Consider the following 115,343-nt stretch of genomic DNA (forward strand, 5'->3'; position numbering starts at 1 on the left):
GCAATATAAAATGGCAGAACTGGATATCATTAAAAGCAAAGGCAGCCTGAAAGATCTGCTGAACTAAACATACAAACGAATATTACGATAGACCGCAACTGTGGCGGATATAAACACACAAACTATTTTTGCAGATGAAAAAGTTTATTATCTGGGGCTTAGTAACAGTAGGTGCAGTGGTGCTGATCATGTGGAAGCTTAACGCCAATAAAAAAGCCAATGAAGCCAAAACAGAATTTGTAAAGGAAAGCAATAACGGCGCAGTACCGGTACTGGTACAACGTGTATCTACCAACGATTTTACCCAGGGTTTCCTGGCCAACGGCAACTTCGCTCCTATCCGCGAACTGTCTTATCTGGCGGAAACTTCCGGCCGCATCACCAAACTTCTGGTAGATGAAGGCAGCGTGGTAAAACAAGGCCAGGCTATCGCCTACATCGACGGACAGATCGTCAGCACAGACCTTTCGTCTGCAAAAGCCAACCTCGACCAGCTGAAAGTAGATAAAGAAAGATATGAAAGCGCATTCAAAACAGGTGGCGTTACCCAGAAACAGGTAGATGATGTACGGTTACAGTACGACATTGCTAAAAGTAACTACGAAGCCGCCGGCCGCCGTGTAAGCGACACTTACGTGAAAGCACCTATCTCTGGTATCATCAACAAAAAATATGTTGAGCAGGGTGCTTACCTCTCTCCCGGTAACAAAATGTTTGATATCGTTGACGTGTCCAGGCTCAAACTGGCCGTAGCCGTGCCTGAAGCACAGATAGTTGCCCTGAAAAAAGGACAGAAAGTGAAAGTTACTTCCAACGTGTTCCCGGAAGCCAGCTATGAAGGCACTATCACCTTCATCGCTGCCAAAGGCGACAACTCCCTCAACTATCCGGTTGAAATGGAAGTAAACAACGTAGCAGATAAAGAACTGAAAGCCGGTATGTACGGAACAGCCCATTTTGAAGCACCACAGGCCAGCAAAACCATGTTCATCGCCCGCACTGCTTTTGTAGGTGGTGTAAGCAGCAACGAAGTATATGTGATGGAAGGTAAAGTGGCCAAAAAACGTAAGGTAATTGCCGGTCAGATCATCGGTGACCAGGTGGAAATACGGGGAGGCCTGAACGAAGGTGATACCTTGATCATCAGCGGTCAGATTAACCTCACCGATGGCACTCCTGTAACAGTACAGGGCGGTAGCAAATAAGCCTGAATCGTAACTGGTGTTTGAACTAATTTTTGCAACATGAAGATTACTGAAGTATCCATAAAAAGGCCCACTATCGTGGTGGTGGTATTTACCATCCTCACCCTGCTGGGCGTCATGAGCTATAAATCGCTGAACTATGAGCTGTTGCCCAAGTTCAGTTCACCGATAGTAACCATTGCTACGGTGTATCCCGGTGCTTCTCCCAACGAGGTGGAAAGTACCATTACCAAAAAAATAGAAGATGCGATCGCATCCATGGAAAAGATCAAGAAGATTACTTCCAAATCTTCTGAAAGCCTTTCCGTGATCACGGTGGAGTTGAACAACGATGCCAATGTGGATATCGCACTGCAGGATGCCCAACGTAAGGTAAACGCCATCCTGGCTGACCTTCCGGGCGATGCCAAACCACCTTCCCTCAATAAGTTTTCGCTGGATGACCTGCCAATCATGACTTTATCTGCCACCGCTAAAATGGACGATAAAAAGTTCTATGACCTGGTAGATAAAAAACTGCAGCCACTCCTTTCCCGTTTACCGGGCGTAGCCCAGGTATCCCTGATCGGTGGCCAGGAACGTGAAATACAGGTGAACGTAGATCCTTCCAGACTGCAGGCTTATGGCTTGTCTATCTTACAGATCCGTCAGGCGGTGACCAATGCCAACATGGACTTCCCAACCGGTAAGGTAAAAACAGCCAATGAACAGATCCTGATTCGTTTGGCCGGTAAGTATAAAAATGTGGACCAGCTGCGCGACCTGGTGCTGAAAACCACTGCAGACGGTACTCAGATCCGCCTGCGTGATGTGGCCGATGTGCAGGATGCCCAGAAAGATGCAGAACGTATCGCCCGTGTGGATGGTGTAAACGCTATCGCCCTGCAGGTGCAGAAACAAACAGATGCCAACGCGGTGACGGTGAGTCATGAAATGAAAAAGGCGATCGCCTCTGTTGAAAAGGATTATGCAGCGAACGGACTGAAAATACTGGTGGCCAACGATTCTTCCGACTTTACCCTGGAATCTGCCGACTCTGTGATTCATGACCTGATACTGGCGGTAATCCTGGTGGCCGTGGTGATGCTGTTGTTCCTGCACAGCATCCGTAGTGCGATCTTCGTAATGATCTCTATTCCAGCCTCTCTGATAGCCACTTTCATCGGTATGAAAATGATGGGCTTCTCCCTCAACCTCATGTCTTTGCTGGGCCTCTCACTGGTGGTAGGTATCCTTGTGGATGATGCGATCGTGGTACTGGAAAATATTTACCGTCATATGGAGATGGGTAAAAACAGAGTACGTGCGGCTTTTGACGGTGTGAAAGAAATCGGGTTTACCGTAACATCCATTACCCTTGTAATTGTGGTGGTGTTTCTGCCGATCTCACTGACTAACGAGCTGGTGTCCAAGATCCTGCGTGAGTTCTGCGTGGTGGTAATGATTTCCACGATGCTCAGCTTACTGTCATCCTTCATGATCGTACCACTGTTGTCTTCCCGCTTCGGTAAGCTGGAACACATCACCGGAAAAAATATCTTCGAAAAATTCATTCTCTGGTTTGAAGGACAACTGCAACGTTTCACCAACTGGATGACCGGTATCCTGAAATGGGCGCTGGTCAACAAAACCATCACCCTGGTGGTGTCAATAGGCCTGTTGTTCGCTTCTTTCATGCTGGTTGGAAAAGGTTATATCGGTGGTGAGTTTATCCCCAAAGGTGACCGTGGCCAGTTTATCGTGATGCTGGAAATGCCGAAAGACGCTTCCGTACAGCAATCCAACCAGGCTACCCGTACAGCGGAACAATATCTCAGTAAAAAGAAGGAAATAGAAAGACTGATCACTACTGTAGGCCAGACCAGTGAAGATGGTTTTGGTAACTCTCAGTCTACAGCTTACAAATCTGAGATCACAGTGATCATGGTGCCGCTGGAGCAACGTAGCGAAGCTGCAGATATCTATGCTGCAAAAGTCAAGAAAGAACTGAAAGCGATGCTCCCGGGCGTGAAAGTGAAAACAACCGACGTAAGTATCATGGGTACCGCCGAAAGGGCGCCGGTGGAACTGATCGTGATGGGCAGCGAGATGGACAGTGTGATGAGGTTTGCCAAAATAGCCATGGATACGCTGAAAACCATCAGCGGTACCAGTGAGGTGAAACTGTCTGTGGAAGAAGGTAACCCTGAGATCAACGTACAGGTGGACCGTGATAAGATGGCTGCTCTCGGACTTACCCTCGATATGGTGGGTGGTACCATGCAGACTGCTTTCAGTGGTACCGCAGACGATTCCAAAGTGAAGTTCCGTCAGGGTGACTACGAATATGATATCAACATCCGCTTCGATGATTTCAGCAAAAAGAATCTCCAGGATGTTGCCAACATACAGTTTGTAAATGATAAAGGCCAGCTGATCAAATTGTCTCAGTTTGCTCAGGTAACAGAAGGCTCCGGCCCGAGCCACCTGGAAAGAAGGGATAAAAACACTTCTGTATCTGTACAGTCGCAGGTAATGGGACGTCCTTCCGGTACAGTAACACAGGAGTTTGCAGCTAAACTGGCGAAGATGGAGAAACCAGCCGGCATTAACTACGTATTTGGTGGTGATGCGGAAAACCAGGGTGACTCCTTCGGTACACTGGGCGCAGCCCTTCTGATCTCCATCGTAATGGTGTATCTGATCATGGTGGCGCTGTACGACAACTATATTTATCCTTTTGTGGTATTGTTCTCTATCCCGCTGGCTATCATCGGTGCCTTGCTGGCACTGGCACTGACCAACAATACGCTGAACATCTTTACCATCCTGGGTATGATCATGTTGATTGGTCTGGTAGCGAAGAATGCGATCATCCTGGTAGACTTTACCAACCAGATGAAAGAACAGGGACAGAGTACTTATCAGGCGCTGATACATGCCAACAACGCACGTTTGAGGCCGATCCTGATGACCACCATCGCGATGGTGATCGGTATGTTGCCGATCGCATTAGCTACCGGTGGTGTGGCTTCTACCAAAAATGGTCTGGCCTGGGTTATCATCGGTGGTTTGATCAGCTCCATGTTCCTGACCCTGATTGTGGTACCAGTGGTATACATGGTGGTAGACAAGGTGATGGCGAAATTCGGATGGGGCAAGCTGTCTTCCAAACGTTATATCAGACAACGGATGGTGGCTTCCTATGAAGAAATACCGCTGAATGAAGTACACAATAACTAAGTTATTATAAAGATATGTTACTAACAGTGTAACAGTTGTAGGTTTAGGTAATGGCCGGAATAATCATATTCCGGCCTTCTTTTTTCCGATACTTTGATTTTCACAAATATTGCTTTGTTAATCATAAGTGCTACTGCATCTCTTCCGGCTATTTTTGTGTAAAATCATTCGTATGAAACTATCTGTAACCCTTTTGACAACATTAATGCTGACAGGTGTTGTTGCCTGTGCACAAGAAACTATTCATGGGCTTCGGAATCCCGAAAGTGTGATTGCTTACAAAGACGGTTTTTTTGTTTCCAATATTGGTGCTGGACTTAATCCTGATGCCAAAGACGGAGATGGTAGCATTGCCTGGGTGAAATCCGGCAAGGTGCAGTCACTCCGGTATTTTGAAGATACCCTGAATGCGCCGAAAGGACTGGAAATGATCGGGGAAACCTTATATGTGGCTGATATAGACCACCTCAAAGGCTATGATGTCCGTAGCCGGAAAAAAGTATTTGACCTGAATCTGGAAGGAAAGGCCAGTCTGCTGAATGATGTGACAGCTGTCAACGACAGCCTGCTGCTGGTAACGGACTCCTTTAAAGGAGATGTGTTGCTGGTGAATACCCATAAGGTAACCAGCACTTTATTGCCGGGTAATATTGCCATGGTTAACGGAGTGCTGTACAATGCTGCCACTGATGAGGCATATGTATGCTCCATGGGCCCCAATTTCGACGGTACCGGGCAGCTCTTCCATAAAAAGCTGAGCGATGCAGCGGATACTTTCAAACCAGTGGAAAACTCCCCAGTCGGCGTGTTTGACGGGATTGTACAGGTAGATGCCACCCATCTGCTGCTGTCTGACTGGATTACGGTAAAAGAGCCCCAAAAAGGCAACCTGTTTCTCTATGACCTGACGGCTAAAAATTTCCGTAAGATTCCCTTCAAACATGCTCCCGCAGATATAGCGCTGGATAAACGTCACCATACCTTGCTGGTGCCCGTATTGCTGGACAACGATCTGGATATATGGCCACTGGATAAGCTGCCTTTATTTTCTCGCCATTAACAACATATGGGATACTGGAAATTGTATCGGTTCCGGTTGTTCATTTTCGTTGAGGCGTAACAGTTGTACTTTTCCTTCCAGTCTGTTTTGCACGATCCATTCGTTGCGATAGGCATGCGAGAGATTATCGAGCCGCATTCCTGCTTCTTCCAGGGCTTGTTTCCAGTCCTGGAAGTTCCAGAAGCAGAAGGTTTCGTGCATTTCGCTGAGCCAGTTGTCGTGATAATCCTTTTTGAAAAGGAATTCGCAGGCGTCCTGCATAGATAACTGACAGTAGGTAGTATCACCGATGGTCACCCATTTGTGTGCCAGGTGATAACCTTCTGCATGGCGGAAGTCCTGTGCAAAACGATGGAACAGGGCTTTGGTGGAAAGTTGGCCCAGCCATGCGGCGAGTGTTTGTGTGGTGGGGTTCTCCGGCATAGGCAGGTCGTTGGCGCCATCCTGATCGTTGAGCCAGAGGAGTACCGTTTCTGTTCTGTTCTCAGGACCTACCACGTCTCTGTTGATCCATACACCACCAGGTACCAGTTCCTGATAACGGTTTTGTATAAACGAAATCAGATCCTTTCTGCTGCCATAGGATTCTATTTCATGTGTCAGGGAAGAGGTGTGGATGGTGTTCATGCTGCCGGGCTCAAATACCAGGCTGGTAACGGCATTTTTCTGGGAGAAGAATACGGAGGGGTTGGCGAATTCACCGTTGTGTTTGCGTTGCAGGCAGATATCGTAGAGATGCCGGGAGACCTCGATGCCATAGAAATCGCATTCATGGAGGCGGTCATCTTCACAGCCCATTTTTATCCAGGATCCTACGGCACAGCCGATATCGCCGATGTTGCCGGGTTGTATGTAGGGCGCTGTTTCGCGGTATTTGAGGGCCGCGATATCGTCCATCTGTTTTACGTAAACGTTATAGTCGCGGGTGGCGGTCAGGTCGCCGTCGGCCCCGATGATCGGATCTTTCAGGATCTGTTGTACTTTCTCCCCTACCCCATACAGTGACCATATCTTAAAAGCGGCGGGATGCAGCTGTTCCAATACCGTTTTGTTTTTGCGCCAGTCACCGGCCTGTGCGATGAGATGGACGAGGTCCCAGGGCATTGGCTGCGTGTAAGCGTTGGCGGTAGTATCCCATTCGGCGGTGAGTGTCCGAAATCCGCGCTGCATATACATTTCCCGTACACTGGTAGAACAAATAACCACGGTATTTTCCGGGGTGAGGGAGTGGGCTCCTTCGCTGGAATGGCGGATGGTTTTGATGGTATATTCCGCGAAATCGTGGATCACCCCTACGTCGTCGATGCCGTATACATAAGCAGGTACATCCAGGGAGTTGGAAAATTCCTGGATGATCATCGCGCGGAGATAGAAGGGTACCGGGTTTCGTTTAGTGCCCAGGTGGTTGGCAGAAGTGACTGCAAAGATGACCCCTTCTACGGGTGTCGGGGCCAGTGTATGGCCATTAGCGTCTTTTTCGCCTTCCAGGCTGCATTTGATCAGGCGGTTCAGGTATTTGAACTGAAAATCCGTTAGCAGGTGGTGTCGGCCAGGTATGAGCAAGTACATAGGGTGAAGTTAACAGATTTCCTGAAAAAAGCCCGGGGGTTGAGTCCCGGGCTTTTGAAAATGGGGTAAACTTTCTGATGGAAGAAATAAGGATGATGTTATAAAGCGGCTGCTTTGCGGACTTCGTCGAAAGACCAGGTTTGGGTGAGGTGGCCGTTTTCGAAGACGGTTACCAGCACATCGTCCAGTTCCGGTGCTTCATCGGCGCCTACTGTTTTGAAAGAACCGTTGTCTTTTACGAGTTTAAGTTTGCCTGCTTTGGATTTTTTGAAGGAGGTCTGGAGGTTGCCGTTGGCATCCATTTCCACAGGTGTTTTCTGTACTTTGATGCCCTGGCCGTTTACTTCTGCGTAAGCACATTTAAGCGCAAATTCCTGGGTGTCGCGGTTAACACGCTGGAGCAGCGCGCCACCCATACCCAGTACCAGGTTTTCGGCGCTGATACCGGCCTGTTTCAGGGCTTCAAAGATGGGAGGGATAGAAGAATAGCTGATGCCATCGCCCTGGATTACGCGGACCTGCGGAGGTAACACCTTATAACCTTTTTCGTTGATGGTGTAGCCGAATTTGTTCATCAGTATTTCGAATACCTTGAGGAGTGTTTTTACCGGATCGCCGCTGTCGGGGCGGATTACGAGGGTGCCCTGTCTGCTGAGGATCTGTTCTTTCAGTTCGGTGCCCCAGTATTCTTCGCAGGCGCGGAAGATATTGTAGGAGTCGGATACACAGGCGATAGTGCCGGTTGGGAAGGTATTGAGCACATGTTTGAAGATCTCCAGCTCTCCGGCTTCGCCGAGCAGTGTTACGATAGAGTGTTCTGTAGCTGGGATAGAGAGACCAGGTGCGGTGGGTGCGTTATAGTAACGTTTGGCGAGCATAGAACCGGCAATGGTGTCGCTGCCGGAGAAGTTGACCAGGTGGGCGCTACCGCCGATGCCGGCACTTTCCACAGAGCTGGCGCCGCGGAAGCCGAAATCGTTGAGTACGAAATCCATGCCTGCGTAGGCGGCCTCACTGACAGTAGCTTCGTAGTAATGTTTAACCACTTTCCTGATTTCGCGTGACAGGGTAGCTACGGTGCAGGGATACCATACCTGCATCAGCAGTGTTTCGAGGAAGTTGGTGAGCCAGAAACATTCGGGATCCGTGTTTTCTATGGTCATCAGCACATTTCTTACAGGCACTACCGTGCCTTCTGGTGCTGCTTTGATGCGTACGGGGAGTTTACCGCCGTGTTTATTGATGATATATTCGAAGCGGCTGCGATCGAAGACATCATCGCGACCAAAAACCTCCTGCAGTGTTGTAGCGGCTTCGTCCAGTTTTTCTTTGGTGAAGACTACGCCTTCCAGGTATTCTTTCAGGAAATATTGCAGACCGTAGAACACCGTTTCGTTGAATTTGCCGCCGCGGCTTTCCAGGTAGGAATAGATGTGTTGGGTACCAGGGATGTATAATTTGTGGTGAGAGTATTTGTAAGCGTCGGCCAGGAGGATGAGATTTTCCTTTGTCATATCGGTAAGTTTTAAATCTTATTTAGCGTATTTGTCAACCAGTATCTGAAATAATGGGATATGTGTGTCAGAGAGTTCCTGTTTTTCTATCAGGGATGGTATATCCTTTACCGTTATCCAGCGCAGTGCTGCGAGATCATCGCCGGGAGCGGGTTCTCCGAAGAGCAGGTCGGCGCTGAATAGTGTGGTGATGATTTTGTTAGTTTCTGAACGGTAGCGCCAGTCGTTTATCCGTTGGGAGGCTACATATTCGAGGCTGCTTGTTTCCATGCTCCCACATTCTTCCCGTAACTCCCTGGCAGCCGCTATTTCGAAGCTTTCGTCTGTAGGGTCGGAGAAACCACCGGGCAGGCGCCAGTTGTTTTCATTGGGCTTGCGGCCTACCAGTAGCTCCTGTTTGTTGTTTCTGAACAGTGCTATATCTACCGTTGCATATACAGATGGAAAAAGGTTATAGGTGTTATAGATAATACCTGCGCGGAACTCTTCGGTGTCGAACACTTTATCTGACAAGGCTTCGCGTAAAGCGGTGGCATTGTAGTCTTTTACCGGCGGGAGTGCTTCCGTAGCGTAACGACCGGAATAGGTGCCCATGAAGCTATCGCGGCTACCATACAATACAAATGTTTCGTGGGGGAAGTTGGCAGATAACAGCTCATCCAGCTTTCTGGACCATACCGTGTCGCTTTTCTGATCGCTGAGGGGCAGGATAATGATTTCGGGGAACTGTTGTTTGATCATACGTTCCCGGGTGTAGTAGTCCAGCGGGTTTTTCCGGCTTCCTTTTACAGGGCTTACACCGAGGATGATTAAAACACGGTTGTGTTTTTGTTTCACCTGCCTGATCAGTTCGAGGTGACCTTCATGCAGGGAAGGTGTCTGGAATCTGGCTATAATAACTCCTGTGGGCTTTGTCGTTTGCATATCCGAGCTATTTTGTGTAGTTGTTACACAAATGTATAAATGGTTTTGATATTAGCAAAATATTTTTTGTAAAAAATACACAAAATATTATAAACAATTAATTATCAATCATTTGTTCCCAGGGCTAAAGCCCTGGGCTATAATTGTCTGGTGTAAAGACGGTGGTTTTTATTTAGAAAATATGATAGAAGATTATTTAACAGATATAATAGAAGAGAAAACGTTTGATAGATGTATTGGTTTATAATGTCAGGGCGTACAATTATTTCATCACATTGCAGCAAGAAGAAAAAGGCTCTTCACCACCCATGAAAAAGAAACAACCCCAAAGTAAAAATACCTCCTCATTTATCAAAACAATTATAGCCCAGGGCTTCAGCCCTGGGATCAGATTTCGAAGGCCATGCCCTCTTTTTTTAATTTGAAATATTGTTCTTCGTTGAAGCTGAAGAGTTTGGCGGGGCGGCCCTGAGACACTTGTTTTTGTTTTTCGTTGTGGGATATCAGGATGCCGAGGTGGTTTATTTTTTTCTGGAAGTTGCGACGGTCGATGGGCCTGTCGAGCAGTGTTTCGTATAATTTTTCGAGGTCTGCGATGGGGAATTTTTTATCCAGCAGTTCGAAGCCGATGGGTTCGTAGCGGATTTTATTGCGCAGGCGTGATACGGCCACATCGATGATGGTGGCGTGATCGAAGGCCAGAGAAGGGAGTTCTTTGATATTGAACCAGGAAGCGTCTTCTGCGTCGGAGCTGGCGGCCAGCTTAAAATTGGTGGGATTCACCAGTCCGAAATAGGCAACAGACACGACCCTGCCTCTGGGATCGCGGCCGGGAAGGCCGAAGGAGTATAGTTGTTCGAGGTAGTTGATATTTACGCCGGCTTCTGTGAGCAGTTCACGGGTAACGGCCGTTTCCAGGGATTCGTCGTCGAGCACAAACCCGCCGGGCAGTGCCCAGCTATGTAGGTAGGGGTCTATGGTGCGTTTGATCAACAGCACTACAATTCCTTCTTTGGGAATATATCCGAATACGACCGCATCTACGGTCAACCTGATGTTCTGTGTTACTGGCAAACTGCTGACGGATTATTTAGCTTTAATATATTGTTCAATCTGGCCGGTGCCTTTGTGTAAATTTACGAATAAAGGGTTTTTCACCGGGTCGAATACGATGATAGTGTTCATAGACCAGGGATCCTGTGGTGCCGGCATTTCTATCATCACTTCGAGGCCGTTGGCGCGGTGGAACAGCAGGCTGTCTTTTCCGGCGATATGGGCTTTAAAGCCTTGCTGGTCGAGGTAGTCGGTTATTTCCTTGCGCAGTTGCAGCACGGAGTCCATCAGCGGGCTGGCAGCGGGTTTGAATTCCCGGTATACATAACTTTTTTCGGTGATCACGTCGTAGGCGTCTTTATTCACCTGGTGTTCACGGGTAGGGTTACACGCAAAAAGCAGGCTGGTAACCGCGAAGATGGAAAGTAATTTTTTCATGATGTGCTGGCTTTAATGTTCATAACAATCGTAGTTGCGCTGCCGGTAAATTTTTCCTTCGCGGAACTCGATAACGGTACAGATAAAGGCGTTCATGATCTGGCCTCTTCTGAATTTCCCTGCATCCACGCCTATTTCCCCGGTCCATTTGGCTTCCACCACGAGGGTATTACCATTTTGAAAGGCTTTGAGCACGCTATAATGCTGCGATTTCAGGATCTGCTTGTTGGTGGCCATACTGTCAAGCATCAACTCGAAATTCCTTTGTTTTACATCTACCGACAGCTGGTTCGGGTATTCTGTCTGTATAACGTTGGGATGAAAAATCTTGGCAAATTCGGCCGGATCCGCTGAAAAATTTTCCAGCAGCTGGAAATACCGGTATACGAGGGCCAGCTTTTCGTCCATTTACAGGGATGGGTTGATGAATTACGAATAACAATTACAGCTTACCAACAGATACATGTGCTATCCTGTTTGTAATGCAATCTGCGAATTTATAAAATTCGTGTAAATGTAACTCATTCGTTTCCCGGAAAATGCGGGCGGAGTTATTTTCTGGCGGGAGCGTTGTCAAAAGCCAGTTTTTCCATGTTATCCGTTTTGGTGATAATGTCGTATACCAGTTTGATAACGGTCAGGGTGCCATCATAATTGATTTTATCTGCATTATCGTCTGCATCAGGAATGCTTTTGTGGGTATTGGTGCAGAAGTACAGTACCGGGATATTTTTTTTGTAGAAAGAGGCGTGGTCAGACGGGGAGGTACTGCTGGCATCGTATACCAGTTTGGGCTGTTTGGAGGCTACGCTGCCGATAATGCCGGGCCATCCGGGGGAAGAGCCAACGCCACCGATCTGCAGGCCGCGGGATGTGTCGAGGTCGCCGATAATGTCCATATTTATCATGTAGTTGACCTGCGACAGGTCTATGCCTTCGCTATGAGTGGTGAAGTAGCCGGAGCCGGCGAGGCCCTGCTCTTTACCGGAGAAGGCGATAATGACGAAATTATGGTTTTTAAGTTTGGCGGATTTGAGCATGCGGGCCAGTTCCAGGAGGGCGGCGGTACCACTGGCGTTGTCATCGGCACCATGGTAGATGGTGTGCCCCTCTCCCATTCCCAGGTGGTCGTAGTGAGCGCCGATGATCACGGTTTTGGAGGCGTTGTTGTCGATATAGCCGATCACGTTGGTACCGGTTATTTTCACTGGTTTAAACGCTATCCGGAGGTCTATGAGGAAGGCATCCGCCTCATCAGCGCCCAGTTTTTTGCTGATATCATTGCTGACCCATATGGCGGGTATGCTCGTAGCGGACATGGACTTTTCCTGCCAGCTGAGTACTTCTGCCGGGGATTCTTTCCCGTTGTAGAAGATGACGGCCGTAGCGCCTGACTTGGCGGCTATCTGCGTTTGCTGAAGGTATTGTTCCAGTTTGCTTTTACGGTTATCCGGTTCCAGCTCGCTGATATTGATGAGCCATATATTGTCCGGTTCATTGACGTTAGGGAGTACCTCGCCCTTGGCGGTTTTGCCGGCACTGAAGGGTAGCGGGATGAACTGCTGACCGGCGGTGAGTTTTTCATGGTTCAGCGTCATGACGCAGTTATCAGCAGGTTCTCTGCCTTCGCGGATGGTGAAAGTCTGGAGGAAGCCGTTATCTCCTTTGGGGGAGATGGCCATTTGTTCCAGCTGTGTAGAGATATAGGCGGCAGCCAGCTGTTCGCCCGGTGCACCTGACTTGCGGCCTTCCAGCTTGTCACTGCTGAGATAAGTGACATGCTGTTGTAGATTAGACAAGGTTTTTCGGTCATTCTTTTTCTGTGCCTCTACGAACAAGGTAATAGATACCAGTGGTAACAGCCAGGTTATCTTTTTCACGCAATCTTTTTTTGGGTCTGCTGCAAAATTACGAATTACCCCCTGCTAATAGCACACTGAGGGACGTTCTTTTTTAAGCCCCTATTGCATTTCAAGTATATTTAATATGATGCTTGGTCTGAAAACAGTCATACGGGGAAAGTGGGTTGTCATTGGTAAATGGCAAATCCCTATTTTTGCCCCGTTTTAAAAACGAAGTATGAAAAACACACCTTTTACAGAGAAACACATTGCACTGGGCGCCAAGATGGCTCCTTTTGCTGGTTACAACATGCCTATTTCCTATTCAGGTATTAATGACGAGCACCAGGCGGTGCGTACAAACGCCGGCGTGTTTGATGTAAGCCACATGGGTGAGTTTATATTGAAAGGCGAGCATGCATTGGACCTGATCCAGCGTGTAACCACCAACGACGCGTCCAAACTGACTGCCGGTAAAGCCCAGTATAGTGCTCTGCCTAATAATGAAGGTGGTCTTGTAGATGATCTGCTGGTTTATTGTATTGAAGAAAATAACGTTTATATGCTGGTAGTGAATGCCAGCAATATTGAAAAAGACTGGAACTGGATAAGCCAGTTCAATACCAAAGGGGTGGAAATGCACAATATTTCCGATAAAACCTGCCTGCTGGCCATCCAGGGCCCTAATGCCACCAGCATACTGCAGCCCCTGACTGAAGTGGATATTGTAAACCTGAAATACTACACTTTCGCAAAAGGTGTTTTTGCTGGTGTGCCTAATGTAGTGATCAGCGCTACCGGTTACACTGGTTCCGGTGGTATCGAGATCTATTTTGAAGATACTGATGGTGCAGCAGAGAAAATCTGGGACGCTATCTTCGCTGCCGGCGGTCCTAAAGGGCTGAAGCCAATCGGCCTGGGTGCCCGCGACACGCTCCGCCTGGAAATGGGCTTCTGCCTGTATGGTAATGATATCGACGACCGTACCTCTCCGATGGAAGCCGGTCTGGGATGGATCACCAAATTCACCAAAGATTTCCCTTCCCGTCCTGTTTTCGAAAAACAAAAGGCAGAAGGTGTTTCCCAGAAACTGGTAGGATTTGAAATGATCGACAAGGGTATTGCGCGTCATGACTACGAAATCAAAGACGCTGACGGTAATGTGATCGGTCGTGTGACTTCCGGTACACAGTCTCCTTCCCTGCAGAAAGCTATCGGTCTGGGCTATGTGAAAACAAGCCACGCTGCACTGGACTCCGAAATATTTATCGCGGTAAGGGACAAGGCCCTGAAGGCAAAAGTCGTGAAAGTGCCGTTCCTTAGCTAGGAATAGCGGGTGAAAGTTATTAATTTCGTCACGCATGTTTCACACGAAGGCGTAAAGCAGCAATGACGCAGAGACAGCAGTATCTTTATTCAGTCTTTGCTCTTTTGCTGCTTTGCGGCTTTGGGTGGTCAACGGAATTATTTATTTATTGCCATATCTATGCCTACTATTCATTTAACTACCGTGATCTATGCTCCCCTGGAGAGAGTCTATGACCTCAGCCGGAGTATTACCCTGCATAAACGCAGCATGACGCACCGGCAGGAAGAGGCCATCAAAGGTCGCACCAACGGACTGATTAAGTACAACGAAACAGTTACCTGGCGTGCAAAGCATCTGGGTAAGGTGCGGGAACTGACCACTAAAATAATTGCCATGAAGGAGTGGGAACATTTCACCGATGAAATGACAGAAGGTGATTTCACCCATATGAAACATGAGCACCATTTCAAACAGATCGGCAACGGTACGGTAATGATTGATATCATGGATTTTGGCACCCCCTATGGCTGGCTTGGCCGCATGGTGGAACGCTTTTATCTGGTGGGATACATGACCAGACTGCTACAGCACCGTAATGAAACCATTAAGGATTACGCAGAGAGTGAAAAGTGGAGAGTAGTCCTTGATTAATGCATAAATGCAATTGAATGACAGAAAGCAACAAACCCAGCCTGGAAGTATGTCTATCCCCGGCTTTATTACATTTATTTGATGTGAAAAACAGCATCGTGGTCATCATCGATGTACTGCGTGCTACCTCAACCATCTGCACCGCCCTGTACAATGGCGCTGCCAAAGTAATACCAGTAGCTACCGTAGAAGAATGTGTGAATATCGGCCGTGCGATCGATGGCATCACTGCCGGCGAACGCGATGGTAAAGTGGCGGAAGGACTGGTACATGGTAACTCCCCTTTTGAATATCCCCGGGAGTTTATCGAAAACAAAACACTGGTGCTCACTACTACCAACGGCACCAAGTTACTGCATATGGCCAAAGATGCCATTCAGATCATTACCGGCTCTTTTCCCAATATCAGCGCGGTATGCGACTACCTGATCGCTCAAAATCAAAACGTGATACTGGGATGCGCCGCCTGGAAAGACCGGGTGAACATGGAAGATACGCTCTTCGCCGGTGCAGTGGTAAATCGCATCCGGGAACATTTTGATGTCAACTGTGATTCTGCAATTGCCGCTGAAACACTGTATGAATCTGCTAAAACAGATATCCATCAATTTATGAAACAGGCCTCCCACTACAAACGTCTCGCTAAATACGGCCTGGAAAAAGATATTGCCTATTGCCTTACGCCTGATGGCGCCAATATTCTCCCGATATTTAAAGACGGAGCACTGGTAGGCATTTAGACATTTTTTTATTTAGATATTTTGATATTTAGAGACTCTAAATATCAAAATATCTAAATAAAAAAATATCCAAATATCTACGCTGTTTGTACCCGTTTTCCCCCTCCGATAATAAAAGAGATAAATACAATCCCCATGGCCAGCGGGTAGGACACTTCCGCGAAAGGCGCTCCTGAAGCTACCTTGAATAAGGTGGCAACGATCATCGTACCCAACAGTGCGACAGCCGCTGGCCTGATGAAGAAGCCGGTAATCAGGGCAATACCTCCCAGCAGTTCAGAAAGAGTGGCCAGCAGACCCCAGAAAGCAGGCCATTTGCTGATGCCGATGGTTTTCAGTGTTCCGCCCAGGAATTCCCAGGTGGCAGTACCACCCTGTAATTTCTGAATGCCAAAGATCACGAATAATATGCCGAGGCCTATACGTAATACCAGAAATGCAATTTGTTTGTTGTCTTTCATAAGAAGTGTGTGTGTTTAAGAATGAAGACACAAAACTACAATCCCGGCAAAAGGAAAAACATGGATAAAAATGTGTTTGTGTTGCACTTTTATGCCTGCGGGGAGTTGTCCCGGAATTGCTGTGGAGAGATACCTGTATTTTTTTTGAAGAAACGGGTGAAATAGGCCGGATCATCGAAGCCGATGCGGTAGCCGGCTTCTTTAACGGTAAGTTCGTTGAGGAAGAGCAGCCGTTTGGCTTCCAGGAGGATACGCTCCCGGATGAGAGAGCCGGCGGTTTTGCCGGTGAACCGTTGGGTGATGCTATTCAGCTGCCGTGGAGTAACATGCATTCTTGAAGCATAGTCCTGCACTTCATGCAGTTCATGGAAATGCTGGTGCAGTAAGAGTTTGAACTGGAGCAGCTGTGTTTGCGGAGCGCCGGGCAACAGGTGGGCCTCTCCCAGTTGGCGCCGCCGGATGCGCATGATCTCCATCAGAATTACGCGGATGTAGGAAAAGAGGATCTGTGTAACATCATCCCCGCCCCTGTTGAATTCGTCCTGTGCAATGTTCAGCAGGTTGTCCAGACGTGCCAGCTCCGCCTCTTCCAGCGGTATTACCGGGCAGGCCTGCATATTGTCGAAGAGGAAGTGGCCCAGCAGCTGGCTGTCGGGGTCGTTGCCACTGCTGAAGAAAGCCGGATCAAACCGGAGCGTATATCCGTTGGAGCCTTCACGGTTCAACTGATGCACCTGTTCCGGTGACAACAGGAAAACCACTGCTCCTTCAAACGGATAAGCTACAAAGTCCACATAATGTACGCCCTTGCTGCGATGCAGCAGCAATATCTCATAATAGGCATGCCGGTGAGGGTATTGCCTCGGCATGATCTTCCCTTCATCATTAAAACCCGCAATCAACACATTGTTGGAAAACGGTGGTACCGGAACGGTTACACCATCGTTGATCCGGTGTTGTGGAATAGGTGATCGCATGTTCAAATGTACAAGTATTTGTTGAGGATGTCCCTTGAGAGAGGCGCTTCGCCGGGGTACTTTTGATATTCAAAAATGATGATTTATGCAAAAGCAAAACACGCGACGCGACTGGATCAAACAAAGCGGGCTGGCGATAGCCGGGCTGCCGCTTTTATCAAAAATGCCCTACCTTTCAAATGATAAAAACAATGTTATGAAACACTATATCTGTGTTACCTGTGGTGTGCAGTATGATGCTGCGGAGACTGCGCCGGCACACTGTCCTATCTGCGAAGATGAACGCCAGTATGTGAATCCTGCCGGGCAGAGCTGGACCACCCTTGAACAGATACAAAAAGGCCATAAGAATGTTATAGAGCTGGTGGCGCCTGGTATATATGCTATTTACTCGACGCCCGGCTTCGCCATATCGCAACGGGCGCATCTGGTGGTAACACCTCATGGGAATATTCTGTGGGATTGTATTACTAACCTGGACGACTCTACGATAGATATCATCCGCCGCCTGGGTGGGATCAGGGCAATTGCCATTTCGCATCCCCATTATTTTTCGACTATTGTGGAATGGAGCCATGCTTTTGACAATGCGCCGGTATATGTACATCAGCTGGATGCTTCCTGGCTGGGAAGGCATGATCCGGTGATTCGTTTATGGGAGGGCAAAACGCTGGACCTCTGGGATGGTATGAAGCTGGTGCTTTGTGGTGGGCACTTCCCCGGTGCCAATGTGCTGTACAGCCCTGCGGGCAAAGGTGCCCTGCTGGTGGGTGATGTGATCCAGGTGTCTACCGACCGGAAAACGACTTCTTTTATGTATAGCTATCCTAATAATATCCCGCTGTCGGCAGCGGAGGTGAAGATTATCCAGGAGGCGGTGTCTCCGCTGTCTTATGATGCCATGTACGGGGCCTTCGGCAAATATATCCTGACAGGGGCCCGGGAGGCGATGGATTTTTCTGTGAAGCGGTATATCCGGCATATTAGCTAAAAACAGCCCTTGTATATGCTTTTTATTTCATGTGAACATAAATTATTGATAAACAGAGGTAAAATAGTATCAGTAAATTCACATTATAAAAAATAATTATAAAATAAATTTCCATTCCGCTCCTGGCCTCGTCAGGGGCGGGTAACGGGGAATATGCCACCACAGCGGAATTGTGATTTAACTCTCATTTTGGGCGCTGTTTATTAGAGATTTCTGCTTAGTTTTGTGGATTGCCTTTTTATCAGCGGTTAAAGATTTTTGATATATTTATTTACCCCGTAGACTGATAATAAAAGCAGGCAACAACGTATAGTATGTCGCTACCCCATTTGCTAAAATATGTTTACAATAACGGCACTGATGAAGTGATCCGCAGGGGGAAGCGTATTTTTTCTACCGGGGGCGTTGAGCTCATCGAAGCCGATCCGGTGCTTAAATCAGCTACTTTCCGCGTAAAGAGTGACACTCATGCCAATTACTACCGCGTTAACATCAATAAATATGGTGAAACCAGCGGTATGTCTGTCCGTTGTCAATGTCCGTACAACCTGGGCGATATCTGCCGTCATGAGGCGGCAGCCCTGTTCCAGCTTCAGGAGATGTTGGACAAGAATCACTTTGAGAGCTTTGAGACCCAGTTTGATCAGCAACACACCCTGATCAAAATGAAATCCATTGATATCAAGACGATCAAACTGCTGGTATCTGCTTCCATAATGGCAGATGCGGAAACGATCGCCAAACAGCATCCGGCCAAAATCTCATCTGCCAAAGATGAAAAGATAGAAGCTATGCTGGTGCTGGATAAAAAGGAATATCCGCTGATCATACAGCGCAATGAGGAACGTTTTTTTGATACTCATTGCACCTGTGATGAAACAGCCCACGCCCTCTGTGTGCATAAAACAGCCCTTTTCCTGCAGCTGCTGCAGAAACACGGGCCTTTTTACTTTGATACGCTGCGCAACTGGGACAAGGAGAAAAATAAGCTCCTTTCCTTATATGGCTACTCTTTGAGTGACGACCTTGACGGGAAGTTTGCCTTTTCCTATATGGATGGTAAGCCCTTCCTGCGGGTGCTGGACCCCAGCATCAAAAGAGTGGACGGCGGCTCTGCCGGCCGCCAGCCAGCCACCGCTCCACCGCCACCGGAAGAAACCCTGACGGTAACACAGCGCCTGGCCGCCGTATTCAACGCCAACGAGGATTTATACCCTTATTTTAAAATAGATATTGTCAGCGGTGAAGTGAATGAAGACCAAACAGCCTTCGTTTCCCTGGCCAGTAAACTGGACCTCACCAAATATGTTGACTTCTATCAATACAAAGAAAAAGACAGGGAGCTGATAGCCCCTATCCGTAAGTTACAGGGTGCGGAAGTCAGCAAGTTTCTCAGTAAAAACTCCCCATTTGCGGGCATCTGGGAAAATATCACGCATGAAAATGCCGAAGAGCTGCCTACCGAAACCAAAGAGCTGATGCTGGAATACCTGCATCCCAAACTGGCTAAGCTGTTTCCGCAGCTGGCAGAACAGGGCCTGGTATTTTACCTGCCTCAGCGGCAACAGTTCAAAACCAAAAACCTGCAACCGGTCCAGATAGGCGCCGAAAGACTGAAGCTGGTCATCAAAACCAGCAGCGGCAGCAGCCATGTGGAAGTGAACTGCTTTGTAACGATAGAAGGTGAGCTGGTCAATGTAGCAGACAACAAGTGGGCAAGCCCGCTGCTGTTCCTCCACCAGAACGTGCTGTACCTGTTTGAAACACCACAGGACGCCCTGCACGTAGCCCTCTTCCAGCAAAACGGTAAACTGAAAATTCCTAACAAGGAATGGCCGGTATACCTTAAGGACTATCTGCTGCCATTAAGCCGGCAGTATGATATCCGCTTCGATAAAGAGCTGCTGGCCGAAGTTACCGACCTGGCACCGGAATGCCGTGTATACCTGAAAGAACTGGGCGAAACATTCATCATTCAACCCGGCTTCGCTTACCGCGGGCAAGAGGTAGAATGGAATGATGAAAGCAAGATCACCGTACAGGAAGGGAATAAAGTACTCGTCATCCGCCGAAACAAGGAAGCGGAAGAAGAGTTTGTCGGCAAACTGCGTGCGCTGCATACCAACTTCGCACAGCACGACAACAACAACTATTTTTATCTGCGTGCCAAAGAAGCCCTGAAGAACAACTGGTTCTTCCTCTTCTTCGATGCACTGAAAGAAATGAATGTGCGCGTTTTCGGTTTTGATAACCTGCGCAACTTCAAATTCAGTTCGCATAAACCGGTCACCAACCTGCAGATCAGCTCCGGCATCGACTGGTTCGACGCGCAGATTGAAGTACTGTATGGCGACCAGAAAGTAAGCATCAAAGACATCAAAAATGCGCTGGCCAACAAACAGAACTATGTTCAGCTGGCAGACGGCTCCCTGGGCCTGCTGCCGGAAGAATGGCTGCGCAAATATTCACTGTTGTTTAAGGTAGGTGAAGAAAAAGACAAAGGCCTTAAACTCAGCAAATACAACTTCAGCGTAATCGATGAACTGTATGAGTTTATCGATGATGAAGCCGTTGTAATAGAACTGGAGCAGAAACGTAAAAAGCTGCTGCAGTTTGATGAGATCCGTAATATCTCACTGCCTGTTAACCTGAAAGCTACGCTGCGCCCTTATCAGGAAAGCGGCTTCCAGTGGCTCAACTATCTCGATGAGATCAAATGGGGCGGTATCCTGGCAGATGACATGGGTCTTGGTAAAACCATCCAGGCACTCACCTTCATCCAGTATTATAAAAACAAAAATGAAGGTAAGTGTATGACGCTGGTAGTTTGCCCTACCACGCTGATCTATAACTGGGAGAATGAAATCCGCAAGTTCACTCCCGAAATCCAGCATCATATCCATCATGGACCTACGCGTATCAAAGATGCTGCGGAACTGGCCAAGTTTGATGTGATCATCACCACCTATGGCACGCTGCGCAGTGACATACAAACACTGATGAAGCTGGAGTTTGATTATGTGGTCCTGGATGAATCACAGGCCATTAAAAATCCGCAGTCCAAGGTTACCAAAGCAGCCCAGCTGTTGCATACCAAAAACAGGCTGGCACTGAGTGGTACCCCAATGCAGAACAATACCTTCGATATTTATGCGCAGATGAACTTCCTGAACCCGGGCATGCTGGGAAGCGTAGACTTCTTCCGGAATGAATTTGCTACACCGATCGACAAGTTCCAGGACGAAGAAAGAAAAGAACATCTGCGTAAACTGATATATCCCTTTATACTCCGCCGTACCAAAGAACAGGTGGCGAAAGACCTGCCGGAAAAAATTGAAACAGTGATCTTCTGTGAAATGGACCCTGAGCAGCGCCATATCTATGATGCCTATCGTAATACCTATCGCTCCAAGATATTGGGTGTTATTGAAGATCAGGGTATGGAACGTTCACAGCTGACCATCCTGCAAGGGTTGATGAAGCTGCGCCAGATCTGCGACTCGCCGGCTATCCTCAATGATACAGAACAGTATCCCAACCATTCTGTGAAGTTACATGAGCTGACCCGTGAAATAGCCGAGAATATCGGTAATCACAAGGTGCTGGTGTTTTCCCAGTTCCTGGGCATGCTTGGGCTTATCCGGGAAAGGCTGCAGCATATGAAGATCCCTTACGAGTATTTCGATGGTAGCACCTCTACTGTAGATCGTGAAAAGGCGATCCAGAATTTCCAACATAATGATGAATGCCGCGTATTCCTCATCTCGCTGAAAGCAGGTGGTGTGGGTCTTAACCTTACTGCAGCAGACTATGTATACATTGTGGATCCGTGGTGGAACCCGGCTGTGGAACAACAGGCCATCGACCGTACTCACCGTATCGGCCAAACGAAAAACATCTTCGCTTACCGTATGATCTGTAAGGATACAGTAGAAGAAAAAATATTACAACTACAGGAACGAAAAAAATCACTTGTTAAAGAAATCATCTCCGATGATAGTGGCTTTGTGAAGAAGCTCACCAAAGAAGATGTATTGTATCTGTTCAGCTAAGGCTGTCTTGTGGCACATCTGGTCGAACTTTTTACGTAAGTTTTTTATATTCAATAAATTAACTTATTTGAAAACCGATTAGATCTTGTGGGTTCATTTTTAACCCGCAATTATCTCGACCTATGATGCTGAACAAATTCAGTAAAGTGCTGGTTGGTACCTTTCCATTTCTGCATATACCCTTCAGATTCTGCATGGTTTCCAGGAATCTTCTTTCTCTCCTTTAATGTTGAATTTGTATTTATAGTATTGAGAAACAGACAGTTATGTCTGTTTCTCTTTTCTTTTTTTAATACTGGCACCCGGCTGGTATATCTGGTAATTGTATCAAACAATTGATCCACATGTTACCAGATTCGAAAATCTCACAATTGATCGGTTTACAGATCCCTGGTCTGTCGTTTCCTATGCAGCAGCTGACGACCAAGGAAAGAGTGAGTAAAGTGATTCACACCTTTGCCGACTATACCGGCAACATGATCCGTCATGAACAATTGCAGGAAGTGAAGCGTTGTTTTACCATTGCAGGGGTATTATACCGCAATGGCAGCAATTCCTTGCGTAATGCTATTGAAAGTGTGTTTATGTATGCGTTATCTCCTTTGATCTGTACGCAGCACCGGAACATGTTACCCTCTTCTCTTAGAACTGTCAGAATTCAACATTTACAAACAATAGCACTTTAAAAACAACATTTATGATGATGACTATTTTACTGGTATTGGCAGGACTGGCCTGCTTTGCCCTGTTCTTTGGCTCGGTGGATTATTTCGAAAAAATCTAATTAAACACACCTGATTATGACCGCATTATTTGTGCTTTCAATATTGGTTTTTGCGTACATGGTGTATGTATTGCTGAAACCGGAGAAATTCTGATGCGGCTGCCATGATACCTGGGCCGCTGCAAAGCTTTTTAACTAACTAGAGATGACTACTGAAATTTTAGGCGTTATTGCCACCTATGGACTAACATTACTTCTGGCCTGGCCACTGGCGAGGTATATCGTAAAGGTATTCAGAGGAGATAAAACCTGGTCCGACTTTATGGCGCCGCTGGAGCGTCTGTTCTTCAAAATTTCCGGCATCAATCCCAAAGAGGAAATGACCTGGAAAGAGCACCTCAAAGCACTCCTGACCATCAATATGGTGTGGTTTGTATATGCCTTTTTTGTACTGATGTTCCAGGACAAGCTGCCACTGAATCCGGATGGTAACCCCGGACAATCGGCCGACCTGGCATTTAACACCGCTATTAGCTTCGTTGTAAACTGTAACCTGCAGCACTATTCAGGTGAAACAGGTGTTACTTATTTCACGCAGCTGTTTGTGCTGGCCTTCCTGCAGTTTGTGAGTGCTGCCACCGGTATTGCCGCACTGATCGTGGTTTTCAAAGCCATGAAAGAAAAAACAACTACCAAGCTGGGTAACTTCTGGGATATCTTCCTGAAAACAATCACCCGCATCCTTTTACCTATATCTGTCGTTATCGCACTGATACTTGTATTTAACGGTACTCCTGCCAGCTTCGATGGCAAAGATACCGTAGTGACCATGCAGGGTGATACCGTGAACGTATCCCGCGGACCTGCTGCCGGTTTTGTTGCCATCAAACATGTTGGAACCAACGGTGGTGGCTGGTTTGGAGCCAACTCCGCACACCCGCTGGAAAACCCCAGCTACGTGACATGGATGACTGAAATGTTTGCACAGGTTGTCATACCCATCGCCATGGTGTTTGCACTGGGCCTGTTCGTCAACCGCCGTAAATTTGCCTATGTGATTTTCGGGGTGATGACCATAGGGATGATATGCCTGCTGATACCGACTATGCAGTCGGAAATGAACGGAAACCCTGCTATTGCACATATGGGCATACAACAGGTCACGGGGGCCATGGAAGGTAAAGAGGTCCGCTTCGGGCCTGCTGCCACTGGCTACTGGAGCACTGTTACCACCATCATCTCCACCGGTTCTGTATGCGGCTGGCACGACAGCACCATGCCAATGACGGGTATGATGCAATTACTGGGTATGATGCTGAACTGCTTCTATGGCGGTTGTGGCGTAGGTATCCTCAACTACTACATCTTTATCATCATCGCCGTCTTTATCTCCGGGCTGATGGTAGGCCGTACACCTGAGCTGATGGGCCACAAGCTGGAAGCCCGCGAAGTGAAGATCGCAGCCCTTATTACGCTGTTGTCTCCTTTCCTGATCCTGGCTGGTACAGCGCTCTCCGCCTGGGTGCTGGCACATCATCCGGATGCCAACTGGGCGGTGAAACCATCTTCATGGCTCAATAATCCCAACTATCACGGATTCTCAGAGATGTTGTATGAATACACTTCTGCCAACGCCAACAACGGTTCCGGCTTTGAAGGATTGGGCGACGGTAATGTGTTCTGGAACGTAACTACCGGCTTTGTGCTGATAATGGGACGATTCCTGCCCATTATCGGACCTGTGGCTATCGCTGGTCTGATGGCTTCCAAAAAATACATTCCTGCATCTGCCGGTACATTGAGAACAGACTCGATCACCTTTGGCGCAATGACTTTCGCGGTGATCATCATCCTGACTGCGCTGTCTTATTTCCCGGCACTGGCATTAGGCCCGATAGCAGAGTACTTCTCTTTGTAAGAGGATAAACCTATAATGACTATTAACATGAAGAAGAAAGATAATACACTGTTTCCAAGGGAGCAGGTGATGCAAAGCCTGAAGCAGTCCTTCGTGAAACTGAATCCGAAACTGATGATCAAAAACCCGGTCATGTTTACCGTAGAGGTAGGCACTGCGGTGATGCTGATCGTAGCACTGTATGCACTTTTTACCAAAAACACCGACCAGGGAAGTGCAGCTTATAACATTACCATTTTTATTGTCCTCTTTCTCACCTTGCTGTTTGCGAACTTCGCAGAAGCCATTGCAGAAGCACGTGGTAAAGCCCAGGCCGAAAGCCTGCGTCGTACCAGGGAAGAAACACCTGCCAAAAAAATAGAACTGGTAGGAGAAATATTTACCAACGAAATTAAAGTTGTTTCCTCTTCTTCACTGCGCAAGGGTGATGTCTTCGCCTGCGACCCCGGCGATATCATCCCGGCAGACGGAGAGATCATACAAGGCCTGGCCAGCATCGACGAATCGGCCATCACCGGTGAATCTGCGCCGGTGATCCGTGAGGCAGGTGGTGATAAGTCCAGCGTGGTAGGTGGTACCAAAGTACTGTCTGATCATATCAAAGTACGGGTGACCACCGAACCGGGCGAGTCTTTCCTGGACAAAATGATTGCCCTCGTAGAAGGTGCCAGCCGTCAGAAAACACCGAATGAGATCGCGCTGACCATTCTGCTGGCTAGTTTCACCCTGGTGTTCATCATTGTGTGTGTGACATTAAAACCGTTTGCCGACTACGCACAAACACCGATCACTATCGCTGCTTTTATTTCCCTGTTTGTATGTCTGATACCTACCACCATCGGCGGGCTGTTGTCTGCCATCGGTATCGCCGGAATGGACCGTGCACTTCGTGCCAACGTGATCACCAAATCCGGTAAGGCTGTGGAAACAGCTGGTGATATCGATGTGTTGCTGCTGGATAAAACCGGTACCATCACCATCGGTAACCGTAAGGCCACCAATTTCTACCCTACCAACGGTAATGCACCGGAAGAATTTATCAGACTCTGTGCCCTCAGCTCTCTGTCTGACGAAACACCGGAAGGTAAGTCCATCGTAGAACTGGCCGGTAAAGACATCGTCAGCAAACTGACTGTGTCCGGTGCCAGCCTGGTGAAATTCACTGCCGAAACACGTAGCAGCGGTATCGATCTGCCCGATGGCAACCGTATCCGCAAAGGAGCTTACGATGCTATCAAAAGGCTCACCGAAAGAGAAGGCTTCCAGTTCCCCACCGATACGCTTACCCGCGTGGAAGCTATCTCCAGAGACGGAGGCACGCCGCTGGTGGTAGCACTCAACAGCAAAGTGCAGGGCGTTATTGAACTGCAGGATATCATCAAACCCGGTATCAGCGAACGTTTTGAACGTCTGCGTAAAATGGGTGTGAAAACAGTGATGGTAACCGGTGACAACCCGCTTACCGCCAAATATATCGCTACCAAAGCCGGTGTAGATGACTTCATCGCTGAAGCCAAACCGGAAGATAAAATGACCTATATCCGTAAAGAACAGCAGGAAGGTCGTCTGGTAGCGATGATGGGCGATGGTACCAACGATGCTCCGGCACTGGCCCAGGCCGATGTAGGAGTAGCCATGAACAGCGGTACCCAGGCTGCAAAAGAAGCGGGTAACATGGTGGATCTCGACAACGACCCTACCAAACTGATTGAAATCGTGGAAATCGGTAAACAGCTGCTGATGACAAGAGGTACGCTGACTACCTTCTCCATCGCCAACGACGTGGCTAAATATTTTGCGATCGTGCCGGCGCTCTTTGTAGCTTCTATTCCTGCCCTGCAAGGCATCAATGTGATGAAGCTGCACAGCCCCGAAACAGCTATCCTCAGCGCAGTGATCTTCAATGCTATTATTATCCCTATGCTAATTCCGCTGGCATTGCGTGGTGTGGCCTACAAGCCGATAGGCGCCAGCGCGCTGCTGCGCAGGAACCTGTTGATATACGGTGTTGGTGGCATAGTAGCCCCCTTCATCGGTATCAAACTGATTGACATGCTGATAACGCTCTTTATCCGGTAGTATAAAAGATTAAAAATTCAAGAAGATGAAAAAGTATCTCTGGCCCTCTATAAAACTGACCGTTCTCCTGCTGGTATTATTGGCAGGCATTTATCCCCTGTTCCTGGCCGGGGTTGCCAGACTGGCCCCTGGAAAAGGTGGAGGGGTAACGGTAACGCATAATGGAAGAGTTGTAGGGTATGAAAATATAGGACAGAAATTCACACAGGATAAATACTTCTGGTCCCGCCCCAGTACAGTAGATTACAACGCTGCCGGTTCCGGTGGCTCCAACAAAGCTCCCGGCAATCCGGAGTATCTGAAAGCTGTACAGGAAAGAATAGATTCTTTCCTGGTACATAACCCGGATGTGAAAAAAGAAGATATCCCGGCAGAACTGGTGACTGCTTCTGCCAGTGGTCTTGACCCGCACCTCTCCCCTGCCGCTGCATACATACAGATTGCCCGCGTAGCCAAAGCCAGAGGCATTGCTCCGGAGAAGCTGAAACAGCTGGTAGATGATAATACCAAAGGTCCATTGTTCGGCCTTCTCGGTCCTTCTGTAGTGAATGTGTTAAAGCTGAACATCGCACTGGATGAATTAAAATAAAACCCACCGATTTCCGGTGAAGGCTCATTCACCGGAAATTCCATTTAACCTATATTTTTTTATGAAGAAGATTCTATTGCTGGCAGCCGGCCTGGCTGCCGCTATCACGCTCTTTGCCCAAACCGAACCAACAGCAGAGAAAGAAAAAGGTAAACTGACATTTTCCGGTTATGCCGAAGCTTATTACAGTTATGATATGCATCAGCCATCCAATCATACCAAACCTGGTTTCCTGTACAACTTCAACAGGCACAATGAGCTGAACCTCAACCTGGCCGTGCTCAGAGCCAGTTACAATGCCGACAGGGTACGGGGTAATATCGCCCTGATGACCGGTACGTATGCACAATACAACCTGGCAGCAGAACCCAGTATCTGGCAATATGTATATGAAGCCAATGTTGGTGTAAGAGTAGGTAAAAACGTTTGGATAGATGCCGGTATTATGCCCGCCCATATTGGTTTTGAAAGTGCCATCGGAAAAGATTGCCCTACCCTTACCCGCAGTCTGTTAGCAGAAAATTCCCCTTATTTTGAAACAGGTGCAAAAGTTACCTGGACTCCGAATGAGAAATGGTCATTTGCTGCGCTGTATCTTAATGGATGGCAACGGATCAAACGGGTGGATGGTAATCAGACACCTAATTTCGGCACTCAGATTACCTTTAAACCAGCAGACAAAATATTGCTGAACTGGAGCACTTATGTAGGCAACGATTTACCCGATACCGTACGCCGTATGCGCTATTTTAACAACCTTTATGGTACCTTTGGTATAACGGATAAATTCAGCGTGATAGCCGGTGTAGACTATGGTTTGCAACAGAAGGAAAAGGGCAGCAGTGAACTGTCAAAATGGTATACCCCGATCGTTATTGCGCGTTATGCATTTACCGATAAATTTGCTGTGGCCGGAAGAGTAGAACATTTTAACGACAAAGATGGTGTAGTGATTTCCACTGGTACATCGCAAGGATTCCAAACGACAGGTTATTCACTCAACCTCGACTTTACTCCGGTCAACAACGTGATGTTGCGTGTGGAAGGACGGATGTTTGACGGAAAGGATAAACCATTCATCAAAAGCACGGAACTCAAAAATACCAATACAGCCCTGACAGCGTCGCTGGCAGTCTGGTTCTAACAGATCATGACAGAAAAAGAACATACCGTACAACATTACCTTAACCTGGCCAATCGCAGTGGCAGGGGCAAGTTTAAAATCTATATCGGCATGAGTGCCGGTGTAGGAAAGACTTATCGTATGCTGCAGGAAGCGCATGCCATGTTAAGGAACGGCATCAATGTCCAGATAGGGTACGTAGAAACGCATGGCCGTGTGGAAACGCACGCTCTCGTGGAAGGCCTGCCTGCAATTCCACGCAGGCAGGTTTTCTATAAGGGGAAAATGCTCGATGAGATGGATGTCAGCACCATCCTGCTGCTGGCGCCGGAATGGGTAGTAGTAGATGAGCTGGCACATACCAATATTCCCGGCTCCAAAAATGAAAAACGCTGGCAGGATGTACTGGACCTGCTTAACGCCGGTATCAACGTTATCTCTGCTGTCAATATCCAGCATATAGAAAGCATCAACCAGGAGGTTAAATACATTACTGGTGTAGAGGTCCAGGAAAGGGTGCCCGATAGTATGCTGCAGATTGCAGATGAAGTAGTGAATATAGACCTGACCGCCGACGAGCTGATCACCCGCCTTAAAGAAGGTAAGATATACGATCAGTCCAAAGTGGAAACAGCTTTGCGGAACTTCTTCCAGGCCGATAAGATCCTGCAGTTGCGGGAGCTGGCCCTGAAGGAAGTGGCTACTCAGGTGGAACGTAAAGTAGAAACGGAAGTGCCCAGAAGTCAGCAGATGCGTCATGAGAACTTCATGGCCTGTATCTCCACCAATGATGAAGTGGCCCGCAAAGTGATCCGTAAAACCGCAAGGCTGGCCGCCTATTACCATGCCGACTGGTATGTGTTGTATGTGCAAACGCCCCGTGAAAGCGTGGATAAAATACCGCTGGCTGCACAGCGCCACCTGATCAATAACCTCAAACTGGCTACAGAATTAGGCGCGGAAGTTGTGCAGGAACATCATGCCAGCATTTCAGAGGCTATTATCAACGTAGCCCTGGAAAAGCAGATCACTACTGTTTGTATAGGCAAGCCACATATCAGTTTGTTCCGTATCATCTTACGGACCAACCTGTTTAACCAGCTGCTGAAAACCCTTTCTTCCAATGATATAGATCTTATTATCCTGTCATGAGTACACTGAGGTTAAAAACGAAGATTACTTTAGGGGTGCTGTTCCTCTACATTATGCTGCTGATAGTGAGTGTACTGGGATACTACTACCTGAACCGGCTGACAGAAAAAGCCAAAATTATCCTGAAAGATAACTACGAGTCGCTGGAGTACTCTAAAAATATGCTGGTGGCCCTGGAAGAGCTTCCAGTTAACAGGGAACAAGCCTTAAAGCAGTTTGCCACCAACCTCAAACAACAGCAGACCAATGTGACAGAACGGGGAGAACGCGCCGCTACCGCTGATGTGGAGCGGGTATTCAATAAACTGCGGCAGGATTCTGTGCCCAATCCGGCTGATGTTATAGCTCTTAAGAAGAGCATCTACACCATCATGGACCTCAATATGAACGCTATTGTAGGGAAAAATGAACTGGTAAAAAGAACGGCAGACAATGCCCTGCTCTACATCGCCATTATCAGTGGTGTTTGTTTTCTGCTGGGTTTCACCTTTGTATATAATTTCCCCGGTTATATTGCCAACCCCATCCATGCACTGACGGAAGCTATCAAAGGCATTGCTGACAAGCAATACGGCAAACGGTTATATTTCAAATCCGGGGATGAGTTTGGAGAGCTGGCCACCGCCTTTAATACGATGGCTCAGCGGCTGGATGAATATGAGCACAGTAACCTGGCCCGCATCACCTTCGAGAAACAACGCGCCGAAGCGGTGATCAGCAGCCTTAAAGATGCCACCATCGGCTTTGATACCAAAAACACCATTCTGTTTGCCAACGTACAGGCCCTGCAACTGCTGAGTATTCCGGAGAAAGAGCTGGTAGGTCATTCTGCCGATGAAATCGCCAAACGGAATGATCTGTTGCGCTTCCTGATCAACCCACAGGAAAATGTACCTCTCAAAATAGTGGTGGAAGGAAAGGAATGTTTCTTCACCCAGGAAGTGGCAGATATCCGGCATGAAGAAAAGCGTATAGGCTATGTCGTTATCCTTAAAAATATTACCGCCTTTAAAGAACAGGATCTGGCCAAAACACACTTTATCGCTACCATATCACATGAACTGAAAACACCACTGGCTTCTTCCGATTTCAGCATCAAACTGCTGGAAGATGAGCGTACCGGCTCGCTCAAGCCGGAACAGCGGGAGCTGCTGGAAAGTATGAAACAGGACAATCAGCGGATGATCAAGATCGTCAGTGAACTGCTGGACCTGTCGCAGGTGGAAAGCGGCAATATCCAGCTGCAACCGCAGCCGGTTACTGCTTTTAATATCGTGCAGTATGCGCTGGACACTGTACAGAAACAGGCCGCACAGCGGGAAGTCACTATCCGCCAGCATGTGCCGGAGGCTTTGCCCAGGGTGATGGCGGATGTGGAAAAAACAGCCTGGGTGCTGGTCAATCTGTTAACCAACGCAATCCGTTATTCCACCCTGAAATCGGCCATAGACCTGACCGTGGAAAATACCGGGACCAATATGCTTTCTTTTTCCGTGCGTGATTATGGCAAGGGAATCCCCCTGGCTTTCCGCGACAAAATATTTGAACGTTTTTTCCAGGTGCCTGGTATCAAAGGGCATAAGGGTAACGGCCTGGGCCTGGCTATCTCCAAAGAGTTTATAGAGGCGCAGGGCGGTGTAATCGGTGTTTCCAGTGAAGAAGGCAAAGGCAGTCTGTTTTACTTTACATTGCCGGTGGCACAGTAATTACCGGAAGGTGGCGATATGCGCTTCTATGTCTGGTTGGTAACGGGTGAATAATTCTTCAATTCTGGCGGCCTTCCGGGATAGCTCCTCGTAGATAGGGTCGAATACTACGTTCCTGTTGATTTCATGGGCCAGCTGTACGGCCTCGTGCATACAAACATAGCCCAGGTTGCCTTTCAACTGATGGGCGATATTGCCTGCTTCTTTCCAGTTTCTCTCTTCGATATATTGCCGAAGCCGGGTGATATAATCCGGCATGTACAAAACCAGATCTTCCAGGATCATCTTGACTTCATCTTTCGTCATCATCAGGTATATGTCATCGAAGCTGATGGGAGGTATTTTCTTTTGGGGAGGCTGGGGAGATGTTGCTCCGGAGGCAAGAGGCGGGGAATCCGGCTGTGGTGCCGCTGCTGGCGCTGGTTCCGGGCTGGGCACAGGATCAGTGCTGGCATCATCGCCGGCAGAAGCCTGTATTTTTTGGAAAAGTTCTTCCTTCTGAAAGGGCTTGGAGACATAGTCGTTCATGCCGGCCTGCAGGCAGCGTTCCTTTTCTCCGTCCAGGGCGGAGGCGGTAACGGCAATGATGCGGGTGTTAATACCGCTGTTACGGATGGCGCGGGTGGTTTCATAACCATCCATGCCGGGCATTTGAAGATCCATAATAATACAGTTGTAGGATTTAACACTTAATATTTCGAGGGCGGCCATGCCACTGTCGACTACGTCAACGCTGGCACATCCACCTTTTTTCAGGGTATAGTAGGCCACTTGCTGATTGATCCTGTTGTCTTCCACCACCAGGATGGTTTTACCCAGCAGGGGCTGTTTCGGGGTTCCTTCGGCCGGTGCGGCAGACTGCCGCCGGGGAAACGGATCCTTCGTGAAAGGTAATTCAAAATAAAATACGGACCCTTTGCCGGGAGTACTATCTACTTTCAGAATACCATTCTGGAGGTCTATCAGGTGCTGGCAGATGGTGAGTCCCAGCCCGGTACCACCAAAGTGCCGGCTATTGCCCTTATGGCTCTGGGAGAAGCTTTCAAAGATCACTTCTATCTTGTCGGAAGGAATGCCGATACCGCTGTCTTCTACCTTAAAACCAATCCGGATACCGGAGTGGTCTTTATCAACAGACACCAGTGTAACCGTCACCGTTACATGCCCTTTGCTGGTAAATTTGATGGCATTTTCGATCAGGTTGATCAGCACCTGGTTGAGCCGTACTTCATCGCCCAGAAGATCGGCCGGAATATTTTCGTGTATCCGTGCAGAGAAGTTAAGTCCTTTTTCCCGTGCCAGCAGCTGCAGCGGGAATACGGCATTGTTGATCACTTCATGGAGGTTGAACGGCTCGATAGCGAGTTCGAGTTTGCCGGCTTTTATTTTGGAGAAATCGAGTATTTCATTGATGATGACCAGCAGGTTGCTGGCAGATCGTTGAATGGCGGTCACATATTCCTGTTGTACGATAGAAAGGGTGTTCTCCTGCAGCAATAACTGTGTCATCCCAACAATACCGTTCATGGGCGTACGAATTTCGTGGCTCATATTGGCCAGGAAGGTTTCCTGGCTTTTCTGGGCCTCTTCTGCTTTTTTCCGGGCTTCTTTTTCCTGTTGCAGATACAGGGTTTTTTCTGTGAGGTCTTGTCCCAGACAACAGATGCCGATCATTTCATGGTTAGTATTCCGCAAAGGGAATACGGTTAACAGGAAATGATAGGTTTTATCGTTTATCGTCAGGGTTTCTTCCATTTTCTCCCGGATGCCGGTGTTCATCACCTGGCGACAGATTTCGCCATAGCGGCTTACCCAGGGATAGTGGAGGTCTGCATCCGTTTTGCCCACGATATTTTCTTTACGTACCTGCATCACTTCCATGAACCGGTTGTTGACCAGGAGATAGTTGCCTGACATGTCTTTTACAAACATCATGGAGGGCATATAGTCGAGGATAGCCTCCAGTCTTCGTAGCAGGTACTGGATACTTTCGCTTTTCCGGTATTCCTGATCGATATCTTTGACGATGCACTCGAATTCTCTTTTACCATCATCACCGGTGATGATGGAAGCGAGTTGTTCCACCCATTTTTTCTTGCCGGAGCGGGTGATGATTTCCAGCTGTAGCGACGAGTATTCGTCACCGTTGGACAGTTGGTATTTATAGAAGCGCTGCATGCGCTCAAACTCATCATCTTCCAACAACAGGGAGCAATGTTTGCCTGTAAGGGTGGTGTTGGAATACCCGGTAATTTCTTCCGAGCGGGGGCTTACATAGGTGAAGAAACCATTCAGCGAGCATTTGAAGATCATGGGCTCTGCTTCTTCCGCCAGTCGTCTGAAACTTTGTTCGCTTTTCAGCAGCTGGTTGCTCCAGGTTCTTATTCTTATCAGGAGTTTAAAGATATAACGGGATTCACCTACCAGCAGGGTAAGGGTGAGGGTGCTGAGGATGATAGTGAACCAGAAGGAGTAGGTAGTATAGGAAGAGTCTTTATCGATTCTTTGCAGTAGTTCCTTTTGTTCGGTGCGGATATAGCTGGTGATGATCTCCTGGAGGCCGCGGCCTTGCTGGCGGAAGTCGGGGCTGAGAACCATCTGCCTGGCCTCTTCCAAATTTTCGTTTGCGGTGGAGATAATATGATGTTTGGTATGGCGTCGCTGAATCAGTTGTTGTTGTATGGCCTGCAGGCGTTGTTGTTGTGCCGGAGTGTTATGCGGGTTGCCGGTGAGGCGGAGGAGTATACCGAGGATGCTGTCCTGCAGCTGTTGTTCCATCAAATTCGTATGTCCGTTACTGAGAAGGTAGTCTTTGATGCCGGCAGTGCTTCTGTAGTCCAGGGTGCCGATGGCTTTGGCCTGGTTGGTGGTGGTTTGGCTGCTGCGTATCCAGTTGGCGGCGGCATTGGTTCTTTTTTGCACCATGCCGGCATAGAAAATGAAACCGCTGAGTGCCATCAGCACGGCTATCACGAGGGTAATGACGGTAAGTGCGATTTTTCTCATGGAACTTTTGGTTTCACAGACTTGTTATCTCTTTTGGCAGGGGTGATATCCTTATTAAAGGATCGTTTCTGAAATTTAGGATAAATTACCACATTATTGTCGTTCATCTTGTTCATTGACTGGAGAGGGGAACAAGGAAAGAATATGATTGTCTATATGACTTTTTATGTAACTTTCGCCGCGAAAAGGTTATGTTTTGTAATTTTTTAACCAATTCTTTTACAATCATTCCAATATATTTGCCTAATATTCTTTTTCCTAAGTATTAAATATTTTATGAAAAAAATAATTTTTACCCTTGGCCTGATAGCTGTTGCTGTAGGTGTATTTGCACAGGAAGGCGGTTCTCCCATGAACAAGGCGGTTAACAGGGCTACCCATTCCAGGGATTTTCTGATGATTCAGTTATCCTATGATGGTTGGGCTGGCGCGCCTGATAGTATCAAGACGGGTTTTAACAGGGGCTTTAATATTGCGCTGATGTATGATTTTCCGTTCAGTCAGAAATCTCCGCTGAGCCTTGCTGCTGGTTTGGGTATCAGCACCAGCGGCGTGTATCTGAAAGATCATACTTTCGACATTGCAGGAAAAGTGAATCCTAATGTACCTACTTTCCCGGCGAGCAATGCTTATAAAAAATTCAAGGTAGCCACCACTTACCTGGAGCTGCCTATCGAGCTGCGTTACCGCAGTGTACCGGATAATGCCAACAAAGGCTTTAAAGCTGCTTTGGGTATCAAGATAGGTACATTGGTGAATGCACATACGAAGGGTAGAAACACAGCACCTAACGGTTCCAAAAACTGGGATAAAGACCTGAACAAAGGTTTCTTTAACCCCTGGCGTTTTTCGGCTACAGCCCGCGTAGGTTATGGTAACTTTGCCGTATTCGGCTCCTATGCGCTGAACACTATGCTGAAAGATAATAGTGATCTGAGCATCAGACCTTACCAGATAGGTATCTGCCTGAGCGGACTGTAATAAGTCCCCGGTTCAAAAATATAACGGCCATGGTTGTATCAACCATGGCCGTTTTTTATGGGTATTACGGAAGTCAGTTTCCGTTAAACACAGGTTTTCTTTTTTCGATAAAAGCGTTGACACCTTCCCGGTAGTCATTGGAGTTACCTGCTATTTCCTGGCAATAGGCCTCATAGTCGAGGGTGGCGTCCAGGTTTTCCGTCATCCCCTTGGTCAGCATTTTTTTCATCAGGGCGATAGCCTTGGTGGGGGCAGCAGCATAGTAGGCGGCTTCGGCTTCCACGGCTGCATCGAGGGCATCGGGCGCGACTACTTTATTGATCAGTCCCATTTGCAGCGCTTCTGCGGCAGATACTTTAGATGCTTTGGTGGCCAGTTCAAAAGCCCGGTGATAGCCCACCGTGCGGGGCAGAAAATGAGAAGAGCCGGAATCGAGCACCAGGGCGATGTTCACAAAGATCTCTATCATGGTGGCAGTTTCGCTGGCGATGATCATATCACAGGCCAGTGCGAGGGAGCAGCCGGCGCCTGCGGCCACACCATTGAGCCTGCATATAACGGGCTTGGGCATATTACGGATAGCCCGGATGATCGGGTTGTAGCGTTTGTGGAGGGACTCACTGAAATTACGCTTGCCGGATTCCGTCGACGCTTTCAGGTCCTGGCCACTACAGAAGGCTTTTCCAGCGCCGGTGAGTACTACTACCCTTACCGCTGCATCTTTTTCTGCCTGTTTGAGGGCATCCTGGAGTTCGTAACTCAGTTCATCATTAAATGCGTTGTAAACTTCCGGCCGGTTGAGAGTGATGGTGGCTACGCCATTGGCCGTTTCCAGTAGTAAGGAGTTGAACATACACGTGGTTTTAAAAACCGGCATTGCAGTGGTGTGTCTGCAATGCCGGCGAGTTTATTAAAGTGTTTCTTTAAGCCAGGAGAAAAACTCTCTCTGCCATACGATGGCATTTTGTGGTTTCAGCACCCAGTGGTTTTCTTCCGGGAAATACAGCAGTTTGCTCTTGATACCTTTCAGCTGTGCGAGCTGGAAAGCCTGGAGGCCCTGCTCTATCGGCACGCGGAAGTCTATACCACCCTGAACGATCAGGATAGGGGTATTCCACTTATTAGCATATTCGCTTGGATTAAAATGCGTGTAGGTTTTGGCGTTAGCCGGATCCCAGTAAGCACCGAGGTCCCAGTTGGCAAACCACAGTTCTTCGGTGGTGCCATACCAGCTTTTCAGGTCAAACAGACCATCATGCGCGATAAAGGTTTTGAAGCGGTTTTCGTGTATGCCTGCCAGCATGTAAACGGAGTATCCGCCATAGCTGGCACCTACAGCACCCAGACGTTTTTTATCTACATAACTTTCCTTGCTCACATCATCGATAGCGCTCAGGTAGTCGCGGATCGGTTGTCCGCCCCAGTCCTTACTGATAGATGCATTCCATTCCACGCCGTGGCCAGGCATGCCTCTTCTGTTAGGCGCTACCACGATATAACCCTGGGAAGCCATCAGCTGGAAATTCCAGCGGTAGGAATAAAACTGAGAGAGGGCTGACTGCGGGCCACCCTGGCAGTAAAGCAGCGTCGGGTATTTTTTGGCCGGATCGAAGTCAGGAGGGAAAATCACCCAGGTAAGCATCTCTTTACCATCGGTTGTTTTCACCCAGCGTTTTTCCACTTTGCACATACCTATTCTATCATAGGTGGCTTTGTTGACATCTGTGAGTTGCCGGAGGCTACCTTTCTGCAGGTCTACGGCATACAGTTCAGCAGCGTGGTTCATGTCTGTGCGGGAAACCACCAGGGTATTACCGCTCTGAGCTAAGATATCGTGGATGTCAAAGTCGCCGTTGGTGATTTGACGTATATGCTTTTCAGTTGTTTGTGCCGGATCTTTCTGCAGGGTTATTTCCAGCAGTTGCTCGGTGCCTTTCAGTACAGCGAGGAAAAAGATTTTTTTGCTGTCGGTGCTGAAGCGTACAGCGCTGGCGGTGCCATCCCAGCTTTTGGTGAGGTTGGTTTTTACGCCGGTAGCGCGGTCCAGGATGATCACATCGTTTTTATCCGCTTCGAAGCCGTCGTGGGCCATGCTCAGCCAGGTGATATATTTACCGTCGGCACTGAAGGAAGGAGCCATATCATAGCCCATCATGCCTTCGGAGAGGTTGCGCGTGGTTTTGGCAGCGATGTTATATTCGTAGATATCAGTATTGGTGCTGATGGCGTATGCTTTGCCGAATTTTTTCTTGCAAACGTACAGAATGCTTTTGCCATCGGGGCTCCAGATGAAATCTTCCGGGCCGCCGGAAGGGACCTGTGGGCAGTCGTATGGTTCATCTGCCATAATATCCACTGGTTCGCCTATTTCTCCATTGTTATAGGTGGCATAAAAAACATGGGAGAAGTTTCCGTCTTCCCAGGTATCCCAGTGGCGGTAGTTGAGGTTATCGTATATCTGTACATTGGATTTTGGGAGATCAGGATAAAAGTCCTTGCCGGCAACTTTTTTAACTTTCACCTCTCTGGAAAACAGGATATGTTTACCATCGGGGGATATTCTGATGTTCTGCATCTCTTCGCCGGTTGTTTTCTGAACGGCGTTGGAGCCATCGGCGCTCATCTCCCACCATTGGCCTTTCCTGGAAAAACCGATCCTGTTGCCTGGAAGAACGGCTACATCATTTTCGGCGCCTGCAGTGTTGGTGAGTTGTTGAGGGGCACCACCTGCGAGCGGGATGGAATAGAGATTTTTTTCACTTTTGTTGTCAGCTAGGTTTACCTGAGATACACCATAGATAACGGTTTTACCGTCGGCGCTCACGGCTTCCCCACTCACTCTGCCGAGCTTCCATAACAGTTCGGGAGTCATCTTGTCCTGGGCGGTCGCCATAGTTGAAATAAATAGTCCTGTCAGTAATAATGGTTTATACATGATCTGCAAGGTTGTTTTGGATCGCGTAAATGTAACACTGATTCCTGTGATTTCAGTTGATTTTTCCTGATGAAAGGAGAGCGCAGCGGAGATCCGTGAGGGTTATTTTGGGGAATGCCGGATGATGGAGGAATACCGGATATTGTTTGACTCATGGAAAGATGTTACTATGCCTGTGTCTTCTCCGTTAGAAAAATCGGCAGAAATCACAATCATCGTGGTCAAAAACGAGTATTTTTGCAGCAAATTTTGAAACACTTTGATCGAGAAAAAACAAGCGGTCCAAAAAGAAGAAAAGGCGGTTATCGTAGGTGTCATCACGAAAGACCAGACGGAACGGCAGGTACAGGAGTTCCTGGACGAGCTGGTATTTCTGGCTGAGACAGCAGGAGCCACCACTTTGAAACGCTTCACCCAAAAACTGGCCCATCCGGACAGGGCAACCTTTGTGGGTAAAGGGAAACTGGAAGAAATACATCAGTATATCGCCGGTCGTGACGTGTCACTGGTCATCTTTGATGATGAGCTGACAGGTTCTCAGATCGCCAATATAGAAAAGGTACTGAAGGTGAAAGTTATCGACCGCAGTGACCTTATCCTGGACATCTTCGCCCGCAGGGCACGTACAGCTCAGGCGAAAGTACAGGTAGAGCTGGCTCAGTACCAGTATATCCTGCCACGACTGCGTGGTATGTGGAGTCACCTGGAACGTCAGGGCGGTGGTATCGGTAGCAGAGGTCCCGGTGAAACGGAGATCGAGACAGACCGTCGTATCGTAAAAGACAAGATTGCGCTGTTACGTAAAAGACTGGCTGAGATAGACAAACAGTCCCTTACCCAGCGCAAGGAACGGGGTGAATTCATCCGTGTGGCCCTGGTAGGTTATACCAACGTAGGCAAGAGCACCATCATGAACATGCTCAGCAAAAGCGAGGTATTCGCCGAAAACAAACTGTTTGCCACCCTCGACACTACCACCCGTAAGGTGGTGTTTGAGCAAACACCTTTCCTGCTCAGCGATACGGTTGGGTTTATCCGTAAACTGCCCCACCATCTGGTAGAAAGCTTCAAATCCACCCTGGATGAGGTGCGCGAAAGCGATATCCTGCTGCATGTGGTAGATATCTCCCATCCTCAGTACGAGGAACAGATAGAGGTAGTAAACCGTACCCTGCAGGAGCTGAAAGCCTTCGAAAAGCCCACTATCATGGTCTTCAATAAAATGGACCTTTACGAGGCCAATACCTTCGATAAATGGCTGGAAGAAGATATCAAAAAGGATATCCTCGACTCCCTGAAACAAAACTGGGACGTGAAAACCAATGGTAACACCGTGTTTATCGCAGCACTGGAACGACGTAATGTGGAAGAGCTGCGCAAAACCATCATGGATAAAGTAAGCCAACTTTACAAAGAGCGTTATCCCTATAAAACAGAATTTTTCTACTAATGGCCAAGACGTACTCCTGGTATAAACTGGACGAAGGATACCTGCCTGTTGCCGACAATTCTATCAGTGTCCAGGTAGTAAACGGAAAAAAGATCTGCTGTGCCCTTCATCAGGGCCAGTTGTACGCGTTTGCCTATAAATGTCCGCATGCCGGCGGTATCATGGCCGATGGGTTCATTGATGCGGCCGGTAATGTGGTATGTCCGCTGCACCGTTATAAATTCAGTATGAAAAACGGTTATAACTGCAGCGGAGAAGGTTATTACCTCAAAACCTACCCTATCGAGCAACGGGAAGATGGTGCTTATGTGGGTATGGAAAAGAGCGGGTGGCTCTGGTAACTGTGATTGATGTGATGTAGCTGATGGTTACGATCTGTTGATGTTTACTGAATCATATGATTTTTTTGTTAAATAGCCCGAGGTTGGTTTAATCCTCAGGGGATGACAGTAACTTAAGCTCATGTTACCGAAACCTGCAACCGTTCGCCCATTTGCCTTTACAGAGCAGCAGATCTGGCTGTTCATTGTTTTTCTGTTAGTCTTACTGCAGTTCAGTGCACTCCAGGTGCCTATCCTGGAGCCCGATGGCGCCCTCTATGCCGGCATTGCCAAAACCATGGTGCTGAAACATGATTATCTGAACCTCTATGCCGATGGTCATGAATGGCTGGATAAACCCCATTTCCCTTTCTGGATGGCCGCCATCAGTTTTCAGCTGTTCGGTTTTCATACCTGGTCTTATAAGCTGCCTGCTATACTTTTTCTGTTGATGGGTGCCTGGTATACCTACCGTTTTGCAAAAGCACTCTATGGTAATACCACCGCCCGCTGGGCCGTATGTATACTGCTCACGGCCGAACATGTGGTCATCTCCAACAATGATGTAAGAGCTGAGCCCTACCTTACCGGCCTTATCATCGCTGCCGTATATCATTTTTACAGGAGTATTGCCCGATCCTGGTCTTATCACCTGGTGCTGGGGGCTTTGTTTACAGCATGTGCCATCATGACCAAAGGGATCTTTGCCCTGGTGCCCGTAGGGACTGCTATTGGCGGGCATCTGCTGTTTACCCGACAGTGGAAAATCATCTTCAGCTGGCAGTGGGTAGCGGCTTTTGTACTGATCGCGCTCTTCATCACTCCGGAGTTATATGCACTCTATCGTCAGTTTGATCTGCATCCGGAGAAAGTAGTGTTTGGTAAAACAGGTGTATCAGGGTTGCGGTTTTTCTTCTGGGACAGCCAGTTTGGACGTTTTATGAACACCGGTCCTATCAAGGGTGCCGGCGATCCCTTCTTTTTCTTTCATACGTTGTTGTGGGCTTTCCTGCCCTGGCCGGTGATGTTATATGCTGCCGTGATCCTCTTCTTTCGTAAATGGAAACAACAACAGGAATTCTATTGCATCTGTGGTGCGCTGGCGACATTTGCGCTGTTCTCCCTATCGAAGTTCCAGCTGCCGCATTATCTCAATATCATCTTCCCCTTCTTCTCTATCCTTACTGCACAGTACATCCTGTCGCTACACACCGACAAAGGACTACGTTTTTTCCGCAGCACACAATACACGGTCATCATCCTGCTGGCTATCGCCGGTATACTCATAGACCTGCTTTATAAGCCTGCTATGGGTTACGCCTGGCTGATTCCCGCCGCCGCCCTGATCGTGTTATATATGCTGCTGCACTACTGGCTCGATAAAAGCACCAGAGAAGCGGTGTTTTACCGTACCATCGCGATGAGCATACTTCTGAACCTGTATGTGAATACGATCCTCTACCCTGATATGATGCAGTACCAGAGTGGTAGCGAAGCCGCCAGCTACGCCAATACCGCCCTTCCTGGTACACCCATCTCCCTCTATCAAAACAATTCGTATTCTTTTGAATATTATCTCAAAGCCCCGGTAACCCGAACGGATACCGCGACAACAGGTGTTGTCCTTATCTCGCGGGAAAGTCTTCCCAGCCTGCGGGAACAAGGTTACGACTATACCCTGATCCACTCTTTTCCTAACTTTTACGTGAGTAAACTGGACCTGCCTTTTGTTAGAAAAGCGACACGTGCCAGCTCCATCGGAGAAAAAATGTTGGTTAGGGTGAAAAAAGTATTGCCTTAAAACCCTTACTGGTGGCCTGTTTCATGTAGTTTCTAAAAAAAAATTTAAAAAAAGTTGGGATAGGATTTTGCAGAAATAAGAATTTACCTATCTTTGCAATCCCAAATCACACAAACGATACGGGAAACACTCCTCCTTAGCTCAGTTGGTTAGAGCATCTGACTGTTAATCAGAGGGTCGCTGGTTCAAGTCCAGCAGGGGGAGCGAAAGAGAAAAGGCAATCAGGAATGGTTGCCTTTTTTATTTTCCTTAAGGCGGCTTTATAGCGCTATAGTTGTATTGGCACTATCTTCTTTATTTTTCGTTTTTCACTTTCTCCTTTTTCTCTAAAACTTAGTTGGTATTACAGATAATGCGATGGGCTATGATTATTACTGCGCACCATCAACGGATGGGATTTTAGGGGATCAAATATATCAATAGAGGTAAAATAAAACGCTTTCTGCCAACGAAGCAGAAAGCGTTTTATAACGACGTCATCTTTTCATCCACCATTTAATGGCGTGGAGTTACTGTGCCACTATCCATTGGCTACTTAAAAAATGAGCCGGTACATCTGTGTTCTGGGCCGTACCGTTTTGACTCTCCAGATTAATGTAGCCGCTTTTCCATTGGTTTCTCAGCCGGATATAGCCGTCAGTATATTCAAATGCCCAATAGGCACTCGCGTAAGAGATGGGCAGTAGTATGCATTCCACATAGCTATAACCGTGTTCAATGTTCATATACTTCCCGGACGACACATTTCTGATGCGTGTAAATCCATTTATTTTCTCCAGGTTCCATTTATAGCGGTCGTCGGGAGCGGTGCTGCTGTATCTTATTATGCCATTGTCGTCGTAGAGGTAGGCATTGGTCCATCTGTTTTTCAGGCGCACCCATGCAGGCGGTCCTGGATATACTGTGGTAAGCGCTACTTTGTCTTCAGCAGTGAAGGGGCGGTCGGTATTGTTGGAGCAGGCCAGCATCCAGGAGTTAGCGGAAGGGCCGCTTGGCGTGCCGGGGATGTAATCTGCTCCAACGCCTGCCGCGCCTTCATTGCCGCCGATGCCGCAGCTGAAGGCACGGTTCATGTAGTCGGTATGGCGGAAGCCTATTGCATGCCCTATCTCATGCGCTATGGTGGTGATGGCATCTGCGCGCTGGGAGGTGCCGTTGTAGTAATAGGTATTTAACTTAATGGGGCTTGCAGGGTTTCCGCCTGAGGGGAACCCGGCACTGTAACCAAGTACATTGCCTGCCTCATAGAAGGCCAGTATGTTTATCTCAGCTCTGGTGTCGGGGGTGCGGATCAGCCTTATACTGAGGTTGAGCGCATTGTATCTCTCCAGTGCCTTGTCCAGGGCGTCCTGCATATAGGCGTCGAAGGCGGGATCTATATACACATAAATTGTCCTGAGCGGTCCGGGAACAATGTTGCTGCTCTTGTAATGCTCTACTTTCACTTTTGGGTTTACAGGATTGGCTGCCAGTTCATTGATCTGTTCTTCTGTAAGGAAGATATCATATTCTACAAGGTAACCGTCTTTATATTTCTGCAGGCCTTCGCTGGTATGGAAGCCTGCTGCCTGTAGTTTTGAAATGATATTATCTGAGACGTTCCGAGGAGAAGGTGTGTTGTCTTTTTTCTGACAGGCTAACAATAAGATCATTAATAACGATATGAAGTAATAGGCTAATGGTTTCATGAGCTTACAAATTTGGGTTAAGAAAATGTAACATGAGGAATGTAATGGTGGTATGGATTGGAAGATGATGGTTTTAGTATTAGCTGGGTTAATAGGGCTTCTTTGCTGCAATTGATTTTCTGAAAAACAATGGTGTTAACCGGGCTTAAAAGTCATACAGTACTTGTAATGAAGATACAAAATTCTGCGCAGGAAAAGCAAAACTATTTCTTATAAACAGAACGGTCATACGAAATTTTTCATGCATAAATTTACCTTGAATTTCGTTCTTATATTGAATGACGATAACATGCCGTGATCAACAGCACTGATGGAGCGAACCGGCTGCAGTACTGCTGCGCTTTTCAATAGACAATGCACACCGGGTGTGTTAAATATTTACAGGAAACAGGAGATTTGCTATGGCAGGCCTTTCGGGACAATACAAAAAATGTATCTTCCCGATATTTTCCTATAATTTATGAAACGCCTGTTACTGATACTTTGGCTATTAGTCCCTGTAATCCCGACCGTGGCCCAGGGCCATGATTTTGTCCTGAATGAAATCAGACAGAACTCCACCACCCGTAAAATGGGCAGCTTGCTGATTATCTCAGCCGGGCCAATGTCTACCCGCAAGATCGGGCAGGACATGAAATATGCGCTGGATAAGGAGTTTCGTAACAAATCATTTCAGACTTCCGTAGTACATCTTGGAACGTTAGAATACTGCACCGACGAGAATATAGCCAAGGCTTCAGCCATGTTTCCGCATGATGCGGTATTGGTGGTGGCGCCAAAAGAAGTGGAAGACCAGTCGGTGACGAAGAATCCGAATAAGCCGCTGCCAAGAGCGGCCTCCCTGATACTTTTAGGCCCTGTCCTTGCACCCAACCGCTATAGTCGGAAGGAGTTCACCAATCAACTGGAAACGTTTTACCTGCTGGACAAATCAAATCTACAGGAGCCCTTTTGGATTGGTCAATCTAATGTTTCCACCAACCTGGGCTCAGGTAAATACTTTGACTTCCTCGTAAACAATCTCCTGCGCATTTGGAAAGATGAAGGGATTTCTATCGGCGGCTGATAAATTTTATTTGAATTGTAAATACAATTATTAAATTTGCGACCCGGAATAATCTTCCTCCTTAGCTCAGTTGGTTAGAGCATCTGACTGTTAATCAGAGGGTCGCTGGTTCAAGTCCAGCAGGGGGAGCGAAAAAAAAGAAAGGTCTGCAGAAATGCGGACCTTTCTTTTTTTATCCACTTCCCAAGCCTTGCTATTACGGATCAAGTTGAAAACCTGGGGGATTGCAGGATAATTTAATTAGGTTATTTCCCTGTAATCAGGCAACTCCGGTCAGGATTCAGATAATCCAGTTGTTTCTCTTCAAATAATTGTTCTAAAGCTTCACAACCATTTTCAATCTTGTAATCTCTTTCTTCCTTTGTGATTGGAATGAGCCAATAGCAATGAATTTGATGGCCCCCAAAGTTAAAAAGTTCTAAGTCGTCTTCGTCGAGATAAGGCAATGATATGAAAGCATGATCACAGACGGAGCTATCCAGCCACGGCTGACCAACATTAACCGTATGATGGATATTTAAGGGACGACCGGTTCTATGATAGGACGCACAGTATGTCATCAATTCTACCAGCTTATGATCAGCCTTTGGGGAAAGTACAAATAGCTCAATCAGGTTGTCATCCATTCTGTCGGCAGACATCCCTACAGTACAGTAAATAAATGTGTTGTGGCGCTTGTTGGGAGGGATTTCAAGTACATAGAAGTCAGGATGCAGTTTTTCTTTGGGGCCTTTATCAAGTATATTTTTTCTTCCCTCCACACCAAAATAATGTTGGTAGTGTTGCTCAAGCTGATTTATATATTGTCTGGAATCTTGTATCTGCATACGAATTAACAAATAAACGTTTTTATTGGGTGCAATTATATTTAATAATCTTTATAAAAGCCTTTATAAGGAAAGGTTATTCTTTTAGGATCGCAATTCGTAAAGGAATTTTATGAGGACGGGACTTATGAATACAAAATCATCAACAGATAGTTTTGTTCTCAGACAGTGTGTAAAAATAACTTCCCATCGCGGTTAGTATGGCGCATTTTTCCTATAAAATGTCTTGTTCTCCCCCCTTATGATGAAATCTTATCCGTTAATTTTACGAAAAAAGATCATGCGGAAAATTATCGTTACCGAATTCATCACCCTCGATGGCGTAATTGAGGCTCCTGGCGGTGATGAAACCTCTCATCCTCATGGCGGTTGGCAGTTTAAATATAGCAATCAGGATCCGGAAACCGGGAAGTACAAGGTAGATGAGCTTGCTGCTGTGGATGCCTTGCTGTTGGGCAAAAATACATTCGAATTGTTCGCCGGGTATTGGCCTGGGCAGACGGGCGGTGGGTTCGCCGACCGTATTAACCAGCTGCCGAAATATGTTGTATCCCGGAGCCTGCAAAAGGTGGAGTGGAACAATAGTCATATTCTTCGCGACGTGGCTAAAGATATTGCTGCGCTGAAGCATACCGATGGTGGTGATATCCTCGTCTATGGGAGCGCTACCCTCGTTAAGTCACTGCTTCACCACGATCTCGTCGACGAGTTGCGGCTGATGGTATATCCTGTCTCGATCGGCGGCGGGTTACGGCTTTTCGATGACAACCGGGAATTAAAGAAATTCGTGCTGAAACATTCTCGTGCGGTCGATAACGGTGTTCTTATCCTCGAATATCAGCCGATCGGTTGATCCGGAATGCCTACCGCAGGGCTATACAACTGTCTGATTAGGGGAGCGAAAAAAGAAAAGGCAATCAGAAATGATTGCTTTTTTTCATTTAATTTTAAGTCTGACCATGAAGCCCAAAATTATCGCTATCAATCTGGTGTTACTAGCCATCTGGACATATATACTGATGTCCTTTGTTACGATGTATAAAACAGAAGTCTGGTTATTGGACATTAACCCTTTTTACGGCACTACGCTTTGGGTGTTGTATTTTCTGGCACTGTTTTATGCTTATTTTTTTGTCACCAGAAACATCTTCTTAAATCTGTTAATTACCTCTCTCCTTTTTGTGGTATCTTTTTTTATTGCTTTTGAGTCAGTGGAAGTGTTGATGGATTATCTAATAAAAAAGGATAAAGGAAAAACACCATTAGGCTGGACATTTAAATACCGCTTTCTGGATATTGTTATTGTAAATGTATTGCTGTTACGCTCGCTGGAAGTGATACGAAAGGTTATTCCTGCAAAATGGCAGGCAAAATAAAGAAAGTCTGCATAAATTTTTTGAGAAGGCATAAGAAACATGATAAATATTTTTTATCTTCATGCTATTCCCACATTTTTTATTTTTTCCTAAAAATCCCCGTATGAAAAAACAGACACTGAACAACGCCAAAAAAATCACCTTGAAGAAAATGACAGTTGCTCCTTTAAATGCCAGCGCTCAGGCAGCTGTTAAAGGCGGAATTGGCGTAAGCGCGAAATGTGTCACCATTGCTGACATAACCTGTATTGACTGTAATCCTTCATTCTCAGGCTGTCTACCGACATTTACTTGTGAATAATGACAGTCACCTGTTATTAATTCCACAACACTCATTTTCCCCGTACCTGATCCATTTTTCTATGTGAGCAGCTAAGGCATAGCTTTTAGTATGTGCCGGCGGGGAACAGAACAAGACTGGTCCGCAGCAATGCGGACCTTTTTAGTTGTATCAGCTAATATGGTTAATGCAATAAAAACGGACCCATGATAAACCAGATTCAACATTTCTTACAACAAAACACACGATTGACATCAGCAGAAATACTCGATATTTCCGGCTCCTTTACTACTGTTGCAATAAAAAGAAACCAGGTATTGGAAGAGGAAGGGAAAGTTTGTAAGCATTTGTATTTTGTTAATAAGGGATGTCTCCGGCTTTATCAGATTGACAAAAAAGGGAATGACATTACCGGTTATTTTGCGCTGGAAGATAGCTTTATTACTGCCTTGACAAGTTTTATCACCCAGAAACCTTCCAGAGACTTTCTAACAGCCAATGAACCTGCAGAACTTGAAGTGATCAGCAGGCAAGCCTTTATTGATCTGACAGAAAAATACAGTGAGTTCAAAAAACTCTATGACAAGACGATAGAATACGCGTTTATTCATGCTCAAATGCGTATTTACAGTTTTTTAGGGATGGAAGGGATAGATAAACTCAAATGGGTGATGGAGCACGAACCGAAACTGCTGACAAGAATATCCAGCAAGGCTGTAGCCTCTTACCTGGGCATGACCAATTCTACACTTAGTAAATTAAAAGCCAAACTATAAAAAACGTTGTCATTTGACAACATTTAGGTCTTCCTGATTTTCCAAATTTGTCTCATTGATAATCATTCAAAAAATCGCACAATGAGCACAACACCTGGAAAGGTTTTCCTTTATGGAGAATTTCAGACATCGGTTCCGGCATTTACCAAAGCACTTTGGGAACCGGTAAACGAACAGTTGCAAAACGTAAAAGGTCTTATCCGAAAGACATGGCTTTTAGGCATCGGAACAAATACAGTAGGTGGCTTTTATGAATTTGACTCAATAGAGCATGCAAGGGAATTTGCTACAGGTCTTTATGCCGAACAAGCCAGGTATGTCAATGCAAGCCTCACCGTTAAAATATTTGACGGAGATATCACGGAAGAGGCCAGCAGGGCAATGAAATCTCCTCATTATGATTGAGTTGAAGAAATTGTTTGAGTGTTTGGGAAGGTGGTCATAACGGCCCCTTTCCTAAAATAGCGCCTTTGTTTTTGGGGAAAAATTCGGCTCAGTACTCCCTAATCCCAATGACTTACGGGTAACCTGTTTAGTTCCTCTTTATAGTCTTTCCACTGTGGCATAAATTTGTTTAGATAGGCCATAAACCGATCGTTATGCCGACGCTCCAATAGATGCACCATCTCATGCACTATAATATATTCCAGGCATTGTAATGGCTTTTTGGCGAGTTCAAGGTTTATCCAGATACGCCTTGCTTCAATGTTACAGGTGCCCCACTTGGTTTTCATTTGTTTTATGCCAAAGTCATGGACTTTCACCGGGATGACCCGCTCCCATCGCTTTATATAGGCTGGTACCAACTCTTTCATTTCGTTTCGGTACCATTGGTTGAGTATACGCTGACGCTGTGAAGTATTGGTATTAGGCCTAATGTATAAATCGAGATGTTTTTTATTCAATACAACTTTAGCTGGTTCATCTACCTCAAAAATACGCAGTAGGTATTTCCTTCCCTGAAAGTAATGTGTTTCCTTATTGATGAACTCCCGCTTGCTCTCTCTTTCCTGGCTCCGGATTTTCTTTTGCTGTTGTCTGATCCATAGCAACTTGGAGATTGCATACAGTCGGATGGTTTCTTCACTTAAATGCAGTGGTGCTGCTATGCGTACCTCTCCATGTGGAGGTAATACGCTTAGGTGCACATTTTTGATGTCTTTTTTAACTAGTTCTATTTTGATGTCTCCTAAAACCATGACTACTTTATAAATTCGGCCTGCTCTCTGATCACCTCAAACACTTTTACAGTTGCGTCAAAGTCTTTCAATCTTTTGTAAATCTCTTCCTTAATTCTGTTTTCCTTCGCAAGATCTCCTTTCCATCCGCTGGGAGCATACACTGTAACTGCTTCATGAACCATCATTGCTTTTTCGACGTTTTTATCGAAATGATGGTATAATACAATTTTTGCCGGACTATCAAGCTCTCTGGGAGTATCTGATGTCTTTCCTTCCTGTACCTGTCGGGCGAGCGTAGCGATTTCTTTTAAGTATTCCTCGTAACTAATCGCCTTTGCCTTTCTTTGTTTGATGATTTCAGACAATAGTAAGCTCATTTTTTCAAAAAACACCGGATCGGTTAAGTGTTCTTTTACAATTTTAGTTCTTACATTGTTCTCAATAGTTTCGGCCATGGCATCCTTATTCTTCCTGATTGAACCAGGCAGTGTTTCCTGGGCCTTTTCCAATCCTACTTTCGTAATGATCTCCAGCAAAGAAAAACTCTCAAATTCGGAAATCTTTCTCGGTTCATCTGCCTGCAAATAATTATCGATCAGGTGGCGCATGTCAGCTTCATAATCCTTCATGTCAAGCTTTTCGCCACTGGCATTTTTGATAGCTTCCCGTAAATTAGTATAGAATTTTAACCGCCACTCAATATGGTGTATTTCAGATGTACTGTACCCTGCAGCATCCATATTGTCGGCGAGGTTGGCATAAGCACGAATAAAAGCTACCGTTTTCTTATACAACTCCTGCCTTAAAAACTCCCGTTTTTTCAGGTCTTCCGGCAATTCGGTATTACCGCAGAAATAGTACCGATAGGCTGCATCATCTTTGGGATTGAGGACATGTCCACAAATTAGTTCCAGTTGATCTAACGCTGTATCGAGCTTTTCCCGGTTTTTCTCTAATCTTGATTGTAAGAATACATCACAATCTTCTTTCTTGAATTTATCATAGGCCAGTTCAGATGTATAAACCTGGATGGCACCAGTACCTTTATCATTCACCAGGTTTTTAAACAAATCTTTATAATCAACAATGTATCCCAGCTCTTTGTCTTCTGTATCCAGCCGGTTCACACGGCAGATAGCCTGGAATAAGCCATGGTCCTGCATAGACTTATCGATGTAGAGGTAGGTGCAACTTGGAGCATCGAAGCCGGTGAGTAACTTGGAAACCACAATCAGTAATTTCATTTTAACCGGATGCTTGATAAAAAGCTCCTTCACACCCTCCTCATATTCTTCTGTAGTCTTCTTGCCCAGCAGCTTGGTGTAGATGTTATAGATTGTCTGTTTTTCGGTTTCTGTATTTTCTCCCACCTCTTCATTTACCACATCCCGAGTGGACGGATTATAACTGGTAATGATACCGCATTTCCCTTTTAAAGGAGAGGACTGAAATGCCTCATAGTATTGACACGCCTCATAGATGCTACCAGCAACGAGAATGGCTGTACCTCTGTCGTCATTCAGTCTTGGCTTGACACTAAAGTCCAGCACGATGTCGTTCATTACTTTGTCTATCCTGCTTTGGGAACTGAACACCTTTTGCATTGTACCCCAGTGTTTTTTCAGTACAGCTTTCTGGAAATCATTCAGCCCCTTTGTTTTGGCGTCAAACCACTGATCGATGCGCTCCTGTGAGCTTAGCTTCTGATCAATATCACGAGCTTCGTACACAAGATCCAGTACCACCTTATCTTCAACAGCCTCATTGAATTTGTACGTGTGAATATATTTGCCGAATACCTCCAGACTGGTAGGCTGGTCTTGCTTTAGAAGAGGAGTACCCGTAAAGCCGATGAACACTGCATTGGGTAAAACGGCCTTCATTACTTTATGAAGTCTTCCGCTTTGTGTACGATGACATTCATCCACAAATACAAACAACTCCCCTTTTACATTCGGTGGATTGTTTTCTATTTCTTTAATAAACTCATCGAACTGTCTTTCCGGACTTTTCCCAAACTTATGCACCAGGCTGCACAACAAACGAGGTTCTGCCTGGCTGAGCTTTTGCATCAGGTCTTTACCGCTCTTGGCCCGCTCCATTGTTTTTTCGCCAGCCTGGGAAAATACTTTCTTGATTTGTCCATCCAGCTCCGTACGGTCTGTGATAATGGCAATGCGTGCATTGGGATTATTAGCCAGTATCCACCTGGCTAACAGCACCATGGTGATACTCTTGCCGGAGCCTTGCGTATGCCAGATAATACCACCCTCCTTCCGGTCAACATGCTCTTGGGCCGCCTTGATACCAAAGTACTGATGATAACGAGGGAGCTTCTTTTTTCCCTCGTCAAATAATACGAAGTCGCGAATGATTTCGAGAAAACGCTCTTTGTTACAAAGCTTCTTCAGGTATTTGTCTAACAGCTCAGGTTCATAATTTTGTTCATCTTCACGCCAGGTAAGGTAATATTTGGCGCTGGTTTCGATGGTGCCATAACGTAAGCCTTCACTATCGTTACCCGCAAAACAGAATTGTATCGTACTGAAAAAGTCCCGTATAAAATCCGGTTGTTGGTTCGTAAGATGCTGGCGGATACCTTCCCCAATATCTTTACTGCTCTTTTTGAGCTCAATCACGGCCAGTGCTATGCCGTTTACATACAACACTATATCCGGACGCTTTTCACGATTACCCCTAATAGTTACTTCCTCCGCAACGTAAAAATCGTTATTGAGTGGATCTTTCCAATCGATCAGCCAAACAGATTCCGAATGCTTGCCAATGCTCTCCTGTACTGTCACGCCATAATGCAACAGGCTGTACACCGCCTTGTTGTTGAAATAAAAATCACGATGGTGGTTGTTGGCCTCACTCCGTAATTTATCAATGGCCTTGTTGATAAGTGCATCAGAATAGCCCTGCTTTTCAAGAAAGAATCTTAAAGGGGCCTCTTCAATGTTGCTGTTGTCTTCGCGGTCTTGCAGATTACCTCCAAACAGGGGAGTATAACCCAACTCCTGTTGGAATAATTTAATAACACGGTTTTGGGTTACACGCTCGCTGTTCATAGTAGTCTTATTTTGCCGGTGAGAAGGTTTTGCATCATGCCGGATTTGATCTGGCGGTATTTGTTGAGTTTGGATTGGAGGGAGGTTATTTCAGCATCCATGGTAGACAAGATAGCTGCAGTATTATCCTGTTCCGCTTTAGAAGGAATAGAGATTCTCATTTCTCCTAAAGTTCTTCGTGAAATTCTCTTATGAGTTGTGCCACCGCTTTTTTCGGCAACAGCTTTAAACCAGCTAGCAGTACTTAATAGATTTATAAGGAATGTACGGTTAACTAATTCTTTTCGCGGCCTGAAAATCGTGACATCAACAGAGGTAATCATTTTAGTCTCCTGGATATCGGGTAAGATACACGCTCTACCTGCGGGGTCTGCAAGCCTACATATTAAAATATCACCAGTGAGTAGTTCCTTACACCTCAAGAGAGAAAATGAGTCTTGACTAATATATCTCCGAATTCCTTTATTCAGAAAAATTCCAATACCGATGTTCCCAGTTTGAACTAATCTGATTCCCTTATCAACGATATGTTCAGCCTCAATCCAATCTCCATCGCCGAATAATTCCTTTCTATTATCAGCTAGTTCAAACAAAGATTTAGCCTCCCACCCTTTTTTAGGCTTAAGCAAGTCTTGCATGACGCCTTGTTTGATATTGCGCTTTTTGGCAATGAGGTTTTCCAAGCTACTGATGAGGGCATCGGCTTCGGAGAGGGTGGTGGCTATGGCAGTTTGTTCTTTATATTGGGGTAATGGAAGTTTGTATTGCTTGAAAAAGGGTAGGCCAATTGTTTTTATTGTGGAGCCCATCGCAATTCTTTCGAACTCTTTCTTTTGGTATTGTAACCAAAAATATAGGTACCAATTATGTAATGTTTTCTCATTACAAAACCATGTAATGAAGTGCTGGCTAACACATAGGTCACATCCAGCGATTGCGGATTTCCCAACCCCAGCATCTCTTGACATTAATACTACTCCCTTCTGATGTAGTGTTGCTGATGAATTGGCAATACCTTTTTCAGAAATCCTGATAGCAGAGGACGCAATGATTCCTTTGTCCAACTTATCTGAGTCGGCAAGAGAAACCCAGACAATATCCCCATCATAGTAATCCTGTATTTTTTTGTTGGGAGTGTGGCCACTGCCTCGTTTACAATTCGCGTCAAGTAAATCATAATCCCAATCTTGTGGGGTAGATACTTCCATTATTTGATGTACCTTTTTTATTTCCATGATAATCCCATTCTTTCCAAGTGTGCAAACACTTTGTTCTCAAGTAAAAGTACTTCCTCATTCATCTTCGGCAATGTCAATTCATACCTTTCTGCCAGTTCTTTAATACGCTGTGTCAGGCCTTGACTCACCCGTTCCATTTCGGTTTTTATATTTTTCTCGATAGAAGTCATCCATTTATCGTCTACTACCAATGTCTTCACTTCATCTTCGGTGAGTGTACTATAACGGGCAATTACTTTTTTATCTAGCTCGGAGGTGGCGGTATCTATTTCTTTTTTAAGTGTTGCTAAGGCGTCCACTTGTTTCAGCCAGGCGTCCAGGGCTTTGATTTCATCAGCGAGTTGTTTGTCGCCTTTGATTTCTTTCAGTCGTTTGGAGACGGTGACTTTGCTGACTTTATCCAGTGATGAGAAATAGCCATCTTCGGAGGAGTACTCTTCGGTGAGTTCATCTATTTCACTGGCGAGGGTTTCCTTTGAGCTTTCCAGCAGTTCGATGGCTTCTTTTTCTGCTTTGAAGAATCGGTTGATCACCAGGGTTTTGGGAACCAGGTCACTGTCCAATATTATCTCTTTTTTGCCTTTGTTGATATTATAGAGTTCCGGCTTCCAGTCGTCGGCGGCAATGAGGTAGCAATCATCTTGCATGGTATCATTCCAGTAGGTCATCAAGTGTTGGTATACGTCGTATTTATCCACCAGGTCTTCTCCGGCATAGGTTTTCAATAAGTCTTCGGAAATAAGACTGATGATATGCCGGGGTTTGAAATCTTTTTTCAGTCCTTTCAGGAGTTGGGTGTTGCGCTTTCTCCATTCATTAAACAGAGTATCCAGCTCATTTGTAAAGGCCACAAACTCCTGGTGGCTGAAGATGGCATTGTTGATGTCTTCCTTGGCGATTTTGAGCTGGCTGTATTTGGGTCGGCTACTGGCTGAGAATAGGTCTTTCTTCAGCGTGGGGTATGCCTTCCAGTACTTTTCCAGTGCATCAATATCGTTATTGGGAATGCCGCCTAACAGATGTGCTTCAATGTCTTGTATGTCTTCTGCTTCCTGGCTATCGATATACCGTGGGATGTTGAGATTATAATCATTTTTAGCGTCGCTGATTTCTTCGAGTGAAACCATACGGCTGTATTTAGGGATATCCAGTTGCCTATTGAATACATCTACTATCTTGTGGATGTCCTGTTCACGCAGACGGTTTTTGTTACCATCTTTGGTGAATTCTTTGCTGGCATCCATCATGAAAATACCGGTACGTTTTTCCGGATTTTCTTTATCAATCATAATGATACAGGCAGGGATACCGGTTCCATAGAACAAGTTGGGGGGAAGTCCGATGATGCCTTTAATATATCCTTTGCTGATAAGGTTTTTCCGGATTTCACCTTCGGCACCACCTCGGAACAGAACACCATGGGGAAGAATGATGGCCCCTTTTCCCTTTGATTTTAATGACTTGATGATGTGTAATAAAAAGGCGTAGTCGCCATTTTTTTCGGGAGGAGTACCGAAACCGGTAAAGCGGTCGTATTTATCGACAACGGCTTTTGTTTTATCATCAATCAGGCCATTTGTCCAGCTGGCAAAGGAGAAGGGAGGGTTGGCTACTGCGTAATCAAAGGTTTCCAGCACTTCCTTGCCATCATCTATTTTGCTGAATTTAGGGTCGGCGATAGTGTTGCCCTGGCGGATACCGTGAAGGTTTTGTGCCTGGTTATGCAGTACCATGTTCATGCTGGCCAATGCCACGGTAGCAATGTCCATCTCTTGCCCATAAAGGGTTACAGATTTCTCGGCTTCCTCTCCTACTTTGATCAGTAATGAACCGGAGCCACAGGTAGGGTCGTAGATGGTAGTGCTGGCGCTGGTATTATTTTTATTGATACCAATGATTTTTGCCAGTATACGGCTTACTTCTGCAGGGGTATAAAACTGGCCTTTTGATTTACCAGACTCAGTGGCAAAGTGACGCATGAGAAATTCATAGGCATCACCCAGAATATCATCATCGTCGGCCCGGTTTTTCGAGAAATCAAGGTCAGTATTTTCGAAGATGGCAATGAGTTTGGTGATTTTATCTACTTTATCTTTGCCGGTGCCAAGTTTTTCATCATCATTGAAATTGGCAAAGTCACTCATTTTATTGGCATCGCGGATGGGGGCAAAGATCTTCTTATTCACGAAGTCTCCTATTTCCGGTTTACCTTTCAACTGCACCATGTCCTGAAACGTGGCTCCTTCCGGTATTATGATTGGTGCAAACTTTACGTTAGCATATTTGTCGCTTACATACTTTATAAACAACATCGCCAGCACATAGTCTTTATATTGACTGGCATCCATTCCACCTCTTAATTGATTACAACTCTCCCAGAGGGTACTGTAAAGTTCACTTTTCTTTATCGCCATTACTGCTATTTCTCTTAATGTTTATTGAATGGGCTAGCAGCCCTCTTATTTTTTCTTATTATTTTTCAGCCCTCCGTATAAGGCTTCCAGCAAATCACCCGGATTTACGTCTATTGCTAAGGCAATTAAATACAATTCATCTGCTCTCAGCTTTGCGGAGGGATTCAATGTTAATTCGCTGAGCCGTGGTTTGCTAAGGCCAGTTTTTCTTGCTACTTCTGATTTGTTGACAGATTTTACTATCAGATATTCTCCCAGTTTTGTCATTGATCGTTAATGATTGCTGAACTTTTTTACCGGGGCAATTTAAAGAATTACAGAATTTCTGAATAGTCATGGACATATAATTGAAAATTCTTTAATTATTTACAGAATTTCTGAACAAAATTTCAACTTTTCGTAAGATGTTTTATTCAAACGCGCATTCTACTTCGATGATCCCTTGACGTGACGAGGATATGAGATGTATTGGGTTTTGTGCTAAAACAGGAATAAGTATGCATGATAAATTTGGAATAACAAAATGATCTTACACAGGAATATTGCATTATCAAATCTTCAAGTAATATAAGCGAATTTATTATAAAAACAGTCGATTTGATAAGTTGTGTATCTCATCAAACAAAATTGGACATATACCCAATTGTTTTTATTTTACTATCTCTCCTGTGCCAACAGGAACTGTCACAACCAAAAGATAGCCAACAATCATTATTAGCTTATGAGAAAGAATATTCCTGTATATCTGTTTGCATTCATTTTATTGCTTACAAGCGCTGTTCGTGTATCCGGACAAGAGGCGCCTCATGCCTTTACCACTGATATTGACAATTTCTGGATTGCTTTTGATAGCATTCAAACCATCAAAGAGAAAGAAAAGCAGGTGGGAGTAATGAAGGAATTGTACATCGATAAAGGGACCGAAGGCTTGAAAAGGTTTATGGAACTTAGGCGATTTGATGCTGCTAAACTGGTGGAGGCGATCATTAAATACCCTAAGTTCTGGAGATCGATAAGGCCCAACACTTTAACCATAGAAAGAAATTTGCCTGCTATTGAGAAGCATATTAAGGAGTTTAAGGTTTTATACCCGGAACTCCGTGCTGCAAAAATATTTTTCACTATTACTGCCATTCGGGCAGCCGGTACCACAAAGGATTCGCTGGTATTAATTGGCTCGGAAATCACCATGGGTAATAAAAGTACAGATGTGTCTGAGTTCCCGGATAAACGACTGTACAACTTCTTCCAATCGCAGGAATCAGACAATATCATTCCGGTGGTTATTCATGAGTATGTACACACGCAGCAGAAGACAGAAGCGAAGATACTGCTGGGACAGGCCATCTGTGAAGGAGCCTGCGACTTTATTACCGAGCTTGTTCTCAAAGAGCCACTGAAAAACGCTTATCTCAGATATGGAAGGGAGCACGAAGCGGAGCTGAAACAACAGTTCAAAAAGGAAATGATGGGAGAGGATTTTTCCAACTGGCTGTATAATGGCGCTACTATAAAGACGATGGGCGATTTAGGGTATTTTATGGGTTATACGATCTGTAAGTCATATTATCAACGTGCTAAAAATAAAAGCAAGGCGATAAAAGACATTATCACTTTAAATTATTCAGACCAGGCGGCTGTCGTGAAGTTCCTGGCAGATGCCCGATATTATTGAGTAATCATGGTTAATTGATGATATACCGTGAAATGCGACGGGTAAGTTGCATGATATCTACATCTGTATTTGTTAAGATGATGATACCAGCTTTTGCTTCCGGGAAAGCTCTGATAATGGTGGTAAAGCCATAGGTGCCGCCACTATGTTCATATAGTTTGTAGGGAGTTCCGGCATTGCCGATTCCCCAGGAAAGCCCGACATTTTCGGAGGTGGGCTGGTGCGTTAGCTGTATGGTGGGGTCGCTGTCTGCAATCTGATAGCTCAGGTAGTTAAGCATATCGTCTATATTGGAAACCATACCGATCCCGGCAGGCAAAAACGCCTGCTGGTGCCAGTAAGGAAGAAGATAGCCATTCGAGCTGTATTTTAAAGCCAACAGGTCGTTTTTACCTTTCAGTGGCAATACAGTGGTACCACTCATTTTCATGGGTTGGGTAATATATTTTTCTACCAGTTTCTCGTAAGGTTGTTTGTAGACACGGGCTAAAATATGGCCCAGTAAAGACATTCCGAGGTTGGAATATTGAAATTTATATCCTGAGACAGTATCCGGTTTTACCCGATGCAATGCTTCCCAGAACATTTTTTCATTATAATCATTCCAGGGTGCAAGAAAATTAACACCTCTCTGTGAGAACAAATCATCCGGTATGCTTGGAATGCGGGAGGTGTGATTGGCCAGGTCTTTTAGCGTGATTGGATGTCCGTTGTATTCCAGATTGGGAAAGGAGCCATCTAAATATTTCCGGATATCGTCGGATAAACGCACCCGGTTTTCCAGTACAGCATGTGCAAGGATGGTACCCGTAAATGTTTTGGTAATGGAGCCAATTTCATATAGTGTTTTATTGACCGGCAGTTGTGGTTTCACCTTCGATGTTGTCCCATAATGATAAACATACCGCTGACCGTTTTTAATGATTCCGATAGAAAGTCCTGTTGCATACTGATGCTGAAAATACTCTCTTGCAGCGCTGTCTACCATCCGGTCCAGCGGGCTGCTGAGTAGATTGTTGGAAGGGATGGAAGCAGTAGCCGTTGTAGGAGGATATTCATAGTGCATCAGGGCAAAGAGGCTGATCTTACCATGAGGCGTAGCTTCAAACACCATTAACAGTGACCTGAGTTGAAATTCGGCGAGATAATATCTGGCTCTTCCGGAGTTACTGCCCTGGCAAACGGAATCTGCCAGGAATTTCGTCCGCACAATTTCACCACTGTTGGATTTGATATTTTTTAGAAATGAAACAAATGCCGGCTCTTCAATTTTAAAAAAAGAAGGCTCCATCAGTGTATAGATGGCATGGTAGTCACTACGGCTGAATTGTGCTACGATAGAGTCTTTTAAAGTATCATATTGTTGTTGGCTTGCCTCCTGGGCATACGTTTCCGATATGAAAAGGAAGCAGGCTAATACAATGAGTACTTTTTTCATGATGGGTTATCTGTGATTTAACCATCTCAAAGTAGTGAAAATTCTGACACGCCCAGTTTAGAGCGGGCTCTACAAGATGCTTATAGGAGGTTTATTTTAATGCCTGGAAACTTCAGGTAAACACTATTATTTTACTATCGTTCATGATTGGAGATAAGTTAAAAAATTTTTTTTCTCCAACATGAAAAAAGTACAGACATAGGTATCCCCATCCGGATGATGATCTTACCTGAAAACCAAACCATCCTCCGAAACGGGGATACTCAAATAACAACTAAAACTACTGATATCAGCAGCAAGCGTGGTTGGGAGTAGCAGAACAATCGGTTGGACGGCGTGTCTCAGTAGTCATGCAGATGACTCCTGCAGTTGCGCCACCAGCCACTTTTTCCTGCTGTTCAGTGGTTAAGGAAGTGATAGTAAGTTTGTTGATGAACAGTTTGGGATTGAGGGTTACTTTTTTCTTTTTCATGATGTTTAGATTTGGGTTATAAATGAAAATCGTGGATAATCAGGAAAAATTACAGGTACGTTTATGTGACGGTTATTTCGATACTCCGTTGGATAGTATATTAAATATAGGATTTTTTATCTAAAAAAAGATACTGGTTTTAATTTAAAACCAGTATCCGTCGCAAACTTTAAATTGATCCAGCGTGATCACGTCGTCGGCCCTGCCAATATGATACAGGGGTGTTTCTCCGATATAGCTGGCCCACATATTGAAGGTGCTGACTGGCCCGAGCAGGTAGTCGCAGCGAGACATCAGGAAATGATCAATATGTACCGGATTTTCTGAGAACACCACATTAAAATGTTGAGTGTAATTGGCTTTATTCAACATATCATCATTGGTAAAAATGATCACCTTGTGTGGCGTGTTCAGGCAGCTCAGCAGCTGTTTTATTTTATCAATGTAGACATCGTCTTCAAAATAATATTGACCATCCAGCCACTCCTTGTAATCACCACGACGAATGTGAACGCCGATAATAGTTTCATTGTTTTCCTTTTTCAGGTATTTGCTGTGGAGCTCCTGTTCATTGATGTCAGGTTTAAACAGTTGCTGGTAATGTTTTCGGTATTTAACAACGGTATCTTTGCTATAAAAATGCCAGCCTTTGCAAAACACCCTCTTCTTGGTTAGGACCGCATTTTGATAAGTAGGAATCTGCTTGCCGTCGCCTTCTTCAAAGTGCAGCACCTTGTATAGTTTGGTCTTCGTAAGCAACTTCATCAGCACCCAGGGATAGTCAATGCCATAAGACCGTAGTGCAGGATAGTGTTCAAAATATTTCCTGAAATAAGGGCTATGGAATGGTATATTGTTCTCCCGGCAGAATGAGTCGATGTGGATAAATTGTATAAAGTTATTGCTGGTTTGACCGTATAGTTTTGTCAGTACAACCATGATGTTGTGATTTTTGGATAATATGTTGAAAGATGAAATGGACCGATGCGCGGGTGCAACATCAGTGTGGCATGGCTCTGGTTTCCTTGAATAGGCTTAGTTTATTGCAATGGCATAAGGTGTTGGCTATAGGTTGTCAGTATTTTTTTAGCGTTAAGTAAATGAGAGTGTAAAAATAAGTAAAACCGGGATATGAAGAAACAGTGGAACTTGTCTTGTGTGAGATTGTTGACTGAATAAAAAAAGCAGATCACGTGATCTGCTTTTTTTATTGCTGTTGAGGTAATCAATTATAATCCGATAACCGCACTGCAAACACTACTCTGTTGTCTTGTCCGTATTTGGCTGTTTCGTATTCGGTAAGATTCCAGAGGTAGCCGGTGGCTGTATCACGGAAGAGGTCTTCAGCGCCATGAGGCCAGCGGTAACGGGTACCGGCGGTGGTACCATCGTTATAACGTACCAGGCGGGCAGTGGACCCCAGGTAGGAACTGTTGCCGGTGGTAGTCATAAACGTTTTGCTGCCGGCCCTGAAAACGCCCTGCATGCCATATACATGGCCGCTGTCGTTGTCAACAGGAGTGGTGATAGTAGGCTGAGTGCTGGTGCTCACCTGTCCGCTGGCGTCGATCGGGAACCCAAAGACCTGTGGGGTGGCTGTTTCGGAAGAAGTGATATACTGACCGGTCCACAGATATTTCTCACCTGGAGTAGCCCCCTCTCCCAGTTCAATACAGGAAAATGGTTTGGCATTGGTGATTTTATAATAGCCTATCTGTGGCAGGATGTACCCGTAGTTGAAAGCTTTGAGGTCGCCATTACTTTCCTGACCGATACGACTTTCGCTGGAGTCGCCGGCGGCAGATACCATTGTGCTGAGGTCAAATACACGGATGCCCAGGTTGGTGTCGGCTACGTATATCTTACCGGCATAATAGGCCACTCCACCCGCATGGATGGTAACCGGACAAAAAGATGCCAGCTGGGTATAGGGATTGGAAGCCTTATACAACGCGGAGTTAGACATATTAGCTGCGTTTTGTACCAACAGTATATGCCTGTACGTGATATTGTTCATATCGCTGATATCTACCAGGGATACACGTACACCTTTATGCTGGTTGTTGATGCCGGCAATAGTGCTGGGATCAACGCCATACCAGGTTACCAGCAGGAATTTTTTCCCTCCCCAGCTGAAGCCGGTAATCCCCTGTGGGCGCCAGTCCTGGGTCTGCTCGTCGCCGCTGTTCCATTTGAAACCGGTCACCTGATTGGCTGCAGGGATGTTGAAACCATATACCGTATTATAACCACTGGTAGAGGCTATACGATTGAGGTTAAGCTGGTCGGGCGTTTTAAATCCATAAGAAGAAAGACTGTTAACAAAGCTGCTCTCGTCCGTAAAAGTAACGGTGCTGGCGGCCAGTGGGCTTATCTGTGCTGACTGTTGCTGCTGCGCACGTTGCGGTGACACCTGGTCTACCATGTTTTTGTTACAGGCAGCCAGACAAACGGATAATAACAGTGGAATCCGATAAACAGAATGTTTCATAGGGTTTTGTTTAAGCGTATATAAATGGTTGAAAAGAATTTTAAAAAACGCTGCAAATCTAAAGCGGTAGCGGTGTAAATCGTGGAACCATCAGGAAGTTAATAATAAGTTCACATTTTTGCAATAACCCCTTCAAACAATGCACCTGCTTCCTTGTTATGCTAAATGCATCTCACCCATTAAAGAAAATGTCGCAACATAAAATATCTTTCTGCACGGTGTGTATGAACCGGACCATGCACCTGAAAAAAACACTGCTTCAAAACATCCATGACAATGCCGGTTACAGTCCGCTGGAGTTTGTGCTATTGAACTACGGCTCCCGGGATGATCTGGACGAATGGGCGCGGCAGGAACTGCGGCCTTATATTGAATCAGGTTTGGTGGTATACTATCATAATCCCGACCCCGCTTATTTTCATATGAGCCATGCCAAGAATATGGCTTTCCGGCTGGCTTCCGGTGATATCCTCTGTAGCGTGGACGCTGATAACTACACCGGACAAGGCTTTGCAACATATATCCATCAAACTTTTCTTCGGGAATATCCCTGTTTTATGTCGCCGGCCGGTATCGGTCCGGGTAAAAAATGGTGGGATGTACAGGGCCGCATCTGCGTTCTCCGGGAGGACTTTAATACGCTCCGTGGATATGATGAGAGCGTGATGGACTACGGTTATGAAGACCAGGACTTCAAAGGCCGCCTGGTGGCCGATGGTAAAAAGAAGGTCATCATCCGTGATCCGGCCTATCTGCAGGCCATCCGCCATGATGATACCATGCGTATCGCCTCCGGTTTTACAACCACCCGGATGACCGATCTGCTGGTAGGCCACTATTGTGAAGATACTTCTGAGGTGATATGCCTGCAGAATGACCATACATTTGAACGTTTTTATGTAGACAGAGATCTGTTGCACTACCAAAGCACCGACGATGAACTGAAGCCTAAAAAACGATATACCGGCACCTACCGGGAAACAGACAATATCATACAGCTGTACAGAGAAAATGGCCATAAATACCTGCAACTAACCCGGGAGACCAACGACGCCCTGTCTGCCGACGATCAGCGTACCTTTTACCGGATCACCTCCGGTGCGCTGAGAGACAGTTTCTTGCTACAGCGGGCCATTTATCTGGGCAGGAAAGTTTTTTTCCGTAACAGAAAAAAAGCACATGCCGTCAACCCTGAAGGATTCGGTAATGGCAGGGCCTACCGTAATTTCTCCGATGAAGCAACGCTGCTGGAGCGGATATGATCCCTTCCCTGTCTGGAATTCAGAATTTTTTCAGAATCATTCACATAACTTGCCGGTATGAAAATCTTGATTATCGAAGATGAACAGGAACTGGCACAAAGTATCGCGGACTATCTGGCCGGAGAGAACTACCTGTGCGAGTTTGCTGCCACCTTCGATGAGGCGGTTGAGAAAATATCCATCTTCGAATACGACTGTATTCTGCTGGATCTGATGTTGCCGGGAGGCAATGGTATCGCTATTCTGGAAGAACTGAAAAAACAGCAAAAGCAGGAAGGTGTCATTATCATCTCTGCCAAAGGTGCTATGGAAGATAAAATAGCCGGTCTGCAGCTGGGAGCAGATGATTATCTCGCCAAACCCTTCCATCTGCCGGAACTGGCCGCCAGAATCTATTCTGTCATCCGCAGGAAAAATTTCGGAAATGCCAACACTGTCATTTTTAATGAATTAAAAATAGATCTGCCTGGCAAAACAGTGTCTGTCAATGGAGAACCGGTGCCACTCACCAAAAAGGAGTTCAATCTCTTACTATATTTTATCGGCAACAAAAACCGGGTCATCTCCAAAATGGCGCTGGCAGAGCATCTTTCAGGTGATATTGCCGATATGTTGGATAACTTCGATTTTGTATATGCTCATATTAAAAACCTGAAACGTAAGCTGACAGAAGCCGGCGCAGGCAATTACCTTAAAACCGTTTATGGTACCGGATATAAGTGGGAAGTATGAAAAAACTGCTGAGTAAATCGCTGAAAGTATTTTCGCTGTATGCCTTTTTTGTATTGGTATGCAGCATTCCTGCTTATTATTACATCGTGGATAATATCTGGATGAATGAGTTACATGAGCATAATAAAATTGTTTCAGAGACTATAAAAGCCAATATTCACAAGGCTTACAGCAGCGACAGTGTCCTCGACCATGATATCCACACCTGGAACCAGTTGCAGCCGGATGCTGCTATCCGCAGAGCTGCGATGGTAAAGCCGGACAGCACCTACAATATCTACCGCCGTAATGCTGCAGGTATCAACCGTTTTCAGGGATTGGTATCTTCTTTTACGGTCAATGGCCAACCTTACAGCCTCACGGTAGAAACCAATATGGAGGAAACCCACGAAACAATCCTCGCTATTACCCTGGTGACCATCCTGTTTTTTATACTCCTGCTGACAGGGCTGGTACTGCTCAATAAAAGCGTGTCCAGGCGCCTGTGGCAGCCGTTTTACAACACCCTTCATAAAATAGCTGGCTTTGATCTCAACCGGCAACAACGAATCTCTTTCGATAAAACCAGCATCGCCGAATTTGAAACGTTAAATAACAGCTTACAGCAGCTGATCAACGAAAATATCTCCACCTATCAGCAACAAAAAGAGTTCACGGAAAATGCTTCGCATGAGTTGCAGACACCACTGGCCATCGCCAAATCCAAGCTGGACCTGTTGTTGCAAAGCCAGCCCCTGAACGATAAACAGTCCCTGCTGGTGGAAGAGTCCATCAAAGCACTGATGAAGGTGACCCGTATCAATAAAAACCTGCTGCTGCTGGCCAGGATAGAAAACCATCAGTTCCTTCAGAAAGAAACCATCTGCTTAAGTGAGCTGCTGGAAGATTGTATGGCTCCCCTATTCGACTTGTTTGCCCACAAGTCGCTGCAGATAGAGCAGCATATACAGCCTGGTGTCAATATTGAAGGCAATAAAGTGCTGGTAGAAATTTTGCTCAATAACCTGCTGCTGAATGCTGCCCGTTATGTAAATCCGGAAGGAAAAATCATTGTTCATCTGCTTCCTGATCAACTTCGTATAGCCAATACAGGTAGTATGGCGCTGGATACGGATAATTTGTTTAAACGTTTTACGGCGGCATCTCCTCAAAGCCCCGGTAGTGGCCTTGGACTGGCTATTGTTCAGCAGATCTGCCAACGTTATCACTGGCAGGTGTATTATACATTTGAAAACCAGCTGCATCAATTCTGCATCGATTTCTAAATTCCAAATTTCTTCCAAATTGATGGTCAACTTTGTGGCATCATTTATTTTCAACAGAATATATTATGCCGAAGAGAATGACTAATTACCTGATACGGATAGCTGTGGCACTGATAACCTTTCCGGGCGTACTGTTCGCCCAGGATAAAAAAGTAGTAGTGTCCGGAATTATCAAAGAAGGAAAGAATAAAACCGTGTTGGCTTTTGTAAATGTGACTTTAAAACATGCGAAAGACAGTACCCTGGCGGCTGGCACCATTACAGGCGAAGATGGCCGCTTTTCTTTGTCTGCCGTGGGGCGTGGCAATTATTTCCTGGAAACCACCTACCTGGGCTACGAAATGAAACAACTCCCGGTACAGGTGGGATCGCTCAGTACCTTTCTGGACCTGGGTTCCATAGAACTGAAGGAAAACACCCGCACCCTTAATGAAGTGGAAGTGACAGCTCAACAAGCTGGTATTGACACTAAGATGGATAAAAAGACGTTTTCGCTGGAAAACAATATGAGCCAGCAAGGTGGTTCTGTATTGCAGGCGATGAAAAATCTGCCGGGCATCACTACCAGCCAGGATGGTAAAGTGCAGCTGCGCGGCAGTGACCGGGTGACCATCCTCATCGATGGCAAACAAACAGCCCTCACCGGTTTCGGCAATCAGTCAGGCCTGGACAATATCCCGGCTTCCGCTATCGAACGGATAGAGATTATCAACAACCCTTCCGCCAGATACGATGCTAACGGTAACGCCGGTATCATCAACATCATCTACAAGAAAAACAAACAGGAAGGCTTTAACGGTAAAATAGGTCTCACCACCGGCCTGGGCGCATTGTGGCAGAAAGAAGAAAACCTGCCCGGCATAAGGCCTCAGTACCAGGCCACTCCTAAAATTAACCCTTCCCTATCGCTCAACTACCGGAAGAATAAGATCAATGCTTTCTTACAGGGCGACTGGTTATACATGAAGACCCTGAATAAAAACGAGTTTGCAGAACGTATATACGATAATGGTGACACCGTGCGGCAACAGGTAAAACGCAATCGCCGCACTTATGACGGCTCTGTAAAAACAGGCATCGATTGGAATATCGATGATCGTAATACCCTCACTGTGTCCGGGCTATACAGCCGTGAGCGTGTGCTCGATGATGGTGATATCCCTTACTTCAACGGTAAATTAACTGAAAGAAGAAGGTTATGGCAATTTCATGAAGATGAGGTGAATTCTGCTTTCACAGCCATGGCGGATTATCAGCATAAATTCCGGCAGCCGGGTCACCTGCTGAACATCAATTTCAACTATACTTTCCACCGGGAAGATGAAAAATATTTTCTGACCGATAACCGGGCTACCTACATCGGGAAAGACACCTTTATGCTGATCGCCGATGAACACGTGGCTGATCTGAATGTAGACTACGTGCGGCCGTTGCGCCATGGCCGTTTGGAAAGTGGACTTAAGCTCCGCAGAAGGGTGATACCCACCAATATGCGCTTCTTCCCCGGAAAGCAGTCTCCCCTCGATAAAGGTGCCGCCGGATGGGCAGATTATGCCGAAACCATTCCAGCTATTTATGGCAATTATGTATATGAAAACAATCGTATTGAGGCCGAAGCCGGCATACGTATGGAGTATGTACGCCTGAACTACACCGTCAATCCCGATCACAATACCTATAAAAGTGACGGCTACAACTATGTACAGCCTTTTCCTAATGTACGTCTGGCTTATAAGCTGAATGAGGCCAACAAAATCTCTTTCTTCTACAACAGAAGAGTAGACCGGCCGGATGAAGGTGATATCCGTATTTTCCCCAAATATGATGAACCGGAAATTCTGAAAGTGGGTAACCCTGCGCTGCGGCCGCAGTTCACCAATACGTTTGAACTGGGTTACAAAACCAGCTGGCGTACCGGTAGCTTCTATTCGGCGCTGTACCATCGTATCACCGATGGAACCATCACCCGTATCGGCACGCTGGCACCGGGAAGTGATATTATCTACAATATCTACCAGAATGCAGGCCGTAGCTATAATTCCGGTATAGAGGCCGTACTGAATAAAGAGGTGACAGCCTGGTTTTCGTTGAATGCTAACGTGAACGTATATCGCAATATCATTGATGCCTTTACCGTGGAAAACAAATATCCGGTACCTACCTTCTATACTGCTGCCAAACAACAGCTGACTTCCGGCAATGCCAAACTGAATGGACTGTTTCATCTGCCGGCTAAAACAGAACTACAGGTAACCGGTATTTATCTGGCTAAGGATATCATTCCGCAGGGAGAAATCGGTTCCCGCTTCTCTGTGGACCTGGGAGCTAAGAAGCTGATCCAGCAAGGGAAAGGTGAACTGTTTGTGAATGCCAGTGATATCTTTAATACGCTGCGTATCAAACGGCACGTGAGGGGAGATGGCTTTTCGGTAGTGAGTACAGACTATTACGAAACACAGGTTTTCCGACTGGGATATAGCTATAAATTCTGATGACGAGGGTGTCTCAAAAGTAAATTTGAGGCACCCTTTTTCTTTTTCAGTTTTTGAGGATGCACATACGAAGTGCATAAATAAATCCAGTCAGGCTAAATCTATGGATTTGGTTTTGAGGTAAATAATGCATGGCAAGAGGAAAAAGTTTATCTGTAGTTTTTAAGGCCGTCCATCAAAATCAGATCTTGGTGTTAAGGTTATAAGTTTGTAGAAGTTCCTCTTGATCTTCCCGGGTTTCTTGTTTAGCCAAATTGTCAAGAGTCTTTACAGAACTGGCTGAGCTCCACTGGGGCGATTAACGGGCTTTCAATATTTTCCAATTGACAGCAAGAAATTTTATACCTTGCTAGTCACTGATCCGATCATGAAAGTACACCGGCACATTCCAACCTATCCGCTCTCAGGCTTCATTCAGCACATTGTTTACGTTAGCGGATCATTATCAACACCTTACATCAAAGAGCTTCCGGAAGGCGGAATAAATCTCGTGATCGAACTGAATGAAAATACCCTGAATACAGTTTATCCCGAAATAAACACCGGTTGCAAAAAAGAGGTTAAGAATGCCTGGATCTCGGGGATGCAGAAACAGGCGATCCTTTACAAAAACAATCCCAATTCTACTATCATCAGTATCCGTTTTACGGTGGGTGGCTTTTTTTCGCTTACGAAGATACCTATTACCGTATTGGACAATGCGGGTGTTGAGGCCGAAGCTGTTTTTGGGAGTTCCTTCATGCGATTGTATGAAAAACTACTCAATGCCACCGCCCTGGCAGACAGGTTCGCATTGATCGAAAACTACTTTTTACAATATTCGGTTGAAGAGAACATGGGATACCATATCGTGAGATTTATAAACCAGCATATCGACAAACCCATCGACTGGTTAATACAGAAATCCGGCTATTCTCAAAAGCACGTCATTCACCTGCTTAAAACATATACGGGCTTTTCACCAAAATACCTGCAAAGAGTTCATCGGCTACAGCAGGTGATTACTGAAATCCAAAAAAATAAGACCCATATCGACTGGTTCTCCATCATCCACCGGTACGGTTATTTTGACCAGGCCCATCTCATAAAAGATTTTGCCTATTTTACAGGGTTAAAGCCAATGGAGTATCTGAGATCTCAATTAGTCTTGGATGAAAATGAGCTGGTGCCTGAAATGATCCTGCAATTTCCCAATGATAATCCGGATGCAAAGTAAACCTCGACTTACTGACAAGTATCCCTGGTAAATTTTTTACAATGACAGGAGGAGCCTGCTGACTATTTTTGTACCGAACAAAATAAATACAACAGTTTATGAACCCTTTTAGCATTAATGTACCGCAAGAGACACTTAACGATCTATCAGCAAGACTAAAACAAACTAGGTGGACGGATGAACCTGAAAATGCCGGGTGGAATTATGGCACCAATCCGGGGTATTTGCGGGAACTGGTGCACTATTGGCAGACAGAGTACGATTGGAGAACCCACGAAGCAGAGATCAACCAGTTTCCCCAATACAAGACCGAAATAGACGGCATTGCCATTCATTTCATTTATGTAAAAGGCCAGGGAAAAAATACCTCGCCGCTGATCCTGAGCCATGGATGGCCAGACTCGTTCTATCGCTTTCTCCCGATTATTCCAATGCTGACCGATCCAACTGAAGGCGGGCGTTCTTATGACCTCGTGATCCCTTCCATACCCGGGTTTGGATTCTCCCAACAAACGGCCCTGAATAGCGATAGGACGGCAGCCCTGTTCAACAAACTCATGACAGAAGTACTGGGATATTCCACCTACTTTGCCGCAGGCGGTGATATGGGTACTTTGATCACGAAGTCGCTGGCAGTGCAGTTCCCAGGCAATGTAAAGGCTATTCATTTAACGGATGTAGGTTATCCCAACGGCAGTGAGGACTGGGGAACGATGACACCCGCCGAACAGGCGTTTGGGCAACAAATACAACATTGGTTCTTTACGGAAGGCGCGTTTAATATGATCCAGTCAACTAAGCCACAAACCCTGGGTTATGGGCTCAACGACAGCCCCGTGGGACTGGCCTCCTGGATCATCGAAAAATTCCATGCCTGGAGTGACAATGACGGAAATCTCGAAAATTGCCTTAGCATGGACACACTGATCACAAACATTATGATCTACTGGATAAGCCAATCCATTAATTCATCCATCAGAACATATGCCGAGAATGCTCGCGCCGGTTATATGGGGGGGCTGCAATCCTCCCAACGGGTAGAGGTACCAACGGGGGTGTCGCTGTTTCCCAAGGAAGCCCAATTCCCTAAAGAATGGGCGGAAAGGATGGCCAATGTTGTAAGCTTCAATATACTGGGCAAAGGAGGTCATTTTGCAGCGATGGAACAGCCTGAGATCTATTCCAGGGAGCTTGCCGGATTCTTTGGGAAAATGTGATCGCATTTCTGCGCTGAGCCTGTTTCTCCGACTGGCATAAGTGTTATCACCGACTGTCAAAGATAACACCGCCGGCGGGCCGAATCTCCGCAAGTCTTCATTACTGGAGGGTGTCTCAAAAGTAAATTTGAGGCACCCTTTTTCTTTTTCAGTTTTTGAGGATGCACATACGAAGTGCATAAATAAATCCAGTCAGGCTAAATCTAAGGGTCCCAGAATTACTTCTGAGACGGCCCCGTTTTTATGGGTATTTTTTTTATCTTTAGAGAGATACCTGCGGAAGTAGCTCACCTGGTAGAGCGACAGCTTCCCAAGCTGTAGGTAGCGGGTTCGAGTCCCGTCTTCCGCTCTGATAGAGCGCCTGAACCAATCAACTGTGCTTTGGTTTCATGGTATCTCCTGCATTCACAGTATATATTAGATCCGGATAAACGAAATTCAGATTTCGGTTCTCTTCCCCTCTCAGCTTGTAAAACGCTGTTTCCTGTTCCTTATTCGCTAATTCCAATAATTTCCCATTGGCAAAACGAGGTAAATCATCCTCAAATTGAATATATGTTTTTGATGTCCGGAATGTAATGCCTAGCCATTTATTGTCTGGTACCAATGGTTTTGGAGCAGCATCCAGGACAATTTTATGCAGGAACTTTGTGTTGGTGGATAATGAAAACAGTATGACCGAATTATGTGTTAATGAATACTCCTGCTCTTCTTCGCTTACTTTATCTTTTATCTTTAGTTTCCTAATGTGCTGCGCTGAAAGTTCTTCCGGGTTTTCATAACAGGAAAAAAGTCCTATGTATGAATCATTATCCAAATCCAGATTTTGGTCTGAATGATAATTCATTTTGGAATAACTGGCATCATAGACTTCTATTAAGGCATTATTAAAATGCAGCGCAGGTATGTCTTCCAGATTACTCTTTCTAACAGAATCATTGATGCACTCAACAAGCATGTTATGAATGGCAGAAAAATCATGGGCGGGTATATTGTATCTTGTAGTAGTTCTCACTATCGGGATACGATTGCCGTCCATCTTTACCAGGTGATTGCCGATTCTGCCTTTAGCAACAGGTGCAAAGTCTGTTGCGCTCAGTAATTCATTGAATAAATTGGTTTCTAAATCAAGCGTAATTTTGTTAAACTCAGAACTGATCATCATCTCTTTGCCACGGGTTTACGTTAAAATATTGGTTTTTCATAGTCACCTGAATTCATGCTGAAATGAATTTTTCCGTATTTGATAACCTGCTCTGATTTGTTTTCTTCTTTGTAAAAACTTCTTAAATCCTCCTGTGTTTCCGGAGTCATTTTCTCCAGTTTAATGAAGTTGTTATTTTCTCTGATGTAAGTTTGATTATTCACATGCTGAGCTTCCAGATTGGAACAACGAACTACATAGCCCAATCTTGTTGGAATGCTGTCAGCATTCAGCATAGATGGTCTGATTTCATGTGTGTATAATCTATTGGTAGAAAGTGGAATCATGAATACAGAATTAGGATATAAAGTAACACTGAATTCTTTTTCCAATGAATCATCATTAACGGTGCTTTTTAATTTGAAGTGAAGCTTTGTTAAACCACTCACTTCTTTATAACACCTGTCATATCTGTCTGTGGAGGATGGTTTCAGATGCTTGATGTCAACGTTGTCATAAAAAGTACAAAAGACAATAAGCCCATCCTGTGGCATATCCTTGGTTTTGTCAGAATGTGCTTTAATTCTTGATTTCACTTCCTTATCAGTGCCTTCTGTTCTCATTCTGTTTTCATATATCTGTGCCAATACATGATTCAGGTCCGTTTTATACTCAAAAACATATTTGACAGCCTCATTCAACGAATCGATGATTTTGTGATCAGTGGCGCGGAAATTATCAGTAGGACCGGTTAAGTTACTTGAACATCTCAAAAGGCGATAGTGCAGAACCTCGCTCCCATCTTCATTTTCGGCTTTCGTTACTTTAGTTAGGTATATTCCTTTCCTGAATGCTTTGGATGGTTTGTTTGACTCCGTTAATTCCTGAAATTCATGCTCTGATTTGATCTTATCAAAGTAATCGTTATCAGTAAATAGTTTTCTAAAATATACACCCGCATTACTAACGACAATAGGAACTTCGCCAAGTGTTATAATGTGAATATTGTTTTTATTATAATTTTCGTAATTGCAGGAGAGTTCTTTTATAATGTATAAAGGTCCAAACTCATCTTTGATGCTGGTGATATCGCCGCATACGTAGATTCTTTTATCGCTTGGGTTAGCCTGAATTTCAGCGAAACTGTTTATTACCTTCCCACAAAACTTATTGATTAAGTCCTGCGTTTCTGAATTTATGGTTCCATCTTCTTGTAAAACAACAAGCACATTTCTTTCCTTAGAGATTTTATTCTCAATTTTTGATGTATTCATAGGTATAAAGTGTATTTAAATTTTCACATGATATGCTAACGCATCAGACCCTTTATGGATAGGGACTTACAATCTCCTGAAGGATGTTCTTTCCAGCTTTGTTGTTGCCGATATCTTTAATAAAAGCTGTTTCAGTTTATCTGCGACCATAGGAAAGTGCCAGCATTCAATAAACATCATCTTGTTATTGTACCATATTTGCAATGAAAGCCTCTTGTCATCAAATACCTCTTGTTCCCAGGCTTTTAAGTGGTCCAGTTCAGATATGCTGAGAAGATACAACAGCTGCTGATAGGTAGAATCTGGTAAAATATCTGTATAACTCCCATCCTTTATGACATACATCGAGCCTCTGAATTTCACTTGTTTCTTTTGATCTATCTGTATTTCCATCGCGGGGCTAGACGAATAGGAAGAGGTGGATTTAAAAATAAGGCTATCAAAATGAAGGTCCTTTTTAACTGTCAGCGCCTGATCTTTGTAATAGAGTATAGGCTGTCCTCTTAACTTTTTATTAGCCAAATCGTTAATGGGAATAAGAATCAGGCTGTCCCTGGTGAGCCGCTTGATCAGGAAATCCGCATTACCTCTGATGCGATTCCGTTCGCCAAAATATTCAGCATTATTAAATCTGATTGTATCGCCAGATAGCACATAAGTTCCATGCTGAGGCCACTGGCTATAAAAATCCATCGAATATCTTTTCTGATCGAAATTCAAATAGGCCAGCTCCGGCCCTACCCATGCTTTACGAAGAAGTGTTGTATCTGACTGCGCATGCAGGGAGAGGGCAAAAAGAAGTAGGGCAAAGGTCAGGGATAGTATCCTCATATAGGTTACATTTATGGTAATTTAAGAAAAAGGAGCAATACCATGTCATCGAGAATTGTAAAGCAGGTAATTATAATGCGGAAAGACCTGAATATGAGAAAAGGTAAAATGATTGCGCAGGGTGCCCATGCTTCCATCGCGTTTCTTACCCGTCATGCTACCATAGAGGGAAATACATTGCAAACGAATATCCGTAATCCGGAAGAAGTACAGGAATGGATGACCAAAGGATTTACCAAGATATGCTTGTCTGTGGATTCTGAAGAAGAGCTGGACCGTGTATACCAGCAGGCCCTGGAAGACGGGCTGAATGCCACGCTGATAACGGATTCCGGACTCACAGAATTCGGAGGGGTACCTACCAAAACCTGCTGCGCCATTGGACCTAATCTGAATACAGATATTGATAAAATCACGAAAGACCTGAAGCTGCTTTAATAGCGGTGACTTTTGGCGGTGAGCATATCTTCCAGGATGCTAATCTTTTCCAGATCGGGTCTGGCAGTGAAAATACCCTGGTTGCCATTATTACGGATTCCACGTACAAAGCAGTAGATGATACCACCGAAATGTTTTTGATAGTTAAAACCCGGCAATCTGCTTTCCAGGTATTTTTTTACTGCCACGGTATATATCAGGTATTGCAGATGGTAGTTGTTTTCATTCATAGCAGCCGCTAATGCCGATGGGGTATAGTCTTCCACAATGCCACCCAGGTAGTTGGATTTCCAGTCGAGGATATAGTACCGGTGGTTATGTTCAAAGAACAGGTCAATTTTCCCGTTCATAATACCTTCCAGCTCATGATTTCTATCTTCAGAAAAACGTTTAACCGTTACTGTTAGTTCATCATCCGAAAGAGCGTTGAGCATATTGGCTCTGAAAACGGGCACCGGGAAATCGAATTCCAGTTCGGCCATCCGTTTGTATTTGCCTACAGAAGCCAACTGGAAGCGGTTTTTACCAATCTGGATATTGGCATGCATCACATGTTGTAAAAGCTGCTGCAGCATGGGCAAGTATATTTCTCCTTGTCCGGGAACAAAGCGGGCTACCGCTTCATTGATCCAGTATTCCCACTGACCGTCATCGGCGAAGTTGATGTTTTCGAAGATGAAGTGCAGTAGGTTCCCTGTTTTAGCACCTTTCCGCAGGGTGTGGAAAATGAAGTTATCGTATTCGCTTTCCTGTTGGGCGGAACGCATACGGGGCTTCTGTTCGGGTTTGGCGGCCAGCATGGTATAACTCATCTTACGCCAGTTCTCTTCCCGGAGATAAAAGGATACCGGTGTTGGCGTTGTATTCCGGACCGTTGCCAGCTTGCTTTTGCGGTAACGTTGCTCCGGCTCTGCCGGTAAAGCATCTACTACTTCAATCAGCGAAGGATCGGGAGGATTCAGCAACAAGGCGCTGGTGAATTTCGCAAAGGAGGATTCAGCAGCCAGCTTGCTGTTATTTTTAAAGAGATAACATTTGTACACAGCTCTGGTGATGGACACATAAATCAGGCGGCGGTCTTCCTGTACCTGCTGTTTTTGCTGGGCGGCTTTCTGTTCAGGGCTGATACGGGCAGCTTCTGCATTGATATAATCACCGGTGTCCGGGTCTCTGAAGGCGATAAAAGCAGCATCACTATTCCTGAAATCCAGATATGGCACCAGTACGATCCGGTAGTCCAGCCCTTTACTTTTGTGAATAGTGACGATATTCACCGCTTCTTCATCACTTTCCACCCGTTGGGTGTACTCATCACCTTCTACGAGCATGCCGTCTATACCGCGTTTGAGCCAGGAGATCAGGTCGCGCATAGACAGGTTTTTTCGGTTCTGCACCTGATGTACCAGTTCTGTCAACTGATAGAGGTTGGTAATGGCCCGTTCTCCGTTTTTGGAATGATCGCTCAGCAGGATGTTGCGCACGCCGAAGTCGGCAATGAACGTCATGAGCGCTGTATAGGCTCCGTTTTCCTGCCACAGGTTGCGGTAGTTGCCAAAGCGGGTGAGGGCTATCTCATCGTCCAGATTGAGAATATCCTGTACACTAAAGCCGGTAAAAGGAGACAACAGCGCCCGGTTGATGGTAGACCTTTCCGGTGTTTCCATCGCTTCCAGGAGATACAGCACCTCCAGGGCTTCGGCCGTATTTAATACTTTGGTATCATCTATCGTCACCGCCGGAATACCCAGATGGGCCAGCTTTTGCTTGATATCTTTACCTTCTTTTCCGGTACGTACAAGGATACCAATATCGGAAGGGGTGATCGTCTGGGCTTTATCTTTCACAATCCGGTAGGCCGGATCGAGCAACAGCTGCGCTACCTGCGCGGCGACTGCACTGGCAATTTCATCTTTGTTTTTACAGTTGTAGATGGTGATGGGCACTTCTTTATCTTCTGCTCTGTATAGAAAGCCTTTGCTGCTTTCTTCGGGCGCCATCACATCAATATACCGGATGCTGTCTTTTTCGCCGTCAAACTCGAAGGTGTCGAAATCTTCGGTGGGCTTGAAAAAGCGGTTCATAGCAGCAATCAGGTTCTCTGATGAACGATAGTTATGGTTCATATCATAGAGACGCTGAACGCTGTTGCGGGCATCGAAGTAGGTGAAAATATCAGCTTTACGCCAGGCGTAGATACTTTGTTTGGGATCACCGATATAAAACAGGATGGTGTTTTCGCCGAAAGCATGACTGAAAATTTCATACTGTTGACGGTCAGTATCCTGGAACTCATCTACAAACACGGCTTTGTATTTGTTTTGCAGCGATGCTATGAGGCCGGGATTGTCTTTTTGTACCAGTGCCAGATTAAGATGACTGATCAGGTCATCATAACTCAGCATATTACTGCGTTCCTTATGAGAGCGCACGCCGGTGATCACTTCCTGTATCGCGAGGCAGTTGAGTTGCCGGCGCAGCGATTGTTTATGCTGGGTGACGGTTTCGTCGAAAACGTCTATTGTTTCCCATTGCTCCAGGATGTCCGGAAATAATTCGCGGATATAGGCAGATTTTTTTCTTTCCCGGATGATAGCCGCAAATTCCGCGGGTTTATCAATCAGGGGAAGAATGCCTTTTCTCGCATTGGCATTGGTATTACAGGTGAAAGCCAGGTCCTCCCTGTTGTTGATGATATGCTGATGCAGGGCCCCTTCTGCTGAAGTTTGCTGCTGCCGGAGGGAGAACAGTTCTTCCAGCCAGCTGCTTTGCTGGGCAGCGGTAATGCGGTAATCTTCTTTTGCGTTGAAGCCCAGGTATTTTTTCCCGCTGAGATGTTCCTGCAATACCTGCTGGATATCAGTGCGCATGTTTTCGTACCACAGTGACTGCAGCAGAATAGGTTGCAGCGTGGTAACATGTTTGCGCCAGAACTTATTGAGTTCGCCTTCGATGATGGGGGTGGTATCCGGCACCATTTCGGCGCCAAACAGCTGATCTGTTTCGAAGGCAAATTCATTCAGCGTTTGCTGACAGAAGCTATGGATGGTAAGAACAGATGTTTCATCGAGTAGCAATACGGCGTCACGCAGGCGGTGGTTGACTTCCACAGCTCCCCACTGGTCCACGGCATTCAGTACCAGGTTCACGATGGTATCATCGTCAACCGGATTGCCAAAGCTGACAGTGTAAGCTTTGCGGATAAACAGCCGGATACGGTCTTCCAGTTCGGCCACAGCGGCTTTGGTAAAGGTCACCATCAGGATGTCCTTTACAGACAGCTGCTGCTCCAATATCAGCCGCAGCACCAGGATAGCGATGGAATACGTCTTCCCTGTGCCGGCACTGGCTTCTATCAGATTGCTCCCTTCCAGCGGTACATCGGTTGCTACAAAATGTTGATATCTGTTATCCGTCATTGTTTAGTCGTAATAGTCAGGAAAAATTTCGGCCAACGGAACAATCAGCAGTTCACAAGCACGCTTGTAAGCTGCCAGCACATGCTCTTCTTCGAAAAATCCTTTTTCATATTCCTGCATGATATAATTATCATTACATGGGTATTGATAATTATTCAGTTTGTTTTCTACCAGCTTGGCGAATTTATCAACGTCCAGCTCTTTCAGATCGGCGGGCTTGCTGCCAAAGTCAGGATAGAAGGGGAAGATCCGGTTAAAGCCGGATTTATAAATGGTCAGCAGTTCACGTAAACGGCTATACGCCAATTCCTTTGACAGGCGTGCAGCGGTAAATACAGCCTCTTTCCTGGCTCCGGAGATAAACTGCATTCCTTTGACAGCCCCGGAGGCAATACCAGCCAGATAACGGACATAAGCTTCCACCAGATACTTGGTTTCACTTTTGGACCAGGAAATCTGTAACAGCTGATCATGGTAGATGCTGTTGATATGACCTTTCAGGAGTGTGCCGTCTATTGTTGTTTCAAAGGAAGCTCTTTGTTCGGTGGTGCCCTGTGTACAGGCTTCGTACAGCGTACGCACAGGATGTACCCCCTCCTCTACCTGTTGTATGGCCACAAAGGCCATATTGCTCAACGGTAGCTGCCCTTTTTTAACAAGCGTCTTCTGCAGGATGCGGGTATCCCCTTCCCCTACCGGCAACAGCTGATTTTTAATACTCCATTTCTGCAGGTTGTTCAGGCTGAAAAGCTCTGTTTCACTCAGCAGAATCTGTTCATCGTTATAATAGATGCCCAGCACTTTGTTGTAATAAGCCTTGAATGGATTTTTGAAGAAGCTGACCAGCTCTTCCAGGCTTACTTCATCGAAGGTGAGCGGATCGACTTTTTTCTGTGGGTTGATGACTTCTTTTGCGGAAACCGTATAGGCGTTGAGGTAACTATACAGGCGGTCATCGCCCATGCTGTATTTGCGGCTGAAGCCCTGCAACGGCTGCTGCGTAATCAGCAGCTCCCGTACTTTCTCCGCTCCGTCTTCAACACCGGAAACGATGTAATCCACCAGTTCATCTACTAGGGCCGATGGTGGCAAAAGACTGTTGTCTTTGGCATTACGGCCGGCATAGCTGATGTATAAATATTGCTGGGCAGACAGCACCGTTTCCAGGAAAAGATGTTTATCGTTTTCCTTTACATTACGATCGCCGCGCTGCCATTGCTTTTCCATGAGATTGAAGCTGGACTTGATCTCCCGGCGGGGGAACTTGTCGAAGTTGAGACCCATGAGTGCTACCACCTTAAATGGAATACTACGCATAGGGATCAACGAACAGAAGGTAATACCTCCGTTGACGAAGAGGCCGGCCCTGGTGGTGCCGGTGAGAGCCTGCAACAGGCTGTGGCTGAATACTTCGAAGGCCACCGGTTGCTGCATATATTCATTCAGGGCGTTGTAATCTGTCAACTGTTTGATGAGGGTGTTGTGGTCTTCATCTACTTCTTCCTGTTGTTCAAACACCAGGTTGTGCACGATCTGTTCTGCATACTTCACCCAGTCGGAGATGGTACGCAGTTTCCGCCGATCTTCGATAGAGGCCATCAGCACTTCTGCGAAATGGCAGAACCGGATTGTTTCATGGGCATCGCTGCCTTCCTGCATGTCCAGCGGGAAAAAGCTATCATCACCATAACCATATTCTTCTTCCCCACTCATACAAATACCATACATGATACGCTGTATCCCATAGCGCCAGCTTACGAAGTGGGTTTCCTCCATTTTGCTGCCTTCTATGCCAAAGCGGATATTGGCCGCTTCTACCACATTCCTGATGCGTACAGGATCGTTTAGTCCAAAACGGTTACGGATATATGAAAAATCCAGCAGCTGCATCACTGTTTCGGCAGTGAAGTTTTCTTCGTTGATGGTCAGCAGCGCATACAGCGCGTTGAAGAGGTTGTCGTTATCGGTATAACTTTCATCCGCGATGGTATAGCGGAATTTATGCGGTGCGTTGTTGAACACCGCTTTGATATAAGGTGCATAAGCATCGATATCACTCACCATCACTACAATGTCTCGGGGGGAGAGGGATTCCTGCCGCTGGTCTACCAGGTGTACGAGGTAGTTGTACAGCACTTCTACTTCCCGGGCGATGGTATAGCAGGAGTTGATCGTGACAGTGCCGTCCTGCACATCTTCCAGGGTAAGCGGGTGCCTGTTGGTAGTGGCGGCAGAGAAGATATCGTGCTGGATCTTATGCAGCAGTGTATCGGCGATCGGCTCTTCGATGCCTATTTCTTCGTAGGCGTTGATAAAAGCCTCGTATTGAAAAAACAGCCCGAAGGTGTTCTGTATCACGCGGCCCCAGCCGGTGAGCAGTGGATTGCCGACGTTCATCGGATCAGTGGATTTTTGTTCTTCCAATCCTTTCAGCCGCCAGCGTGCCAGTTGTTTTTCGCTTTTGTCATCAAACCAATACACCACGGGTGCTGGGTTGATGATATGAAAATGAATGTCTATGTAAGAAGATAGTTCGTGTAAGATCTTTACGTGATAAGCCGTGATGATAGAGAGGCCAAAGAGATGCACAGCCGGCATCTTGTTGGATAACCCCGCGTGTGGCCCTTTGTAGAAAAGGGTTTCGAGGATATAATTGCCCACCAGGGTTTTATCGGGTAAAGCGTTGCCAGAGAGGGCTTTTACTTTGGCCCATAACCAGGCTTGCCAGTCGTCATCCTTGAGCAGGGCCGGATTGGCCTGGCTCCACTCCCGGATCATCTCCGGACGGTATACCTGGTACTGGTCGAGTAAGTCGGCTACTTTTTCGGCCAGTCCCATACGTTTTAATTCACTCTCTCCTTCTCCTTCGTTAAAGTAGGCGGCTACTTCGGGATATTTCTCCGCAAACTCGGGTTCTCCCAGGAGCTTAAACAGCAGCCAGCTGAGGTTTTGCGGAGAGAGTACCTGTGTAAAAGGGCCTCCCAGCAAAAGGTAAAGATGAAAGAGCAGGTCGTTGGGTTTCATAAACCGGCAGTTGGCCGCAATGCCCATTTTATAGGCCAGTTGCAGCTTTAACCAGTTGTTCATCCCCTCCGTCTGAGTGATGATATAATGAGGTTGAAACACACCATTGCCCGCCGCCTTCAGATCGTCTGAAAGGCTGGCAGCGAGACTGTTGAGTGAATTTGAAACCTTTAGATATATAGCCATTGTTAATTTCCTGTTTGGTCATTGCCAGCCTGGGCAATGAATCTGGCCGCAATGCCGGAAGCCCTGGCCACAAAACGTTCTGCAGCTGCCAGGATTACTTCTGCGGAGCCTTGCACATATACTTTGTTACGGGCGCGGCTGACAGCGGTATACAACAGCTCCCGCGTCAGGATGGGTACATCTGCTGCGTCCGGCAATATCACCAGCACCTTCCCGAACTCGGAGCCCTGGCTTTTGTGGATGGTCATGGCGAAAGCTGTTTCCGCCAGTGTCAGATAACCGGGCAGTACACCTTTCAACTCTCCGTTGCTGTCTTCAAACCAGGCCATCAGCACCCCGTTTTCATCGGGCCGGATAATGCCGGTGTCCCCGTTGAACAGCCCGTGCTCATAATAGTTACGGGTAAGGATGATGGGCCGGTTTTCGTAGAATTCAGCATTGACCCTGATTTTGCCGTTATCATGCAGGTATCTTTCGATATCCCGGTTGATGGCGTAGAGGCCTTGAGCACCTTCACGGATGGCCACGAGTACACGCTGATCGTTGAGTTTGCGAAGGGCGGTGCGGGTATCCGTTTCGTTGATAAAAGATTCATATCCGGCGATAAAATCTTCAAACAGTGCTGCCGAATTAGTCTGATCGATCACTACCTGACTGTCGGCACCGGCCGGAAAGAAGCTCCGGATGGCCGGCTGATTGTTTTGTATGACCGCTTTACTGAATTTACCGATACCGGTATGGCCGGTGAAACGGTGACTGCGCCGCAGCTCCACGAGGTGTTGGAACAGCGGGTGTGTGGAATGTTGTTCTTCCTGTGCTGATGAAATTTTACGGCTGTCGTCGGTAATGAACCCGTTGATGAGCTGTAATCTTTCTCCGGAGAATGTATTTAGTTTCTCCTGCGCCTGGCAGAGGTCGCCGAAAAGGCTTCCTGCTTCTACAGAGGCCAGCTGGTCTTTATCTCCGAGCAGTATCAGGCGTGTCTGCGGATGAATGGCATCCAGCAGTTTGGCGAACAGGGCCACGTCTATCATGGAACACTCATCGATGATGACTACATCATAGGTGAGCGGATTTTTTTTGTTGTACCGGAAGTACGGACTGTTTTTGATGGATTTGAGCAGCCGGTGTATAGTGGAAGGGCTCAGTTCCTGGAATCGGGCCGCGATGTCGGGGCTTACCGGGATGGTGGTGTTACGCAGACTTTCAGCCATCCTGGCGGCGGCTTTACCGGTAGGTGCAGCCAAGGCTACTTTCAGGGCGGGATCGGTGGCATACAGGATGGCCAGCAATTTGGCCACAGTAGTGGTTTTACCGGTACCGGGCCCGCCGGTGATGATGGTGAAGTTGTTGAGTACTCCGGTGATGGCTGCAGCCAGCTGCCAGTCGGCCGGATCGTCGCCTTCGCGAAGCTGACCGGTGGTGGCAAACAATTGCTTTACCAGTTCCTGCTGTTGTCTGAGGAGGGCAATCCTATCGGACTGCAGTGCTTTTTCTGCAGTAAAAAAATCGTTGATATGTTGCAGGAAGTTGGTTTCGTAGCGGTAGTACCGTTGCAGGTACAGTCTGTTTTGAAACAGTACAAAAGGCTGGGAATCGTTTCCGTCTTTACCTACCAGCGGGATGGCTGCCAGTGGGGCAGCACCGTTTTCCGCGATCTGATAGAAACCGGGAAGGTTGTCCTGTTCTTCACTGATACTGTCGAGGTCCAGGCAGATATGCCCTTCACTGAGTTTTTTAGACAGCAGGTAAGCATACGGCTTCAGGACCGGTACTTCGAAGTACTCGGCAAACTGCTGGTGAACATCATTGAGGGTAGTTATATTCCGCATGTAATCTGCACTCTTGAAACGTCGTCAAAGTACGACTTTTCTGCGTGATGGTGATGGCATCATCACCTTAGAATTGATGTTTATATGTAGTGAAAATGTCAGTCTTCTTCTGTGACATTGATTTCGTCTACTCTGCCTACCTGTCCGTCTTCCAGCCTTACTTTGATGCCGCGGGAATGGTAGGGTGCCGAGGTGAGGATATCCTGTACAATACCATAGGTACGCTTGCCGGTACGCTGGTCTTTTTTGAGAATGATCGCTACTTCCAGGCCTGGGTATATATCGTTTCGGTTACGTCCGTGCATAGTGTGCAAAAATTAGAAAAGAGTCAACCGCGAAGTTAACTCTTTTCTGAAGAAACTATTTGCTGATGAAGATCTGCCGGAGCTGATCAATCAGCACACCGTTGCCGGAAACGCTGATGTTGTTGATCTTCTCTGCTATTTTCTCCACATATTCCATTTCTTTCAGCTTAAACAGCATGGGATTATCTTCCATCAGTTTGGCTGTATTGAGCAGGCTTCTGGTGCTGGCGGTTTCTTCCCTTCTCATGATGATGTTGGCCTGCGCTTTTTTCTCCGCTACCAGCACCTGGTTCATGATGTCTTTTACATCGCCGGGAAGGATGATATCCCTGATACCGAAGGAGGTAACGGCAGTACCGAGGTCTTCCGCGCCTTTGCTCACTGCATCCAGAATGAATCCGGACAGGGTATCTTTTTTCTCCAGCAATTCATCGAAGCCAAGGCCGGCGATGTATTCCCGCAGTGCCAGCTGAAACAGGACGTACAGTTGTTTTTCGTAGTCTTTGTTTTCCAGTACTGCTTTTTCGATATCATTCACCTTGTACTGCGCCCAGGCGTTGATCCGCAGTGCAGCCTTGTCTTTGGTCAGGATTTCCTGTCCGTTGATCTCCAGCTGCCGCTGTCTGATATCTACCTTGCTGACCGTAATGGAGATATCATTTTTCCACCAGTAATACACACCCTGAGACAGTATCATCTCGTATTTACCATCGATCAGAAGCACGGCCTTTTCGTAGTTTTCCACGGTGATGGTCCTTACGTAAGGCTGCACCAGTTTGTGGTTCAGGGTGGCCCTGTCTATTTTTTCGGTGATGTTTATTTTGCTGGTATCTGCTTTCACGAATTTGTATTCGATCACACTTTTCCAGAAAGTATATCTTCCGGTTGTCAGTACTTGTTTCAGCAAACCATTCTGATACATCAGCACGATTTCTGTTTCTTTTACCTCGATGACCTGCAGGGAATCCGCCAGGGACTTATCCTGCAGGAGGATGTTGAGTTCTACCGGTGCGTTGAAAGGCTGATTGATGTTATACACTTCTACCTGTTCACTGAAGAGCCAGTAGTTTCCTTCGGTAAGCATGCGCTGGTATACGCCTCTTTTGAAGACGAGCCCGATTTCGTACGCATTGATGATTACTCTTTTCATTTTTTGTTTTTTTAGGGGGATGAAAAATTAAAGCCAGCGCTACTGTCCATCCCGTTTTCACGGAAACAGCCTTCAGTTCGTGTATGCGTCTCTGTTAGTGGCGGAAGGAGACTATTGGACACGATTTCAAAAACATTTACAGCTGTTTGCTGGTGTAGACCGGATTGGTTGACCACGCCCTTTTGACGTAGTAATAGGGACATATAACCCTGGCTTCTGGTGCGCTTTTTTGAGAAGGAGCGCGCTTCTGCCTGACCACACAGACTTATCCTTTCCGTAAAAGGTGGGAGTCGAACCCTTATTGTTGTCTATTGCTCTACCCAAATGAGCTACTGTTTTTTAAACAGGGAGGACTCGAACCTCCTACCCATAGATCCTGATTTTGAAGAATACCTCATGCCGCAACAGCATACAACCAGTTACTACCGTTGCACTGCGGGGTTCTCTGAAACCCTCACCTGGTTTGCGTACACGACTATTCCTCTACTTCCCTGGCAGGGAAGTCTCTTTTGGCTAAAAGCCTGGTGTGAGTGGCAGGATTCGAACCTGCTAAGCCCTAAGGCGATGGTTTTACAGACCATTGCGATACACCGTCATCGCAGCACTCACGATTGGGTAAAGGTGGGGAGTCGAACCCTAATCTTCCGAACCACAACCGGACGTTCTACCATTGAACTACCTAAACCGTGAAACTATTGGCCTGACTGAGTTTTAACCAAAAACACATTTGTGGTCAGGCCATTTTGGGGCAACAAAAAAGCCGGTCATTTTACAACGACCGGCTTTAGATATCTTTCACATGATTGCTCATGCAGTTATACACCGGTGTCGTTGAAGTTTATGCGCATGATAATGCTTACCGCCTAGTGGCCGTATGCTAAATTGTATGCGATTTATTGATAAATTCTTCATCATTTTTCCAAAATAAAAAACCCCGCAATCTCTTGCGGGGCTTGTGTTATATCGAATTCGTTTATTCAACTATTCTGTAGCATAACATGCCCCGCAAACGATATAGCCTTTTGAGGCTACGGCGTGTAATTGTGGTATGTGATAAAAATTGCGGTACATGTTTTATGATTTTTTTAACAGTGCAAAGATGGAATAATTTTTTTAATATCTCCAAAATAATTTTTCAATCTTGATAATTTAATTATCTTGAAATGCTTATTGGTGGCTTGTTATATGGCATTTAAATTTTTTTATGTTGTATAACTGTTAGGACTATACGATATTTTATACGCTGCATCGATTAGCGACAATAACTGATTGTACATCAATAATAACTGCGATCTTTCTGCTGCCTCTTCGTAAATAGTATCTTCCGCGGACAAAGATTCCATTAACCAGTTATGCATAATTAGCCTTACCTCACATAACGGCATCAGCATGCAAAAACGATGAAGCGTGAGGTAAGGGTTGGCTTCTTCTGTCGGGGTGAGATGAGTGAAATGGAACATGGAGGGTTGCATAATGTTTGGGGTTTGATATATACTAATATACTATAAATATGTATTGTGGACATATTTATATACAGAAAAATTTTTTGCTTTCATCCGTTTTGCGTATATAGCTAAAAAATTAGCATTAAAAGCTTATACATGAGTGGCAAAATATTTAACCGGATAAAAGCAGTCCTGGCCGAAAAACAAAAAACTAATAAATGGCTGGCAGAAACGCTCGACATGAACATTAACACCGTCTCCAAATGGTGTACAAATAAAATACAGCCTACCATTGAAACACTTTTCGCCATCGCCGAAGCGCTCAATGTTGAAGCAAGGGAATTACTGGTGGAACGAAAGAAATCCTAGAAAGTCGTCGATCCCCGGGGGGAATCTTATTATTAGAGGTCGACGACTTGTTGTGCGGAAAAATTGGTAAATTGGGAGGATGGAATGCTTAATGGGCAAGGGAGGTGCGTTTGAAATTGTTAGGGTTTTAATCGTACTATGTAGAATTGAAATCTAGATGGTGCCAACTATCAATTGATTGATTCAGCCGGTTTTAATCGTACTATGTAGAATTGAAATTATCTTACAACCACTTTTCTGGCATTGGGATCTGGTTTTAATCGTACTATGTAGAATTGAAATTTTGTTTCTTTCTGTTAGAGGCAGCATTTCGTATGTGGTTTTAATCGTACTATGTAGAATTGAAATCCTTTATTGGCCTTTGGAATTTTGCCGACGATTACGGGTTTTAATCGTACTATGTAGAATTGAAATTTCGCACGATTTAAGTCCTTAACACCAAATTCACCACGTTTTAATCGTACTATGTAGAATTGAAATTTTTTATAGTATTCAATACTGTCAATGAGCAGCTGGTTTTAATCGTACTATGTAGAATTGAAATTGTGGAGAGGTGATAACAAGGCCTCCTGAAATCTTGGTTTTAATCGTACTATGTAGAATTGAAATGTAAAACTGGCGCCCAGCCGTGCTGATATGGAAAGGGTTTTAATCGTACTATGTAGAATTGAAATCCCGGTAGGCATCATTCTTTTTAAAGAAGGATAATCCGTTTTAATCGTACTATGTAGAATTGAAATCCGGCTAAAAAACTTGGCGCGAATGGCTTTTCACCCGGTTTTAATCGTACTATGTAGAATGGAAATATAAGCCATGGACTGCGAAGTATCGATAATATAGTAGTTTTAATTGGACCATAAAGGAATTGAAATTGCATGGCTATAGCGTCGGTTACGGTCCCGCCACCAGTTTTAATTGGACCATTGAGGAATTGAAAGAGGCATACTCCCTGTATTTCTGCATTGGTCAATACTGTTTTAATCGAACCATCAAGGAATTAAAAATAGTACCTTTATCTGCCTATTGCGTTTTTAAAAAAAATGCTTTAATCGCATCACTAAGACTTTGAAAGTTTTTAACCCAAAAAATCTTCACACATGTACATCTACAGAACTTTGCATCATCCAGAAGGATGGAGAGGGCAGGCTGAGTTTGAGATCCGAGATAACCAGATCTTTACAACTGTTAACCATGCCACTGGAACGCATACGCAGCCCTGGTTTGAGATTAACAATGACAAGGTTTATCCTACTATGTATCACCCTAATGGGCGTAGTTCTTTTGCTTGGTTTGAAATTCATGAGGATAGTCTGAAGACGGCTGTTCATCATCCGAAGGGTGCACAGGGATTACCTTGGTATAAAATACAGTAGGAATCCTCATGAATAAGAGGTGATAATGCACCTCTTATTCATCAAAATAATCGTCTTTGATATAAGTGTCGATGAGTGTTTTTTCGTCTATTTCAATACCTCGAAAGTGTAAATTAATTTTTCGCTCTTGAAAGAATCTTTTGACAAGGTCTTTTTTATGAGCATTTTCTCCATGATGAAAAGCCCTATGGCAATTAGGACAGAGGGCGATGATGTTTTCTGGAACATCAATGCTGTATCGGAACCCATCTTGTAATGAGATAGGGATAAGATGATGCGCTTCTACAAAAGGTTTTTTAGTTTTCCCTGATTTAAAAGTTTGGTGTCGATTATCTACTTCACATTTATAGTTAGCATTCAATAATGCTTTGGAAGCAATACGTTCGCTACGCGGCCATTTGGTGGGTATTATGGGTTGTTGGGATGGTTTGGCGATTGGTCCATCAGGTAATGTTGCGGGAGGAAGATCTTGAATGGCATCTTGAAAATCCTCTTCTGTAGGGATGGTGATGTTAACAATAGAAGGTCCAATGACTTCTTTCATGGTGCTATATACCCCGACCATTTTCTGTAGGTCGTTTATTATCATCTGGTCAGTGGGCATTTCATCTATGAAATAAACCTGACTAAAAACAGTTCCCCATCTATACCCTTTCGTGCGTGTTCTTTCTGCTAATAGATCGATTTCCTTAGTCGAGAAGTTAGTAATAGGGCTGAATTGCTCTTGTAGCGCGCGTTTGTTTTTCAGGATGATTCTTTTACCTATTCTCGGACCATGCGCATTTTCAAACTGAGTCCAGCCTTGCAACAAGACCAGATAAAACTTTGTCATGCGCGAATCGAAGAGATAAACGATGTAATAACCTTCTTCCGGAGAGGTGGTAATAGTTTTATCGAGAATAGATAAGTGTGGGACTTCCGCCATGATCCCCTTACCTACTGAACCTTTAGACAGATATTGTTCAGTAGAAAGACCAGAAGCTTCCTGTAGTGCTTTAGGAAGAATTTCTGTTAATATTTTAGTGGAGCGAAGATGGCCATATGACCTATTACCTCCATTTTTGACACTATTTTTTTCGCCGGGATAGATGCTGATAAATTCTGAGAATAGTTCTTGCAACATGATAGACGGGTTAAGGAAAATCGCAGTATCAATATTACAAAAAACGCCTCAATTATCACTTATACCCTGCCGCCTGCAACTCAAACAACTCCGCATATTTCCCTTTCTGTTCCAGTAGTTGCTCATGACTGCCTATCTCTGCCAGTTGACCTTTTTCGAGCACGAGTATACGATTAGCCATACGCACGGTAGAGAACCGGTGTGATATCAACACGGCAGTCTTATCTTTTGTCAGGTCGGCGAAGCGGAGGAATACGTTGTACTCAGCACGAGCATCGAGTGCAGAAGTGGGTTCATCGAGAATGAGGAGCTGTGCATCTTTCATATACGCACGTGCCAGGGCTATTTTCTGCCATTCACCGCCGGAGAGGTCAATACCCTGATTGAAGCGACGGCCGAGCATCTGCTCATATCCGAGGGGCATTTTTTCGATGAGCGGTTCAGCCAGACTTTGACGGGCCGCATCCTGTATCAACGAAAGGTTATGTCCCTGATCGATGTTGCCGACGGCGATATTCTGGGCTACCGTCATCTGGTAGCGCTGGTAATCCTGGAAGATAACGCCTACCTGCGTACGAAGTTCGTTGAGATCGTACTCACGGAGGTCTACACCATCGAGAAGGATACGTCCTTCCGCCGGATCGTATAGACGTGCGAGTAGTTTGACAAGGGTCGTTTTACCGGCACCGTTCTCCCCTACCAGCGCGAGCTTTTCGCCGGCATGCAGGGTGAAGTTAAGGTGACGGATAGCCCATTTATCGGAGTTGTGATATTTAAAACCTACATCTTCAAAAGTGAATCCCTGCCCGATCGGGTGAGGAAAAGGCCGGGGATGTTTGGGAGAAGTCATCCGGGGTTGTATCTCGAAAAACTCGAAGAGGTCTCTGAGGTACATGGCGCCCTGTGTGACACTGGAGAAACGTATCAGAATACCCTGGAAGGTAGTACGCAGCTGCCGGAAGGAGCCGGCAAGGAAAGCGAGACTACCGATAGAAAGCCCGCCACTGATCGTTTGCAGGATGATGATGATATAGGCTGTATAATAACCGGCACTGCCCAGTAAGGCGAAGAAGGTGCCCCAGATGGCATGTCTCGATTCCAGGTCCTTTTTATCATTATAAAACTTGTCGGATATCACACGGAAGCGCTGAATAAGAAAATCCGACAGGTTAAATACCTTCACCTCTTTGGCTGTTTCGTCGCTAGCGCCCAGGTAGCGTATATAGTCCAGTTCCCGCCGGTCGGAAGTCTGCCCCCAGGTAAGGCGGTAATGCAGGTGGTTAAAGTGCGATTCGTTCAGAAAGGCGGGGATAACCGCCACCAGCAACAGTAATATCAGCCAGGGATTGAATACTATCAGCCCGGCGGCCAGAAAGCCCATGGTGATCAGGTCCTGCACCTGACTGAGGACTTGCGAAAGCAGGATTGTCCGGCCAATGGTTTGCTGCCGGGCCCGTTCCAGTTTATCGTAAAATTCTGAATCTTCAAATTGATCAAGATCCAGCGAGGCGGCATGCTCCATGAGTTTTACGGAGGTATGGTTGGCTACCAGATCTCCCAGCAGGCTGTCCATGAGTGTGATGGCTCTGCTAAGGGCGTCGGAAAGTATGGCGAGTCCGAATTCGAGGGCTACCAGCTGCCACAGCAGCTGCGGGGTTGGGTGGATTTGATCTTTGGAGATAAGCACTACTTCGTCAATGATCATCTTACCTACATACAACAGTGATACCGGCATGGCAGACTGTGCGATACGCAACAGGATATTGGCAATCGTTAATCCGGGGCTGGTTTGCCATACCATTCTGAAAAAGGCGGGGATATTACGCAGGGCGGCCAGCCGTTCCTGAAAAGTTAATCTGTCTTCTGCTGCCCGTGCTCGTTTCTTATGTTTAGTGCCATACTTATTCATAAGATTAATTTACGTAAAAATGTCACGCAACGTGCCACACAAAAAATACACAAAGGTCGTACCCTTTGCGTCTTTCAGGACAACTATTCTATATCTTTGTGCCCGCGAATGCAAAAAAATACGATTACATGGTAACACTTTTTGTTTTTGTTATGGCCGTAGCCATTCTGGTTATCGGAGGTGCCATAACCGCCATCAACCTGCAATCCAGGCAGTGGTCTTCTTCTGAAGAATAGTTATCATCCACAGATTACCTGAATAATTATAGTCCTTCAATAGAGGGATAAGGCTGATTGCTGCGTCACATAAGCATATTATAGTATTTGAACCTACGATGAAGTACATAGCTGCGCGGGAGAAAAGGAACCTGCTGACGTATTTAGGAGAAAAGGAATGGTTGATCATGTTCCTTTGGTTTGGGTTGGCATTTGTTGGAGCCATCACGGAAATCTCTAGAGGGAATATCAATAACTTCCTCATTTTCAAGAATGTATTCTTCCATCTGATACATCAGCAACCGTTATATATCGAATATCCGCAGGAATACTACGATGTAAACCTGTACGGTCCGGTTTTCAGTGTTGTCATAGCTCCTTTTGCGGGGCTGGAGACAAGACTGGGCGCTTTACTGTGGGCACTCACCGGTGCCGGGGTATTGTATTATGCTATCCGGCAGCTACCGCTTAACCGTATTCAGCAAAATATTATCCTCCTGCTCTGCACCCAGGAACTGATGGGAGCCAGCGGGTGGTTTCAGATGAACCAGTTTGTTGGGGCATTCATCATCCTTACCTTCGCTTCCATTGTCAAAGGAAAGGATATGTGGGCAGCGTTTTTTATTGTACTCGGCACGCTCACAAAGATCTACGGGATTGTAGGACTGGCCTTCTTCTTTTTCAGTAGTAATCCCAAACGCCTGATAGCTGGGCTTTTCCTGTGGGGAGGAATTTTGTTTGCATTACCGATGCTGATTTCCAGCCCTCAGTATGTGATTAACTGTTATTTTGAATGGTATGCTGCCCTGGCACATAAGAATACCCTGAACGAAGCCGTGACAACCATTTTCCAGGATATTTCTGCCGGAGGTTTTATCAAAAGAGTATTTCATATTCCCTGGCTGAGCAATACCTATGTGCTGATACCAGCTATGATCATCTTCCTGGCTCAGTATATCATGCTGCCTTACCGTTATAACTCCCGTTACCGTTTATATATTTTGTGCTCTGTGCTGATGTTCCCGGTACTGTTTAGTACCAGCTCAGAATCACCTACCTACATTATTGCCATCCCGGCTATTTGTATCTGGTACGTGATGCAGCCGTCTACCCGGGCCAATAATATATTTCTGTTTTTTGCCATACTGCTGGTAAGTTTCTCTCACTCCGATGTGGTAACCCCCTGGGTGAGGAAAAATCTTGCGGTGCCTTATGCACTGAAGGCCTTGCCTTGCTTGGTGTTATGGCTGATGATCGCGTATGAAATCTTTACTAAAAAGTTCCTGGTGAAACCACCTAAGCCTGAGGAAGCTGCCCCTGTACTGGAGCCGGTAGCCCAGGCATAAGGAACGGAGATATGCCAACGATATCACTTTTACGCCAACTTATAGACGAAATGGCCACATGCCCAGGCATGTGGCCATATTTTTTATCAGATTGCCTTAGAACTGACGGTTAACAGTCCTGTTTAGCTTTTAGCCATCTCCTGGTTCTGTACCCCCGGCCCCATTCTCTGACAGGGCGCTATGGGGTCTTACAGCCCGTTACATTACCATGGCTACTGCCCTATCTAAAATCATATTCAGCAGCTACTCAGCGTTCCTACCTATCTCTGATTTTTTGTTAATACCATTAACAAAAAAGTTATTTCCCGACGCCCAAGGCCCTACTCTTTCCATTCACAAAAAAAATGTTAAAAAAGTTATCCTGACCCCGTATATTAGCTTGCTAAAAGGATTTAGTTATGAACATGGGATTTAGGATCGGTGGCGCGCTGACCCTGTCGGCCATGATGCTCAACAGCATTGAAGCCGATGCACAGAAAAAGCCCGCCAAAGGCTTCAGCGAAAGCAGATCGGTAGCAGCGGTAGACCCGTACATCGGCTCAGGTGGTCATGGACACGTATTTGTAGGTGCCAGCGTGCCCTACGGCGCGGTTCAGGTAGGACCTACCAACATCGTTAAAGGTTGGGACTGGTGCTCCGGATACCACTACTCCGACAGTGTTGTAATCGGCTTCTCCCAGATGCACCTCAGCGGCACCGGTATCGGCGACCTGGGCGATGTGCTGATCATGCCTTATACCGGTAACGTCCGTACCAACCGTGGTACACAGGACAATCCGACTTCCGGCTACGGCTCCCATTATTCTCATACCCGCGAAAAAGCCCGTCCCGGTTATTACGCGGTAAAACTGGACGACTACAACATCGACGTAGAACTGACCGCTACTGAAAGAGTAGCCCTGCATAAATACACCTTCCCTAAAAACGAACCATCCAATATCATCATCGACCTGAAAGAAGGTATCGGCTGGGACGGCCCGGTAGAAACATACATCCACCAGATAGACGACTACACGCTGGAAGGTTACCGTTTCTCCAAAGGCTGGTCTGAAGACCAACGGGTATGGTTTACCATCAAGTCTTCTGTGCCGGTAAAACAGTTTATGGTCTTCGAAGGAGAAACTAAAAATGAAGGCAAATCCCTGAAAGGCAAAAACGTGAAAGGCGTTATCTCCTTTGCTAAATCCCCCGGACAGGTAATGTTAAAAGTAGGTATCTCCCCCGTGAGCAGTGCCAATGCGCTGGCTAACATCAACGCAGAAATGCCGGGCTGGGATTTTACCAAAGTTGTCAACAGCGCCAACGCCAAATGGGACAAAGAACTGTCTAAAGTAAATATCCAGACTAAAGACGAAGCTACCCGCCGTGTATTCTACACCGCCCTCTATCACACCATGATAGACCCTGCGCTGTTCAATGACCACAACGGCAGCTTCCGCGGCACCGATAAAAAAGTATACCCTAATCCGGGCTTCGATAATTACTCCGTTTTCTCCCTCTGGGACATCTACCGCTCTGCGGCTCCCCTGGCCACTATCCTGCATCCTGAAAAAGTGAACAGCTTCGTGAACTCCATGCTCACCATTCACAAACATCAGGGTAAACTGCCGGTATGGCCACTCATGGGCAGCGAAACCAACTGTATGGTGGGGTACCACGCAGTACCGGTGATTGCAGATGCTTACCTGAAAGGATTCTCCGGATTCAACGCTGAAGAAGCTTTGGAAGCCATGAAAGCTACTTCCATGCGTGACGACCTGGGCGTTAAATATGTGAAGGAAAGAGGATACATTCCCGCCGATAAGGAATATGAATCTGTATCCAAAGCGCTGGAATATGCCATTGACGACTGGTGCATTGCCGCCATGGCCAAAAAGATGGGCAAGCAGGAAGACTACGAATACTATAAAAAACGTGCTTCCTACTACAAAAACTATTTCGACAGCACCATGAAATTTGTACGTCCCCGTCTGAGTGATGGCAGTTTCAAAACACCATATGATCCGTTCAACTCCATCCACGAAAAAGGTGACTTCACCGAAGGTAACGGCTGGCAGTATACCTGGCTGGTGCCTCACGACGTAGAAGGACTGATAGGCCTGATGGGTGGCGATGAAGCTTTTACCCGTAAACTCGACAGCCTTTTCACCGCTAAAGGTGATATGGGTGTGCAGGCTTCCAATGATATCTCCGGTCTTATTGGTATGTACGCGCATGGCAACGAACCTAGCCACCACGTTACCTATATGTATGCTTTCGCGGGCAACCAGTGGAAGACTGCAGAAAAAGTAAGACAGGTGATGAAGGATTTTTATTTCGACCAGCCTGAAGGCCTCGCAGGTAACGAAGACTGTGGCGCAATGTCATCCTGGTACGTGTTTTCTTCCCTGGGCTTCTACCCTGTTAACCCCGCCAACGGTGTTTACGTAATGGGTAGCCCCCTGTTTGATAAAGCCACCCTGAAACTGCAGGGCGGTAAATCATTTACTGTACAAACAGTCAATAACAGCAGCGAAAATATCTACATTCAAAGTATTACACTTAACGGAAAACCCTATACGAAAAGTTTTATCACTCACAAGGACCTGTTGAAAGGTGGTACAATGGTAGTAACGATGGGTAACAAACCGAATTACAACTTTGGTAAAAATATAGCAGACAGACCTGCGAATAATTTATAGATTTTCTGATTTTGGTATTTTTTGATTTCGGGATTTAAATGGAATCCCGAAATCAAAAAATACCAAAATCAGAAAATTTGAAAATCTACACGCTCTCTCCCAATACCTGTAATACTTCCGGCGTCACTGTGCCGAAGATCGAAACCCCGGCGGCTCCGTTATCAATAGCCAGTTTCACCGCTTCCCTCAGATCATTGTAGTTATTATGGAAGTCAGGCAGGAAAAGCCCTGCATACAGAGGAAATGCACCATGCAGTGTTTTAACCCCTTCTGCTACAGCATCTCCTATCCAGGTAATATTTTCCCGGTAGAACCCGTGATAGATCATCGGCATAACGGCATTCAGCGGCCAGTTGGTCCAGTCTTGCCTTACAATACGTTTGGCAATTTCCGGTGTTGGAAATACTGCGGCTGAAATAGGTTTTTTATGCTGCTGTGCCACCTGCGCCAGGTTTTTTACCACATTGGTAACGCGGTCGTAGCGGAACTTGCGCCAGGAAGGACTCTGGTCCGGATGTTCCAGCTCCAGCGGATCTTTGCCGTAAGCGGATTTATAAGCGCTGCGGCAATCGTTGCAGTAACAGAAATCGTATTCCGGCAGCTCTCTGGACTGGTCGATGCCGTAGTTCCCCCACAAGTTTACCGGCAGGATCACATCACAGAAGCGGACATAATCCAGATGGATACCATCCACATAATCCTTGGAAAGGAACTGTTGTACCTGCGATTTGAGGTAGTTCACTACTTCCGGTTTACTCGGACATAACCAGCGGTAGTAGTCCACATAAGGTGGGTGGTTGGAACAGGATTCGCCTTTCCGGTTGACGGCGTACCACTCCGGGTGACTAGCCAGCAGTTCTTTTTCTCCGCGGTTCATGGTCCACATCCAGCGATGTGCTTTGATGCCGTTGGCTTTGGCAGCTCTGAAGTGTACTTCGCTGTCTGCTTCAAAAAACAGATCGGTGATACCGGCCTGGCGGTAAGTGGCATAACGTTTTTGCAGATCGGCTGCTTTTTCTTTTGGATCAGGGTTGATCCATACACGGTGTTGTACACCGATTTTTTCCATTGACTGCGGCTTTTGGGCAGTAGCGGCGCTGGCTGGCAGCGATGGTTTGGCAAGGGCAAGTCCTCCGATGCCTAATGCTTTGATGAAATGACGTTTATCCATAGCTGTTATTTTCTTTCGGTGGTGATACGACCTTCCTGGTTGATACGAATAATACCATTGAAGGTATTGCCTTGAATGCCGGCATTGAACTGAGAGCTGATGCCTTCCATTTGCAGGGAATATACGGCTCCGTCGGTAGTGGTTTGTTTGGCGGGGACTTTCAGCTCCTGCAGGCTGGTAGCGAATTTACCATGGCGTTGCCGGTACTGCAGCTGTTGATGGTAGATGTGCCACAGATAACGTTTGGCAGGCTCTGTGGCTGGCATCTGGAAGTTGACTCTTTTTCCTCCGGTGGATTGTGTACTGAACTGCAGGTATCCCCATCTTTCAGGAGCATGCATGTTGATGATTTCCTGTGGCGACCATACCCAGTTGTTTTCCGGCTTTTTTAGTTTGACATACTGATTGTCTTCTACTTTGGTATCCCATTCTACCCTGGAGAAGTTGATGCGCCAGATGGTGCTGTCGGAGGGCCGGCGTACATCGTTGAAAAAGCGCAGGGCATTGAAGGGGATGGCTATTTCCACGGTCCATTCCTTGTCTTCGTCGTTGGGCTGGTTGAGTGTACCGTTTATATGAACGGCGGTCTTTACGCCTTTAGTATCCCAGTTGAGCAAAGCGTTACCACCATTGCGGTAAGGCTTGTTCATGAACAGGTCCATTATGGTATTGTATGCATTGATTTCCAGTTCAAAATACTGGTGCGTATCACCATCAGGATCGATAAATACTTCAAAATCATTATCCTGAAAGATGATGGCATCATGTTCTTTCAGTGTGGCCCAGATATGGGGCTCCTGCATGACGGCTGCAATGTAGAGGTAGTGCTGGTCCCACATCATTTTCACCTGGGTGCGCAGCGGTGGTTTGGGTTTGGCATTTCCTTCAATGTCGGTGAAGTCATCAGTCCAGGGCACTTGCTGCCAGGCTGTTTCAGACAGTTTGCCATCAATGGAAATGCTGTCATTGGTTTGATAACAGATGTAATGGCGTGGTGTTCCGGTAAATGGTTTGAAGGATTCTGAAAAAGTCTGTCCCTTAGCGGTGATACACATGATGAGACTGCAAAAAGCGGTAGTGGCACGGATGAACGCCTTGCATGGGTAATGGTTTGATCTTGACATTTTTTAAATGTTTGAATACCAGTCTTCTGGTTTCCGAAATAATTAGCTATCCAATTTCAATATGGGTCTCAAGATAATGGGTTAATCCAACAGAACAAACAACATCTTCTATTTAAAAAGAATAAAAAAAACCTGATCAGGATTTTCCTGATCAGGTTTACAAAAAGTAAAAGAATCATTCAATTACCAAATTCTGACGCGCGCGCTATCTGCTCTCCACATACCGTTACCTTCTTTCACGTTATACACTTTATAAAAAGCGTCTACATCGCTGAAAGGTCCGTTCACTCTGAATTTAGCAGGTGAGTGAACGTCGGTGAGTACACGACGGGCGAGCTCTTCTTTTTTGGTATGGCTCAGCCATCCCAGGGAGTAACCCATGAAGAAGCGCTGTGACGGCGTATATCCGGCGATAGGTTGGTTCTTTTTGAATTGTTCGGTATGTTGGAAGGCATCCCATCCGAGGAGGATACCGCCGAGGTCGGCGATGTTTTCGCCAAGGGTGGCTTTACCATTGATGTGCTGGCTATCTACCACTACATAGCTGTCGAATTGTCTAACCATCACGGCTGCACGCTGATTGAATTTGCTTTCATCTTCTTTGGTCCACCAGCTTTTCAGGTTACCGTCTGCATCAAATTGACGGCCTTCGTCATCGAAGCCATGGGTGATTTCGTGGCCGATGGTGGAGGCGCCGGCATAGCCGTATACGAGGGCGTCATCCAGTTCTTCATCGCGTTTACCGGGAACGGTGAAGATACCGGCGGGCAGTACGATTTCGTTGTTGCTGGGGTTGTAGTAGGCGTTATACGTCTGTGGAGTCATGTCCCATTCGGTGCGGTCTACGGGTTTACCCAGTTTGTTGACGGAGTAGTTATGCCACCATTGACGGGCTGCTTTGATATTCTGGGCATAGGACTGGTCTTTGATGTCCATTGCGGAGAAGTCTTTCCATTTATCAGGGTAACCTACTTTTTTGGTGATCTTCGACAGTTTGTACAGTGCTTTCTGTTTGGTGCTGTCGCTCATCCAGGTGAGGTTTTCGATGCGTGTTTTGAGGGCGCCGCGGATATCCTCCACCATGTTTTCATATCTTTTTTTGGCGGTAGCATTGAAGAATTCTTTTACGAACAGCTGGCCCAGGGCTTCGCCGATGGCATCTTCTTCAGTGTCCAGCACGCGCTTCCAGCGGGGTTTCTGTTTCTCCTGACCTTTGAGCAGGGTGTTGTAGAAAGCGAAGTTAGTAGCCGCGATGGTGTCGCTAAGCGATGAAGCGGCGCTGCTGATCAGGTGCCATTTAAGATAGTTTTTCCAGGTGCTGAGGGGCTGCGATTTAACGGCAGCACTGAGGGCGGTATAGAATTCAGGCTGACCAACAATGATGGTGTCAGCAAACTTACTAATGCCTTGTTGTTTGATGAAGGCGGCCCAGTCGATATTACCGGCTATTTTATTCAGCTCTGTTACCGGCATTTTGTGGTAATTGGCTTCCGGATCGCGCAGGTCGGCCAGCTTACGGCTGGATTTGGCCAGCAGGGTTTCCAGCTGTATAATGCCTTCAGCGGCTGTTTTGGCGGCGCTGGCATCCATACCGGTGAATTGCAGCATATGGGCGATATGAGCAGGATAAGCCTGTCTTACCTTAGTGGTGCGCTCATCGGTGTTGAAGTAATAGTCGCGGTTGGGGAGTCCCAGCCCACCCTGGTAAAACTGCAGGGCCATGGCTTCGCTGTTTTTGCTGTCCTGAGCAATGTAAGGACTGCACATAGCGCCGGTATAGATGTTCTGGGTGGCGGCGAGTGCTACCAGTTCCTGTACGTTGGTAACGGCATCAATAGCTTTGAGATCTTCTTCAATAGGTTTGATACCGGCAGCATTGATGGCTGCGGAGTCCATACCGCTTTTCCAGAAGGCAGCTATCTTGTGGGAGATGGCGTCACCTGGTTTTTCTGCGGCTTGTTCGTTGATAAGGCGCAGGCGTTTGTACAGCTCTTCCTGTACGAGGTTACCGATGCCCCAGGCGCTGTATTCTGCGGGTATGGGGTTTTGTTTGATCCATCCGCCGTTGACAAAGTCAAAATAATCTTGTGCGGGGTTGACAGTACTGTCTACATTGGCGGCTAGGATATCAGGGGTAGCTTGTTTGTCGGCAGCGGCTTTTCCCTGGTTGCAGGCACTCAGATAAGCCATACCGGCTATACTCATGCCTGTGAGCAAGTATTTCCTCATATTTGATTGGTTGTTTTAAGGCTGGAAAGATAAAGGTTTTTTGGGCAGCGCCCTTTAAAATAGACAGAATACTATTGGTTTTATATTGTATTTTGGAAGATAGTCAACCAGCTTATCCCTTATGATCAACAAACTATCCACCGGTCGTATTTTATCTATTGATGCTTTTCGCGGCATTACCATTCTGGTGATGATCTTTGTAAACAGTGTAGCGGGTGTACAGGATATTCCTGCATGGATGCAGCATGCACATGCAGAGGAAGACAGGATGACTTTTGTAGATGTAGTGTTTCCGGCATTTTTATTCATAGTAGGTATGTCGATCCCTTTTGCGATCAACAGCAGGCTGGCCAAAGGCGACAGCTTCTGGCAGCTGCAGCGGCATATCCTGTGGCGTACACTGGGACTGCTGGTGCTGGGCGTGTTTATGGTGAATACCGGCGGGTTGAATGCTGCTGCTACCGGCATCAGCGTGGCCGTGTGGGCATTGTTGTTTTATGTAAGTGTGGTGCTGGTATGGAACGTATACACGTTCAAAAAAAGCTGGATAACGTGGTGCTTCAAAGGAGCTGGCATCATATGCCTGATCGTGCTGGGTTGTATATACCGTGGTGGTGAAGATGGGAGCCGTCACCTTACACCGCAGTGGTGGGGTATCCTGGGGCTCATCGGCTGGGCATATTTTTATGCCTGTGTGGTGTACCAGTTGTTCAAAGGCAACTCCAGTGCTATCTTCCTGATGATCGCTGCATGTACCGGGTTTTATATTTTATGTCAACAACCATTTATGAAAGAAGGAGCCTTGAACTGGCTTACTTCCCAGGAAGGCAATGCTGCGCACCTTTCCATTGTGTTGTGCGGAATGCTGCTTACCTTATTTTATTTTGATGAAGACCTTGGTCTGAATGGAAGCCGATTGGTTTCGAGGATAACAGGTTTTGCGCTGATGTTGGCGCTGGCTGCGTTGTGGCTGCGTCCTTCCTTCAGGATATCCAAGATTCATGCAACGCCCAGCTGGTGCCTGTTCAGCGCCGCTATCTGTGTGGTGGTGTTCTCACTTTTGTATTTTTTAATAGATGTAAAACGCGTCAGCAGATGGACTTCTTTCTTCCGGCCTGCCGGTTCTAATCCTTTGCTGACCTACATACTGCCTGATATTGTTTATTTCGGGATGATCGCATTAGGTCTAAGTCTGCCGGCTGTTTTACAACAAGGCCTTCCCGGAATTATCTGGTGTATGTGTTTTGCGGTGGCCATGTTATTTGTGGTAAAAGGACTCAATAAACTGCGTATCCGCCTGCAACTGTAACTTTCTCCCTCCTTATTCCGTTATAGCATATACGTAGTGTAGAAAATATCTGCGTATGAAACATCCGTATGCCTTGTTTATACGTAGATATGTGTGGTATTGCGTTTGTAACCATAATTCCGTGAACAATTTTTTTATCCCAAAAACGATCCACTGATGAAAAAAATAGCGATCATATTAGTGTTGGCAGGGGTGATTTTAGCTACCTTAGCACAGTATGCCTATTCAAACGATTGGATGTGGTTCAGAATCTTCCACACCCTCGGTTTCATAGGCTATATATTTATCATCAGCGGACTGGCTTATTTTTCCCTGTGGTTGATTCATCAGCTCTCCCGCGATGAAAAGAACAGAATCAAACGTTATTATCAGCAGCACAGAGAAAAAGAAGCATAGAACCGCACAACACGGTTGTAAACTATGGCAACAGATATTTTTACGCTGAAGTTTGAATATAAGGGTCACCCTCATATTCTGGAAGTGAACACGGTACACCAGACCTATAAAACAGTATACAAAGTAGTTATTGGAGAGCACGAAATCACCTACGAGCCCGACGAAGAAGGATATGTAAGGGCCGTATCAGACAAACCCATACACGACCATCCCCGTCCGGTAGATATCGAATTATTACATCACGTGGCCGAACTCATCGTCCATCATATCCTGTAATCACGTTTCCGGCTCACCACGGACTTCATCACGGATAGTCTCTGCATCCCAGCCCTGCCCCTCATCCAGCCAGGTTTTGATACGGTCGGAAGAAATGAGCTTTTCCATTTCTTCGATCCGCTCCCTCATGCTGTTGACATATTGTTTCTTGTCATCACGAAGAGCAGAAAGGCTTTTCAGCGTCTGCTCATCCTGACGGAAAAATGTCCGTGCCGCCCGCTCACTGTGGTAGGCCCGCGCTCCCAGCATCCGCAAGGCATCTACGCCCATACGCAGCGAGGTGTCTACCGTCTCCCGGTAAATATGTAATACGCCCAGGTCCATCAGGTCAAAGGTATCTTCTACCTGCTGGGCCCTTACCAGCAGCTGCAGATGCGGGAAATATTTACGGGCCAGCTCCACAATCTGCCGGGTCTGATCAAAGTTGTCGGTGGCTACAATCAGCAGTTTGGCATCGTTGGCCCCGGCAGCCACCAGCAGATCATAACGGGAGGCATCACCGTAATATACTTTGATGCCCAGGTTGTGCAGCGCATCCACCCTGTCGGAATCCAGGTCCAGGATAGTACATTTGATACCATTAGCCCGAATAAAACGGCCTGTCATGCTGCCAAAGCGGCCAAAGCCTGCAATGATCACCGGATTTTTCTCATTGATTTCATCAGAAGACCTTTCCTCCTGGTCGGATGCCTGGCGGGTAAACCGTGGCTGTACCACCTTTTCATACAATAGCATAATCAATGGTGTGAGGGCCATACTGATGGCAACAATAGCCGTGAGCATCGCTGTCAGCTTTTCATCCAGCAGTCTTACCTGGCTGCTGAAAGACAACAGCACAAAGGCAAACTCACCAATGTCCGCCAGGGCAAAGGCAAACAACAGGTTCTGGTCTGTACTTAGCTTGAAGATCTTCCCCAGTATCAGCAGCACAATGGCTTTCACCAGCATAAGTCCAATCACCAGCCCGAATATCAGCAAGGGTTCCTGCAGTATCAGCGAAAAATCAATAGAGGCTCCTACGGCAATAAAAAACAATCCCAGTAAGAGGCCTTTGAAGGGTTCTATGTCACTCTCCAGTTCGTGCCGGTATTCACTGTTGGCCAGTACCACACCGCCCAGAAAGGCGCCCAGCGCGGAACTGAGTCCTACAAGGTTCATCAGCACCGCAATGGCTACCACCATCAGCAGGGCCGTGGCGGTAAATAGTTCACGTACCCGCGTACGGGCAATGATTCGCATCAGCGGATTTACAAGGTACCTGCCGGCGATGATAATGGCGGCAACGGCCCCCAATACTACCAGGGTCTGGCCCCAGGCGGGCAGGTCGTCACGAAGAGAGTGTTCATGCAGCTCCGGTGCTGCAGCTGCATGAGTGGCCAGCAACGGAAAAATGGCCAGCATGGGGATCACGGCAATATCCTGGAAAAGTAATACGGAGAAAGAGCTCTGTCCTGCTGCTGTGTTCATCCACCCTTTTTCATTAAGCGTCTGTAAAACAATAGCCGTGGAGGATAACGACAGGATCATACCCAATGCCAGCGACGCATTAAACGGCTGGCCCAACAGATAAGCCAAACCGGCAATGGCAGCGGCACTCCCCAGCACCTGAAGCCCTCCCAGCCCCAATATGGATGTACGTAACCGCCACAACAGCGTTGGCTCCAGCTCCATCCCAATCAGAAACAACATCATCACCACCCCGAACTCCGCAAAATGCATAATATCCTCACCCTCCTTGCCAATGAATCCCAGTAAAGAAGGTCCTATGATCACACCCGCGATGAGATACCCCAACACTGCACCCAGCCCCATCTTTTTAGCAAGGGGCACAAATACAATAGCAGCAGCCAGGTATACCATCGACTGAAATAAAAGGGAATGTTGATTCATACTTATTGGGTTTGTGATGGAAGTTGAAGGGCTTCGTTCATATAGGTCAGCTGTGGCAGGACGGATAAGTCAATTTTATCGTCCCGCAGCATCTCCAGCATCTGGCGGTATCGTTTGGCTTCCTCCCGGATGTCTGCAATATCCATCCGGTGCACGCCATAGATCAGATAGGGTGCCGCATATTGCATGTTGCACAGCACGGCTGTTTGAGTAAAAGGTGCCAGAAACTGGCGGACAGAATATTGATGTTTTCCCTCTTTATGATAAGCACTTTCAGCACCACCGGCGGAAATAACATTGGTAAAATATTTCCCTTTCAGGGCTTTGCCGGTATGACCATAGGCCCATCCATGCTCCAGCACCAGGTCCAGCCACTGCTTTACAATGGCAGGGGCGCTGTACCAATAAAAAGGATGCTGCATCAGAATGATATCATGCTTTTCGAGCAAATGCTGCTCCCTGTTAATATTGATATCCATTTCCGGATACTGTTCGTACAGATCATTAAAGGTGATGCCCGGCATCCCTTTGATAGCGGTCAGCAGCTGTGCCTGCACTCTCGACTTCTCCAGCGCCGGATGCGCAAAATTGATTAATACCCTGGCCATATATATTTGTCTATCCTTCGGAATATTCCTGTAATAACAATCGGTACTTACTAAGGATACTTGATTTGGAGATAAACCCGATCAGCTGCTTATCCTGCACCACTGGTAAACTCCATACATGTGCCTCGTCAAATTTTTTGAGTACCAGCGTAATATTCTCTTTTAAAGATACTACTGCCGGCGGAGCTTTCATTAATTTCTTAACAGTGACAGTATCGTATAGTTCCGGGCTGAACAGAATAGGACGGATATCATCCAGGGTGATGACCCCTTCCAGCACCTGCTGCGCATTCACGACCGCAATAATATTATGCTGCCCTTGTTTGACTATTTCTATCAGCTCCCGCAGATTGCTGTTGATATCGATCTGCTGGATATCTCTTTCTACCAGTTCCTCCAGCTTCAACATCAGCAGGATATTGCTGTCGTGCGCTTTGGTAAACACTTTCCCCTCCTCAGCCAGTAGTTTGATTTCCGGAGAGATGGGTGAAAACCATTTAGCCATCAGGTACGAGGTGGTGGCAACGATCATCAGCGGAATAAACAAATCATAACCGGAGCTGGATTCCGCTATCAGGAAAATGGCCGTCAGCGGGGCATACATCACACCCGACATCACGCCAGCCATGCCTACTATCACCAGATTAGTGACCGGCACATCTTTCAGCCCTATCTCCGAACAAAGCATCGCAAAGAAAAAGCCCAGAAAGCCACCGGCAAACAGCGACGGTGCAAAATTACCGCCATTACCCCCGCTCTGGATAGTGATAGAAGTGGCAAAAGCCTTCAGCAAACAAACACAGCCAGTAAAAACCAGCAGCATCCAGCTTTGTGGCGGTAGGTAGCCAAAGAAGCTGTTTTGAAGAATCGTTTCACCATGACCACTAGCCAATGACTTCACAGCAGCATAACCTTCCCCGAACAAGGGAGGTAGCGCCACACAAAGAAATGATACCAGCACCCCGCCCAGCATGGCCCTCTGTAATGGACTCCAGGAAAGGCGTTTGAAGAAATGTTCCACCTTATGTGACAGCACCACAAAATAGCGGGCATAAAATCCACACAGCAGGCCCAGTACAATATAAAAAGGAACGTTATGATAGTTGAAAGGTGTCCGGGATTCAAAGTGAAACAGCACCTCTTCCTGTAAGATAATCTTGGAGAGCAGGCTACCACAAACCGCGGCTACGATCAGTGGCATAAAATCTGAAAACACCACGCCGGTCAACAGGATTTCGAATGCAAACATCATCCCGGCTATGGGCGCATTAAAAGCAGCGGCAATACCGGCAGTGGCGCCGGCGGCCAGCAGCAATGTCCGCTCTTTATATCCCAGGGAATAGGTCCTGGCGTAGTTGGAACCCAGGGCCGCACCGGTGACGGCTATAGGGCTCTCCAGTCCGGCGGAACCGCCCAGCCCAACAGTGATGGCACTTTGCAGAATCTGGGAGTACATTTTTACCGGCGGGATCAGACTCGAATTCTGGGCTATCTCATGAAGGATGGCCGGAATCCCTTTACGAGACTGGCCTTTAAAGAAAAAGATGACGATCAGGGTGGTCAATACTATTCCCAGGAAGGGAAATACAACATAAAAAATGACCTGCGTGCCGAAATGTACTTTGTAGGTAATAACATAGTGAATATAGTGTACCAGCATCTTCAGCACCACACCTGCCAGTCCTGCGGTACAACCTACCAGAATACCGGAGAGTAACAGGAATTGATTACGGGTCAGGTTGTTATGCAGCCAATGCAGGATTAACTCATAGCTTTTGGCTTTTCTGACGCTGAATTGCTCAAAATCTCTCTTAAACCTGAAAAAGCTATGATGTTTCCGGATACGGCTAAATTGACTCATGTGGCAAATTTATGGATCACAGCTCAATCAACGCATAAACTTTATCGTTCATGTATGGTCCGCCGGGATGCCGGGCGGTATAATCCAGGTTGATCCAGTACTCGCCTTTTAATTCGTGATAATAAAGCTCCTTGATGATGGGTTTGGGAAAAAGAGTCACGATGGCCTGCTTCATAATCTCGAAATCATCTTTGCTGCCGCAATACAGTTCAGGATATGCATGGCCTTTGATGAGTACTATACGGCAGCGGGCCCCGACAGACTGCAGACAGGAGGTCATCAGAATAGAGTGGTCATCGCAATCACCTCCCAGTCCATTCTGGATGGTTTCCTGAGGGGTGGCAAAATATTCGTCCCTGCGGGAGTCGAGCACATATTTGAAATTATGGTTGATATAACGGAAAAGTGACAGGAAGCGGGTAATCTTCCCATATTTATAAAAATACTCGTCATAATAATCCAGCGAATGTTTTACGGAGAAGTTGCGGACTACAGAATCCTGATAGTTGACCTTCTCCCGCATGCCTCTTACGGTTTTATCGCGGTAGCTCTCTACCCTGCGGGGGTACAAGCTGAGGATGTCGAGTTGTTTGCTGTCTTTGGTGCCCCAGTTGCCCTGCACCATCCCTTTGTAATCGTTCAGTACATTGGAAAAGGTATAGCTGTCCCGGTATTTGTTGATCAGCAGCAAGCTGCATACCAGCAGAAATGCGGGTATGACCAGTGGCTGGAAAACCCATCTGAGAGCATATACCAGCAGGATACTGATGATGGTAGAAACTACCAGGTCAATATGGAACCCTCCTGCCACGATAGGCGGGATGAACCGGTTTATATAAGGTGCAAGTGGTAACAACGTCAAGAGGCTCAATGAGTTGAGCAGTAGTTTTGTAGACGTTGAGTATTTAATTTCATCAATGGCCATTATGCTATGCAAGAAAGCAAAATTATGCCACAATCACCTGGCAAAATTTGGAATGGCTTGTTTGAAAGAGGTACTGTTTCTGATTAGTTCGATTTGTTGTTGTGTGTCGGTGATTTGTTTGTCCATGTTGAGATCGCGGTAGATATTCTTCAGCAGTGCGAAATTCATCAGCGCGAGTACTTTCATGTCCAGTTTCTGTGCACTCTCGATGGCTATTTCCGCGGTACGGATAGCCTTGTGGAATTCATGTTCATTATAATATACAGTAGCATGCAACAGTTTCTGGAATGATTCCAGGAATTTGCCACTGAAATAGTCGGAAGAATATTTTTTGATTATCTGATCGGCATGACGGCAGATCCTTTCCGCTGATTTGATATTCCCCAGTCCAAGGTGGCCCTGTGCCTGCCAGCACAGCAGCATGAGCCGGAATGAGTCCGTTTTTCGGTAAGGCAGGGAAGGATATGCCTGGAACAGGCGTTGGGTGAAGTTGAGCAGATGTTCATAATCTCCCATCAGCAGGAAGGCGGTACCCATGTTACGGAATACAATTTCCTGCGCCACAGAAATATGCTGCCGGGAAGTATGTCCCCAGTATTGCTGATACTGGTAGATTTTAGCCCGGATGGTTTCATTCACGAAGCCGAATTTGAGGTATTCGTAAATAAAGAGCAGTACTTCATAAGGAGTTACCCACAGTTCACCATCAAATTCATCTGCAGTGTATAGTTTTTTGATGCTGTTCAGTTCCAGTTCACACTGCTCGGCGTCGAGCTGCAGCATGGCCATGGTAAACAACATATTCCTGATTTTGAGTTTGTCTTCCCGGGCTTCTGCCAGTCCCAGCAGGGCGTTCAGCACTTTTCGTTTACGGAAGTGCATGAATTCGTCGTTGATGATCTGGCTGAGCGGGTTTTTCTTGAAGAATCCTGAGGGGAAGATCGATTTTAATTCCACCTGATTGTTGCCTTCATGTTGATAATGCAGCACGAGGTATTCCAGCAGATGGGATTTTTCGATGTTAGCCAGCGGGAGATGGAACATTTTGATGATGCCCTCAGTTTGCCGGGAGGTGATGGTATAACGTAGGAGCCATCGGAACACCCCGATACGGTAGGGCGATTGCGGGAGATGATCCAGTATACTGCGCAGCAGGTTCTCATTGATTTCCTGGTTGCTTTGCTGCAGGTAGTGCATGGCCACAAAATATTCCAGCAGGAAGGTGTGGGCAAAACGCACTTTTACATGGAACATGATTTCCTGACTAAGGTTTTCTTCTGCCAGGATGTTATCTGCCAGCAGTTCCTTATAGGCAGGGAACAGGTCTGCATTCTGGTTGAGCAGCTTGCTTTTATCTATATAGATACCGCTTCTGCCGTAGTCGAGTAACGTCAGCAGTTTTTCGATGATCTTTATTTTAAAAGAGTTGGTTTGGGAGTTGAATACACGATTCTGTACAAACCGGGATACGATTTCAAACAGACTGAGGTGTTCATCCACAAAGTTTTGATCGGGGCCGGTATTGAGCTGACAGAAGAGTTGCAGGTAGTACGGGTTGCGTAGCTTCTGCAGAAAGCTCTCTGAAAACATGCGCACCGTGGATGGATCGAAATGATGGTTATACAGCACAGACTTCACTTCCTGTTCAGCGAGGGCCGGCATGTTGATATTGGTTTCTTCGTCCATTTCGGGGCCCAGGTACCAGTAGCGGCGGAAGGCCGGGTACTGGTGGGAATGCTGGAATATCTCCGACCAGGTGCTGCTGCGGATAGAAAGGATCACTTTCACCCACGGATAGCGGTCGTTGGAGTACACGAAGTCTTCCAGTTTGGTATATAATAGTTTGAGTTTATCACCGGATACGGCGATCTCATCGAAGCCATCTATAATGAGAATGAGGCGGCCACCTTTATTATTAAAGTGGCTGGCGAAGTATTCCCGGAAGTTTTCACCCTTGCCGAGGTCCATTTGGTTGTCGAGCCAGTTGGCCAGCGAGAAGCCTTTCAGGAGGAGGCTTCCGGCAGCGTGTGCGTGGATGAACCAGCATACGTCGTGTTTGAACCGGGCGTCTTTGCAGAACCAGAAGTGTTCGGCCAGATGTACCAGGGCCACGGACTTTCCCCAGCCTGAAGGTGCAATCAGGGCCGTGGCAGCATAATCGCTTTCGAGGAAGCGCTCAATATGTGCGTTGCAGAATGAACGGGGAACCGTGAACGGAAATGAAATACCAGAGCGGTTTTTAAGTGTCAGGATGGTATAATGTGACACCGCGTCCGCTTTGGTTTTCAGTTCATCCCACCTGCGTGTGTCCAGTTGCTGGTTGCTGCGACTGGCATTGTTGAGCAGTTGATAATGATGTTGCTGGAAATCTTCCCAGTCCTTGAACCGGCAATACTGGGACAGGGTGTTTAATGTGTAACGTGAAAAGCTGTGTTGTGTAACAGCAAATCCGAATACCCTTTTGAGCGTTGTTTCGCTCACCAGTTTTGTGGTGTTATCCAATATGGACTGAGCCAGATTCTTGCAATCTGCTGATGACATGACTTCAACGCCGTATCTGCGTAAAACTTCTTTCTGCAGTGTCATGATGAAGTCATAGGATAGATCAATCATAGGGGACAATAAAATGGATTAGGAATTTCCGATACTTTTTTAAGTACGTATCACTCAGGCATTTAGATTTTTAAAAACTAAAATGAACAAGATGAACAGGCGGCATAATCAGTGATTATATATATGTTTAATTGTAATAAAAAACATTTTAGCATTACTGTACAAATTTATTTATGTATAAATATTTGATTTTTACATAAATAGATCGCTGGTCTTCATTCATCTTTTCTAGCATCCTTCGTATAAAAAAAACTGAAAAAATCAGGAAAATTTTAGCCACCTGCATGCTCTATTCACTGAATCACTTTATAGGGTATAATGGGAGAATAGGGTATTGAAGAGTTTGAAATGAACAAACTGAACGATGTTGAACAAACTGAACGAGTCTGAGCCATTGGTCGAAAACTGAACCAAAATGGCCCATCTAATATCAATCTCTTCACATACTTTCGTAAGGTTTTTTACAAAGCTTTAACATATGGTCGAAAGTAGGATGTAACTACCACCTCCCACTTTCCACCTCGCTGTCATGTAACCATATCTTTCGCATAGCCTATCCATCAACCAGAGTAATGTTGCAATTCATTGTGAAATGAATATCATTTATATTTAATATTTGGTGCTATGCATTCAAACACTACTCCTAATTGCCCTTTTATCGTTGCCCCTATTACCCGACCTCGGGCAAAGACTGTCTTGAACACACCCGTGTTACGTAGCCTCAAAACGCATACCCGTTTTGTACTCAGCAGCCTGCTGTCACTATTGTTGTTCTTTGGCATGAGCCAACAGCAAATTCTTGCGCAGACGCAAACTCAGCGCGTGTACGCGACCAGTGAGGACCATAATCAGACTCCGTTGCTTTGTACAGTCTGTAGTGTCACCAACCCCGGTAATGCCGTGGATCAGGGTGCCGGTTTTCTGAACACCTTTTCTACCATCAATTCTACGGTGGCATTGCTGGGAGCTCAGGTATATCAGGAAATGATCTTTCCTGCAGCCGTTGCCGGCACCCAGGGCTCGATCGTAAAAGTCGGTACCGGCGCACTGCTGACCCTGAACCTGCTCGGTAATATAACCGTCCAGGCCTACAACGGGGCCACTCCGGTAGGATCTCCCGTACTCGCCAGCAACTCCGTTCTCAGCCTGCTGGCAAGCGGCAACCAGGCCGAAATTTTTGTTCCCGCGCCTGGAGGTACCTATGATAGGTTACGAGTCACGATCAGTACAGCCGTAGCAAACGTAGCATCCAGTATTAACGTTTACGCAGCATATTATAACACACCGGCCTCCGGTGTGATTTCCTGTAATACACCTATCGATGTGCTGTCTGGCGTCAACGGCAATCTCGTAGGCGTTGGCTCTGTCACCAACCCTGGCAATGCCATAGATGGAGACACCGCCACCTTCGCCCAGATGTTCTCCGCTGTTGGTTCCACACTCACTGACAGCTATGTGCAAATGACAGCGATTTATCCCGGCTTATCCAAAGCCGGCGATTCTGTTCGTATTATTACTTCCAACTCAGGAGCCCTTCTGAGCATTCAGTTACTTAATGCCACTACCATCCTTACTTATAACCAGGGAGTGCTCGTGGATTCGGTTCCAGCCAATAGCGTTAATGTGAAGCTTGATTTGCTGGGCTCAGGTGCTTCCGCATTACAGACGCTTACTTTTGCATCGTCGGGCCCCTTCGATCATATACAGGTCCGGTTTGGCGCCGTCGTCAGTGGACTCGCTACATTAAATGTAAATGAGATCCAGCGTTTCGGCCCATCACCTGCTACAGTAGGAGGCGTTACCAAAATCACCTGTCTTAATACTTCTCCATTTACACTGGATGTTAGTAATCCTGACAATACCAACTACAACTATACCTGGTATAATGCCAGTATGGCAGTAGTGGGTACAGGCTCCAGTTTCTCCCCGCCCACCAACGTGGCTGGTACATTCCAATATTATGTTTCTGCCACCCTCAAGGTGTGCTCTGCCTCTCAATCAGCTAAGGCACCGGTGACAGTGATCGTAAACAACTTCGCCACTGCCGCCGATATCACCGTGCCTGCCAGCACCACCAGTTGCGGTGATACAGCCAGGATAAAACCAACATCTTCTACTGCTACCCGCAGCCCTATATTTAAATGGTATTTTGATATTAATAAAACAACGCCCATCACCAATGGCCTGGTGCAGGGTAGTGTTCACTTCTTTGTGGACAACACCGGTCAGTTGACCGTTACCGGCCTCACCGCTCCGTCTACTACTTATTATGTAAGTGTATCCGATAGTGGTCATTGTGAAAACCAGGCAGGAGCCCTCGCCGCGGCTACCGTGACGGTAGGAACCTCTCCTGCTCCGCCATTGACGGCCACCGGCGTTTCCGGCTTCACCGGACAAACCATCACGCTGACAGCCTCCGCTCCTGGCGGTACCATCGAATGGTATACCGATACTACGGCCAGCCCGATAGCTACCGGTCCATCATTTAGCGTCGGACCTTTCGCTACACCTACCACACAAATATATTATGTAGGCGTTCGGCTGCCAGGTGGCTGTACTTCCGCAAGAGTGAAAGTGACTGTAACCGTCACTACACCGGTTACACCTACTTCTTGTAATGCACCTACCACACAGCTGAATGGAACCACTTTCGGTTGTTTGTTGTGTAGTGTTACCAACCCTGGAAACGATATCGACAACGATCCCAATAACTTCACACAGTTGAATGTCCCGATAGGACTCCTGGGTGGTGCTGCCTTCCAGCAGCTCATCTTCCCCCAACCAGGTGCTGCTACCGACAGTGTACAGTTTGTGATAGGTCTGCCCAACGGAATAAGCGTAACCCTCCTGGGGGGAATCGTACTCACCGTTGCTAACGGCACCACTGTATTGGTAAGGGATACGCTCAACAATCAGGCGCTTACCCTCCGTCTGCTTGATAGCGCCAGATATGTTGTTACCATACCTGCTACCGGCGTATTCGACCGCGTGGAAGTGAAAGCAATGGGCCTGGTGTCCCTGCTCTCTCAGGTAAATATTTATGGTGCCCGTATCATCAGCCCGAACCCAACTGCCTTCGTACAAAACCAACAGGCATGTGTGGGCTCTACCGCCACACTCAATGCAACAGTGGCACCAGGAACAAGTGTAATATGGTATGCTGACTCCACCACCACTACTGCATTAGGGCCTAATCCATATACTACACCGGTATTGACTACTCCGGGTACTATTACTTACTGGGCTCAGGTAATCGGCACCAATGGTTGCCCCAACCCTGACCGTTTAAAGGTAGTACTGACTGTCAACCCGCTGGGTACTGCTGCAGATATCAATATCGCAGACACCATCTTCGGCTGCGTAAACTCTACCGCAGTACTGCACCCAACTTCCACTACTGTTACCAGCCCGGTATTCTCCTGGTATAAAGACGCCAATAAAGACAGCGTCATTAGCAACGGCCTCATACAAGGGTCCGTTCATTACACAGTGGATAGTGTTGGCAACCTTACCATCACCGGACTGACTGCCGGAAACTACAGCTATTATGTAGCTGTTGCCGGTATCAACCGTTGTCAAAATGCTGCCGGCACTCTGAAGAAAGTAGTGGTACACATTGGCAGTGCCCCTGCTCCACCAGTAGTAACTGGTGATGTGATCGTGACTACCGGCCAGCAGGCTACCCTCACCGCTACTCCGGTACCGGGAGCTACCATCAACTGGTATACCGATTCTACTACTACCACTATAGCCGGTACCGGCTCCTCCTTTGTGGTAGGTCCGTTCAGCCAGCCAGGTACCTACACCTACTTCGCAGCTGTAAGTATCCCGGGTGGTTGCACTTCCGCACGGGTACGTGTAAACGTTCAGGTGACAGGTCCTGTAACCCCATCACCGGATTGTAATGTGCCTACCAGCCAGGTATCCGGTACCACATTGGGTTGTATCCTCTGCTCCGTGATCAATCCAACTAATGATATCGACAGCTCTCAGACTAACTTTACTACCCTGAATATTCCGCTGGGATTACTGGGTGGCTCTGTATTTCAACAGCTGATCTTCCCGAACCCGGGTGCAGCTGGTGATAGTATCCGCTTTACAATGGCCACTCCAGCTGGCCTGGCAAACCTGAGCCTGTTCGGCGGAGTGGTAGTCAGCCAATACAATGGCGCTACACTGGTACACGCAGACACATTGTCCAATGTCATCTCCCTGCGCTTACTCACCGCTCAGCAGTTTAATGCTACTGTCCGGGCAGCTGGTACATTCGACCGCGTGGAAGTAAGAATCACCGGCATTGCCAATCTGCTTAACTCTATCGATATATATGGCGTACGTATCGTGTATGCTAACCCAACTATCAATACAACCAATGATACAGTATGTGTGGGCCGGAGGGCTACCCTTACTGTAACACCGGCTGCCGGTACTACCGTACGCTGGTATGCAGATTCCACCAGCACCACTGTGCTCAGTACTCAGCCGTCCTATACAACAGACACCCTGAGAACTGCCGGTGTTGTTACTTATTATGTACAGGTAGTAGGTACCAATGGCTGCGCCAACCCTGACCGTGTACCCGTGAAGGTGATCGTGTCTCCTTCTCCAGCCGTGCCTGGTCCGGATCAGACCCTTAATCTCTGTCCTGGCACCAGCGCTGTCCTGGCGGTACCAACTCCGAACCATAGCTTCACCTATAACTGGTACAACGTACCAACCGGTGGAACTAAACTGAATACTGACAGTGGCTACGTATTCAATGTGCCCAATATCACCAGGGACACTTCTTTCTATGTGGAAGCTGTAAGCAGCTGTGGCAATGTATCTCCGAGAGAAGCATTCCATATTGTAATGTCTTCTACCCTGAGTGGACCTGTGGTTACTCCGAATCCGGATACCGTGCAGATTGGTACACAGGCCGTGCTCCATGCTTCATCCAGTGCTGCCAATGTAATATTTAAATGGTACGGCAGCCAGACAGGCAACGACAGTCTGTTTACCGGACCTGTATTTGCTCCGCCTACGCAGAATACCCCTGGTACTGTGACTTATTGGGTACAGGCAACTATTGCCAATACTTGCTCTTCTATCCGTGTACCGGCGGTAGTCGTATATAGCATTATTAACACTCCGACACCAGTACCTTGTGAAGGAGCTACTACTTATACCGTAGGTAGCGACGGACTGGTTATACTGGGTAACGTATACAACCCGCAGCTGGCTGTGGATAATGATGCCAGCACTGCAGCCACCCTCGTGATGGATGCGGGCCTGCTTGGTGCAGACATTTGGGAAAAAGTTGGCTTCAACGGCCTCTCCGCTCCGGGTGATACTGTAAGGGTACTGGTTTCCAACCCAAGCACCATCCTGTCTCTCCAGTTACTGGGTGGCATACAGCTTACCACTTACAATGGTAATGCACCGGGTGATTCCGTGCTGATAAATAATCCATTGGTGAGCTACACCCTGCTGGGCACTGGCAACCAGGCCATCATAGAATTTGTTCCGACTCATATATTTGATGCGGTACAATTGAAACTGAAATCCGGCATCCTGGGTGCGCTGACAGAAATCGGCTTCAACTACGCACAACGTGCGCTGGTGAAACCTTCCGTACAGGCTTCCCAGCTGTCTGTATGCGCTGGCAATACTGCTACCCTGAACGTACTGAGTCCGGTGACAGGCATTACCTACCGCTGGTATACTTCCAACGGTACTTACCTTACCGGTAAGGACGGTATTAGCTTCACTACAGGTCCGCTCACTTCAGATACCAGCTTCTTTGTGGAAGCTTTCCGCAATGGTTGCGCAAGCAAAACAAGAACCAGAATAGATATTAAAGTTGGCGCTGTACCTGCTGCTCCGTCAGTGCTCTCTACCGATGTAGAAGTATGTTCTGGCTCCAATGCCGAACTGGCTATCAGCAATCCGCTGCCAGGGTACAGCTATCACTGGTTCAACGTACCTACCGGTGGCAGCAAACTCAATACAGACAGCGGATTCACCTTTACAGTAGTCAATGTTACAGCTCCGGCTACTTATTATGTAGAAGCAATGAATGACAGCTGTGGCACCGTTTCCGCTACAAGAACTGCGGTGAATGTGACCATAGCAGCTTCACTGCCAGCTCCAACCGTGACACCTCAGAATGACACGGTGGTAGTGAACCAGCAGCCGGTATTTACTGCATCTTCTACATCAGCGAATGCCCAGTTCTACTGGTTCAACAGCCCAACCAGCACTGATACCCTCTTTAAAGGTGCAGTGTATGCGGCACCTGCATCACCGGTGCCCGGTACGATTACCTACTGGGTAGAAGCTGCCGTGCCAGGCGCTGGCTCTTGTACCTCTGCAAGAGTATCGGTGAACGCTATCACTATCATTCCGGGTAGTAACCCAGTACCTTGCGAAGCAGCTACTACTTATACAGTAGGTAGCTCCGGCCTCCTGATATTGGGTAACGTATACAACCCGCAACTGGCAGTTGATACCAGTACCCTGACTTACTCTTCCCTCGTAATAGATCTCGGCTTATTGAATGCCTCCGTTTGGGAAAGAGCATACTTCAACGGTCTCTCCACTCCGGGTGATACTGTGAAAGTATTGCTCACCAGCCCAAGTCAGATACTGTCAGTCTCCTTACTGGGTGGTGTGCAGCTGACAGCCTACAACGGTAATACACCTGGTGATTCCGTAATGCTGCCCAGCCCGGCCCTAAACCTCGTTCTGCTGAACAGCGGCCACAGTGCTTTACTGTCCTTCGTTCCAAGCCAGCCATTCAATGGTGTGGAAGTGAAACTGAAATCAGGTATCCTGGGTGCATTGAATGTAATAGGCTTCAACTACGCACAGCGTGCCCTCGTACGGCCAACCATACAGGTGAATAACGCTACCATCTGTCAAGGCCAGCAG

General features: G+C 46.4%; 85 protein-coding genes, 5 tRNA genes and 1 CRISPR repeat array (2 of these 91 only partly in view). Of the genes, 46 read left to right on the plus strand and 44 right to left on the minus strand.

The features are described from left to right. The 4 genes from KD145_RS20010 to KD145_RS20025 all read left to right on the plus strand — a co-directional run. On the plus strand, positions 1-67 hold the 3' end of the coding sequence (locus tag KD145_RS20010; RefSeq protein WP_212001114.1) for a TolC family protein. It extends 1,292 nt beyond the left edge of the window; the window shows 67 of its 1,359 coding nt (coding positions 1,293-1,359); its start codon lies off the left edge, out of view; its stop codon occupies positions 65-67. A 67-nt stretch (positions 68-134) separates the two neighbouring features. Next, complete coding sequence (locus tag KD145_RS20015) at positions 135-1,205, plus strand: efflux RND transporter periplasmic adaptor subunit (protein WP_212001116.1); 1,071 nt, start codon at positions 135-137, stop codon at positions 1,203-1,205. 39 nt (positions 1,206-1,244) lie between these two features. Then, positions 1,245-4,427: an efflux RND transporter permease subunit gene (locus KD145_RS20020; RefSeq protein WP_212001117.1), complete on the plus strand. Its 3,183-nt coding sequence runs from the start codon at positions 1,245-1,247 to the stop codon at positions 4,425-4,427. Between the two features lie 172 nt (positions 4,428-4,599). Next, a complete protein-coding gene (locus KD145_RS20025) occupies positions 4,600-5,487 on the plus strand; it encodes a hypothetical protein (protein WP_212001118.1) in 888 nt (295 codons plus the stop codon). Here the strand turns inward: KD145_RS20025 and KD145_RS20030 are convergent. The 7 genes from KD145_RS20030 to KD145_RS20060 form a co-directional block, all read right to left on the minus strand. Further along, positions 5,470-7,056, minus strand: a complete 1,587-nt coding sequence (locus tag KD145_RS20030; RefSeq protein ID WP_212001119.1) for a transferase — start codon at positions 7,054-7,056, stop codon at positions 5,470-5,472. The two genes, KD145_RS20025 and KD145_RS20030, sit on opposite strands and share 18 nt — an antisense overlap. A 98-nt stretch (positions 7,057-7,154) precedes the next feature. Beyond that, positions 7,155-8,570, minus strand: coding sequence for a nicotinate phosphoribosyltransferase (locus KD145_RS20035; protein ID WP_212001120.1), 1,416 nt, complete (start codon positions 8,568-8,570; stop codon positions 7,155-7,157). Positions 8,571-8,588: 18 nt separating this feature from the next. Next, on the minus strand, positions 8,589-9,494 hold the full coding sequence (locus KD145_RS20040; RefSeq protein ID WP_212001121.1) for an NUDIX domain-containing protein: 906 nt from the start codon (positions 9,492-9,494) through the stop codon (positions 8,589-8,591). 387 nt (positions 9,495-9,881) lie between these two features. After that, complete coding sequence (locus KD145_RS20045) at positions 9,882-10,568, minus strand: NUDIX hydrolase (protein ID WP_212001122.1); 687 nt, start codon at positions 10,566-10,568, stop codon at positions 9,882-9,884. A 12-nt stretch (positions 10,569-10,580) separates the two neighbouring features. Next, entirely contained in the window at positions 10,581-10,985 is a 405-nt protein-coding gene (locus KD145_RS20050; protein WP_212001123.1) for a hypothetical protein, read from the minus strand. A gap of 12 nt (positions 10,986-10,997) precedes the next feature. Continuing rightward, positions 10,998-11,393, minus strand: coding sequence for a nuclear transport factor 2 family protein (locus KD145_RS20055; protein ID WP_212001124.1), 396 nt, complete (start codon positions 11,391-11,393; stop codon positions 10,998-11,000). A gap of 143 nt (positions 11,394-11,536) precedes the next feature. Further along, entirely contained in the window at positions 11,537-12,865 is a 1,329-nt protein-coding gene (locus KD145_RS20060; RefSeq protein WP_212001125.1) for a M28 family peptidase, read from the minus strand. 199 nt (positions 12,866-13,064) lie between these two features. Here KD145_RS20060 and gcvT point away from each other — a divergent pair, with 199 nt between their 5' ends. From gcvT to KD145_RS20075, 3 genes are all read left to right on the plus strand, one after another. Next, positions 13,065-14,153, plus strand: coding sequence for a glycine cleavage system aminomethyltransferase GcvT (gene gcvT, locus KD145_RS20065; protein WP_212001127.1), 1,089 nt, complete (start codon positions 13,065-13,067; stop codon positions 14,151-14,153). Between the two features lie 159 nt (positions 14,154-14,312). Next, entirely contained in the window at positions 14,313-14,786 is a 474-nt protein-coding gene (locus KD145_RS20070) for an SRPBCC family protein (protein WP_212001128.1), read from the plus strand. Between the two features lie 17 nt (positions 14,787-14,803). Then, entirely contained in the window at positions 14,804-15,526 is a 723-nt protein-coding gene (locus KD145_RS20075; RefSeq protein ID WP_212001129.1) for a 2-phosphosulfolactate phosphatase, read from the plus strand. A gap of 77 nt (positions 15,527-15,603) precedes the next feature. On the opposite strand, the gene KD145_RS20080 is transcribed toward KD145_RS20075, so the two are convergent. Both KD145_RS20080 and KD145_RS20085 read right to left on the minus strand, forming a co-directional pair. Continuing rightward, positions 15,604-15,987 (minus strand): DoxX family protein, encoded by a 384-nt coding sequence (locus tag KD145_RS20080; RefSeq protein ID WP_212001130.1) that lies wholly within the window; start codon positions 15,985-15,987, stop codon positions 15,604-15,606. 89 nt (positions 15,988-16,076) lie between these two features. Then, positions 16,077-16,964, minus strand: a complete 888-nt coding sequence (locus KD145_RS20085; protein WP_212001131.1) for a helix-turn-helix domain-containing protein — start codon at positions 16,962-16,964, stop codon at positions 16,077-16,079. Between the two features lie 85 nt (positions 16,965-17,049). Between KD145_RS20085 and KD145_RS20090 the strand changes: the two genes are divergently transcribed. From KD145_RS20090 to KD145_RS20135, 10 genes are all read left to right on the plus strand, one after another. Further along, positions 17,050-17,955 carry an MBL fold metallo-hydrolase gene (locus tag KD145_RS20090; RefSeq protein ID WP_249219460.1) on the plus strand — a complete coding sequence of 302 codons (906 nt, stop codon included), beginning with the start codon at positions 17,050-17,052 and terminating at the stop codon, positions 17,953-17,955. A 314-nt stretch (positions 17,956-18,269) separates the two neighbouring features. Further along, complete coding sequence (locus tag KD145_RS20095; protein WP_212001132.1) at positions 18,270-22,007, plus strand: DEAD/DEAH box helicase; 3,738 nt, start codon at positions 18,270-18,272, stop codon at positions 22,005-22,007. Between the two features lie 344 nt (positions 22,008-22,351). Beyond that, positions 22,352-22,693 carry a hypothetical protein gene (locus KD145_RS20100; RefSeq protein WP_212001135.1) on the plus strand — a complete coding sequence of 114 codons (342 nt, stop codon included), beginning with the start codon at positions 22,352-22,354 and terminating at the stop codon, positions 22,691-22,693. A 114-nt stretch (positions 22,694-22,807) separates the two neighbouring features. Then, on the plus strand, positions 22,808-22,885 hold the full coding sequence (locus KD145_RS32610) for a potassium-transporting ATPase subunit F (protein WP_113616872.1): 78 nt from the start codon (positions 22,808-22,810) through the stop codon (positions 22,883-22,885). A gap of 51 nt (positions 22,886-22,936) precedes the next feature. Further along, on the plus strand, positions 22,937-24,649 hold the full coding sequence (kdpA, locus tag KD145_RS20110) for a potassium-transporting ATPase subunit KdpA (RefSeq protein ID WP_212001137.1): 1,713 nt from the start codon (positions 22,937-22,939) through the stop codon (positions 24,647-24,649). A 27-nt stretch (positions 24,650-24,676) separates the two neighbouring features. Beyond that, a complete protein-coding gene (kdpB, locus tag KD145_RS20115; protein ID WP_212001140.1) occupies positions 24,677-26,728 on the plus strand; it encodes a potassium-transporting ATPase subunit KdpB in 2,052 nt (683 codons plus the stop codon). A gap of 25 nt (positions 26,729-26,753) precedes the next feature. Then, positions 26,754-27,317: a K(+)-transporting ATPase subunit C gene (locus KD145_RS20120; protein WP_212001142.1), complete on the plus strand. Its 564-nt coding sequence runs from the start codon at positions 26,754-26,756 to the stop codon at positions 27,315-27,317. Positions 27,318-27,378: 61 nt separating this feature from the next. Then, positions 27,379-28,461, plus strand: a complete 1,083-nt coding sequence (locus tag KD145_RS20125; protein WP_212001145.1) for a porin — start codon at positions 27,379-27,381, stop codon at positions 28,459-28,461. A gap of 6 nt (positions 28,462-28,467) precedes the next feature. Next, on the plus strand, positions 28,468-29,592 hold the full coding sequence (locus tag KD145_RS20130) for a sensor protein KdpD (protein ID WP_212001147.1): 1,125 nt from the start codon (positions 28,468-28,470) through the stop codon (positions 29,590-29,592). Continuing rightward, positions 29,589-31,298 carry an ATP-binding protein gene (locus tag KD145_RS20135; protein ID WP_212001149.1) on the plus strand — a complete coding sequence of 570 codons (1,710 nt, stop codon included), beginning with the start codon at positions 29,589-29,591 and terminating at the stop codon, positions 31,296-31,298. Before KD145_RS20130 ends, KD145_RS20135 begins: the two co-directional genes overlap by 4 nt. Here KD145_RS20135 and KD145_RS20140 read toward each other — a convergent pair whose 3' ends face one another. Next, positions 31,299-34,304 (minus strand): PAS domain-containing hybrid sensor histidine kinase/response regulator, encoded by a 3,006-nt coding sequence (locus tag KD145_RS20140; protein WP_212001152.1) that lies wholly within the window; start codon positions 34,302-34,304, stop codon positions 31,299-31,301. It lies immediately after the preceding gene. A gap of 276 nt (positions 34,305-34,580) precedes the next feature. Between KD145_RS20140 and KD145_RS20145 the strand changes: the two genes are divergently transcribed. Continuing rightward, positions 34,581-35,285, plus strand: a complete 705-nt coding sequence (locus KD145_RS20145) for a porin family protein (RefSeq protein ID WP_212001154.1) — start codon at positions 34,581-34,583, stop codon at positions 35,283-35,285. A gap of 73 nt (positions 35,286-35,358) precedes the next feature. Here KD145_RS20145 and KD145_RS20150 read toward each other — a convergent pair whose 3' ends face one another. Continuing rightward, the gene (locus KD145_RS20150; protein ID WP_212001156.1) at positions 35,359-36,138 is read right to left on the minus strand and encodes an enoyl-CoA hydratase-related protein; all 780 of its coding nucleotides are present in this window, start codon (positions 36,136-36,138) and stop codon (positions 35,359-35,361) included. A 57-nt stretch (positions 36,139-36,195) separates the two neighbouring features. Then, positions 36,196-38,220, minus strand: a complete 2,025-nt coding sequence (locus KD145_RS20155) for a S9 family peptidase (RefSeq protein ID WP_212001157.1) — start codon at positions 38,218-38,220, stop codon at positions 36,196-36,198. Positions 38,221-38,479: 259 nt separating this feature from the next. Between KD145_RS20155 and hflX the strand changes: the two genes are divergently transcribed. The 4 genes from hflX (at position 38,480) to KD145_RS20175 (ending at position 41,995) form a co-directional block, all read left to right on the plus strand. Further along, positions 38,480-39,670 carry a GTPase HflX gene (hflX, locus tag KD145_RS20160; RefSeq protein WP_212001161.1) on the plus strand — a complete coding sequence of 397 codons (1,191 nt, stop codon included), beginning with the start codon at positions 38,480-38,482 and terminating at the stop codon, positions 39,668-39,670. Then, positions 39,670-40,011: a Rieske 2Fe-2S domain-containing protein gene (locus KD145_RS20165; RefSeq protein WP_212001162.1), complete on the plus strand. Its 342-nt coding sequence runs from the start codon at positions 39,670-39,672 to the stop codon at positions 40,009-40,011. The genes hflX and KD145_RS20165 overlap by 1 nt, the downstream gene beginning before the upstream one ends. A gap of 121 nt (positions 40,012-40,132) precedes the next feature. Further along, entirely contained in the window at positions 40,133-41,791 is a 1,659-nt protein-coding gene (locus KD145_RS20170; RefSeq protein ID WP_249219462.1) for a glycosyltransferase family 39 protein, read from the plus strand. A 130-nt stretch (positions 41,792-41,921) separates the two neighbouring features. Further along, positions 41,922-41,995 (plus strand) — tRNA-Asn (locus tag KD145_RS20175). Between the two features lie 305 nt (positions 41,996-42,300). Here the strand turns inward: KD145_RS20175 and KD145_RS20180 are convergent. Next, positions 42,301-43,443, minus strand: a complete 1,143-nt coding sequence (locus tag KD145_RS20180) for a M57 family metalloprotease (protein WP_212001164.1) — start codon at positions 43,441-43,443, stop codon at positions 42,301-42,303. A 496-nt stretch (positions 43,444-43,939) separates the two neighbouring features. Here KD145_RS20180 and KD145_RS20185 point away from each other — a divergent pair, with 496 nt between their 5' ends. Continuing rightward, positions 43,940-44,545 (plus strand): hypothetical protein, encoded by a 606-nt coding sequence (locus KD145_RS20185; protein ID WP_212001165.1) that lies wholly within the window; start codon positions 43,940-43,942, stop codon positions 44,543-44,545. Between the two features lie 55 nt (positions 44,546-44,600). Beyond that, a tRNA-Asn gene (locus tag KD145_RS20190) sits at positions 44,601-44,674 on the plus strand. Between the two features lie 116 nt (positions 44,675-44,790). On the opposite strand, the gene KD145_RS20195 is transcribed toward KD145_RS20190, so the two are convergent. After that, positions 44,791-45,372, minus strand: a complete 582-nt coding sequence (locus tag KD145_RS20195; protein WP_212001167.1) for a suppressor of fused domain protein — start codon at positions 45,370-45,372, stop codon at positions 44,791-44,793. Positions 45,373-45,652: 280 nt separating this feature from the next. Here KD145_RS20195 and KD145_RS20200 point away from each other — a divergent pair, with 280 nt between their 5' ends. The 5 genes from KD145_RS20200 to KD145_RS20220 all read left to right on the plus strand — a co-directional run bounded on the left by KD145_RS20200 (position 45,653) and on the right by KD145_RS20220 (position 48,209). Beyond that, a complete protein-coding gene (locus KD145_RS20200) occupies positions 45,653-46,225 on the plus strand; it encodes a dihydrofolate reductase family protein (RefSeq protein WP_212001168.1) in 573 nt (190 codons plus the stop codon). A gap of 106 nt (positions 46,226-46,331) precedes the next feature. Further along, positions 46,332-46,748: a hypothetical protein gene (locus KD145_RS20205; protein WP_212001169.1), complete on the plus strand. Its 417-nt coding sequence runs from the start codon at positions 46,332-46,334 to the stop codon at positions 46,746-46,748. A gap of 103 nt (positions 46,749-46,851) precedes the next feature. Beyond that, positions 46,852-47,049, plus strand: coding sequence for a class I lanthipeptide (locus tag KD145_RS20210; protein ID WP_212001170.1), 198 nt, complete (start codon positions 46,852-46,854; stop codon positions 47,047-47,049). A 185-nt stretch (positions 47,050-47,234) separates the two neighbouring features. Beyond that, a complete protein-coding gene (locus tag KD145_RS20215; protein ID WP_212001171.1) occupies positions 47,235-47,804 on the plus strand; it encodes a Crp/Fnr family transcriptional regulator in 570 nt (189 codons plus the stop codon). An 81-nt stretch (positions 47,805-47,885) separates the two neighbouring features. Further along, on the plus strand, positions 47,886-48,209 hold the full coding sequence (locus tag KD145_RS20220; RefSeq protein ID WP_212001172.1) for a YdhR family protein: 324 nt from the start codon (positions 47,886-47,888) through the stop codon (positions 48,207-48,209). Between the two features lie 98 nt (positions 48,210-48,307). On the opposite strand, the gene KD145_RS20225 is transcribed toward KD145_RS20220, so the two are convergent. Genes KD145_RS20225 through KD145_RS20245 form a run of 5 tightly spaced genes read right to left on the minus strand, consistent with a single transcriptional unit; the run spans position 48,308 to position 55,975 of the window. Next, on the minus strand, positions 48,308-49,003 hold the full coding sequence (locus KD145_RS20225; RefSeq protein WP_212001174.1) for a M48 family metallopeptidase: 696 nt from the start codon (positions 49,001-49,003) through the stop codon (positions 48,308-48,310). Positions 49,004-49,005: 2 nt separating this feature from the next. Next, positions 49,006-52,056 carry a type I restriction endonuclease subunit R gene (locus tag KD145_RS20230; protein ID WP_212001176.1) on the minus strand — a complete coding sequence of 1,017 codons (3,051 nt, stop codon included), beginning with the start codon at positions 52,054-52,056 and terminating at the stop codon, positions 49,006-49,008. Beyond that, positions 52,053-53,291 (minus strand): restriction endonuclease subunit S, encoded by a 1,239-nt coding sequence (locus KD145_RS20235; RefSeq protein WP_212001177.1) that lies wholly within the window; start codon positions 53,289-53,291, stop codon positions 52,053-52,055. Before KD145_RS20235 ends, KD145_RS20230 begins: the two co-directional genes overlap by 4 nt. Continuing rightward, a complete protein-coding gene (locus tag KD145_RS20240) occupies positions 53,282-55,708 on the minus strand; it encodes a type I restriction-modification system subunit M (RefSeq protein ID WP_212001178.1) in 2,427 nt (808 codons plus the stop codon). Before KD145_RS20240 ends, KD145_RS20235 begins: the two co-directional genes overlap by 10 nt. Before the next feature lie 45 nt (positions 55,709-55,753). Then, on the minus strand, positions 55,754-55,975 hold the full coding sequence (locus KD145_RS20245) for a helix-turn-helix transcriptional regulator (RefSeq protein ID WP_212001179.1): 222 nt from the start codon (positions 55,973-55,975) through the stop codon (positions 55,754-55,756). A gap of 454 nt (positions 55,976-56,429) precedes the next feature. Here KD145_RS20245 and KD145_RS20250 point away from each other — a divergent pair, with 454 nt between their 5' ends. Further along, positions 56,430-57,383, plus strand: coding sequence for a DUF2268 domain-containing putative Zn-dependent protease (locus tag KD145_RS20250; protein ID WP_212001180.1), 954 nt, complete (start codon positions 56,430-56,432; stop codon positions 57,381-57,383). Between the two features lie 10 nt (positions 57,384-57,393). Here KD145_RS20250 and KD145_RS20255 read toward each other — a convergent pair whose 3' ends face one another. From KD145_RS20255 to KD145_RS20270, 4 genes are all read right to left on the minus strand, one after another. Then, positions 57,394-58,821, minus strand: coding sequence for a serine hydrolase (locus KD145_RS20255; protein ID WP_212001181.1), 1,428 nt, complete (start codon positions 58,819-58,821; stop codon positions 57,394-57,396). A gap of 289 nt (positions 58,822-59,110) precedes the next feature. Beyond that, positions 59,111-59,293, minus strand: a complete 183-nt coding sequence (locus KD145_RS20260) for a class I lanthipeptide (RefSeq protein ID WP_113615920.1) — start codon at positions 59,291-59,293, stop codon at positions 59,111-59,113. Between the two features lie 144 nt (positions 59,294-59,437). Then, entirely contained in the window at positions 59,438-60,232 is a 795-nt protein-coding gene (locus KD145_RS20265; protein ID WP_212001183.1) for an alpha-1,2-fucosyltransferase, read from the minus strand. Positions 60,233-60,518: 286 nt separating this feature from the next. Next, entirely contained in the window at positions 60,519-61,784 is a 1,266-nt protein-coding gene (locus KD145_RS20270; RefSeq protein ID WP_249219463.1) for a hypothetical protein, read from the minus strand. Between the two features lie 188 nt (positions 61,785-61,972). Here KD145_RS20270 and KD145_RS20275 point away from each other — a divergent pair, with 188 nt between their 5' ends. The 7 genes from KD145_RS20275 (at position 61,973) to KD145_RS20305 (ending at position 70,317) form a co-directional block, all read left to right on the plus strand. Next, positions 61,973-63,046 (plus strand): glycosyltransferase, encoded by a 1,074-nt coding sequence (locus KD145_RS20275; protein WP_212001184.1) that lies wholly within the window; start codon positions 61,973-61,975, stop codon positions 63,044-63,046. Between the two features lie 57 nt (positions 63,047-63,103). Then, positions 63,104-63,778 carry a response regulator transcription factor gene (locus tag KD145_RS20280; RefSeq protein WP_212001185.1) on the plus strand — a complete coding sequence of 225 codons (675 nt, stop codon included), beginning with the start codon at positions 63,104-63,106 and terminating at the stop codon, positions 63,776-63,778. After that, positions 63,775-65,043, plus strand: a complete 1,269-nt coding sequence (locus tag KD145_RS20285; protein ID WP_212001186.1) for a HAMP domain-containing sensor histidine kinase — start codon at positions 63,775-63,777, stop codon at positions 65,041-65,043. Before KD145_RS20280 ends, KD145_RS20285 begins: the two co-directional genes overlap by 4 nt. A gap of 65 nt (positions 65,044-65,108) precedes the next feature. Then, on the plus strand, positions 65,109-67,535 hold the full coding sequence (locus KD145_RS20290) for a TonB-dependent receptor domain-containing protein (RefSeq protein ID WP_249219464.1): 2,427 nt from the start codon (positions 65,109-65,111) through the stop codon (positions 67,533-67,535). Positions 67,536-67,902: 367 nt separating this feature from the next. Next, positions 67,903-68,751 carry an AraC family transcriptional regulator gene (locus KD145_RS20295; protein ID WP_212001187.1) on the plus strand — a complete coding sequence of 283 codons (849 nt, stop codon included), beginning with the start codon at positions 67,903-67,905 and terminating at the stop codon, positions 68,749-68,751. Positions 68,752-68,849: 98 nt separating this feature from the next. Beyond that, complete coding sequence (locus tag KD145_RS20300; RefSeq protein ID WP_212001189.1) at positions 68,850-69,968, plus strand: epoxide hydrolase family protein; 1,119 nt, start codon at positions 68,850-68,852, stop codon at positions 69,966-69,968. A 276-nt stretch (positions 69,969-70,244) separates the two neighbouring features. Further along, positions 70,245-70,317: transfer RNA gene (locus tag KD145_RS20305), tRNA-Gly, on the plus strand. Positions 70,318-70,338: 21 nt separating this feature from the next. On the opposite strand, the gene KD145_RS20310 is transcribed toward KD145_RS20305, so the two are convergent. The 3 genes from KD145_RS20310 to KD145_RS20320 all read right to left on the minus strand — a co-directional run bounded on the left by KD145_RS20310 (position 70,339) and on the right by KD145_RS20320 (position 73,217). After that, entirely contained in the window at positions 70,339-71,133 is a 795-nt protein-coding gene (locus KD145_RS20310; RefSeq protein ID WP_212001191.1) for an alpha-ketoglutarate-dependent dioxygenase AlkB, read from the minus strand. Positions 71,134-71,153: 20 nt separating this feature from the next. Then, on the minus strand, positions 71,154-72,386 hold the full coding sequence (locus KD145_RS20315; RefSeq protein WP_212001193.1) for a hypothetical protein: 1,233 nt from the start codon (positions 72,384-72,386) through the stop codon (positions 71,154-71,156). A 66-nt stretch (positions 72,387-72,452) separates the two neighbouring features. Beyond that, the gene (locus KD145_RS20320) at positions 72,453-73,217 is read right to left on the minus strand and encodes a DUF6438 domain-containing protein (RefSeq protein WP_212001195.1); all 765 of its coding nucleotides are present in this window, start codon (positions 73,215-73,217) and stop codon (positions 72,453-72,455) included. Positions 73,218-73,259: 42 nt separating this feature from the next. On the opposite strand from KD145_RS20320, the gene pth2 reads away from it, so the two are divergent. Further along, a complete protein-coding gene (gene pth2 / locus KD145_RS20325) occupies positions 73,260-73,655 on the plus strand; it encodes an aminoacyl-tRNA hydrolase (protein ID WP_212001197.1) in 396 nt (131 codons plus the stop codon). On the opposite strand, the gene recB is transcribed toward pth2, so the two are convergent. The 8 genes from recB to KD145_RS20365 all read right to left on the minus strand — a co-directional run bounded on the left by recB (position 73,652) and on the right by KD145_RS20365 (position 85,040). Further along, positions 73,652-77,071, minus strand: coding sequence for an exodeoxyribonuclease V subunit beta (gene recB / locus KD145_RS20330; protein WP_212001199.1), 3,420 nt, complete (start codon positions 77,069-77,071; stop codon positions 73,652-73,654). The genes pth2 and recB overlap by 4 nt on opposite strands. A 3-nt stretch (positions 77,072-77,074) precedes the next feature. Then, a complete protein-coding gene (gene recC / locus KD145_RS20335) occupies positions 77,075-80,281 on the minus strand; it encodes an exodeoxyribonuclease V subunit gamma (RefSeq protein WP_212001201.1) in 3,207 nt (1,068 codons plus the stop codon). Positions 80,282-80,283: 2 nt separating this feature from the next. Then, positions 80,284-82,113, minus strand: coding sequence for an exodeoxyribonuclease V subunit alpha (recD, locus tag KD145_RS20340; RefSeq protein WP_249219465.1), 1,830 nt, complete (start codon positions 82,111-82,113; stop codon positions 80,284-80,286). 98 nt (positions 82,114-82,211) lie between these two features. Further along, positions 82,212-82,418 (minus strand): YwbE family protein, encoded by a 207-nt coding sequence (locus tag KD145_RS20345; RefSeq protein ID WP_113615906.1) that lies wholly within the window; start codon positions 82,416-82,418, stop codon positions 82,212-82,214. Positions 82,419-82,473: 55 nt separating this feature from the next. Continuing rightward, positions 82,474-83,568, minus strand: a complete 1,095-nt coding sequence (locus KD145_RS20350) for a slipin family protein (RefSeq protein WP_212001202.1) — start codon at positions 83,566-83,568, stop codon at positions 82,474-82,476. Between the two features lie 522 nt (positions 83,569-84,090). Further along, positions 84,091-84,177: transfer RNA gene (locus KD145_RS20355), tRNA-Tyr, on the minus strand. A 3-nt stretch (positions 84,178-84,180) separates the two neighbouring features. Continuing rightward, positions 84,181-84,248: transfer RNA gene (locus tag KD145_RS20360), tRNA-His, on the minus strand. A 522-nt stretch (positions 84,249-84,770) separates the two neighbouring features. Continuing rightward, the gene (locus tag KD145_RS20365) at positions 84,771-85,040 is read right to left on the minus strand and encodes a hypothetical protein (protein ID WP_212001204.1); all 270 of its coding nucleotides are present in this window, start codon (positions 85,038-85,040) and stop codon (positions 84,771-84,773) included. Between the two features lie 129 nt (positions 85,041-85,169). Between KD145_RS20365 and KD145_RS20370 the strand changes: the two genes are divergently transcribed. Then, positions 85,170-85,382: a helix-turn-helix transcriptional regulator gene (locus tag KD145_RS20370; protein WP_249219467.1), complete on the plus strand. Its 213-nt coding sequence runs from the start codon at positions 85,170-85,172 to the stop codon at positions 85,380-85,382. Positions 85,383-85,506: 124 nt separating this feature from the next. After that, positions 85,507-86,452: direct repeats of the CRISPR family, unit length 29 nt; unit sequence GTTTTAATCGTACTATGTAGAATTGAAAT. A 27-nt stretch (positions 86,453-86,479) separates the two neighbouring features. Beyond that, the gene (locus tag KD145_RS20375; protein ID WP_212001206.1) at positions 86,480-86,755 is read left to right on the plus strand and encodes a hypothetical protein; all 276 of its coding nucleotides are present in this window, start codon (positions 86,480-86,482) and stop codon (positions 86,753-86,755) included. 34 nt (positions 86,756-86,789) lie between these two features. On the opposite strand, the gene KD145_RS20380 is transcribed toward KD145_RS20375, so the two are convergent. Next, positions 86,790-87,878, minus strand: a complete 1,089-nt coding sequence (locus tag KD145_RS20380; protein WP_212001208.1) for an MrcB family domain-containing protein — start codon at positions 87,876-87,878, stop codon at positions 86,790-86,792. A gap of 55 nt (positions 87,879-87,933) precedes the next feature. After that, the gene (locus KD145_RS20385; protein ID WP_249219469.1) at positions 87,934-89,787 is read right to left on the minus strand and encodes an ABC transporter ATP-binding protein; all 1,854 of its coding nucleotides are present in this window, start codon (positions 89,785-89,787) and stop codon (positions 87,934-87,936) included. Between the two features lie 334 nt (positions 89,788-90,121). Between KD145_RS20385 and KD145_RS20390 the strand changes: the two genes are divergently transcribed. After that, complete coding sequence (locus KD145_RS20390; protein WP_212001210.1) at positions 90,122-91,348, plus strand: glycosyltransferase family 87 protein; 1,227 nt, start codon at positions 90,122-90,124, stop codon at positions 91,346-91,348. 398 nt (positions 91,349-91,746) lie between these two features. Then, complete coding sequence (locus tag KD145_RS20395; protein ID WP_212001211.1) at positions 91,747-94,029, plus strand: GH92 family glycosyl hydrolase; 2,283 nt, start codon at positions 91,747-91,749, stop codon at positions 94,027-94,029. A gap of 85 nt (positions 94,030-94,114) precedes the next feature. On the opposite strand, the gene KD145_RS20400 is transcribed toward KD145_RS20395, so the two are convergent. From KD145_RS20400 to KD145_RS20410, 3 genes are all read right to left on the minus strand, one after another. Next, on the minus strand, positions 94,115-95,200 hold the full coding sequence (locus KD145_RS20400; RefSeq protein WP_212001212.1) for a family 10 glycosylhydrolase: 1,086 nt from the start codon (positions 95,198-95,200) through the stop codon (positions 94,115-94,117). A 5-nt stretch (positions 95,201-95,205) separates the two neighbouring features. Further along, on the minus strand, positions 95,206-96,324 hold the full coding sequence (locus KD145_RS20405) for a carbohydrate-binding family 9-like protein (protein WP_212001213.1): 1,119 nt from the start codon (positions 96,322-96,324) through the stop codon (positions 95,206-95,208). A gap of 183 nt (positions 96,325-96,507) precedes the next feature. Then, entirely contained in the window at positions 96,508-98,553 is a 2,046-nt protein-coding gene (locus KD145_RS20410; protein ID WP_212001215.1) for a M13 family metallopeptidase, read from the minus strand. A 121-nt stretch (positions 98,554-98,674) separates the two neighbouring features. Here KD145_RS20410 and KD145_RS20415 point away from each other — a divergent pair, with 121 nt between their 5' ends. From KD145_RS20415 to KD145_RS20425, 3 genes are all read left to right on the plus strand, one after another. Next, positions 98,675-99,862, plus strand: coding sequence for a DUF5009 domain-containing protein (locus tag KD145_RS20415; RefSeq protein WP_212001217.1), 1,188 nt, complete (start codon positions 98,675-98,677; stop codon positions 99,860-99,862). Positions 99,863-100,018: 156 nt separating this feature from the next. Next, positions 100,019-100,258, plus strand: coding sequence for a hypothetical protein (locus KD145_RS20420; protein WP_212001219.1), 240 nt, complete (start codon positions 100,019-100,021; stop codon positions 100,256-100,258). Between the two features lie 24 nt (positions 100,259-100,282). After that, positions 100,283-100,534, plus strand: coding sequence for a hypothetical protein (locus tag KD145_RS20425; RefSeq protein WP_212001221.1), 252 nt, complete (start codon positions 100,283-100,285; stop codon positions 100,532-100,534). On the opposite strand, the gene KD145_RS20430 is transcribed toward KD145_RS20425, so the two are convergent. From KD145_RS20430 to KD145_RS20450, 5 genes are all read right to left on the minus strand, one after another. Then, on the minus strand, positions 100,535-102,424 hold the full coding sequence (locus KD145_RS20430; RefSeq protein WP_212001222.1) for a monovalent cation:proton antiporter-2 (CPA2) family protein: 1,890 nt from the start codon (positions 102,422-102,424) through the stop codon (positions 100,535-100,537). It abuts the gene before it with no gap. A 2-nt stretch (positions 102,425-102,426) separates the two neighbouring features. Beyond that, on the minus strand, positions 102,427-103,032 hold the full coding sequence (locus KD145_RS20435; protein ID WP_212001224.1) for an NAD(P)H-dependent oxidoreductase: 606 nt from the start codon (positions 103,030-103,032) through the stop codon (positions 102,427-102,429). Positions 103,033-103,042: 10 nt separating this feature from the next. Continuing rightward, on the minus strand, positions 103,043-104,893 hold the full coding sequence (locus tag KD145_RS20440; protein ID WP_212001225.1) for a chloride channel protein: 1,851 nt from the start codon (positions 104,891-104,893) through the stop codon (positions 103,043-103,045). Positions 104,894-104,909: 16 nt separating this feature from the next. Then, positions 104,910-105,764 carry a transglutaminase-like domain-containing protein gene (locus tag KD145_RS20445; RefSeq protein WP_249219471.1) on the minus strand — a complete coding sequence of 285 codons (855 nt, stop codon included), beginning with the start codon at positions 105,762-105,764 and terminating at the stop codon, positions 104,910-104,912. Positions 105,765-105,851: 87 nt separating this feature from the next. Next, the gene (locus KD145_RS20450; protein ID WP_212001226.1) at positions 105,852-108,431 is read right to left on the minus strand and encodes a hypothetical protein; all 2,580 of its coding nucleotides are present in this window, start codon (positions 108,429-108,431) and stop codon (positions 105,852-105,854) included. A 696-nt stretch (positions 108,432-109,127) separates the two neighbouring features. Here KD145_RS20450 and KD145_RS20455 point away from each other — a divergent pair. After that, on the plus strand, positions 109,128-115,343 hold the 5' portion of the coding sequence (locus KD145_RS20455; protein ID WP_212001227.1) for a gliding motility-associated C-terminal domain-containing protein. Its footprint extends 4,464 nt past the window's final position; the window shows 6,216 of its 10,680 coding nt (coding positions 1-6,216); its start codon is at positions 109,128-109,130; its stop codon lies beyond the right edge, outside the window.

It is taken from the genome of Chitinophaga sp. HK235 (genome assembly GCF_018255755.1).
Classification (GTDB): domain Bacteria; phylum Bacteroidota; class Bacteroidia; order Chitinophagales; family Chitinophagaceae; genus Chitinophaga.

Excerpts from the sequence above, each read along its gene's own strand:
- KD145_RS20285 (WP_212001186.1), top strand. The coding sequence starts at position 63,775 with ATGAAAAAACTGCTGAGTAAATCGCTGAAAGTATTTTCGCTGTATGCC.
- KD145_RS20300 (WP_212001189.1), top strand. The coding sequence starts at position 68,850 with ATGAACCCTTTTAGCATTAATGTACCGCAAGAGACACTTAACGATCTA.
- KD145_RS20405 (WP_212001213.1), bottom strand. The coding sequence starts at position 96,324 with ATGTCAAGATCAAACCATTACCCATGCAAGGCGTTCATCCGTGCCACT.
- KD145_RS20025 (WP_212001118.1), top strand. The coding sequence starts at position 4,600 with ATGAAACTATCTGTAACCCTTTTGACAACATTAATGCTGACAGGTGTT.
- KD145_RS20315 (WP_212001193.1), bottom strand. The coding sequence starts at position 72,386 with ATGAATACATCAAAAATTGAGAATAAAATCTCTAAGGAAAGAAATGTG.
- KD145_RS20050 (WP_212001123.1), bottom strand. The coding sequence starts at position 10,985 with ATGAAAAAATTACTTTCCATCTTCGCGGTTACCAGCCTGCTTTTTGCG.
- pth2 (WP_212001197.1), top strand. The coding sequence starts at position 73,260 with ATGTCATCGAGAATTGTAAAGCAGGTAATTATAATGCGGAAAGACCTG.
- KD145_RS20265 (WP_212001183.1), bottom strand. The coding sequence starts at position 60,232 with ATGGTTGTACTGACAAAACTATACGGTCAAACCAGCAATAACTTTATA.
- KD145_RS20075 (WP_212001129.1), top strand. The coding sequence starts at position 14,804 with ATGACAGAAAGCAACAAACCCAGCCTGGAAGTATGTCTATCCCCGGCT.
- KD145_RS20245 (WP_212001179.1), bottom strand. The coding sequence starts at position 55,975 with ATGACAAAACTGGGAGAATATCTGATAGTAAAATCTGTCAACAAATCA.
- gcvT (WP_212001127.1), top strand. The coding sequence starts at position 13,065 with ATGAAAAACACACCTTTTACAGAGAAACACATTGCACTGGGCGCCAAG.
- KD145_RS20365 (WP_212001204.1), bottom strand. The coding sequence starts at position 85,040 with ATGCAACCCTCCATGTTCCATTTCACTCATCTCACCCCGACAGAAGAA.
- KD145_RS20255 (WP_212001181.1), bottom strand. The coding sequence starts at position 58,821 with ATGAAAAAAGTACTCATTGTATTAGCCTGCTTCCTTTTCATATCGGAA.
- KD145_RS20260 (WP_113615920.1), bottom strand. The coding sequence starts at position 59,293 with ATGAAAAAGAAAAAAGTAACCCTCAATCCCAAACTGTTCATCAACAAA.
- KD145_RS20030 (WP_212001119.1), bottom strand. The coding sequence starts at position 7,056 with ATGTACTTGCTCATACCTGGCCGACACCACCTGCTAACGGATTTTCAG.
- KD145_RS20085 (WP_212001131.1), bottom strand. The coding sequence starts at position 16,964 with ATGCGATCACCTATTCCACAACACCGGATCAACGATGGTGTAACCGTT.
- KD145_RS20130 (WP_212001147.1), top strand. The coding sequence starts at position 28,468 with ATGACAGAAAAAGAACATACCGTACAACATTACCTTAACCTGGCCAAT.
- KD145_RS20225 (WP_212001174.1), bottom strand. The coding sequence starts at position 49,003 with ATGGTTTTAGGAGACATCAAAATAGAACTAGTTAAAAAAGACATCAAA.
- KD145_RS20070 (WP_212001128.1), top strand. The coding sequence starts at position 14,313 with ATGCCTACTATTCATTTAACTACCGTGATCTATGCTCCCCTGGAGAGA.
- KD145_RS20380 (WP_212001208.1), bottom strand. The coding sequence starts at position 87,878 with ATGTTGCAAGAACTATTCTCAGAATTTATCAGCATCTATCCCGGCGAA.
- KD145_RS20150 (WP_212001156.1), bottom strand. The coding sequence starts at position 36,138 with ATGTTCAACTCCTTACTACTGGAAACGGCCAATGGCGTAGCCACCATC.
- KD145_RS20185 (WP_212001165.1), top strand. The coding sequence starts at position 43,940 with ATGAAACGCCTGTTACTGATACTTTGGCTATTAGTCCCTGTAATCCCG.
- KD145_RS20210 (WP_212001170.1), top strand. The coding sequence starts at position 46,852 with ATGAAAAAACAGACACTGAACAACGCCAAAAAAATCACCTTGAAGAAA.
- KD145_RS20295 (WP_212001187.1), top strand. The coding sequence starts at position 67,903 with ATGAAAGTACACCGGCACATTCCAACCTATCCGCTCTCAGGCTTCATT.
- KD145_RS20450 (WP_212001226.1), bottom strand. The coding sequence starts at position 108,431 with ATGATTGATCTATCCTATGACTTCATCATGACACTGCAGAAAGAAGTT.
- KD145_RS20055 (WP_212001124.1), bottom strand. The coding sequence starts at position 11,393 with ATGGACGAAAAGCTGGCCCTCGTATACCGGTATTTCCAGCTGCTGGAA.
- KD145_RS20395 (WP_212001211.1), top strand. The coding sequence starts at position 91,747 with ATGAACATGGGATTTAGGATCGGTGGCGCGCTGACCCTGTCGGCCATG.
- KD145_RS20280 (WP_212001185.1), top strand. The coding sequence starts at position 63,104 with ATGAAAATCTTGATTATCGAAGATGAACAGGAACTGGCACAAAGTATC.
- KD145_RS20410 (WP_212001215.1), bottom strand. The coding sequence starts at position 98,553 with ATGAGGAAATACTTGCTCACAGGCATGAGTATAGCCGGTATGGCTTAT.
- KD145_RS20400 (WP_212001212.1), bottom strand. The coding sequence starts at position 95,200 with ATGGATAAACGTCATTTCATCAAAGCATTAGGCATCGGAGGACTTGCC.
- KD145_RS20235 (WP_212001177.1), bottom strand. The coding sequence starts at position 53,291 with ATGGAAATAAAAAAGGTACATCAAATAATGGAAGTATCTACCCCACAA.
- KD145_RS20430 (WP_212001222.1), bottom strand. The coding sequence starts at position 102,424 with ATGAATCAACATTCCCTTTTATTTCAGTCGATGGTATACCTGGCTGCT.
- KD145_RS20125 (WP_212001145.1), top strand. The coding sequence starts at position 27,379 with ATGAAGAAGATTCTATTGCTGGCAGCCGGCCTGGCTGCCGCTATCACG.
- KD145_RS20155 (WP_212001157.1), bottom strand. The coding sequence starts at position 38,220 with ATGTATAAACCATTATTACTGACAGGACTATTTATTTCAACTATGGCG.
- recC (WP_212001201.1), bottom strand. The coding sequence starts at position 80,281 with ATGGCTATATATCTAAAGGTTTCAAATTCACTCAACAGTCTCGCTGCC.
- KD145_RS20415 (WP_212001217.1), top strand. The coding sequence starts at position 98,675 with ATGATCAACAAACTATCCACCGGTCGTATTTTATCTATTGATGCTTTT.
- KD145_RS20090 (WP_249219460.1), top strand. The coding sequence starts at position 17,050 with ATGCAAAAGCAAAACACGCGACGCGACTGGATCAAACAAAGCGGGCTG.
- KD145_RS20230 (WP_212001176.1), bottom strand. The coding sequence starts at position 52,056 with ATGAACAGCGAGCGTGTAACCCAAAACCGTGTTATTAAATTATTCCAA.
- KD145_RS20420 (WP_212001219.1), top strand. The coding sequence starts at position 100,019 with ATGAAAAAAATAGCGATCATATTAGTGTTGGCAGGGGTGATTTTAGCT.
- KD145_RS20080 (WP_212001130.1), bottom strand. The coding sequence starts at position 15,987 with ATGAAAGACAACAAACAAATTGCATTTCTGGTATTACGTATAGGCCTC.
- KD145_RS20165 (WP_212001162.1), top strand. The coding sequence starts at position 39,670 with ATGGCCAAGACGTACTCCTGGTATAAACTGGACGAAGGATACCTGCCT.
- KD145_RS20240 (WP_212001178.1), bottom strand. The coding sequence starts at position 55,708 with ATGGCGATAAAGAAAAGTGAACTTTACAGTACCCTCTGGGAGAGTTGT.
- KD145_RS20220 (WP_212001172.1), top strand. The coding sequence starts at position 47,886 with ATGAGCACAACACCTGGAAAGGTTTTCCTTTATGGAGAATTTCAGACA.
- KD145_RS20425 (WP_212001221.1), top strand. The coding sequence starts at position 100,283 with ATGGCAACAGATATTTTTACGCTGAAGTTTGAATATAAGGGTCACCCT.
- KD145_RS20095 (WP_212001132.1), top strand. The coding sequence starts at position 18,270 with ATGTCGCTACCCCATTTGCTAAAATATGTTTACAATAACGGCACTGAT.
- KD145_RS20120 (WP_212001142.1), top strand. The coding sequence starts at position 26,754 with ATGAAAAAGTATCTCTGGCCCTCTATAAAACTGACCGTTCTCCTGCTG.
- KD145_RS32610 (WP_113616872.1), top strand. The coding sequence starts at position 22,808 with ATGACCGCATTATTTGTGCTTTCAATATTGGTTTTTGCGTACATGGTG.
- KD145_RS20195 (WP_212001167.1), bottom strand. The coding sequence starts at position 45,372 with ATGCAGATACAAGATTCCAGACAATATATAAATCAGCTTGAGCAACAC.
- recB (WP_212001199.1), bottom strand. The coding sequence starts at position 77,071 with ATGACGGATAACAGATATCAACATTTTGTAGCAACCGATGTACCGCTG.
- KD145_RS20310 (WP_212001191.1), bottom strand. The coding sequence starts at position 71,133 with ATGATGATCAGTTCTGAGTTTAACAAAATTACGCTTGATTTAGAAACC.
- KD145_RS20435 (WP_212001224.1), bottom strand. The coding sequence starts at position 103,032 with ATGGCCAGGGTATTAATCAATTTTGCGCATCCGGCGCTGGAGAAGTCG.
- KD145_RS20275 (WP_212001184.1), top strand. The coding sequence starts at position 61,973 with ATGTCGCAACATAAAATATCTTTCTGCACGGTGTGTATGAACCGGACC.
- recD (WP_249219465.1), bottom strand. The coding sequence starts at position 82,113 with ATGCGGAATATAACTACCCTCAATGATGTTCACCAGCAGTTTGCCGAG.
- KD145_RS20370 (WP_249219467.1), top strand. The coding sequence starts at position 85,170 with ATGAGTGGCAAAATATTTAACCGGATAAAAGCAGTCCTGGCCGAAAAA.
- KD145_RS20140 (WP_212001152.1), bottom strand. The coding sequence starts at position 34,304 with ATGAGAAAAATCGCACTTACCGTCATTACCCTCGTGATAGCCGTGCTG.
- KD145_RS20390 (WP_212001210.1), top strand. The coding sequence starts at position 90,122 with ATGAAGTACATAGCTGCGCGGGAGAAAAGGAACCTGCTGACGTATTTA.
- KD145_RS20440 (WP_212001225.1), bottom strand. The coding sequence starts at position 104,893 with ATGAGTCAATTTAGCCGTATCCGGAAACATCATAGCTTTTTCAGGTTT.
- KD145_RS20290 (WP_249219464.1), top strand. The coding sequence starts at position 65,109 with ATGCCGAAGAGAATGACTAATTACCTGATACGGATAGCTGTGGCACTG.
- kdpB (WP_212001140.1), top strand. The coding sequence starts at position 24,677 with ATGAAGAAGAAAGATAATACACTGTTTCCAAGGGAGCAGGTGATGCAA.
- KD145_RS20020 (WP_212001117.1), top strand. The coding sequence starts at position 1,245 with ATGAAGATTACTGAAGTATCCATAAAAAGGCCCACTATCGTGGTGGTG.
- KD145_RS20320 (WP_212001195.1), bottom strand. The coding sequence starts at position 73,217 with ATGAGGATACTATCCCTGACCTTTGCCCTACTTCTTTTTGCCCTCTCC.
- KD145_RS20270 (WP_249219463.1), bottom strand. The coding sequence starts at position 61,784 with ATGAAACATTCTGTTTATCGGATTCCACTGTTATTATCCGTTTGTCTG.
- KD145_RS20100 (WP_212001135.1), top strand. The coding sequence starts at position 22,352 with ATGTTACCAGATTCGAAAATCTCACAATTGATCGGTTTACAGATCCCT.
- KD145_RS20035 (WP_212001120.1), bottom strand. The coding sequence starts at position 8,570 with ATGACAAAGGAAAATCTCATCCTCCTGGCCGACGCTTACAAATACTCT.
- KD145_RS20040 (WP_212001121.1), bottom strand. The coding sequence starts at position 9,494 with ATGCAAACGACAAAGCCCACAGGAGTTATTATAGCCAGATTCCAGACA.
- KD145_RS20215 (WP_212001171.1), top strand. The coding sequence starts at position 47,235 with ATGATAAACCAGATTCAACATTTCTTACAACAAAACACACGATTGACA.
- KD145_RS20145 (WP_212001154.1), top strand. The coding sequence starts at position 34,581 with ATGAAAAAAATAATTTTTACCCTTGGCCTGATAGCTGTTGCTGTAGGT.
- kdpA (WP_212001137.1), top strand. The coding sequence starts at position 22,937 with ATGACTACTGAAATTTTAGGCGTTATTGCCACCTATGGACTAACATTA.
- KD145_RS20170 (WP_249219462.1), top strand. The coding sequence starts at position 40,133 with ATGTTACCGAAACCTGCAACCGTTCGCCCATTTGCCTTTACAGAGCAG.
- KD145_RS20200 (WP_212001168.1), top strand. The coding sequence starts at position 45,653 with ATGCGGAAAATTATCGTTACCGAATTCATCACCCTCGATGGCGTAATT.
- KD145_RS20250 (WP_212001180.1), top strand. The coding sequence starts at position 56,430 with ATGAGAAAGAATATTCCTGTATATCTGTTTGCATTCATTTTATTGCTT.
- KD145_RS20385 (WP_249219469.1), bottom strand. The coding sequence starts at position 89,787 with ATGAATAAGTATGGCACTAAACATAAGAAACGAGCACGGGCAGCAGAA.
- KD145_RS20015 (WP_212001116.1), top strand. The coding sequence starts at position 135 with ATGAAAAAGTTTATTATCTGGGGCTTAGTAACAGTAGGTGCAGTGGTG.
- KD145_RS20205 (WP_212001169.1), top strand. The coding sequence starts at position 46,332 with ATGAAGCCCAAAATTATCGCTATCAATCTGGTGTTACTAGCCATCTGG.
- KD145_RS20135 (WP_212001149.1), top strand. The coding sequence starts at position 29,589 with ATGAGTACACTGAGGTTAAAAACGAAGATTACTTTAGGGGTGCTGTTC.
- KD145_RS20345 (WP_113615906.1), bottom strand. The coding sequence starts at position 82,418 with ATGCACGGACGTAACCGAAACGATATATACCCAGGCCTGGAAGTAGCG.
- KD145_RS20350 (WP_212001202.1), bottom strand. The coding sequence starts at position 83,568 with ATGAAAAGAGTAATCATCAATGCGTACGAAATCGGGCTCGTCTTCAAA.
- KD145_RS20375 (WP_212001206.1), top strand. The coding sequence starts at position 86,480 with ATGTACATCTACAGAACTTTGCATCATCCAGAAGGATGGAGAGGGCAG.
- KD145_RS20180 (WP_212001164.1), bottom strand. The coding sequence starts at position 43,443 with ATGATCTTATTGTTAGCCTGTCAGAAAAAAGACAACACACCTTCTCCT.